The sequence below is a fragment of the Mesorhizobium sp. WSM4871 genome, from assembly GCF_055811295.1.
The window spans coordinates 390,243-500,809 of sequence record NZ_JBVVPU010000001.1; the positions used below are offsets into that span (position 1 = coordinate 390,243).

Below are 110,567 nucleotides of genomic sequence, written 5' to 3' on the forward strand. Positions count from 1 at the left end.
CCGCGTCCTCGATACGAGTAAGCGTCAGCAGCGAGAGCCGGCCGAAGAGATAACCGGCAGCAAGGCTGCCGATCGTCGACAGCAGGACCGTTGGTACGGCGCTGCTCAACAGAATCGGGCCGAGCGCTGCTGTCACCGCGATCCGGTAGATCAGCAGCGCGGTGGCGTCGTTGAGCAGGCTTTCGCCTTGCAGGATGGCGGTGATGCGGTGCGGCACCTTGAATTGCCCGAGTACGGCAGATGCCGCCACCGCATCCGGCGGCGCCACGATGGCGCCAAGGGCAATGGCGGCCGCGATCGGTAGACCGGCCATCTTCCAGCCAACAACCGCAACGACCGCAGTGGTGAAGACAACGGCGCCAAGCGCCAGCAGCGCCAGCGACAGCCGGTAGCGCTTCAGGTCGCGCAACGAGGTGTCATAGGCAGCATCCAGAAGCACCGGCGCGATGAACAGGGCAAGCGCCAGTTCCGGGTCGATCTCGATCGTCGGCGCACCAGGCACGAAGGCTATCCCGACCCCAGCCAAGGCCAGCAGGGAGGGATAGGGAATCTCCAGACGCCGCGACAGTCCCGTCAGCGCGACGGCGATGAGCAGGAGAACAAGGGTGAGCTCGAAAAGGACCATATCCAACTATAGCCGTGAAAAGCGACTGTCGGCAGGGGGCCTGGACGGTTAGATCATGACTGAGGGCAGTCAGCGATGTGCGGTGGCGCGCTGAAATGCGTGAAGAAGCGCATCCGCATAGATCTGGCGGCGCGCGGCATGATCGGCGCGAAGCTTTTCGGCCGTTTCGCGCACCAGCGCCGGCCCCTGAGAGACGGTGAGCATGGCGGACGCTAACGCCGTGGGATCGGCGGTCGGAAAGAACGTCGCGTCAGGCGCCTGTTCCCTATGAAGGCCGATATCCGACAGGAGCATCCTTGTGCCGAGCGCCTTGGCCTCCTCGACCGTGGTTGACCAGCCTTCGAACAACGAAGGATTGATGAGAGCATCGGAAGCCGCGTTGAGGCCGAACACATCCTCGTAAGGCACAAGACCCAGGTGACGGAAATGACTCGACACGCCGGCCTCCCTGGCGCTGGCCATCAGTTGTTCGAAATGTTGGGGATTGTACGGATTGTCGGTTCGTCCTGTCAGGATCACCGGCGCGACCTTCTCAAGGCCGCCATTCGCCGCGATGTGCGCCAATGCCTTGATCACGATCGCATGATTCTTATGCGACCAGAATTGGTTCGGCAGGTAGAAATAGCGTTCCGGAAGCTCGTAGCGCGCGATCACGTCGGCTTGCCGTGCGACGTGTGGGGCCGGATCGAGATCGATCGCAAACCGGACCACGGCCGTCTTGCCGCGTGCTGCAGGATAATACGTCTCGCAGTCTCGCCTGGCGTCATCGCTCGATAAAAGGATGATACGCCTGCCCGATGTCTGCAGACGGAATCCCAAGTCGCGGCGCCACCACATGGAGCGCGAGAATAGATGTGGCAGGCGTCGGTGCTGGAAATCGGGAATCCACGAGACAACAGGAATCGGAAACCGATTGCCATAAAACTGCGCCGGCTCGAACACCACGTCGACGCCTTCGGCTTGCATGATTGTCGCCGCCTCGGCGTCGCTGCCGGTCGCCAGCGCCCGCACGACGCTGCGTCCGCGCCCAAATCCGCCCACCCTTGCATCGACGATCGGCGGCGAGGCCAGAAAGGCATTCATGGAAGAGCCGATTTTTTCCGCCTGCGCCGGCGTCAGGAACAGCTTGGCCTTAACCTTGCCCGCCAGTTCATGCGAGATCACCCCCAGCATATTGCGCAGATAAGTTTCCCCACCCGACCAGTTGCCTCGGCCGATGAGCGTGAAGCCTGCGGTAATCATCTTCAAGCCCTCGATGCCTCAGCCTGCCTTTTTGAAAGGAAACCGCGCAACGATATCGGCCACGGCGGCAGACAGTCCGATCTTTGCGGACCAGCCAAGTCGATTTCCGATCTTGTCCACCTTGGCCAGTTGCGTTGCGCGGTCGACCCTGCGCACGCGCTCCTTGTCCTCGACGATCTCGATATCGACCTTCATCGCCGCTCCGATCAGGCGAACAAGCTCCTCCACCGATGCATCCTTGCCTGAACCGACATTCATGACATCGAAATTCGCCTCGCCAATGTCGCCGGCCAGTGCCGCCACCCCGGAAGCGGTATCTTCCGCGTGGATATAGTCGCGACGCGGCTTCAGATTGCCCAATGCGATCCTGGCCTGGCCCTTGGCGTTGTAGAGCTGGTTCAGGATATCCGGAATCAAATGCGCATTGGGGTCGTCATGGCCGATGGTGTTGAATATGCGGGCGACGCGCCCTCTCCCACCGGTCCTCTCCGCCCAGAAGCGAAGCTGGCTTTCATTGGTCAGCTTGGACAGCGCGTAGTTGTCGCAGGGCCAGGTCTTGGTTGCAGTCTCATCCAGCGGGGCATCGACCCAATCATACACCGCGCCGCTGGACGCCAGCACGACCGTTCCGACACCAGCTTTTTCCGCGGCATCCAGAATATTTTCTGTGCCGACGACGTTGACGTCCAGCGCATAGGCGCGCTGTCGCTCGCATGTCGGAATGTGATGAATAGCCGCCAGATGGACAATGGTGTCGGGCTTGAAATCACCGACCAGTTCCATCATCCCGTCCTTGTCGCGGACGTCGATCTCCCGTGTCTCGCATGCCTCGATATTTGGCATCGGCATGCCGACCGAAAGATTATCGGCGATCAACACCCGAGCGCCGGCGCTGGCGAGATTTCGCGAGCACCGCCAGCCTATGAATCCGGCTCCGCCCGTAACGAGGACGCGTTGAGGGTTCGTCATCAGTATCTCTCTCCGGCTGTCTGAGTTCAGGTGCGCCTGGCTGTCGCGGCGGGTGCATCGTCGCGCGGTCGACAAAGCACCATGAGGGAAAACCCGCCCAGCAAAAGCGCTCCGGCACCGGGGGCAACGCTGCCTATCAGTTTACGCACTGGGTTGAGCAATTTGGTGCGCAGCGCCCGCGTGGAGACATTGGCCTCGCCCGCCACATCCGTAAAATGCCAGTCGACCACCGTGTAGCCTGTGTCCTCAAGCGTCGCGAGCGCTGACTCACGCGTGAAATAGTGGAGGTGTCCGACCTTCTGACGTGCATGCATGTATGCTCGCCGAACCAGTCCCTGGACGTGAAGGTCCAAGGGGATATGAAAAATATGGTAGCGGCCATGCGGGCGCAGTGCCCGCAAAAAGCCCATATAGTCTTCGACATGCTCGAACACGTCGATCAGCATGACAAGGTCATGCACCGACTTGGTCGCCAGAAAATCCTCGTGGTGGAAGATCGCACCGGAAGCCTTTTGCATCGGCCAGAGTTTTGTGGCGTCGTCAGAAATATCGTATCCGTGAATAGGGCGCCCCGGATATCTCGCGGCCAATTTGCCGACTATGCCGCCACTGCCGCAGCCGACTTCGACCGCGTCGCGCCAGACAACTTTGTTGCGTTCCAGGATACTGGCGATCTCACGCGCCTTCCAGGCCGTATCGGCCAGATGCCAGTCGGGATTGTTGGCAAGATACTGGCTGTCCGAATAGACATCGGCGGCGGCATCAGTGACGGCTATCGGCCGCGCGTCCTCGACTCCTTTAGCCGGCATCACGAACTTCCTTTTCACAAATGAATGACACCAGGCGACCGGGGCGTTTGTCCAACAGGGTTGCAACAGCGCCGATCGCCTGCAAAGGCAGCAATGACAGGCCCGCGCGCAGCGGAGGCGCCAGGAAAGAGAGTTTGCTGCCAACGCGATCGGCGATTGCAGCCCGAACCTGATCCGGACGCATCGGATCGTAGTTGATGACGGACGCAAACGATCCGAGTTCTTTGCTTATCCGCAGGCCCGCGCCCGTCAGGGCATCCCTGTACTGTCCCGCTTCAAACGCATTCTCTCCGCCATAGAGATGATGCAGGGGATGCTTTGCGAGAAAGGCCGGCAATTGCTTCGGGCTGGAAATCACGTGGTCACGAAGTGTTATGACAAGTCCGCCTGGTCGCGCCAGACGCGCCATCTCGCGACAGAACTGCCCAAGATCGTTGGCATGGTGCAAGACCTGACGCGCGATCACCAAATCATAATTTGCGGCTTCAAGCGGAATGGCTTCGCCGAACGCCTCGACGACGTCGATGGCAGTGCCCGTGTCTTTGGCAAGCGCCCGAATCGCGCCAGCTCCGATCAAGGCGCTGGGATCCGGCTCAACCGCAGTGACCTGCCATCCATCGACTGCCAGCGCAAAAGACAGGATTCCATTACCCGCGCCGAGATCAAGGGCCCGCCCAGGCTGTTTCGGCAAGTAGCGGCGCAGTTCGGCAAACTCGGCGCTTCCATGGTATCGGCGGGCCGGCACGGAAGTCGGCTGATCGAAGTAAGCCGCGCGGGCGAGTTCCGCCTGGTCGGGCTGATCGAGCAACCAGTTTACGGCACCTTCCCAATCGAGCAATTTGTTACCGGCCATCAGCCAAAGTACCTCGCGCAACGAATAGCCGCGACCTCAACACTGGGCAAGTCGACGATGATATCTTGCTCCCACCGGTTGCGCCGGTTGATCTGCTTGCATCTTCTGCTCATGAACAACGATTGCCGACCGCAGCGGCGCTCTGTCCGTGACGACACATGCTATGCTTGGAATCCCATACCATCGAGCGCGCTCTATAACCGCCCGATCGACGATTGTCACGGTATCTGGTCAAGCCGACGCTCCTTGCCCCTTCTGCACCTCTCGCCCGGGTTCGCCTGTCCATGGCAGATCGTCGCCTCCAGTTTGATACCTGCCATAAACGCTCTTTGAACCGCCCTGATGCAAAGCCTCGACGGCCTCGATCTCGCTGTCCGGATCGGATGAACAAACTGTTGAAAACTCAGAGCTAGTGCAGCACCAGCATGTCGCCTGACGAGAACGAAATCTCGGCCTTTTCGCCGACGGCCGGCGGCGGGGTGGCCGGGCTGTTGAACGTGTCGAGCGATACCGTGCTGCCGCCGATGCCGACGCGCACCCTGATCACCGAGCCGAGGAAATGCACTTCGGAGATTTCGCCCGAAAGGCTGGAATCTCGGCCGGGCTGGCGGCCGAGCGAAATTGCTTCCGGCCGCAGCGCCAGCGAGAGCGTGTCGCCGGATTTCGAACCGTTGAGCTTGCCTTTGAGCGAGACTTCCTGCGTGTTGACTTGCACCCTGCCGGACGCGGCATCGGTGACGGTGCCTTCAAGAACGTTGAGCGTGCCGACGAAATTGGCGACGAATTTCGTCGCCGGCCGGTTGTAGATCTCGAACGGCGTGCCGACCTGCTCGGCCTTGCCGCCATACATGACGGCAATGCGATCCGAGATCGAGAGCGCCTCTTCCTGGTCGTGCGTCACGAAGATGGTGGTGATGCCGAGCTTCTTCTGGATCGAGCGGATTTCCTCGCGCAGCGACACACGCACCTTGGCGTCGAGCGCCGACAGAGGCTCGTCGAGCAAAAGCAATTTCGGCTTCGGCGCGATCGCCCGCGCCAGCGCGATGCGCTGCTGCTGGCCGCCGGAGAGCTGGTAGGGATAGCGGTCGCCCATCTGCGGCAGCTTGATGATGTCGAGCATCTCGGCGACACGCCTGTCGGCATCGGCCTTGGGCATGCCCGCCACCTTCAGCCCGAAGGCGATGTTCTGCGCCACGGTCAGGTTTGGAAACAGCGCATAGGCCTGGAACACCATGCCGACATTGCGCTGGTTGGGCTTCAACCGGGTGATGTCCTTGCCGGCCACGACGATCTTGCCGGCTGATGGCTCCTCGAAGCCGGCGACCATGCGCAGCACCGTCGTCTTGCCGCAGCCCGACGGTCCTAGAAAGGAGACGAATTCTCCGGGCTCCACATCGAGGTTGAAGTCCTGCACCACCGTGGTGGGGCCGAAGGATTTTCGCACATGCTGGATGGAAAGGAACGGTTCGGCCATGGCTTTGACTTTCAGTTCGGACGGTTCGACGATCGCGGCGCGAAGCGCGACAGGATCTGGATCAGCGACATGCAGCCCCAGGTGATGACGAAGGCGATGATGGCAAGCGCCGCCGGCTCATAGGCGCGGTTGGCGCCTATGTTCTGCAGGTACGGGCCAAAGGCCGGCCGGTTGAGCAGGCTTGCCATGGTGAACTCGCCGATGACGATGGCGAAGGTCAGGAAAGCGCCCGACAGCACCGCGATCAGCACATTGGGCAGGATGACCCGGGTGATGATCGTACCCCAGCCGGCACCCAGGATCTGCGCTGCTTCCGTCAGCGTGCGCACGTCGATGGTGCGAAGGCCGGTGTCGACGGCGCGGTACATATAGGGCAGCGCCAACGTCGCATAGCCGATCACCAACAGCGCATTGGTTCCCATATCGCTGGCCAGGAACGGCAGCGGCGAGTTCGAGCCATACATTCTGATGTATCCGAAGACGATGACGATGGCGGGAATGACCAGCGGCAACAGAGTGATGAATTCGACCACCGGCCTGAGCTGTGGCAGCCGCAGCCGGATCCAGTAGGCGGCGGGCACCACGATCAGCACGCCAAGGACGATGGTGAAGATGGCGGCGATCACCGAGTACAGGAACGTCGCCTGGAAGCGGGGGTCACCAAGCACGATCTGGTAGGCGTCGAAGGAATAGGCGCCGCGCCGCATGCGCAGCGAGAATTCCACGGTCGCGATCAGCGGAATGAAGAAATAGGCCGCGCCGAGGATGAAGACGACCCAGGCCCAGAATCTGCCACCCTTCATTTGAGCCACCTCTCGGAACGGGTCCGGAACCAGATGTAGAAGACGTTGGCAAGGCCAGTGATGACGATCATGCCGAAGGCGATCGCATAGCCGAGATGCGGGTTGTGCAGCACGTCGCCGCGGATCTGCGCATAGAGCAGGATCGGTACGATGTTGAGAGACGAGCCGGTCAGCGCATAAGCGGTGGCGATGGCGCCGAACGCATTGGCAAACAGCAGGATGACGGTGCCGAGAAAGCTCGGCCAGATCACCGGGATGACCACCATGCGCCAATATTGCGCGGTGGTGGCGCCGAGCGTGGCGGCAGCCTCGCCCCATTCCTTCTTCAACCCGTCGATCGCCGGCGTGATGATGACTACCATCAGCGGAATCTGGAAATAGACATAGGTGAGCGTCAGACCCCAGAAGGACAGGATGTTGAAGCCGTGCGCGTATATATTGAGGCCGAAGACAGTGTTCAGGATTACTGTGGCGAGGCCCAGCCTGCCGAGCGTGGCGAGAAAGGCGAAGGCCAGCGGCACGCCAGCGAAATTGGAAGCGACACCGGAAAATGTCAGCGTCGCCGAGCGTATCCAGTCGGGCAAGCCACCGCGCACGATGGCGATGGCAATCGCCAGACCCGCGAACGCGCCGATCAACGCCGAGGCAAGGCTGACCTTGATCGAGATCCAGTACGCGGCAACAATCGATGGCTGCGCCAAGGCGGCGATATTTTCCAGAGTGAACTCGCCATCATTGTTCTGGAATGCGCCTAGCATCAGATAAAGCGTGGGCAGGATCAGGAACATGATGGCGAAGATGAAGAACGGCGCAACGCCGAGCCACTGCGTCGGCAACCGCAAGGCGCGCGCCTCGCTGGGTGGCGCGGTCTTCCCGGCAATTGCCTGATCGGAAAGCGAGAGATCGGTCATGCGCCGGCTACCGTTTTATCGCATCGGGCCGAAAATCGAACTCGATTTTCGGAAAGCACGATGCGAAGATTTGAATTCTAGAGCGACGTGCGTCCAAGTCGACGCACGTCGCTCTAGTGGGAGTCCGGGCGGCCATGCAGCCGCCCGGATCGATTTCAAAACTTACTTGACGTTGGCGCCGACAACAGCGTCCCAGTTCTTGCTGATGGCTTCCTTGGCCTTGCCCTGCTCGTCGAGCGTCGGGAACACCGCAGCCGCGTAGGATTCAGCCGGCGGCAGCTTGGCCAGCACGTCCGCGGGGATCTTGCCGTTCTTGGCAAGATCGTTGAAGCGGATCGGGTGGCAATAGCCCTTCAGCCAACCGATCTGGCCTTCGTCGGAATAGAGATATTCCATCCACAGCTTGGCGGCATTCGGATGCGGCGCGTAGGCGCTGATCGCCTGCACGTAGACACCGGCGACAACGCCGGTCTTCGGCACGACGACGTCGACGGGCGGGTTGCCCTTCAGCGTGTCGCGGCCAGCGAGTGCATTGTAGTCCCAGTTGATCAGGATCGGCGTCTGGCCCTGGGCGAGCGTCGCGGGCTTGCCGACGACCGGAACGAAATTGCCGGCAGCGTTGAGCTTCTTGAAGAAGTCGAGGCCAGCGGTGCCGGCAGCTTCACCAGCGGCGGCACCCGACGACAGGCCGGCGGCATACACCGCCTGGATGGCCTGGTTCGAGGCGCGCGGATCGCCGGCAAGGGCTACCGAGTTGGCGAATTCCGGCTTCAGCAGATCGGCCCAGTCGGTCGGCGATTCCTTGACCAGATCCTTGTTCACCATCATCGACAGAACGCCGTAGTAGTCGCCGTACCAGGCGCCATCGGCATCCTTGGCGCTGTCGGGGATCGAGTCCCAGGTCGACACCTTGTAAGGCATCAACAGGCCATCGGCCTTGGCGGTCGGACCGAAGGACAAGCCAACGTCGATGACGTCGGGCGCCTGCGGGCCCTTGTTGTCCTTGTTGGCCTTGATCGCCTCGATCTCGTCGCCGGAGCCGGCGTCGGGATTGAGCTCGTTGATGGTGATTTCCGGATACTTCGCCTTGAAGCCGTCGATGACAGCGCCATAGCCGCACCAGTCATGCGGCAGCGCGATCGTGGTAAGCTGACCCTCTGCTTTCGCGGCCTTGACGAGATCGTCCATCGCATCGGCGGACGAAATCACCGTCGACGCAAGCAGCGCCGCGGCCGAAAGGGAAAGCAGTCTCCCCGTGAAATTGAACATTTGTTCTCTCCGTTGAACTGACGCCATTGGACGCCTGCGATGCGGTATCGTTTTCGTGTGACAGCCAGATGAAAGCTGTGTGAAAGCGATGCGCTGCAGACCAAAAAGTAAACTCTTTTTAACCTGATGTAGCAATCGCTTCGCGATTCTTTTTCCGGCTAACTAGTTTCTGCCCTGCCTTTAGCCCTTCCCCCTTTCCTTTCCCCTCGTTTTCCAGATCACGTCCGGCACGAAACCCGCCTTACACCGTGCCAGCGATGGCATTTTCCAGCAGCGTCAGCGCCGCCTTCCTGGTCAGCTTGACCGGGTTGCCGCCGGCGGTCGGATCGACCACCGCCATGTCGGCGATCAGCCCCTTGCGCTTCTTGTCCATGTCGAGCCCCTTGATCAGGCCCGGCAGCGCATGCGGCACCTTCAACTCCTTGCGCAATTTGATGATGGCCTTGGCGAAGCCGTCGAAGCCGCCCTTGATGCCGCAATAGGCGGCGAGCCTGGCGATACGCACCTCGATGGCGTCACGGTTGAAGGCCAGCACATAGGGCATGAACACGGCGTTGGTCATGCCGTGATGAGTGTCGTAAAGCGCGCCGATCGGATGCGACAGCGAATGGATGGCTCCAAGCCCCTTCTGGAAGGCGGCGGCACCCATGGCGGCCGCGCTCATCATGTGGGCGCGGGCGACGAGGTCCTTGCCGTTGGCATAGGCCTTCGGCAGGTTCTCGAAGACCAGCCGCACGCCTTCCACCGCGATGCCGTCGGCCATCGGATGATAGCCCGGCGCGCAATAGGCCTCGAGGCAATGCGCCAGCGCATCCATGCCGGTGCCGGCGGTGATGAAGCCCGGCATCCCGACCGACAGTTCCGGGTCGGCGATGACGATGGCCGGCAAGAGTTTCGGATGGAAGATGACCTTCTTGGTGTGGGTGGCCTCATTGGTGATGACGCCGGCGCGGCCGACTTCCGAACCGGTGCCGGCCGTGGTCGGCACCGCGATGATCGGCGCGATCGCGTCGGAATTGGCGCGCGTCCACCAGTCGCCGACATCCTCGAAATCCCAGACCGGACGCGTCTGCCCGGCCTGGAAGGCGGTCAGCTTGCCCAGATCGAGCGCCGAGCCGCCGCCGAAGGCGATGACGCCGTCATGCTTGCCCTTTTTGAACACGGCGATGCCGGCGGTCAGATTGGAATCCACCGGGTTCGGCTTGACCTCGGAAAACACGCCGTAGGGCACCTTGGCGTCGTCGAGGATCTTCAGCGTCGAGGCGACGACCGGCAGCTTCGCCAGCCCCGGATCGGTGACGAAGAGCGGACGCTTGATGCCGGCGGCATCAAGCACGTCGGGCAATTCCTTGATGCGCCCTGCGCCGAAGCGGACGGTGGTGGGGTAGTTCCATTTGGAGATGAGCTTGGACATTTTTATCTTTCGAGATCAGATGGCTTCACGCAGTCAGATGGCTTCACGCAGATGGTACGATTTCGGCCGGGTCAGATTATCGTAGCCGATCGCCGATAGCGCCGCGCCCTTGCCGGTGTCCTTGACGCCGGTCCAGACCAGCGCCGGATCGAGATAGTCGCAGCGGTTCATGAACACCGTGCCGGTCTCGACGCGGTCGCCGATCGCCACTGCATGCTCGATGTCGCCGGTCCAGATCGAGGCCGTCAGCCCGTAGGGGCTGTCGTTCATCAGCGCGATCGCCTCCTCGTCGTTGCGCACCTTCATGATGCCGACGATCGGTCCAAAGCTCTCCTCGCGCATGACGCTCATCTGGTGGTCGACCCCGGTCAGCACTTCCGGCGCCAGATAGGGCGAACCGGCCACGTCGTTGGCGACCTTCATGTTGACATGTGCCTTGGCGCCTTTGCGCAGCGCCTCGGCCTTCTGCTCGCGGATGAGGTCGGCGAAGCGCGCCTGCGCCATCGGCCCCATTGTCGTGGCCTGTTCCAGCGGATTGCCGACGACATAGTTCTTCGTCTCGGCGATGAAGCCCTCGACGAATTCGTCATAGACCTTCTCGTGCACATAGACGCGCTCGATGCCGCAGCAGCATTGGCCGGAATTATAGAAGGCGCCGTCGACCAGATTGGCGACCGCATGGTCCATCTTGGCGTCGGCCAGCACATAGGCAGGGTCCTTGCCGCCGAGCTCGAGCCCAAGCGTCATGAACGTGCCCGCCGCGGCCTTTTCGATGGCGCGGCCACCGCCGACCGAGCCGGTGAAATTGACATGGTCGATCTTGCCCGAACCGAGCAACTTCTCGGTCTGGGCGTGGTTCATGACCAGGTTCTGGAACAGGCCCTTGGGCAGGCCGGCCCTGTCGAAAGCTTGCTGGAACCGTTCGCCGACCAGCAGCGTCTGCGCCGCATGCTTGAGGATGACGGCGCTACCCGCCATCAGCGCCGGCACGATGGTGTTGACGGCGGTCAGATAGGGATAATTCCACGGCGCGATCACCATGACGACGCCGAGCGGCACCTTCTTCACATAGCGACGGAACCCGTCCTTCGGATTGGAGGCCGGAACCGGCTTCAACGCCGCTTCCGCGATCTCGACCATGTAACTGGTGCGTTCCCTGACGCCGCCGAATTCGCCGCCATAGCGCACCGGACGCCCCATCTGCCAGGCGATCTCCGGCACGATATCATCGGTCATCGCAACCAGCGCTTCGAGCATCGCCAGCATGTATTTGCCGCGCTCGACGACCGGCGTCTCGGCCCATTTCTCCTGCGCCGCCCGGGCGCGTTCGACCGCGGCATTGATCGCCTGGTCGGTGGCCAGAGGCCGCTCGGCGTAGATCGAACCATCGACAGGAGATTTTATTTTCACGGTTTCCAATTAAACGTCTCCAGTTGTCTCTACTCAGCAGGCGATGGCTCGAACGTGGCCTTGGGCGGCATAAGCCAGGATGGCTCGGTCTCGCGTTACGATCGTCAGATCGCGCTCTCTAGCAGTGGCAATGAGAATCCGATCGATGGGATCGTTGTGCGCCGCGCCCGGCAGATAGGACGCGGCAATAAGAATCCTTGGGGTAACCCCCTCCACTTCGACAGCGGCGGCGTGAACGAACTCATCGAACCAGCGCTCGGGAGTCTTTGTCGATGGCAACCTGCCCTTCGAGACCAGCATTCCCATTTCCCATGCCGTCATCACAGACACGTTCAGCGTGCCGGATTGAGGAACTTTGCTGATGGCCGTGATTGCCGTTTCGGCAATCGGCTGGTCCTGCGATATCCAGATGACCGCGCACGTATCCAGAAGAAGGTTTTCAGTCTTCATAGACTTTGCCCCAATCCGGATCGACCGGCTCTGTCAGATCGACATCGGCAGTGATCGTGAGCGTCCCCTTCATGCAGCCGAAGATCGGGTGACGCGACGGTGTTCCGCTAATTTCGGCCTGCACAGATTCACCAAAACCTTTCGACACGTCCGAACGGCCCTCGGCGCGCCGAAACACCAGATTCTCGCCAGCAATGTTGACCGACTCCGTTTGGAACCCCGCAGCCAGCCATTCCTTTGTCATGGGGTTGTTGCTGGGGTTGTTGCTCCACCAGGCCGGATACTGCTTGGACGCAGGCAACTTCTCGCCAAGTAGCGTCTCGATGTCGCTAAATGACATCGGAACCCGCTCACCGGCCTGGGACATAAGATACGAACGCAAAGGCGAATACTTTCCCATTTGTACGCTCCTTGAAACCTAACTCAGCCCCAATTTTACAGCTTTAATTAGGTGCAATCAAGGTAAAATACAGCTTTAATACCGCTCGAACCCCCTGTGCAGTTCCCAGTCCGTGATCCGGCGGTCGTATTCGAACTGCTCCCAGCGGGCCGTGTGGACATAATGTTCGAGTACGTCCTCGCCGAAGGCCTGCTTCAGCATCTTCGACTTCGCCAGCGTCTCTGTCGCGTCGCGCAAGGTCTTCGGGATCTCCGGCAGGCGCGAGGCCTGGTAGGCATCGCCGACGAAAGGTTTTTGCAGTTCCAGCTTCTCGTCGATACCGGCAAGGCCGGCTGCGATGAGTGCCGCGAACGCAAGATACGGGTTCAGGTCGGCGCCGCCGATGCGGCACTCCATGCGGATGCCCTTGGTGCCCTCGCCGCACAGGCGGAAGCCGGCGGTGCGGTTGTCCTCGCTCCACATGATCTTGGTCGGCGCGAAGGTGCCGGCCTGGAAGCGCTTGTAGGAGTTGATGTAGGGCGCCAGGAACCAGGTGAATTCCTTGGCGTATTTGAGCTGGCCTGCCGCCCATTGCTGGCCGAGCGTCGACAGCGTCCAGTCGGCCTTCTTGTCATAGAACAGCGGCGTCTTGCCGTCGGCGCTCCACAGCGAATTGTGGATATGGCTGGAATTGCCGGCCAGCGCGTAATTGTACTTGGCCATGAAGGAAATCGCCTTGCCTTCGGACTCGGAGATTTCCTTGGCGCCGTTCTTCAGGATGACGTGGCGGTCGGCCATGTCGAGCGCCTCGGCGTAGCGCACATTGATCTCTTCCTGGCCCGGACCCCACTCGCCCTTGGAGTTTTCGATCGGAATGCCGGCCGCTTCCATCTCGTTGCGCAGCCGGCGCATGACGCCTTCTTCCTTGGTGGTGATGCCGATCTGGTAGTCGCCGATATAGGGCGAAGCCGTATCGAGACCTTGCCAGTGCTTCTTGCGCGCCGAATCGTAGGTCTCGCTGAAAAGATAGAATTCGAGCTCGGAGGCGAAATAGCCGATATAGCCACGTTCGGCGAGCCGTTTGACCTGCTTCTTCAGCATGGCGCGCGGCGAATGCGGCAGGTCGTCATGGGTATGGTGGTCGAGCACGTCGCAGATCACCAGCGCCGTCTTTTCCAGCCACGGGATGCGCCGCAGCGTCGCAAGGTCCGGCTTCATGACGAAATCGCCATAGCCCTTCGACCAGCTCGCCGCCTTGTAGCCCGGCACCGGTTCCATATCGATGTCGGCGGCGAGCAGATAGTTGCAGCCATGCGTCTCGTCATGCGCGGAATCAACGAAATACTGCGCCAGGAACCGCTTTCCCGCGAGCCGCCCCTGCATGTCGACGATGCAGGCCAGCACCGTGTCGACCTCGCCGTTGGAGACCGCCTTCTTCAGCTGATCGAACGAGAAATTTCCGGCCATTCTTTCAAGCTCCACCGCCTTTACGGCGCTTCGAGAGTTCAAATCTGGACCCGGCCGCGGAAAGCGGCCGGGTGTTCTAGGGAATCCGAAACAGGTCAGGCTTTCTGCGCGTGCTCCAGCGCGAATTCTTCTTCAGGCGACAAGATCAGCTTATGGCGGCCGACCAGCCCGAAATAGACAATCGCGATGGCGAACCACAGTGCCACCCACACCACGCCCTTGGTGAAGTTCGCGTCCTGAACCTGATAGAGCAAAGTGACCACGCCGATGATGATTGTCAGCACGGCGCCCGGGACGCCGAGCGGGCTGCGATAGGGGCGCTCCATGTTCGGCTGATTACGGCGCAGCATGATGAAGGACACTGCCTGCAGGATGTAGGAGAACATGGCGCCGAACACTGCCATGTTCAGCAACACCGATCCGATGAGCGAACCGGCCGCATCGCCACCAAGTGCGAACCACATGATCAGCATGATGCCAAGGCCGACGATAGCGCCTGCAAACATCGCTACATGCGGCGTCTTGTGGGATTTGTGGGTCACCGACAGCGCGGACGGGAAATAGCCTGCTCGGCTCAGCGAATAGACCTGGCGGCCCATGGCGAAGATGATGGTGTGGAAGCTGGCAATCAACCCGACAAGCGCGATGAGGCCAAGCAGCACTGCGCCCGAGTCGCCATAGATCGCCCGGAACCCGTCAAGCAAAGGTTCGCCGGACGTGGCGAGCTTGAAGGAACCGACTCCGACGACCGACGGGTTGAGCAGCACGATCATGAAGGCCGAGACCATCAGCGTCAGCATGCCGGCGATAATGCCGCGCGGCATGTCGCGCTTGGGATCGACCGACTCTTCCGCCGCCAACGGAAGCTGCTCGATTGCCAGGAACAGCCATACCGCGAACGGCAATGTTGCCAACACGCCCGAGAAGCCGAAGGGAAACAGCGAGCCGTTGCCTTCCGGAAGCTCCATCGCCGCTCCGTCCGGGCCGACGCCGATGTTCAGCGCCCAACGCGAAAAGTCCATGCTCGGGATGGCGCTGATCCAGAATATGATCAGCACGGCGAGCGACAGCAGCGTGACGATCAGGGTGACGCGGAAGGACAGCGCGACGCCGAAGATATTCAACGCCAGGAACAGGACATAGGTCACCAGCCACCAGAGTGGCGGCCAGACGCTGGAGTCGGGAAAGGCGACCGACCAGATGCCTCCCATATAGGAGCCAATGAAGAAGGCGATGACGGCGGGCGTCACGACATACTCGACGTTTTCGCAAAGCCCGGTGATGAAGCCGCCCCACGGCCCCATGGCCGTCCGCGCAAAGGAGTATGCGGCGCCGGTGTGCGGCAAAGCCGGGCTCATCTCGGCGATCGAGAAGACAAGGCCAATATACATGATGGCGATAATGATGCCGGCCACCAGCATGCCGCCCCAGCCGCCTGTCCCGAAACCGAAATTCCAACCCGAGAAGTGGCCGGATATGACGGCACCGACGCCGAGGGCCCACAGATGCCAGACATTGGCGTGGCGCACGAGTTGCCGGTCTTCGAAATAGGATTTGTCGCGCTTCGCATATGCGACGCTGCCGACCTGCTTGGTATCACCGCTTGCCATTGGAAAGTCCCCTTCTTCTTGTCAGTTGACCGGTTCCACCGGATGGCCGAGCCCGCGCCCGCCCGATCCCTGGGATCCGGATGGCTCGAGATCGGAAAAAATGCCTGTAAGCAGATCCGCCCATTTCCGCTGCCCGGCTGCGCCGGAGATTTCGTCGTTGCGGATTTCGATCATCGCGCAGGGCAGTCCGCGCGAGCGCGCATGCCGCTCCAGCGTGAAGTAAACGCGGTCGGCCGGCGAATAGGGTTCATTGATGCCGACCGTGACGCCGGCGAGGCGCCTCAGGGCACCAATGAGCGGAGCCGCGAGCCGGCAATCCTCGTCATGAATGATGCCGATATGCCATGGCCGCCTCTTGCCCTTGTAGACCGGGGTGAAAGAGTGGACGGACACCAGCCGCGTTTCCTGCCCACGCGCCAGCCTTTTGTAGATGACGTGCCCGACCGCGTCATGGAAGGGCTGCCATGACAAGGCGACGCGCGCCGTGCGCTGTATGTCCGACAGGCCCGCATTGCCGGGAATGATCGTGGTCTCGCTGACCGGCGGCACCAGGTCCGGCGCGTCGAGCGGCCGGTTGCAGTCGACGACGAGGCGCGAAATGCAGGACTCGACCAGCGTTGCATCAAGCGCCTCCGCCATGCGGCGGGCGACAGGCAGCGCGCCGGGATCCCAGGCGATATGGCGGGACAGCTCTTCGGGGGCTAGGCCGAGCGTTCCGAATTCGGCCGGCAGGAAGTTGGAAGCGTGGTCGCAGGTGAGCACGAAAGGGCTCGATCCGCCGGGGTTGGTCACCCTTACGGACCCTGACGATGCAAGGCTGGCGGGTCGCACTGTCACCATTGTCTGCCGTCCCCGGGGAGCGCTGTATCGTATGTTACGTTTTTTGCCTCATTGCGTCCCTGTGGATGATTTCATACAGTTTGCCCGGCTTTGTCAAACGCGATTTCGGTTGGCCGGTCCAAGGGGCGGGGAAAACATGATTTCCAGCATTGCCGAACTGATCTCGGACCGCATCGGCGCGATGCCGGCCGGCGAACGGCGCGCCGCGCAGACGCTGATCGCCAACTATCCGCTGATCGGCTTGAAGACGGTCGCGGAATTCTCCGCGGCAGCCGGCGTGTCGTCGCCGACGATCCTGCGTTTCGTCGCCCGCCTCGGCTTCCAGAACTATCCGGAATTCCAGTCTTCGCTGCAGGACGAGCTGGCGGCGCAATTGCAGTCGCCTGCATCGCGCACGCTCAGTCCATCGTCGCCGGGTGGCGGCGCCGTGTCGCCGATGCTGGAGGCGACGCTCGACAATATGCGCGAAACCTTCAGACACCTGTCCGACAAGCAGCTCGCCGACATCGTCGCAAAACTCGCCGACCGGCGCGGCAAGACGTTCCTGATCGGCGGTCGCTTCACCGATCCGCTGGCGCGCTACATGGCCGCCCACCTCGCCATCATTCAGCCCAACGTCTTCCATCTGGCGGGGCAGGAGAGCATCTGGCGCGACCGGCTGATCGACATGGGCAAGCGAGACGTGCTGATCATTTTCGACATCAGACGCTACCAGGACAGCCTGGTCCGCTTTGCCGAGACCGCGCATCAGCGCGGCGTGCAGATCGTGCTTTTCACCGACCAGTGGCTGTCACCGATCGCCCGCTTCGCCCGTCACGTTATTGCAGGTCGCACCGCCGTGCCTTCGGCCTGGGATTCCTCGGCGGCGCTTTTCGTCGTCGCCGAAACGCTGATCGGCGCCGTCACGAGACAGCTCGAGGCCGACAGCGCCAAACGTATCCGCGAGTTGGAAAGCCTGCGCTGATGCTGTTGATTTGTAGTCACCGCTATATTTAGCCAATCCAAACGTTACGCAGATTTAATGTGTGGCAGCGGCAGAATTGCCATAAAGCCATGATATCAGCGCGACTTCGCACGTACCGGGTGCGTCGCTGCGTTTTTATGCTTGGGGAAACCGGTAGACGTTTTTTTGCCAACCGGAGTGCCGATGGCCGCCTGGAAACAGTTAATCTTCGCGCTTGTGATCCTCGTGGCGGCGGCTGCCGCCTGGGTTCGCTTCTTTCCCGGCGCGCCGGATGTGCTGGCGCGTTGGGGCATCGACTGGGCTTATGCCGCGACGCCCCCGGCCGAGACGGGCGCAATCGCCAATGGCAGGCAGGCAGGAGGCCGAGATGGCGCCCGTCAGTTGGCAACCATTGTCGCCTTGCCGGCGTCGAAGGCTGTCATCAACGACCGCCTGCAGGCGATCGGCACCGGCCGCGCCAACGCGTCGGTGACGGTCAATCCCTACAGTTCCGGCCGTCTCGTCGAATTCCTGGTCAAGTCCGGCGTCCATATCGAGAAGGGTGAGATCATCGCCACCCTCGATTCCGACACCGAAGTGATCGCCCAGAATCGCGCCAAGCTTGCCGTGCAGGACGCCCAGGCCAAGCTCGATCGGGTCAAGTCGCTCAGGGCTTCCAATGCCGCGACAGCGGTCGCCGTCACCGATGCCGAGGTGGTGCTGGCCAATGCCAGACTGGCGCTCAGCGATGCGGAACTGGCCTTGCAGCGCCGTTCGATCGTCGCGCCGATATCGGGCACCGTCGGCATCCTGCCGATATCGGCCGGCAATTACGTGACCAGCCAGTCGGCGATCGCCACCCTTGACGACCGCTCCAGCATACTCGTCGATTTCTGGGTGCCGGAGCGCTTCGCCGCCGCCATCAAGGTCGGCGCGCAATTGTCGGCGACGCCGATCGCCAATCCCAACAAGGCCTATACCGGCACGGTCTCTGCCATCGACAACCATATCGACGAGACCAGCCGCACCCTCCTGGTCAAGGCGACGATCGCCAATCCGGCCGATTCGCTGCGTGCTGGCATGTCCTTCCAGATCACCATGAAATTCCCCGGCGACAGCTACCCCGCGGTCAGTCCGCTGGCGATCCAGTGGGGCTCGGACGGCGCCTATGTCTGGGCGGTCGAGGACGGCAAGGCCAAGCGCGTTGCCGTGCGCGTCATCCAGCGCAACACCGAGACCGTGCTGATCGACGCCCCGATCGTCAGCGGCGACATGGTGGTGACCGAGGGTACCCAGAGCGTCAGCGAAGGCGGCGAAGTCCGCATCGCCGGCGAGCAACAGCGCGCCGCCGAGGCTGAAGGCCTATGACCGGAGCCGTCAATACCGGCGGCGAGACCGGCTTCACCGCCCTGTTCATCCGCAGGCCGGTGATGGCCTTCGTGTTGAACACATTGATCGCGGTTGCCGGCCTTGCCGCCTTCTATGGCGTCGAGATCCGCGAATTGCCCGATGTCGACCGCCCCGTCATCACCGTCAACACCGCCTTCGAAGGCGCCGCGTCCGAAACCGTCGACCGCGAACTGACCGACGTGATCGAGGGCGCGGTCGGCCGCGTCTCCGGCGTCAAATCGATCTCTTCCACCTCCTCCTTCGGCTCCAGCCGCGTCACGATAGAGTTCAACGACGGTGTCGACTTGAATGTCGCCGCTTCCGATGTGCGCGATGCCGTCGGCCGTGTCGCCAACCAGATGCCGGACACCGCTGATCCGCCGCGCATCGTCAAGGCCGACGCCAATTCGGATGCGGTGATGCGGCTGGCCGTCACCTCCGACACCATGTCGGTGCAGGACATGACGGTGGTGGTCCAGGACCAGATCGAGGACACGCTTGCCGCCGTGCCCGGCGTTGCCGACGTCCAGGTCTATGGCGACCGCGACAAGATCTTCCGCATCGACGTCGACCAGACCAAGCTGGCGAGCCTCGGCTTCACAGTCGCCGATCTGAGGGCCGCACTGGCCTCGGTTGCCTTCGATTCGCCGGCCGGTTCGATCACCACGACCAACCAGGATCTGATCGTCCGCACGACGGCGGACGTGACCACGCCCGAAGAGTTCGAGAACATCATCATCGGTGGCACCACGCGTATCCGCGACGTCGCTACCGTCACGCTCGGCCCCGATATCGGCCAGACCACATTGCGTTCCGACGGCAAGACCGGCATCGGCCTCGGCATCATCCGCCAGGCGGAATCCAACACGCTGGATATTTCGACCGGCGTGAAGGCTGCTATCGCCCAGATGCAGGAGAACTTGCCTCAGGGCATGTCGATCAAGGTCACCAGCGACGATGCCGTCTTCGTCAACGGCGCCGTGCACGAGGTCGAGATCGCGCTCGGTCTGTCCGTCTCCATCGTGCTGATCGTCATTTACGTCTTTCTACTCGACTGGCGCGCCACGCTCATTCCGGGCCTGTCGATGCCGGTCGCCATGATCGGGACGATCGCCGCGATCTACCTCGCCGGCTTCTCGATCAACATATTGACGCTGCTCGCGCTGGTGCTGGCCACCGGCCTTGTCGTCGACGACGCCATCGTCGTGCTCGAAAACATCGTACGACGACGCAACGAAGGCATGGGCCCGCGCGCCGCCGCCGTGCTCGGCGCCCAGGAAGTGTTCTTCGCCGTCATCGCCACGACGCTGACGCTGGTCGCCGTCTTCGTGCCGATCTCCTTCCTGCCCGGACAGACCGGCGGACTATTCCGCGAATTCGGCTTCGTGCTCGCCATCTCGGTGCTTTTGTCCTGCGTGGTGGCGCTGACGCTGTGCCCAATGCTCGCCTCGCGCATGCTGTCCAAGGCCTCGCTCCATCATGAGGGCGGCAGCGGCATCGGCGCCCGCATCGGCGGTGCGCTCAACACACTATACCGGCGCTGCCTGCACGCCTGCCTCGAGGCGCCGTGGATCGTGCTTCTGGTTGCGGTGCTTTTCGCCGCCACTGCCTTCACGCTGTTCGGCACCATCCGCCAGGAACTGACGCCGACAGAGGACCGCGCCGTCGTGCTGCTGCGCATCAATGCCCCGCAAGGCGTCAGCCTCGACTACACGACGCAGCAGATGCAGAAGATCGAGAAACTGATCCAGCCGCTGCGCGATTCCGGCGAGATCCGCAGCACCTTCGAGCGCGCCGGCTGGAGCGGCGAATACAATAGCGGCTTCATGGTGATGACGCTGGCGCCGTGGGAAGAGCGCACGCGCAGCCAGCAAGAGATCATGGCCGACATCAGCCGGCTCGCCAGACAGGTGCCGAGCGTGCGCGTCTTCCCGATGCAGCCCAACAGCCTCGGCATCCGTGGCGCCGGCAACGGCCTGCAATTCGCGCTGGTCGGCAACAATCGCCAGGCGCTTGGCGACGCCGCGGTCAAGATCATCGCCGAGATGCAGAAGGATCCGCGCTTCCAGTCGCCGCGTCTCTCCGTCGATCCGACGCAGCCGCAACTGGCCGTCGCCATCGACCGCGAACGCGCCTCCGATCTCGGCGTCGACATCACCGGGCTTGCCGACACCATGCAGGCCATGCTCGACGGCAATGACGTCGTCGACGTCTATATCGCCGATCGCAGCTACGGGGTGAAGCTGGTCTCGACCACCAACCCGATCAATGATCCGACCGATCTGGAAAACGTCTTCCTGAAGACGGGTGACGGCCGCTTCGTGCCGATGTCGACCATAGCCACGCTGACCGAGCGCGCCGTGCCGCCGTCGCTGACGCGCGAACAACAGCAGCCCTCGGTGGCGATCACCTCCAACCTCGGTGGCGATTTCGCGCTTGGCTCGGCGCTCTCCCGTGCCGAGGAGATCGCCACGCCGCTGCTGCCGCCGGGCAGCCGCATCCTGCCGCTGGCCGAGGCCGCGACGCTCGGCGAAACCAACAGTGCCATGATCACCATCTTCGGCTTCGCGCTGGTCATCATCCTTCTGGTGCTCGCCGCCCAGTTCGAGAGCTTCGTCAGCGCAATCATCATCATGGCGACGGTGCCGCTTGGCCTTGCCTGCGCGATCTTTGCGCTTCTGCTCAGCGGCACCAGCCTCAACGCCTACAGCCAGATCGGCCTGGTGCTGCTGGTCGGCGTCATGGCCAAGAACGGCATCCTGATCGTCGAGTTCGCCAACCAGTTGCGCGACCGCGGGCTCGGCGTGCGCGAGGCGATCGAGCAGGCCTCCATCATCCGGCTGCGCCCGGTGATGATGACGATGATCTGCACCGTGCTCGGCGGCGTGCCGCTGGTGCTGGCGAGCGGCGCCGGCGCCGAGGCGCGCATCGCGCTCGGCTGGGTGATCGTCGGCGGGCTGGGGCTCGCCACTGTCTCGACGCTGTTCCTGACACCGGTCGCCTACCTCCTGCTCGGCCGCTTCGTCACGCCAAAGGTGGAAGAAGAGGGCAGGCTGAAGCGCGAACTCGAGGAAGCTGCCTACGCCAACATCGAGCCGGCGGAATAGTCCCTCGCCCCCGTGGAAAGGAGGAGTGAATGCGCCAGCTACGGCCGCAGGAACACCTTGCCATTCGGCTTGGCCAGTTCGGCAGGCACGCGCCCTATCGCTTCATCCAGCGGCACGACCGCCGTCACGTCGGTCGACCAGCGCCCGTCGGAAAAGCGCTTCTGCGCCTCCATGATCGCCGGTCCGCGCTTGTCGCGGAACTGGCGCATCCATTCGGCGAGCCAGAAACCCTCGATACGCTTGTGCTGGAAGATCAGTTGGCCGGGCTCGCGGATCACCGTGGTGTCCGGGTCGAGCCGCCCATAGACGATCCAGCGTGAGCGCTTGGGCATGGCGTCGAAGATGGCCGAGGCCAGCGGCCCGGTCACCGCGTCGAGAAAGATGCGCGGTTGCTCGGCCTTGATCACCTCGCGCAGCGTCGCCTTGAAATCCGCCGCCTTCTCGTTGAGCACATGGGCCGCGCCAACCTCCTTCAGCAGCGGGATCTGCTCGTCGCGGCGCACAGTGACGATCGGCCTGTAATCCGCCTCCCTGGCCAGGCCTGCTATCAGCTTGCAGAGCTGGCTGGCTCCGGCGGTCATGATGAAGGCCCTCTCACCTTCCTGTTTGACAATGTCGAACATGGCAAGCGCGGTAAGCGGGTTGACGATCATCGCCGCGCCATCCTCGTCGCGGACCGTGTCGAGCAACGGGATGCAGGCGACCGCCTCGGCGACGCCGTATTCGGCCCACGAGCCCCAATTGCTGACGCCGGTGGCAAAGGCAACGCGCTTGCCGACCAGGCTTTTGGGATAAGGCTCGTCGCCACTGGCGACGACTGTGCCGACGCCCTCGAAACCGGCCGGCTGGCCCTTGACGCGCGGCTGGCCATACTGGCCCCTGATGAAGGCGATGTCGGACGGGTTGATCGAGGCGAGGCCGACCCTGATCAGGACTTGGCTTTGGCCGGGTGTGGGCACCGCGATCACGCCCGGCAGCACATAGGGCTCCATCGCCTCAAGCGCGCTGGAGGAAGGCGTCCTGGTGTAGCCGTCGCCAACGAGAAGGAGCGCTTTCATTTCGGATGGAACGTCCATCGCTCTTACCCTCCCACGACACTTGGGCCCTTTACCCGTGGCAAGGATGACCGTACTTCGGATAGCCTTGTCAACGCGAGTTCCTCGCCTCGATGGCAAGAAGGCGCGGAGGGGTTGCGATGAGCTATCTGGACGAACTGTTTTCGGTCGCCGGCAAGACCGCGCTGGTGACCGGCGCCGCGACCGGCATCGGCCGGATGGTGGCGACTGCCCTGGTCCAGGGCGGCGCCAGCGTGATGATCGCCTCGCGCAAGGGCGAGGACTGCGTCAGGGTCGCCGGCGAATTGAACGGCCTCGGCGCCACCGGCCGGGCGGAGGGCTTTGCCGGCGATGTTTCCAGCGAGGCCGGCATCGCCGCCCTCGTTGCCGAGGTGAAAGCGCGGACCGCTCGGCTGCACATACTGATCAACAATGCCGGCGTCTCCTGGGGCGCGCCGCTGGAGGACTTCCCGTACCACGCCTGGGCCAAGGTGTTCGGCGTCAACGTCACCGCCGTTTTCCATCTCACGCGCGAGCTTCTGCCGCTGCTCGATGCCGCCGCCAGCGATGCCGATCCGGCAAGGGTAATCAATCTGGGCTCGGTGATGGGCACCCAGCCGCTCGCCGACGACGCCTATTCCTACACGGCCTCGAAGGCCGCGGTTCACCATCTGACGCGCACGCTGGCGATCGAATTCGCCGCGCGCCGCATCACCGTCAACGCCTTTGCCCCCGGTCCCTTCCAGAGCCGGATGACCGCCTTCGCCACCGCGACCGAAGAACAGGCGAAGCATGTCGGCGACCATGTTCCGATCGGGCGCATCGGCACACCGGATGACATTGCCGGCGCAACGCTCTATTTGTGCAGCCGTGCTGGCAGTTATGTCACCGGGGCCATCCTGCCGATCGACGGCGGGCAGTCGGTGCAGCATGGGCTGACACTGTTCAAGGAATGAAGCCGCCCGGGCGGCTGAAATGGAGGACATCAGCGTGGAACCGATCAGTCTCGATGTGCTTCTGGCCAGCGTCGGCAAGGAAGTCGGCGTGTCGCCGTGGCGGGTGGTTTCGCAGCGCATGATCGACCAGTTCGCCGACGCCACCGACGATCACCAGTTCATCCATTGCGATCCGGAGCGCGCCAAGCGCGAAACGCCGTTCGGCGGCACCATCGCGCATGGCTTCCTGTCGCTGTCGCTGTTGTCGGCGATGACCTTCGAGACCATGCCGCCGCTCGAAAACAGCAAGATGGGCGTCAACCACGGCTTCGATTCATTGCGCTTCCTCGCCCCGGTGAAAACCGGCTCGCGCATCCGCACCCGTTTCGTGCTCGCCGACGTCAAGGTCAGGCCGTCGGGCTGGGTGCAGACGGCGCATGACGTGACCATCGAGATCGAAGGCTCGAAAAAGCCGGCGCTGACCGCCCGCTGGCTGACGTTGACGCTGATCGAACGCCAGCCGGAGGCGGCTTGAACGTCTCGACAGTGCAGCAATCGATGTCCGGGAAAAATGGCCTCCGAAGCGGCGTGGCCAATCGCTGTGCCGCAAAGCCGGTTTGATACCGGTTGTCCGATTCCGTACAGCGTATATAATTTAGCCAGCCACCAACAACCGAAGGCAGAAAAAATTGCCGCTGAGCGTCCAGACACGCCGCGAGAAACAAAAGGCCGAACTGCGCGCCGAACTTGTCGCGGCGGCGCACAAGCTTGTCCGGGAAGAAGGCTATGAGGGCCTCACCATCCGCAAGCTGGCCAAGCGCGTCGGCTATGCACCGATGTCGGTCTATTCCTATTTCGCCGACAAGCAGGACATTTTGTTCGCGCTGGCCGAGGACGCGTTCGAGACGCTTGCCCGGCGCATCGAGGAGCATCCGTCCGACGATCCGATCGAGGCATTGCAGGCGGTCATGACCGAATATGCCGCCTTCGGGCTTGGCAATCCCAACGAATACCGCACCGTGTTCATGACCGAAAAGACCAAGCCGCCGGAGGGCAGGAGCTACGCCGAGATGGAGGAAGGCAACCCGGCGATGAAGGTGTTGATCAAAAGGGTAGAGGCCTGCGTCGCCGCCGGCAAGCTCAGGGGCGATCCACGCGCCATCGCCACAACGCTGTGGGCGGTCGGCCATGGCACGATCTCGCTGCTGATCACCTTCCCCTTCTATCCGTTCGGCGACCCGCAGGCTTTCGTGAAGCGGATGTGCGATTTCGCGCTTGCCGGTCTGATGACGCAAGATATGCCGCCGCTGACCGAAACGCCGCCCAACTGCTGATCGGCCTGCGTTCCCGCAATTTGACCCGACCTGCACTTGGCCGTGCGACAATTTGGCTTTTTAAGAAAATTTGATTGTACGTGTACGATTTCTCACTTGCAGTTCCGCGTCCTTGAGCGTATTTGTACGTTGCATCGTACATGTACGGAACAGATTTGACCGGAGACAGATGATGAAAAAGACAATCCTCACCCTCACTGCCCTGCTTGTTTTCTCGGGCGCCGCCTTCGCCGGCAACCAGCCGGCCAAGCAGGCGCCGGCAGCGGCCTGCATCCACACCAACGCCAATGTGAAGCTCGATTGCGTCGCGACCGGCTCGGTCGAAAAGGCCGGTGCCGCGACCAAGACGGGCTCGGTCGACGGCAAGAGCCAGAAGCTCGGTATCGACGTCAATCCGTGGATCGTGCCCAGCACGTTCTGATGTTCGGTAACGCGGCCCGAACGGTTATGACGATCCCGATATGACGACAAGGGCGGTAGGAAATTCTGACCGCCCGTTTTCTTGACCACCAAATACAGCTTCGCCAAATGGATTATTTCTTGCGCTTCTTCATTCTCGCTACGGTCTTGGCTTTGCCCGGTCTTGCGGGAGCGCCCGAAATGGACGTCGAGGTGATCGACACCGGATCGCTCGCCGGAAACGTATCCTCGAGACCTTCCTCGAGTTCCTCTTCCGCACTCACGTCGTGACGTCTCTCATGTTCGAGCGAGCGCACGGCCGACGTCTTTTTAGCCTGTGATTTTGGCGCTGATTTCGACGGCATCGGCATTCTCCCTCGGCTTGCTCTGCAAACGATCCGGCGCGACGAATGTTCCTGGGTTACGCTGCCGCGTCGCGCGTCGCCTCGGACAGGAAAGTAAAGACATAATCGGAGAAGGAACGCCAGCATTCGACCCGGAACGCATCCTCGGCTGTGCGCAACAGCACGATCTCGACCTTGCCCAGGATGGTGCGCGAGGCCGCCCCGACCGGAAAGGCGTCGAGCGACAGGTCCTGCGGACAGCCTGAATTGACCGCCGCGGCAGCCGCCGGGCCGATGACTGAAATGGCGACGTTGCGATGCGAGATGCCGACCGCGGAATGCAACGCAGTTACCTCAGCGCAATCGGCCAGCGGATCCTTTCCGGCCTCGTCGATGATCAGCCATTCGTCCGGTCCAAGCCACAGCGCCGTGCGCCCGGCCTTGGACGCCGAGGTCTTCGGCTTGCGTGGCAAGGTCACGCCAAGCGCCTTCGAAAGCGCCGCCACGGAGGCCTCAGGCGCGCGCAGCGAGATGCGCTCCGCCGGCAGCAGCACGGCAAGCCTAACGCCGGTGGCGGAAAGTTCCTGACCAGCGAGCGCGGCGCGGCGTTCGGCTGACGGCGCCGCGGTGGCAGTCTTGCTGGTGGCGGCCTTAGCCATTGAGGCGCTCCCCCTTCTCGTCGAAGAACACCATGCCGGTGACCTCGACCTCGATCATCCCGTTCGGCATCGGCACGTATAATGTCTCGCCCATGCGGCCGCGACCGCCGGCGACCAGCGCCAGCGCGATCGAACGGCCGCAGTTTTCCGACCAATAGCTGGATGTGACATGGCCGATCATTGTCATCGGGACCGCCTGCTTCGGATCCGCGACGACCTGCGCGCCCTCTTCCAGCACCACTTTCGAATCCTTGGTCTTCAGGCCGACAAGCTGCTTGCGGCCCTTGGCGACGAGATCAGGCCGCGCCATGCCCCTGATGCCGACGAAGTCGGTCTTCTTCTTGCCCACCGCCCAGTCGAGACCGGCATCGTTCGGCGTCACCGTGCCGTCAGTGTCCTGGCCGACGATGATATAGCCCTTTTCGGCGCGCAGCACGTGCATCGCCTCGGTACCGTAGGCGGTCGCGCCACGCTTCTGGCCTTCGGCCCACAGCGACTCCCAGACCGCCTGGCCGTAGTCGGCCGGCACATTGACCTCGAAGCCGCGTTCGCCGCTGAACGACATGCGGAACAGCCTTGTCGGCACGCCGCAGATCCTGCCTTCGCGCACCGACATATGCGGCAGCGCCTCGTCCGACATGTCGATGCCTTCGACCAGCGGCGCGATGATGTCCCGCGACTTCGGCCCCTGCACCGCAATGACGGCCCATTGTTCGGTGGTCGAGGTCAGCCAGACTTTGAGATGCGGGAATTCGGTCTGGAGATAGTCCTCCATATGGTTCATGACGCGCGGCGCGCCGCCGGTCGTCGTCGTCACATGGAAGCGGTCCGGCGCCAGCCTGCCGACGACGCCGTCATCATAGATGAAACCGTCCTCGCGCAGCATGATGCCATAGCGGCAACGGCCAGGCTCGAGCTTCTCCCAGGGGTTGGTGTAAAGCAACTCCATGAACTTCGCCGCATCCGGGCCGACCACCTCGATCTTGCCCAGCGTCGAGGCGTCGAACAGGCCAGCCGTCTTGCGGACGGTAACGCATTCGCGGTCGACAGCGGCATGCATGTCCTCGCCCGCCTTCGGAAAATACCAGGCGCGCTTCCATTGGCCGACATCCTCGAATACAGCGCCTTGGGCCTCGGCCCACGGATGGATCGCCGTCTTGCGCGTCGGATCGAAGAGCGGACCGCGCGCATGCCCGACGATCGAACCGAAAGTGACCGGCGTATAGGGTGCGCGGAAAGTTGTCAGCCCGACTTGCGGGATCGGCTTGCCCAGCGTCTCGGCGGCAATGGCGAGCCCATGCATGTTCGAAGTCTTGCCCTGGTCGGTCGCCATGCCATTGGTGGTGAAGCGCTTGACATGCTCGATCGAGTGCATGCCCTCATGCACGGCCTGGCGGATATCCTTGGCGGTGACGTCGTTCTGGAAATCGACAAAGGCCTTGACCGTCGTGTCCGGCCCGGCGCCGGGTGCCGCACCCAGCATGCCGCGCGACCAGCTTTCGCTGGCGTCGACTTTCGGTTTCGTGCCCTTGGCGGCGTTGGCGACGGTATTTTTGGCGCCAGCATCCTTCGCCGCCTTGGCGCCCGCCGCATAGGCCTCGTCGATAGTCGCCGACAGCCCGTCGGTGCCGTTGCAGGCGCCGACCGAGACACAGTCCTGCGCATAAGTGCCAGGCACGAAGCGCTTGGCCTCGTCGTTGAAGGCGACCTTGCCGCGCGATTGCGAGAACAGGTGAACCGACGGCGTCCAGCCGGCCGACATCAGGATCGCGTCGACGGGGATGGAGCGCTCGCCGCCGCCGTTCTTCGGCTGCACGGTCATCGACGATACCCGCAATTTGCCGCCGGCGCGGATCACCGCACGGCCGAAATTGATCTCGATGCCGAGCGCCCTCGCCTCGTCGATCAGCGTTCCGGTCGGATTGTCGCGCAGGTCGACGATGGCCGCCACGCTGACGCCGGCTTTCTTCAGGTCGATCGCCGCCGCGTAGGCGGAATCATTGGCCGTATAGACGCCGACATTCCTGCCGACGGCGACGCCATAATGGTTGAGATAGGTGCGCGCGGCCGACGCCAGCATGATGCCCGGCCGGTCGTTGTCGGCAAACACCATGTGGCGCTCGATGGCGCCGGTCGCCAGCACCACGCGCCTGGCGCGGACCTGCCACAGCCGCTCACGTGGCAGGTCGCGGCCCGGGTTTTGCAGATGGTCGCTGACCCGCTCGACCAGCGCGACGAAATTCTGCGCGTAATAGCCGAAGGCCGTCGCGCGCGAGAGAACGCGGACATTGCCCATCGCCTTGAGCCTGGCGATTGCGCCTTGCGCCCAGGCAAAGCCGTCCTGGCCGTCGATCCCAGCGCCACTCTCGAAACGCAGGCTACCGCCGAATTCAGCCTGCTCGTCGGCAAGGATGACGCGCACGCCGGTCTCGGCCGCGGCAAGTGCGGCAGCAATGCCGGCGGCGCCGCCGCCCAGCACCAGCACGTCGCAATGCGCGAACCGCGCTGAATAGTGGTCGGGATCCGGCTGGTCGGGCGCGACGCCAAGGCCGGCCGCCGCCCGTATCTTCGGCTCGTATAGGTTCTTCCAGGCCGCCTTCGGCCACATGAAGGTCTTGTAGTAAAAGCCCGCCGAAAACAGCGGCGAGGCGATGTCGTTGACCGCGCCGACGTCGAAGGCGAGCGACGGCCAGCGGTTCTGCGACTGCGCGGTGAGCCCGTCATAGAGTTCCTGGACGGTCGCCCGCACATTCGGCGTCTTGCGCGCCGCGTCGCGCTTGATCTCGACCAGCGCGTTGGGCTCCTCGGCGCCAGCCGACAGGAAACCGCGCGGCCGGTGGTATTTGAACGAACGGCCGACCAGATGAACGCCGTTGGCGAGCAGTGCCGAGGCCAGCGTGTCGCCCTCGATGCCGGAATAGGACTGGCCGTCGAAGCTGAAGCGCGCCGTCTTTGCCTGGCTGAGGCGCCCGGCGCCCGGAATGCGCAACGCGCCGCTCATTTGGATGCTCCCGGCAGCTTCGCGGGCTTCGGCTCACCTGCCTTGTAGGTCATCAGGAACTTGTCGCTGACGGTGTCGCGCACGGCGTTGAAGAAGCGCGCGCAGCCATGCATGTGCCGCCAGCGCTCATAGATGATACCCTTGGGGTTGGAGCGGATGAAGAAGAATTTTTCGAAGTCGTCGTCGCTCTCGCCGGCAATATCAGCCGAACGCGCGATATGCGCTTCGCCGGCATTGCGGAATTCGAGTTCCGGACGCTCTTCCTCGCAATAGGGGCAGCGGATGAGAAGCATGGTGTTTCCTACAATTCGCCGTGGCCGACATGGGCGCCGGCCGGTTGGTCGCAAAGCCGCTGGCCGAGCATCGCGAAGGGCGCGATCAGCCGGATGCGTTCCTCGACACTCGCCGCCGGGCGGAAAAGGTCGCGATCAGCCATGTTGCCGATCGTGAGTTGCAACGGGTCGGTGGTCACGATGACGTGGCGCGGCTGGAACGTCTGGTCGTCCTCAAGGTCGGCCGGCCGGCTTTCCAGAAAGGTGACCACCTTCTGGCCACCGCTCCAGACGCAGGCGAGCACGCCTGCATCGACGGAAAACGGCCATCCGGTCTCGTTGTCAGTGCGGCTGATCGGCTGCAGGCGCACCTCTTCGACCGAGGGAAAATGAAACAGGCCCTGCTCGCCCGCGAGCAGCAACGGCATCGCCACAGCGACCTCGGCCATCATCAGTGCGCCACCGCCGCCGCCGCCGCTTCGTCGATCAGGCGGCCGGTGCGGAAGCGTTCGATGGTGAAGGGCGCGTTGATCGGGTGCGGATCGTCTTTTGCGATGGTGTGGGCAAAGACATGGCCGGAGCCCGGCGTCGCCTTGAAGCCGCCCGTGCCCCAGCCGCAATTGACATAGAGGCCGGGCACCGGCGTCTTCGCCAGGATCGGCGAGCGGTCGGGCGTCACGTCGACGATGCCGCCCCAGGAGCGCAGCATCTTCATGCGCGTGAAGATCGGAAACATCTCGCAGATGGCGTCGAGCGTATGCTGCAATATGTGCAGGCCGCCGGTCTGCGAATAGGAGACATACTGGTCGGTGCCGGCGCCGATCACCAGTTCGCCCTTGTCGGACTGTGAGATATAGGCATGCACCGTGTTCGACATCACCACGCACGGCACCACCGGCTTGACCGGCTCCGACACAAGCGCCTGCAGCGGATAGCTTTCCAGCGGCATGCGCACGCCGGCCATGTTCATGATGACGGAGGAATGACCGGCCGCCACGACGCCGACCTTCCTGGCGCCGATGAAGCCGCGCGTCGTCTCGACGCCGGTGACCGCGCCGTTGGCCGCCCGCTTGACGCCGGTGACCTCGCAATTCTGGATGATGTGGACACCGCGCGCCGAAGCGCCGCGCGCATAGCCCCAGGCGACGGCATCGTGGCGAGCGGTGCCGCCACGGCGCTGCAAGGCAGCCCCCACTACGGGATAACGCGCCTGCTTCGAGATGTTCAGCGGCGGGCAGAATTCCTTCGCCTGCTCCGGCGTCAGCCATTCATTGTCGATGCCGTTCAGCCGGTTGGCATGCACATGGCGTTTCAGAACCTGGATGTCGTGCACATTGTGGGCGAGCATCATCACGCCGCGCGCCGAATACATGACGTTGTAGTTGAGCTCCTGGCTCAGCCCATCCCACAGCTTCAGCGCATGGTCGTAGATGCCGGCGCTCTCGTCATAGAGATAGTTGGAACGGATGATCGTGGTGTTGCGGCCGGTGTTGCCGCCGCCGAGCCAGCCCTTTTCCAGCACCGCGACATTGGCGATGCCGTGCACCGTGGCGAGATAATAGGCGGTGGCCAGGCCATGCCCGCCGGCGCCGACGATGATGACGTCGTATTCCTTCTTCGGCTCCGGCGAGGACCACTGCTCCTCCCAGCCCTTATGGCCGCGCATGGCCTCGCGGGCGATGGCGAATACCGAATATTTTTTCAACGCTCAAGCCTCGCAGATACCGGCCGGGCATCCAATCGAGCCGCGGCGCGCGAGGTGTATCACTAGCGAAACAGCGCTGCCACCCTTGCGCTGTTTGCGACGGCGCTTGCCGTTTTGCGCCGCGACGGAGCAGCACATCCGGAACGATGGACCAACCAGACCAAATGCGGACGCTTCGCAGGTATCGGGTGGCTCGCACCGCCGTCATTTGCGACCAAGCATCCGATCGTCGGCAAGGCCGACATGAAAAAAGGATGGAAAGATGCTCGCTCTCACCAACAAGGTCGCCATCGTCACCGGCGCCAGTTCCGGCATCGGCCGCGCCACAGCAAAACTCTTCGCCGAGGAAGGCGCCAAGGTGGTCGTCGCTGCCCGTCGCCAGGCGGAGCTTGATGTGCTTGTCGCCGAGATCGCGGACGCCGACGGCGCCGCAATCGCCCTGGCCGGCGATGTCAGGGACGAAGCCTATGCCAAGGCGCTTGTCGATCTTGCGGTGGCCAGCTTCGGCGGGCTCGACATCGCCTTCAACAACGCCGGCTCCGTCGGCCAGATGGGGCCGGTTCCCGACATGTCGCTGGAGACGTGGCACGAGACCGTCGACACCAACCTGACCGGCGCCTTTATCGGCGCCAAATACCAGGTGCCGGCGCTGCTGGAGCGCGGTGGCGGCTCGCTGATCTTCACCTCCAGTTTCGTCGGCCGCACCGCCGGGATACCGGGCATGGCGGCCTATGCCGCGGCCAAGGCCGGCCTGATCGGTCTGACGCAGGTTCTGGCCGCCGAATACGGAGCACAAGGGTTGCGGGTCAACGCGTTGCTGCCGGGCGGCACCGACACGCCGGGCGCCACCACGACCACGCCGGAGGCCAGGGCCTTCGTCGAAGGCATTCATGCCCTGAAGCGCATGGCGCAGCCGCAAGAGATCGCCCGCTCGGCACTCTATCTTGCCTCCGACGCGTCGAGCTTCACCACCGGAACCGCGCTGTTTGCCGACGGCGGCGTCTCGATCAACCGCACGTGAACTGTTCCGCGGCGCGGCGCATATCAGCCGAAGTGTCGCAAGACCGCCCTTGATTTTCGGTGCGATTTGACGATTTCGTTTCTCGTCGAAAACGGTCCTGGAAAACATGCTGCTGATCAGAACCTATATAGCCCAGAGCGCAATCGAAGGCGTCGGTGTGTTCGCCGCCGAGCCGATCCGGAAGGGAGCGTCGATCTGGCGCCTCGATCCGGACTTCGACCGGCTGATCCCGATGGAAAAATACGAGGCGGCGCCGCCGCATCTCAAGGAATTGCTCGACAGATACGCCTATCCGAGCCCAGACAGGGCGGGCTTCATGGTCTATGAAGTCGACAATGGGCGCTTCATGAACCATGCCGAGCGGCCGAACACGGACTTTTCGCAGTATGGCGGCGCGACCGCCACCCGCGATATCGCGGCGGGCGAGGAGATAACCTGCGACTACGGCGAATTCTTCGAGGATTTCGCCCAGCTTCATTTGGCGACAGCATAGAGCTCAGCCGAGAAGTCGTCTAACTACGATCGATGGTGGTTTTGGCAGCCGGCCTTTATTGGCTGTGGACACAGCGCCCTGATTCTGCTATCAGCCGCCACAATTCGTGGTGTAATTCGCCGCGGAGGCTTTCGGCTATGGCCGCTTGCCTATTGATATCAAACCCGAAAGACAGGATTGCCCGTGCAGGTACTCGTTCGCGACAACAATGTTGATCAGGCGCTTCGCGCGCTCAAGAAAAAGATGCAGCGCGAAGGCATCTTCCGCGAAATGAAGATGCGCGGACATTACGAGAAGCCCTCCGAAAAGCGCGCTCGCGAAAAGGCGGAAGCCGTTCGCCGCGCCCGCAAGCTGGCCCGCAAGCGCGCCCAGCGCGAAGGCCTGCTGCCGATGACGCCGCGCCCGGTCGCAGCCGGTGCTGCCGGTGCAGCGCGTCCGCCGCGCTGATACTGCCAATTTTTCGTCCTTTTCGAAGGATACCCAAGGTGGCGCGATGCGGAATCGCCGCCACCTTTTTGTTTTGAATGCGACCCAGTTCGGAGAAGGCCGGTTCGGAGGGGGGAACGGACCTGACGGCGCGGCGGCAGTTAAGGACAGAGCAGACATGAACGCAATTACCGTGGAGCGCAGAACCGCACTGCGCGGCTTTGCACTGACGGCAGCCCTGCTTTCCGGCCTGGCGCTGGCCGGCTGCCAGACGGCCCCGACTGGCGAATTCAACAACATCGACAAGGCGCAAGGCTCGACCGAGAATATCTCCTCGCTCTCGGCCGTGATCCAACGCAATCCGCAGGATCCTGAAGGCTACAACGTGCGCGGCTCCGCCTATGGCCGCGGCGGCCAGTACCGGGCGGCGCTGAAGGATTTCGACACCGCCATCCAGCTCAATCCGAATTTTTACCAGGCCTATTCGAACCGCGCCCTCATCCAGCGCTTCCTCGGCAACCAGGAAGCCGCCCTTGCCGACTACAACCGCGCGATCCAGATCAACTCGAGCTACGACGCCGCCTATATCGGCCGCGGCAACCTCTATCGCAAGGCCGGCCGCACTCAGGAAGCCTTCAACGATTTCCAGAAGGCGATCCAGCTCGACACGACCGACGCCCGCGCCTACCACAATCGCGGCCTGATCTATCAGAGCCAGGGCCAGCACGCATTCGCCATCGAAGATTTCTCGACCGCCATCTCGCTGTCGCCGGACGCTGCCGAGCCCTACAACGGCCGCGGCCTCTCCTACCTCGCCATGAACGACGAGGACAACGCCTTCGCCGACTTCAACATGGCCATCAAGCTCGACGGCAAGAACGCCGAAGCCTGGTCCAATCAGGCGCTGATCTACGAGCGGCGCGGCGACAAGGCCAGGGCGGCGAAATCCTACCGCGAAGCGGTCCATCTCGACCCGACCTACCAGCCGGCCAAGGACGGCCTGGCGCGCACCAACGCCGGTTGATCGAAGGCATTCGGCTGGAGCCGGAGCTCGTCATGGGCGGCATGCCTATAACGCGGTATTAACTCTTGCCTTGATCGCGCCAAGTTTTCGGCGGAACGCTCGATGCACTCGACCGTTTAATCCAGGCAATTGCGAAAGGACCCTCCCATGATCAAGAAAATCGGCTGCGCCGCAGCGCTCGCCACGACCCTGCTTGCCGTTCCCGTCAACGCCGGAACGCTCCGGCTTGGCACGCTTGATTGCACAATCGACGGCGGCACCGGCTATGTCATCACGTCGAACAAGGGCGTGTCCTGCACCTTCCGCCCCTATGATCACGGACCGTCCGAGAAGTACACCGGGATGATCTCCAAGCTTGGCGTCGATATCGGCCAGACGCATCAGGGCCAACTGGCATGGGCGGTCTTGGCCGCCACCCGCAGCCGTGACGAGGGCGACCTTGCCGGCAGATATTATGGCGTCAACGCTGAGGCGAGCGTCCTAACCGGCGGCGGCGCCAATCTCCTGGTCGGTGGACTGGGCGGCGCCTTCATGCTGGAGCCGCTCAGCGTCCAGGCGCAGACTGGCGTGAACCTGGCGGTGACGGTCGCCTCGTTGGAGCTGATCCACTCCTTCAAGTAAGCGGGCACATTTGCTCCTCTACGCACGGCGCGGAACAGGATACTGTTTCGCGCCGTATGCTTTTTGGGAGACCGCCGTTCGGAAAACCATCATCGCTTCTGCCATCGTCGCCATCTCGCGCGCCACGCGTAAAAAACCGCTTGAGCTCAATCGCGGTTGAGGTTCTACAAGCCTTCCCGGCCAGAGCCGAGCGCGTCGTCCCGGACGCCGCCGCTCCGGCGCTTTTGTTGGCAAAGTCGGGAGGTCGGATTGGTCGCAGGCGGCAGCAACAAGGTGGACTGGCGGGCCCTGTGGGCGAGCGGCGATCTGGGGCGCTTCTGTTTCATCAATCTCGGCATTTTTCTCTACGCCACCAACGAGACGATGCTGGCGACAGTGACGCCGGCGATGGTCAGCGAGCTGGCCGGCGTGCAATTGGTCGGCTGGTCGCTGGCGGTCTACGAGCTCGGCGCCATCATTGCCGGAGCGGCTGCCGGCCGGCTGGTGAGCTACGTGCCGCTGCGCACCAACATGATAGTTGCCTCGCTGCTCTATGCCTCAGGCGCGCTGATCAGCGCGCTGGCGCCGTCAATGCTTGTCTTTCTCGGCGGCCGCGTCGTCGAGGGGCTTGGCGGCGGCGCATTGGTGTCTCTGGCCTTCATCTCGGTCGAGCGGCTGTTTCCGCGCGCCATCTGGCCGCAGCTCTTCGGCGGCATGTCGGCGATCTGGGGCGTCGCCGCGTTCAGTGGACCGATGCTTGGCGCGATCGTCACCGAAATCTCGTCCTGGCGCTGGGCCGTCGGTATCTTCGCGGCTGGCGGCGGCGCCATGGCATTGGCGAGTTTCATCGTGCTCGACACGCCCGGGGCGGCAAGCCCCGCAACGTCGGGCAAGGCGCCGCCTTTTCCCTACGCGGCACTCTTCTGTCTCGCCATCAGCGTGGTTCTGGTCGCCGCGGCCGGCGTCGATATTGCGGTGCTGCGTTCGTCGCTGCTGATGATCCTTGGCCTGGCCGGTCTTGCTGCCTTCTTTCGCATCGATGCCCTGAAGCCCGGCTCCCGGCTTTTCCCGTCATCGCTGTTTTCCTGGCGCTCGCCGGTCGGCGCCGGCATGACCATGGTCGCCGCCTTCTCGGTGGCGACCTGCTCCTTCGGCGTCTACGGGCCTTTGCTGCTGACCAGCCTGCACGACATCCCGCTACTGACCACAGGCTACATCATCGCCACCGAATCGATCGCCTGGTCGATCCTGTCGATCCTTGTCGCCAACGCGCCGCAGGAGCGCGAACGGCCGATCATCGTCTGCGGCGCACTGATGATCGCGGCGGGTGTCGCCGGTTTCGCCTACACCGTGCCGTTAGGCTCCATTCCTCTGATCCTGCTTTGCGCCCTGCTGCAAGGGGGCGGCTTCGGCATCGCCTGGCCGTTCATGACACGCGTTGTCGTTGCATCGGCATCTGCAGGTGAACAGACCATCGCCGCGGCTGCGGTGCCGACCATGCAGCGCATCGGCTATGCCGTGGGTGCGGCACTTGCCGGCATCATCGCCAATGCGAGCGGCTTTTCCGACGGCCTTAACCGCGAGGCCGCGGCGAACGTCGCAAGCTGGCTGTTCCTCGCCTTCGTACCGCTCGGCATCTTGGGATGCCTTGCCGCGCTCAAGCTGGCGACAGTGACAGGCAGGCCGCAGGAAGCGACGGGATAGCCTAATCAGACCACAATCGTCTTCAGCCGTTCCGCGATAAGAGCGGCGAGCCGCGCCGCCACTTCGCCCTTGCTCATCTCCGGCCATTCCTCGACGCCTGCCTTCGAGACGATCCGTACCTTGTTGCGGTCGCCGCCCATCACTCCCGAAGGTCCGACGCCGCTTTCATGTGAGACGTCGTTGGCGACGATAAAGTCCGCGCCCTTCTTCCTGAGCTTGGCCTCGGCGTTGCTGACCAGGTCCTGCGTTTCGGCGGCAAAGCCGACGACCAGCTCCGGCCGCAGCTTGTGATGGCCGACCCCGGCCAGGATGTCCGGGTTCTCGATCATCTGCAGCGCCGGCGGCCCCTCACCCGCCACCTTCTTGATCTTCTCACCGGCCGTACCGGCGGCGCGCCAGTCGGCGACCGCCGCGACGAAAACCGCCGCGTCCGCTGGCAACAAGCTTTCGACCGCGTCCTTCATCTCGGCCGCGGTTTCGACATGCAGCGTGGTGACGCCGGCTGGATCGGCAATCGACACCGGACCGGAGACGAGGCGGACATCGGCGCCCAGCCTGGCAAGTGCCGCCGCGATGGCATGGCCCTGCTTGCCGGACGAACGGTTGGCGATGTAGCGCACCGGATCGATCGGTTCATGTGTCGGCCCCGAGGTGACGATGATCCGTCGGCCCGAAAGCGGCTTCGGCCTGGTATCGAGCAACGCCTCGATGGCGGCGACGATCTCCAGCGGTTCGGCCATGCGGCCCTCGCCGGCCTCGCTGCTCTCGGCCATCTCGCCCCTTGCCGGGCCGATGAAGACGATGCCGTCCTTGGCGAGCGTCGCGCGATTGCGCCGGGTCGCCGGATGCGACCACATTTTCGGATTCATGGCCGGCGCCAGCAGCACCGGCTTGTCGGTGGCGAGCAGCACGGTCGAGGCCAGATCGTTGGCATGGCCATTGGCGAGCTTCGCCATCAGGTCGGCGGTGGTCGGCGCCACGACCAGCAGGTCCGCCTCGCGCGACAGGCGGATGTGGCCGACATCGTGCTCGTCTTGGCGATCGAACAATTCGGTGAAGACATGATCGGCCGACAGCGCGCCGACCGAGAGCGTGGTGACGAACTCTTGCGCGGCGGAAGTCATCACCACCCGCACGGCAGCGCCCCGCTCGCGCAGCCGGCGGATCAGATCGAGCGCCTTGTAGGCGGCAATGCCGCCGCCGATGATGAGCAGGATACGCTTGCCGGAGAGGGTCATGCCTATGACTTCTTGTCCAGTGTCATGCCAGCTTCAGCGCCGGTTCGATATCGGTATGGATGAAATCATTGCCCTTGAAAAGAAGCGGCAGGTTTCGCGTTTTGGCCAAGGCGTAGGCGAAGCAGTCGCCCATATTGAGTTTGGCCGGATGGCCGGTGCCGCGGCCATAGAGTGCATAGGCTTCAATTCCGGCCTGCGCATGTTCGGCAGAGAGGTCGACAATCGTGACCTTCAGCCTCGCCAAAAGACCTGTCAACTCTGCCGAGCCGGCCGCGCCATAACGTCCGACAATAACCGTGCCGCATTCCATAAGAGTCGCGGCGCTCATCAATATCCGTTGATTTCCGGCGAGGCGCTGAGCAATCGCCGGTGCATCGGATTCCTGCTTCAGGATAGCCACAACCGCTGAGGTGTCGACCACCACGGTTAGTCTTCCTCGATGAAGGACCAGAGTTCATCGGTGAGTTTCTTCTGATCGAAATCCACTTTTTGCAGTCGTCGGCCGAATTCAAGGATTTCCTCCGCCGTAACGACATCCTCATCACGTTCACTGGCCGGCGCCACCTCTCTGAGCAACAGGCTTCTCGCCTCCTGCTCCATCGACACGCCATGTCTGGCGGCCCGCTCGCGCAATCTTTGCTTCAGATCGTCGTCGAGATTGCGAATGGTCAGGGTGCCCATGATTACCTTCGCATCCCTGCCGTCGATTGAGCCCTAGTCTCGTCATTGAATGCCAGACCTCGGCGGTCAAAGCCTTTTGTGGTCGGAAGACCAACGGATGCTGCGAGTACGTCCCGGGCCTCCTGCTCCATGGAGACGCCGCGCGCAGCGCCACGCTCACGCAGCCGCTGCATGACATGGTCTTCCAGATTGCGGACAGTAATCCTGGCCATAGTCGCACTCCTGCGCGCAATATAGCGATCCTGTTCTCCGACTGCAATGACAGCAATGCTGTCATTGCAGTCATTCACATCAGTTTCCACGCAATGTAAACCAGCGTCAGCGCGATCACCCACAGCGCCAGCCGACCCGATCTGGTATAACGCGCCTCGGCCCTGCCGATGGCGCGTGCGGTCGTCTCATCGAAGCGCAGCCCGTGTTCGGCCATCAGATCGATCTCGCGCGACAGCCGCTCGGTGCGGGCGGCAAGGTCCGGCGCCTGGCGGGCCAGCGCCAGCATCGCCTTGGCGCCATCGCGGGCATCGATGAGCAGCCCGCGTGGGCCAAGATTGCCCGCTATCCAGTCGCCGACCACCGGTTCGGAGGTCTTCCACATGTTGAAAGCGGGATCGAGCGTGCGGGCGACGCCTTCGACCACCACCATGGTCTTCTGCAGCAGCACCAGCTCCGTGCGCGTCGCCATGTCGAAGAGATCGGTGACCTCGAACAGCAGCGTCAGCAGCTTGGCCATCGAGATGGTCTCGGCCGATTGCCCGTGGATCGGCTCGCCGATGGCGCGGATCGCCTGCGCGAAGGCGGCGACATTATGCTGGCGCGGCACGTAGCCCGCCTCGAAATGCACTTCGGCGACGCGCAGATAGTCGCGGGTGATGAATCCGTAGAGGATCTCGGCGAGGAACCGGCGCTCCTTCTTGCCGAGCCGCCCGGCAATGCCGAGATCGACAGCGACGATGGTTCCGTCGGCCTCGACGAACAGGTTTCCCGGATGCATGTCGGCATGGAAGAAGCCGTCGCGCAGCGTATGACGCAGAAACGACTGGATCAGATTGGCGGCGATCGCCTTGAGATCGTGGCCGGCATCGATGAGGCCGGCAATGTCGTTCATCTTGACGCCGTCGACCCACTCCATGGTCAAGACGTCGCGGCCGGTCCGCTCCCAGTCGACGGACGGCACGCGAAAACCGGGATCGTCCTTGGTGTTCTCGCCGAGTTCGGAAAGGGCGGCCGCCTCAAGCCTCAGATCCATCTCGATCTTGGTGGTCTGGGCGAGTGTCTCGGTCACCTCGACTGGCCGCAGCCGGCGTGACGACGGTATGTATTTCTCCTGCAGGCGGGCAGCCAGGAAATAGCTTTCGAGATCGTGGAAGAAGCGGCGGCGCACGCCCGGCCGGATGACCTTCACCGCCACCCTTGAAGCAACGCCGTCATGGACGGTTTCAGCGGAATGGACCTGGGCGATCGACGCGGCTGCGACGGCATCGCCGAAACTGGCGTAGAGATCGCCGATCTTGCGTCCGAGCGAGGCCTCTATCGCGAAGACGGCCTCGGCCCGCGGAAAAGTGTGCATCTTGTCCTGCAGCATGGCGAGGTCGAGCGCCATGTCGTTGCCGACGACGTCGGGCCGTGTCGCCAGGAACTGGCCGAGCTTGACATAGGAAGGGCCGAGCCGCACGACCGCCTTGGCCAGCCGGTCGCCGCGTTCATAGGCAAGCGCGCGGCGGCGCGTGAACAGCCGCGCCAGGCGCCAGCCGAACTTCGGTAGGCCGGAAAGCTCGTCACCCGGCAGCGCGGCGACGACGCCTTCGCGGACCAGCACCCAGCCGGCCCGTACGAGCCTGAAAGCAGCGGCGACGGAACTCATGATCGGGCCAGCCTCAAAGCTTCCAGCCCGAATGCAGCGCGGCAATGCCGCCGGAATAGTTGCGGAACGAGGCGCGGTCGAAGCCCGCGCGGGCGATCATGTCAGCAAAATTCTGCTGATTGGGAAATTTGCGGATCGATTCCACCAGATAGGAATAGGGTTCGCCATCGCCGGTGACCGCCTTGCCGATCCTGGGGATGGCATTGAACGACCAGGCTTCATACGCCTTGTCGAGCAGCGGCATCTCGACCTCGGAAAATTCCAGGCAGAGAAAGCGCCCGCCGGGCTTCAAGACTCGATAGGCTTCGGCAAGCGCGACGTCGATGCGCGGCACGTTGCGGATGCCGAAGGCGATCGTATAGGCATCGAATGTGGCGTCGGGGAAAGGCAATCCTTCGGCATTGGCCTCGACGAAATCGGTATTGTCGGACAGGCCCTTTTTCTCGGCCCTGTCGCGACCGACGGCAAGCATCGAGCCGTTGATGTCGAGAACCGTGGCATGGGCATGACCGTGGCTCGCCTCGACGATCCGGAAGGCGATGTCGCCAGTGCCGCCGGCAACGTCGAGAACCTTCCAGCCTGGGCGTTTCGGCGGATTGAGCCACGTCACCATGGCGTCCTTCCACAACCGGTGCAGCCCGGCCGACATCAGATCGTTCATCAGGTCGTAGCGGTTGGCGACCTTGTGGAAAACGTCGTTCACCAGCGACTGCTTGTCGCCAGCCCCTACGCGCTTGAAACCATAGGAGGTTTCCATGCCGTCCGCGGCCGTGGTTCTCTCAACTGACATTATTTTGATCCGTCACAAAATCGGCGGGACCATAGCCGATCGATGGTGCGGGCGCTATTGTTTAAGACGCGGTGTTCGGCCGCGCTTCTGGTGCGGCTTTATATCCACACCAGACGAATCTGACGGGATGACTGCATGCCATTGAAAGCGGAACTGCACTGCCACATCGAAGGGGCAGCGGCGCCCGAACTCGTCATCAGCCAGGCACGGAAATACGGCAAGGACACCTCGCCCTACATCCGGGACGGCGCATTCGTCTGGCACGATTTCAGCTCTTTCCTCGCCGCCTATGATTTCTCCTCCGACCTGTTCCGCACCGAGGAGGACTATGCGCGGCTGGCCGATCATTATCTGACCAGCCTCGCCCGCGACGGCGCCATCTATTCCGAGATCTTCACGTCGCCCGACCACGCGGCAAAGGCCGGACTGTCGCCCAAAGCCTATACGGACGCACTTGGCGAAGGCATGGACCGCGCCAAGGCCAAGACCGGGATAGAGGGCCGCATGATCGTCACCGGCGTGCGCCATATCGGCGTCGAGGCGATCGAGCAGGCGGCGCGTTTCGCCGCTCGCTGCGGCCATCCGCTGGTCACCGGCTTCGGCGTCGCCGGCGACGAGCGGATCGGCGACCTGGAGGACTATGTCAGGGCCTTCGAGATCGCCCGCGAGGCCGGCCTCGGCATCACCGTCCATGCCGGCGAACTGATGGGCTGGGAGAGTGTGGCGGCGGCACTCGACCATATCCGCCCCTCCCGCATCGGCCACGGCGTGCGCGCCATCGAAAACCCAGACCTTGTCCGGCGCATCGCCGACGAGGGCATCGTGCTCGAATGCTGCCCCGGTTCCAACATCGCGCTGAAGGTTTTCGGCAGCTTTGCCGACCACCCTTTTCCGGCACTCAAGGCAGCGGGCTGCAGGGTGACGCTCAACTCCGACGACCCGCCCTATTTCTGGACGTCGCTGAAGCGCGAATACGATCTTGCCGCCGAGCATTTCTCGATGAACGACAAGGCGCTCACCGCCGTCACCAGAACGGCAATAGAGGCCGCCTTCGTCGACAGGAAGACCAAGGCGGCCTTGCTCGCCCGTCTCGACGTCAAGGGCAGGTGAATGGTGAATGGTGAATGGTGAATGGTGAATTCGGCACTTCGGCCAGTCAATGGCGAGTTCACCACTGAACCAAGGACTCGCAAACCCATTCACTATTCATTATTCACTATTCACCGCGCAGTTCGGAGAACACCATGCAGGGCGTCACCGTCGTCGACCATCCGCTTGTCCAGCACAAGCTCACCATCATGCGCAAGAAGGAAACCTCGACGGCCGGCTTCCGGCGGCTGCTGCGCGAGATCTCGCTGCTTTTGGGCTACGAGGTCACCCGCAACCTCGAACTGACGACGACGACGATCGAAACCCCGATCGAGACGATGGAAGCGCCGACGCTCGAGGGCAAGAAGCTGGTCTTCGCCTCGGTGCTGCGCGCCGGCAACGGCCTGCTCGAAGGCCTGCTCGACCTGGTGCCAGCGGCGCGCGTCGCCCATATCGGCCTCTACCGCGACCACGAGACACTGGAGGCGATAGAATATTTCTTCAAGGCGCCTGGCGATCTCGCCGACCGGCTGGTGATCGTCGTCGATCCGATGCTGGCGACCGCCAACTCGGCGATCGCGGCCATCGACAAGCTGAAAGGACGCGGCGCCACCAACATCCGTTTCCTCTGCCTGCTGGCGGCGCCCGAGGGCATCGAGCGCTTCACCAAGGCGCATCCGGATGTTCCGGTTTTCACCGCCTCGATCGACCGCCAGCTCAACGAAAAGGGCTACATCATGCCCGGCCTCGGCGACGCCGGCGACCGCATGTACGGGACCAAATGATCGAATGGTTCTGGCGCCCGCTGTGGAGTTATCCGCCGGCCGTTTACCTCTCGTTTACGCAAAGGCGCGGTTTCAGTACCCATTAAAGCGGCAAACACCATACGGGATTAAGGTTCGGCGTTCACAAAGGCCGGTCCATGCTGCGCAAGCTTCTCATTCTTGGCGTGTTCGCCGGAACATCGGCGTCCATCCCGATGCTCTATCAGTCGAATCCGCACATGCTGGACGGCCTGCTGAAATCGGCGGTCGGACCCCGGCCGAATGTCGAAGCGCCAACGGATCTGAATCTGGCCACCGTTCCCAGCAAGCCGGCGACACCACAGCCGCTGGGCCGCAAGGTCGTCGTCGCGGCGGACGCGCGTGGGCATTTCACCTCGACATTCAGGCTCAATGGCCGCCAGGTCGATGGTATGATCGACACCGGCGCGACGCTCGTCGCCCTTAACATCTCCACCGCACGCCGGATCGGCATCTCGCTGAATGCCTCCGACTTCCGCCATCAGGTCAACACCGCCAATGGTGCGATCAAGGCTGCCCTGGTGACGATCGATCGCTTGCAGATCGGCAAGATCTCAGTCGAAAGCGTCCAGGCTGTCGTGCTCGACGACAGGGCGCTGCACGTCAACCTGATCGGCATGAATTTTCTCCAGCGGCTCGAAAAATACCAGGTCGAGAACGGCGCATTGCTGCTCGTTCAGTAGATGCGGCCGTCTAACAGAAGAACTATCCGCGCGGCAGAATCCGCCGGATGACGGTTTTTTCCGCCGCCGGCTTCGAAGGTCCGATTGCATAGGCCGAAAGCACGGTGACCGCTGCCGCCTCGGCATCCGCGGTAGTGCGGGCATGGACCAGCGCCAAAGCCTCACCGGCCCGCACCTCCGCGCCGACCGGCAGCAGCCTGGTGATACCGACCGCGTGGTCGATCCTGTCGTCCGGATGCTTGCGGCCGCCGCCGAGGCCCACCACCGCAAGCCCGATATCACGCGTCGCGATACCGGTGACAAAACCGTTTCCGCCCACCTTGACCGCAAGTTCCACCGCCGCCTTCGGCAGGTATTTTTCCGGCTTTTCGACGAAATCGGCCGGACCGCCGAGCGCCGCCACCATGCGCCCGAAGACAGAAGCCGCGCGGCCGCTGGCAAGCGTCTCGGTGGCGCGGCGCATGCCGTCCTGGTTGGACGGCACAAGGCCTGCCGACTGCAACATGTCCGCGGCCAGCGCCAGCGTTACGTCTTCCAGCCGGCGGTCGCGAAAGCGGCCGGTGAGGAAATCGACGGCATTGCGCACCTCGACCGCGTTGCCCGCCGCCGACGCCAGCGGCTCGTTCATGCCGGTGACCAGCGCCGAGGCCTTCAGCCCCGCGCCATTGGCGACTTCGACCAGGCTGTTGGCCAGTGCCGTTGCATCGCGCGACTTCTCCATGAAGGCGCCATTGCCGACCTTGACGTCGAGCACCAGCGATTGCAGGCCGGCGGCCAGCTTCTTCGACAGGATCGAAGCGGTGATCAGCGGCACGGATTCGACCGTTCCCGTCACGTCGCGGATCGCATAGAGCCTGCGGTCGGCGGGCGCCAGATGCGCGGTCTGGCCGATGATGGCGCAGCCGGTTTCGAGCACTGCCTTGTGCAATCGCGCCACATCCGGCTGGCTGATATAGCCGGGGATTGCATCCATCTTGTCGAGCGTGCCGCCGGTATGGCCGAGACCCCTGCCTGATATCATCGGCACATAGGCGCCGCAGGCGGCAACGATCGGCGCCAGCATTAGCGAGACATTGTCGCCGACACCGCCGGTCGAATGCTTGTCGGTGACCGGACCGGGCAGGTCCGACCAGTCGAGCACCTCGCCGGAATCGCGCATGGCAAGCGTCAGCGCGATAGCCTCGTCGCGGCTCATGCCGTTGAAGAACACCGCCATGGCGAAGGCCGCGGCCTGGCCGTCCGAAACGGTGCCCGATGTCAGGCCTTCGATGAAATCCGCGATCTCCTGCCCCGACAGCCTCTGGCCGTCGCGCTTGCGGCGGATGATTTCCTGAGGAAGCATCAGATCTCCGGCAACCCGTCCTGGAACACGCGCTGGAGAATGGTCGCCAGCCGCGCGCCGCCAACCGGCGCCATGTCCTTGGTTTCCTGGTGCGAAAGCTCCGCCCCCGTCATCCCCGCTGCGAGGTTGGTGATGACCGAACAGGCGGCTACTCGCAGGCCGAGAAAGCGGGCGAGAATGACCTCCGGCACCGTCGACATGCCGACGGCGTTGGCGCCCATGACGCGCGCCATGCGGATCTCGGCCGGCGTCTCGAAGCACGGCCCCGAGAACCACATGTAGACGCCCTGGTGCAGCGTGGTCGCCGTCACTGCTGCTGCCTTCTCGATCGCCTTGCGCATGCCGGCATCATAAGCCTCGGTCAGGCCGACGAAACGGCGGTCGCTAGGTTCGCCGATCAGCGGATTGGAGCCCGAGAAATTGATGTGGTCGGTGATCAGCATCACCGACCCCGGCCCCATCGCCGGATCGACCGAGCCGGCGGCATTGGTGAGGATCAGCTTCGTGATGCCGATGCCGGCGAGCACCTCCAGCGCCGGGCGCATCGCGGCCGCATTGCCATGCTCGTAATAATGTGCGCGGCCGGACAGCATCAGCACCGGCGTTCCGGCGAACAGCCCCGCCACGACCTCGCCGGCATGGCCGGTGACGCCGCTTCTCGGAAAACCCGGCAAGTCGGCATAGGAAATGCGCACGGCGTTCTCGACCTTGTCGACGAGCCCGCCGAGGCCCGAACCGAGCACCAGCGCGGTTGTCGGCGCCAGCCCGTCCAGCTTTTCGACGAGATGATCGAGTGCTTTTTCCGTCATTTCAGTCGGTTCTTCATTTCAAGATGTCGGCCCGAAAGCCGTAGGGCAGCATCTCGCCCATCGTCACGGTCTCGACCACACCGCTATTGTCGCAGAGATAAAGTTTGGTTTCGGGCTGGCAGAACTCGGCCAGCCGCTGGCGGCAACCGCCGCATGGCGAACATTTGGCCGTGCGCTCGGCAATCACTGCAATCTCCGTGATCTTGCCGCCGCCGCCCATGATGTAGTGGCCGAGCGCGGTGGTCTCGGCGCACCAGCCTTCCGGATAGGACGCGATCTCGACATTGGCGCCGGCAAAGACACGGCCGTCCTCGGTGCGCAGTGCCGCCCCTACCGGAAATTTCGAATAGGGAGCATAGGCCTTGGCCATGGCGGCCTTGGCCGCTTCGAACAGATCATGCGACATCAGGTTCTTTTCTCCGATGATCTTGTTCAAAACCCGGCGCTTCCTTCCCGCTATGCCGATCCGCATTTTCAGGACCAGTTCAGCGTTCCTTGACATAGGGCACGCCGCCGGCGCGCGGCGGGATCGCCTTGCCGATGAAGCCGGCGAGCAGGATCACGGTCAGCACATAGGGCAGCGCCTGCATGAACTGCACCGGCACCTTGCCGATGACCGGCAGTGGCGTGCCTTGCAGGCGGATCGACAGCGCGTCGAGGAACCCGAACAACAGGCAGGCGAACATGGCGTTGACCGGCTTCCACTTGGCGAAGATCAGCGCCGCAAGCGCGATATAGCCCTTGCCGGCGGTCATGTCCTTCACGAAGCCGCCATTCTGCACCATCGACAGATAGGCCCCGGCGATGCCGGTCAGCACGCCGGTGCAGATCAGCGCCCGGTAGCGCAGCCAGGCGACGGAAATGCCTGCGGTGTCGACGGCCGCCGGATTCTCGCCGACCGCGCGCAACCTGAGGCCGAAGCGGGTGCGAAACAGCACCCACCAGGTGAACGGCACCATCAGGAAGGCGAGATAGACCAGTATGGAGTGGCCGGAGATCAGTTCCGCATAGATCGGTCCGAGGATCGGTACAGCTCTCAGTGCCTCGGCGCCGGGCCAGTTGATCGCCTCGAAGCGCTCGCCTGGCGCCAGCGCCGGCGTGCGACCGCCTTGGCTGAACCAGGCCTGGCCGAGCATGATGGTGGAGCCGGCGGCGATAAAATTGATCGCCACGCCGGAGACGATCTGATTGCCGCGATGGGTGATCGAGGCAAAGCCGTGGATCATGGCGAAGGCGACCGAGATCAGGATGGCCATGCCGAGGCCGATTAAGGCCGAGTGGAAGACCGAGGCGGCCGCGGCGCCGGCGAAGGCGCCGACCAGCATCTTGCCCTCGAGCCCGATATCGAAGACGCCGGCGCGCTCCGAATAGAGGCCGGCGAGGCAGGCCAGCAGCAGCGGCACCGACAGGCGGATGGTCGAGTCCAGGACCTGGATGATGGCGTTGAACAGATCCACCTCAGGCACCCTTTCCCTTGGCTGCTTCGATGCCGACCGATCGCGGACTGAACGAGGCAAACAGCGCCTGGACATAAGGGCGGAACATGTGCTCGAGCGCGCCGGCGAACAGGATGACCAGACCCTGGATGATGACGATCATGTCGCGGGAAATCGCCGGCATCTCGAAGGCAAGCTCGGCGCCGCCCTGGTAGAGCATGCCGAACAGGATCGCGGCGAGCACGATGCCGACCGGATGCAGGCGTCCCATCAGCGCCACCGCGATGCCGACGAAACCGGCGCCCGAGACGAAATCGAGCGCGACATTATGCTGGTCGCCCATCGTCGGGTTGAGCGCCATCATGCCGGCCAGCGCGCCCGAGATCATCATGGCGATGATGATGATGCGGGTTTCCGAAATGCCGGCATAGCGCGCCGCCTTCGGGCTGTGGCCATAGGTGCGCATCTCATAGCCGAGCCTGGTGCGCCAGATCAGCAGCCAGACCAGGAACGCCATCACCAGCGCCAGCAGGAAGCAGATGTTGAGCGGCGCCGAGCGGATCTTGGCGCCGAACAGCTCGATCACCCAGTTGAGCTTCGGCAATTGTGCGCCGTCGAGAAAAGTTCGCGTCTGCGGCGCCATCGAACTTGGCGGTTTCAGGAACCCGACCAGCGCATAGACCATGACGCTGGCGGCGATGAAATTGAACATGATGGTGGTGATGACGATGTGGGAGCCGCGCTTGGCCTGCAGATAGGCCGGGATCAGCGCCCACAGCGCGCCCATCGCCGCCGAGGCGACGATGGCTATTGGAAAGGTGAGCCACCACGGCAGCACGCTGTCGAACGCCAGGCAAACGATGCCGATACCGAGGCCGGCAATATAGCCCTGACCCTCGCCACCGATGTTGAACAGGCCGCAATGCGCCGCAACCGCCACCGAAAGCCCGCTGAAGATGAAGGTGGTGGCGTAGAAAAGCGTGAACGCGATACCCGATCCCCTACCGAAGGCGCCCTCGACCAGGATGACGGCCGCACGGAACGGATTCTCGCCGACCAGCATGACGACGAAACCGGCGACAATGAAGGCGACCGCCAGATTGATCACCGGGATCAATCCGTAATCGGCCCAGGCCGGCAGCTTGGCGTAAGGCGTGCTCATTGCGCAGCCTCCCGCTGTTCGACACCAGCCATCAGCAGGCCGAGTTCGCCTTCTGTTGCCTCGGGGCCGCGCTCGCCGACGATGCGGCCGGCGAACATCACCAGGATGCGGTCGGACAGCGAACGGATCTCGTCGAGCTCGACCGAGACCACCAGCACCGCCTTGCCCTGGTCGCGCATGGCGATCAGGCGCTTGTGGATGAATTCGATGGCGCCGACATCGACGCCGCGCGTCGGCTGGCCGACGATCAGCACGCCGGGATCCTGTTCCATCTCCCGCGCCAGCACGATCTTCTGCTGGTTGCCGCCGGAGAAATTGGCGGTCTTGAGCCGGCAGTCCGCCGGACGGATATCGTATTTGGTGATCTTGTCCTTGGCATCGTTGCGGATGGCGTCGATATCGAGGAAAGGCCCCCGGAGATAGCGCTCGTCGTCGTGATAGCCGAGGATCGAATTCTCGTTCTCCTCGAAGGCCAGCACCAGGCCGACATGATGGCGGTCCTCCGGCACATGGGCGAGCCCCCGGTCGCGCAACTCGCCGGGATCGGCGGCCCCGGTGAGGTCGATCGGCTTGCCGTCGAGCATGACGGAACCGGAGACGGCGCGCCTGATGCCGGAGATCGCCTCGAGCAGTTCGGACTGGCCGTTGCCGGCCACACCCGCGATGCCGACGATCTCGCCGGCACGCAGGTCGAAGGAGATATCGTCGACCATGGTGACGCCGCGCTGGTCCTTCACCGTCAGGTTCTTGACCGCGAGCTTGACGGCGCCGGCTTCCGCCTCGCCCTTCTCGACCCTCAAGAGCACGCGCCGCCCGACCATCAGCTCGGCCAGTTCACCGACCGTGGTCTCCTTTGTCACTCTGGTCGCCACCATCGTGCCCTGGCGCATGACCGAGACCTTGTCCGTGATCGCCATGATCTCGCGCAGCTTGTGGGTGATCAGCACCACCGTCTTGCCCTGCTCCTTCAACTGCTTGAGGATGCGGAACAGATGGTCGGCCTCGGCTGGCGTCAGCACGCCCGTCGGCTCGTCGAGAATCAGGATCTCGGCGCCGCGATAGAGCGCCTTCAGGATCTCGACGCGCTGTTGCAGGCCGACCGGCAACTCCTCGATGATCGCGTCTGGATCGACCTCAAGCCCATATTCGCGCTCGAGCCGCTCCAGTTCGGAACGCGCCTTGGCAATGCTCTTCTTCAAGAGCGCATCGCTTTCGGCGCCTAGGATGACGTTTTCCAGCACCGAGAAATTGTCGACGAGCATGAAATGCTGATGCACCATGCCGATGCCGAGCGCGATGGCATCGTTGGGCGTCTTGATCGAGGCAGGCTTGCCACCGACGCGGATCTCGCCGCTGTCGGCCTGGTAAAAGCCATAGAGGATCGACATCAGCGTCGACTTGCCGGCGCCGTTCTCGCCGACAATGCCGTGGATGGTGCCGCGCGCGATCTCCAGGTTGATGTCGCGGTTGGCGCGAACGGCGCCAAAACTCTTGTTGATGCCGATCAGCTCGATTGCGGCTTGCGTCATGCAGCCAGTCCCACTCTTATTTTTTTATCGCTTGGTCAAAACGCCTAGCATGACGCCCCGCCCGTGCCAATTGGCCGGAACGGCACTCTCGACAAATCCCTGCGCGCTTGTCAATTTCGAACGTGGCCACGACCTTCACATTCGCTAATGCAGCACGGCTCAAGACCCCGAGGATTTTCGCATGATCATGCCCGCCGACCGGCTGACGACGTTGGAAATCCGCGCCGCCGAGCAAGAGAAGACCATCGAGGAACTGTCCGGCCAGATCGCCGAGCAGTGGAAGGTGATCGAGCGCATGCAGCGCAAGCTCGATGCGTTGACCGACCACTTCCTGGCACTGGAGGAACAGGCCGCCCCCGACGTGCCGGTGACGAAGCCGCCGCATTGGTAGAGGAGCAACAACGGCCATGGCCGACGAAAACGGCCGCATCGCCCACGACAAGGCAAAACCGCCGGTGATCGACAGCTTGCGGCAGCCGCCCCATGGCATCGGCCTGCATGCACTCGGCGGCCGACGTGGATTTGTCATCGCCATGGGAATGATTGCAGCGTTGGCGCTGGGCTATGTGGCGGGGGTATGGTCGGGGGCACTGCCCTGAGACGAAATCAGGCAGCAGCGTTCGAAGGCTGCCACAAACAAAACCGCCGGGTTTTCACCCGGCGGCTTCGATTGGATCCACGTGCCGCCATCAATAAGGGCAGGCGTTGTCCGACATGTAGTCGTGCACTTTGACGGTGCCGGCGATGATGTCGGCCTTGGCCTTTTCGACCGCCGCCTTCATCGCGTCATCGACAAGCGCCTTGTTGTTGTCGTCCATGGCGTAGTCGACGCCGCCTTCCTTGAGGCCGAGATCGTTGATGCCGGCGGTGAACTTGTCGTTCTTGGCGTCCATGAAGGTGTTGTAGACGGCAACGTCGACGCGCTTGACCATCGAGGTCAGCACCTTGCCCGGCTGCAGGCCGTTCTGGTTGGAATCGACGCCGATGCCGAGCTTGCCGGCGTCAGCCGCTGCCTGCAGCACGCCGACACCGGTGCCGCCCGCTGCGGCGTAGACCACGTCAGCGCCCTGGTCGATCTGCGTCTTGGCGATTTCGCCGCCCTTGGCCGGATCGTTCCAGGCCGCCGGCGTATCGCCCGTCATGTTCTGGAGGACTTCGGTAGCACCGGCCGCCTTGGCGCCGCCGACAAAGCCGCAGCCGAACCTGCGGATCAGCGGAATGTCCATGCCGCCGATGAAGCCAACCTTCTTCGACTTGGAGGCCATCGCCGCCATCACGCCGACGAGGTAGGACCCTTCCTGCTCCTTGTAGACGAGGGAGCGGACATTGGGCTTGTCGACGACCATGTCGATGATGGCGAATTTGGTGTCGGGAAACTCGGTGGCGATCTTGTCCAGCGCGTCCGACCAGGAAAAGCCCGCCATGACGATCGGATTGCGGCCATCTTCGGCGAAACGGCGCAGCGCCTGCTCGCGCTGGGTGGCGTTGGAGACCTCGAATTCCACATAGGGGATGCCGGTCTCGGTCTTGAACTTTTCGGCGCCATTGTAGGACGCTTCGTTGAACGATTTGTCGAACTTGCCGCCCAGATCATAGAGAATCGCGGGCTGGATGTCCGCGGCGAAGGCCGGAAGAACCATTGCAGCTGCGGCCAGGAGGCCGAGAACGATACGTTTCATGTGATCCACACCCTGTCGGTTATTTTTTCCGTTACGCACCGTCTGCCTGCCCGGTTCTCCGGCAGGCATGCGGCATCAGGCAGGAGTGTCTTCCTCCCGCTTGGGGCCAATCTGGCACGGCCCGAAACAAAATTCACGTGGAATTTTGACCCTTTGGAAAAGCGTGGCGCCGCGCATCGGCGCCACCGCTTGTTCGCTTCACCAAATGCATGTCGCCCAAAAATGGGCAGCGGTTTTGGGGTACGACACGCGTCCAAGCAAAAGCCTGCTCGTCAACTCAGGCGGAGACGGAAGCCGGAATGGCGCAGGCGACGCCGGTGCCCTGCAGGTTGCAATAGCCATAGGGGTTCTTCGCCAGATATTGCTGGTGATCCTCTTCGGCGAAGTAGAACTCAGGCGCCGGCGCGATCTCGGTGGTGATCTTGCCGTGATTTGCGCCACGCAGCGAAGCCTCGTAGGCGTCGCGCGAGGCGATCGCCGCCTGGTATTGCGCGTCGCCAAAAGTGTAGATCGCCGAACGGTAGGTGGTGCCGACATCATTGCCCTGGCGCATGCCTTGCGTCGGGTCATGGCTCTCCCAGAACAGCTTCAGCAGCTCCGCATAGGACACGATCTTCGGGTCGTAGACGACCAGCACGACTTCGGCATGGCCGGTGAGGCCGGTGCAGGTTTCCTGGTAGGTCGGGTTGGGGGTGACGCCGCCGGCATAGCCGACCGCCGTGACCCATACGCCCTCGACCTGCCAGAACATGCGCTCGGCGCCCCAGAAGCAGCCCAGCCCGAACAGCGCCGTCTCCAGCCCCTCGGGATAAGGCCCCTTGAGCGGCCTTTTCGAGACAAAATGGCTGGATGCCGTCGGGATCGCCTTGGCGCGACCCGGCAGTGCCTCGGTGGCCTTCGGCAGATTGAGCTTCTTGTTCAGCACGTCGCTGAGAAAAAACATTAAGCAGTCTCCCTTCTCTTTATTTGGGTTATTTGGGATTTCTCTTCGTTTGGGGACGCCAGAAGGTCACCAGATTACGTTGGAGCAAACCGCCCGGTTGGCCGCTCCCGCCTGTAGCCGATCGTATAGAAAACAAGCGCAAGCACCGCGAACACCGCGAAGCCGGGCTGGTTGAGCACAAAGGCGATGACGCCGTCCCACAGCAGCGACCCGGCCTTGTCGCGGACGAAGCTTTCGAAGGCGCTTCGCGTAGCGGGCGAGACGGCGAGCCAGCTGCTATTGAGCGGGGTTAGCACCAGCGCTGAGGCCGCCACCGACCGTGTGGTGTCGAGCACTGCCATGATGACGGAAACCGAAAGCGCCACCATCGCCGCGAGACGGAAAAGAAAGCGCAGCATCTAGACCTTCCCTCCCCAGGGACTTTGCCAGACATGTCTGTTTCGGCCAGAATTGTCTGTTTCGGGCTAAGAGATAGTGCGCGCGTCCCTTGTTCGCAATCGCGACACGCGAAATTGAAGCTTCCGGTTAATCAGCGTTCATCGAGCCCCTGTGGCAGATCGCGGGCGCGACCTTGGCGCCATGGCAAAATCACCTTTGTCCGGCAAAGCGAATAGAGCGCCGTTATGGCTTGGCATTCGACGCCGGATCGACTAGATGAGCCCCGCGCCTGTTGCTTTGACGGCTTGGGCGCCAGGGGCATGCCGCTGGTTGACGGCGCCCACGGTGCGGATGTTCCGGACCGGATTTCCAGGGGAGTTGCATGTCCCCCAACCCGCGCGGCGAAACCGGCCGATGCGACATGCCAAGACGGAGAGGTGGCCGAGTGGTTGAAGGCGCACGCCTGGAAAGTGTGTTTACGGGAGACCGTAACGCGGGTTCGAATCCCGCTCTCTCCGCCAGAAATTTTCGTAATAAGATAATTTTTTCAAATACTTATAAGAATATGAGAACACCTCAAAGGTGAAGGCCCCTGATCTGTGTAGCAAGCCGCTTCGAATCCACTTTGTCCGCCAGGCCGTCGTCGGCCAAAACCGCAGACCCTGAAGCCTGCCATCACCTTGAAGCCAACAACCCCTATATCCTCTGGCATGCCAGAATTCTCTCTTAAGAACCAGCAACCGTCGGGTTCCCTTGGCTGTTTCAGTCGCTCTCGAAATACGTCGCTGCAACAGCGATTGAGATCAGGCTCAACATCGCAAAGCTTGCCCTGGCGACATGCGATATCTCCCAGATAGCCCGGAAATCTCTCCAGTCGCCATTTTGCTTTCGAGAGAACATAGAGAAAAACGCCGAGCCCGATTTCGACACGGTGACGTCCTCCAGCCAGAAATTATTGACGGGATGCGTAACCAACCAGTAGGTCGCGTGTTGCGCCGCCAGGAAGAGCAATGAAGCCAGAATCCACCAGAATCGGGTGCTCGCATAAGGCGTTAGATAAAGCAGGGTCGAGAGCGCGGGGATGCCTCCAATTTCGGCAAATCCACCGATCGTGAAACCGGGATAGTAGATCGTCTGCACCGCCTTGTAGGTTGCCTCCTTCAGGCGCAGTTTGCCCGGTAACTCCAGAGCATGTGCAAGTGAGAGCGCCGCGGCGATTGCGACCAGCAGAAGTGTGAAAACCACCAACGCACGCATCCTCTTGCTCCTTTGGCAGAGCGCGGCTCTTCTTCAAAGTAATGCAGATGCACTGCGAAGCAACCCCGTTGCCTTGAGTTGACCCGCCGCAAGGATCTATCGGATTTGCCCTGAACCCAAGACTCTTCACCCACATCGGGCCTCTGGTCGGACCACCATTTCGCTGGCGAAAACCCACATTCGGCGTATCATTCTCGTGGGAGAGGGTTCATGGCGGGAGAAGCCAATGAACGCAGCGCTGAGTGTGCCTGTCATCGACCTGACGGCCCAGGAACTTGTTTCGTCTACGCTTTCAAGATTTCGCGCCGGCGACACAATATCGACCAGGGCAGCGCTGGACGCCATCCGTCGGATGAGCCCGGCTTGCCAGGACAGTGACGACGATCTGGTCGAGCTTGTCGTGATGACGGCAATTGGTAAGACCATGGGTGTCGTGTTCGACCATCGGGCACGCTAATGCATGTCGCGCGCAAAAGCATGCCCTCGGCGTAACCCGAGGGTCCACGGCGGTTTGCAATAACGACAAGCATCGCCGTTGCGCCTTCCGTCGGCAGCGCGCGATCAACAGCGGCAAGATTCCAGGTGACCTGGCGGCCTAATTCGGCCTGCCCCGAACCCTGGGTTCGGACCGGGGGTTAAATCAAACAACGATCCATTCCATACCACCGGGATGGCTTCGTTCCAGGGGAACTCGACGAAATCTTTGCCGTTATTCCCTCGGTCGGAACGAGGAGAGCCGCCATGGCAGAGGACAAGACCAGGACCGAGATAAGCGACCGCCCAGAGATAGCCGACGAGGACGTGCGGCGTTTCGCCGAGGAAGCCGGCATTACACGCGATCAGGCCCGGACCCTGATCAAGCGCCACGGCAACGACCGCAAGGCGCTGGAAGAAATAGCCGAAAGCATAAAAGGATCGTAATGGCCCGATAGCCGTGAATCCTGCGACGCTTTTATCGGTTTTCTAACAAATTCGGCCTATTCCCCATCCTGACATGGGGAGTTGGGCTTTGGTGCACACAGACAAGATCGCCGCGCGACATGCTATTGCGCTGTCCGTCGTCGTGCCGTGCTACAATGAAATCGGCGGCGTCGCCGAGCTCTATCGGCGCGTAACAGACGTTTGCCAGACGCAGGCCGGGCATTCCTACGAGATCGTCCTGGTCATCGACGGCGCGACAGACGGCACCCGCGAGGCCATTTTCGAGCTCGCCAGGCAGGACAGCCACGTCGTCGGCATCGACCTTGCCCGCAATTACGGCCACCAGATCGCGCTCAGCGCCGGGCTGGAGTTTTGCCGCGGCCAGCGCATTCTCATCCTCGATGCCGATCTCCAGGACCCGCCGGAACTGCTCGAAGCCATGATGGCGAAGATGGATGAGGGCTTCGACGTCGTCTACGGCCAGCGGCTGAAGCGCCAGGGCGAAAGCTGGTTCAAGCGCGGCACCGCCACATTGTTCTACCGCTTGCTGCGCAAGATGGTCGACGTAGACATGGCGCTCGATTCCGGAGACTTCCGCCTGATGAGCCGGCGAGCGCTCGATCATCTTAATGCCATGCCGGAGCGCTATCGCTTCATTCGCGGCATGGTGAGTTGGATCGGCCTGAAACAGGTGGCCTTTCCCTATGATAGGCATCAGCGTTTCGCCGGCACCACGCATTATCCATTGAAGAAGATGGTGCTTCTGGCAATGGATGCGATGACCAGCTTCTCCATCGTGCCACTGCGGTTTGCCTCGCATCTCGGCATGATCTTCGGTTTGCTCGGGCTTGCCGCGCTCGGCTACACGCTTTTCTCATGGTTTTCTGGCAGCGTCCTGCCCGGCTGGACCAGCCTGGCCGCGATCGTCCTGATCCTCGGCAGCGTCCAGCTCCTGGTCCTCGGAATTTTCGGGGAGTATCTCGGGCGCATGTACATGGAGACCAAGCGTCGGCCTCTCTATCTCGTCAACGAGATCGCAGCCCACGATCCCGCCGCCGCGGAGCTGCCCGTCCATCGTCTTCAAGAGCTGGCACGGGAAATGACGAAAGGAGCCGCGCGTGCTTCAGGCCGAGTTTGACCAGTTCGCGCAGGAATATCAGCAGCAGCATGCCGCAAGCATAAGGCTGAGCGGCGAAACGCCGGATTTCTTTGCGCAGTACAAGATCGACGACGTCGCGGCCCGGCTCGCTCGCTCCGGTGTGAAACCACGGCGGATACTCGATTTCGGCGCCGGTGTCGGCAATTCGCTGGGACCGATGCGTGCCGCATTTCCCGACAGCAAGATCACCTTGCTCGACCCATCCTCCCAGTCGCTCGACATCGCCAGCAAGCGCTTTCCCGGCCAGGCCGATTTCAGGCCCTTCGATGGCGAAACCATCCCTTATGAAGACGGCAGTTTCGATCTCGCCTTCGCCGCTTGCGTGTTTCATCACATTCCCCAAGTTCTCCATGTCGGCCTGTTCAAGGAGATTCGGCGGGTGCTGGCCGGCGGCGGCAGCTTCTTTCTGTTCGAGCACAACCCCTGGAATCCGCTGACGACGCACGCGGTGCGAAACTGTGCTTTCGACGAGAACGCGGTGCTGATCAATGGCCGCGACATGCGCCGGCGAATGAAGGCGGCGGGCTTCTCCAGTCCCGACATCGTCTACCGGATTTTCTTCCCGCGCCTGCTCGCAAGATTGCGGCCCCTGGAACGTTATCTGACCGGGATACCTGTGGGGGCGCAATATTTCGTGCATGCGGTCAAGACTGCCGCCTGACCTGCCCCTCGGATGAGCGACGCGCCGAAACCTCTGATCAATCTGCCGCAAAGCGGCCTGGAGACATGATATGAACGCGGTTCAGGCGACCATGGCGACCATGGCGACCGTGTCGCCGGTCAACGACGCGCAGCGGGCCAGGCTGATTTTCTGCCTGCTGGTCGCGCCTCTCGTGGCGTTCGCGCTTTCCGCCCACGCTGTCGAAATCCTGCAGGACCCCGACTGTTGGTGGCAGGTCAAGGTCGGGCTCGACCTGCTGGCAAACCGTACGTTCCCGCTTGTCGACAGCTATTCTCATACCTTCGCCGGCCAGCCATGGATCGCCAAGGAATGGCTTGGGCAGGTTCTCCTCGCGCTCGCCTACACGGCAGGCGGCTGGAACGGCGTGGCGATGCTGATCATCGCCACCATTGCGCTTACGATCTCGCTGCTGTCATGGCATCTCAGCGCCTGGCTGAGACCGATCGCGGCAGTCGGGCTGGCCCTGCTCGCGGCGGCCATGATCTCGCCAATCTACACCGCGCGCCCCCACATCTTCACCTTTCCCATTATCGTGATCTGGACGGCAACGCTTTTCCGCGCGGCGCGCGACGAGCAGGCACCGCCTCTGTGGCTGCTTGCCCTGCTCGTGCTATGGGCCAATCTCCACGCGACCTTTACCGTGGGCTTCGTTATAGCGGCTTTCGCCGGTCTCGATCTTCTTGCGCGAACCCGTCTGTCCAACCCGATGCTGCTTGCCAAATGGGTGGCTTTCGGTCTGCTTTGCCCGCTGGTCAGTCTGATCAATCCCTATGGCGTCAAGGCCATCCTCGCCACTTTCACGGTAGCCTACGGCAATGAAGCGGTTCCCCTCATCGTCGAGTGGCGGCCGTTCGACGCCTCGGATCAGCCGCTCCAGGAAGTTGGCATCCTGCTGTTCGTCTTCGCGCTGCTTGTGTCGAGACTGCGCATCGGCTGGGCCAAGGCGCTGTTCATAATCTTTGCCCTGCATGTCTATCTCACCCATTTGCGCTTCATGTATCTGTTCTTCCTGCTGGTGCCGATCGTGATTGCGGTCGAGGCGGCTGAACAATATCCCGCACTTTCCCTGGCGAAATGGATGGCGGACAAGCGCGACGGGCTGGAACGGTTTCTCGCCAGATGGTTTTACCAGATCTGCGGCGTCGCCGGGGTTTTGGTGGTGGGCGCGGTCGCCGTGCTCACCAGCGCCTATCGGATCGAGCCAAGCCAGAAGACGTCCGCCAGGGACGCGCTTGCATTCGTCGAAAGCCATCATCTGTCGGGCAATGTCCTGAATTCATACAATTTCGGTGGCACCTTGATTTTCCATGGCATCAAGACATTCATCGACGGCCGGACGGATCAGCTCTTTCTCAACGGCTTCATGAAGACAGATGCCGAAATGGGCCGCAGCGGCGGAAAGCCGATCCTTCAGGCACAGCTCAAGAAATATGCGATCGACTGGGCGCTGCTGACGGCGGACGACAGCCGCATTCCCTACTTCGACGAGCTGGGCTGGAAGCGGGCATATTCAGACAAATACGCCGTTATCTACGTGCCTGGCGCTTGATTTTCTGCAGCTTTATTTGCCGGCACATGACGGGAAACGCCATGCCGGCGTTGAGATCGCGACAGTAAAATCCTTATAGGAATTTTATTTCTTTCCTGTCCGCGACGTCTCGAACCTTTATGGCATTTTGATCCATATTTCGTCGGGAAACACGTATCTCGGTCACCGCTTGTTGCAGTGTCCGCGTGTTTCCACGTGATTTTCGTCCTGCCGGCCGCAGACGATGCGAAAATAAAAACCGAAATAAGGAACATCCACGATGGATATCATCGTTATCGGGATAGGTGTTTTGTTTTTCGCCCTGTCCTTTGCCTACATCAAAGCTTGCGACAGTCTTTAACGGAAGGATCGCAACATGCTTGTCGACTATATCCTCGGTGGCGGTGTGACCTTGTTCCTTCTCGCCTACCTGACTTACGCCCTCGTTCGCCCAGAACGCTTCTGACAGCAACTGGCGCCAGGCACGGAAAGCTGCATCAATGACTCTCAACGGATGGCTACAGATCCTCGTCTACTGCGGGATCGTCGTTTTGCTCGTGAAGCCGCTCGGCTTCTATATGTATCGCGTTTTCAACGGCGATCGCACATTTCTCTCGCCTGTTCTTGGTCCGATCGAGCGCGGTCTTTATCGTATCTCGGGAACCAGCGAGCGCGAGGAGCAGCACTGGACCAGCTACGCGGCAGGCATCATGTTTTTCAGCCTGGCCAGTTTCCTGGTGCTCTATCTCCTGCAGCGGCTGCAGGGGATTTTGCCCCTGAACCCGGCCGGCATGACCGCGGTTGAGCCGAACCTCGCCTTCAACACAGCCGTCAGTTTCCCGACCAACACCAACTGGCAGAATTACGGCGGCGAAAGCACGATGTCCTATCTCGTGCAAATGGCCGGCCTCACCGTGCAGAACTTCATGTCGGCGGCGGTCGGCATCGCGATCGCGGTCGCGCTGATCCGCGGCTTCGCCCGCGCCTCGGTGAAATCGATCGGCAATTTCTGGGTCGATATGACCCGCTGCACCCTCTACATCCTGTTGCCGCTCTGCATCGTGCTGACGCTCGCCTATGTTGCTCTTGGCGTGCCACAGACCCTCGGGCCCTATGTCAACGCGACGACGCTCGAAGGCGCGCAACAGACCATCGCTGTCGGTCCTGTCGCGTCGCAACTTGCAATCAAGATGCTCGGCACCAATGGCGGCGGTTTCTTCAATGCCAATTCCTCGCATCCTTTCGAAAACCCCGATGCGATCTCCAACCTGATCCAGATGGTGACGATCTTCGCGCTCGGCGCCGCGCTCACCAACGTCTTCGGCCGCATGGTCGGCAACCAGCGCCAGGGCTGGGCGATCCTGGCCGCCATGGGCGTGCTGTTCATCGCCGGCGTCGCGGTCTGCTACTGGGCGGAAGCGTCGGGCAACCCGCTCGTTCATGCGCTGGGCGTCGACGGCGGCAACATGGAAGGCAAGGAGACCCGCTTCGGCATCGCCCTGTCGGCACTGTTCGCGGTCATCACCACGGCCGCCTCCTGCGGCGCCGTCAACGCCATGCATGACAGTTTCACCGCAATCGGCGGCCTGGTCCCGATCCTCAACATGCAGCTCGGCGAGGTCATCGTCGGCGGCGTCGGCGCCGGCTTCTACGGCATCCTGATGTTCATCATCGTCGCCGTCTTCGTCGCCGGGCTGATGGTCGGCCGCACGCCGGAATATCTCGGCAAGAAGATCGAGGCCAAGGAGGTCAAGATGGCGATGCTGGCCATTCTCTGCCTGCCGCTGGCCATGCTGATCTTCACGGCCATCGCCGTGGTGCTGCCGACCGGCGTCGCCTCCATGGCCAATGCCGGCCCGCACGGCTTCTCCGAGGTACTCTATGCCTACACTTCCGCGGCTGCGAACAATGGCTCGGCCTTTGGCGGCCTGACCGGCAACACGCCCTGGTACAACATCACGCTCGGCATCGGCATGCTGATGGGCCGCTTCCTGGTCATCATCCCGGCCTTGGCGATCGCCGGCTCGCTGGTGGCGAAGAAGACGGTTCCGGTCTCCGCCGGCACTTTCCCGACAGACGGTCCGCTGTTCGTCGGTCTGCTGGTCGGCGTCATCCTGATCGTCGCCGGCCTGACCTTCTTCCCGGCGCTGGCGATCGGACCGATCGTCGAGCACCTGGCGATGATCAATGGACAGACCTTCTGAGCCCCCACCTCGGATAAACATCATGTCCTGGCTCAACATCATGCGTCGCAAGGCCCGGCCCCGGGCCGACAATGAGGGGGAGGCAACTCCCCCTCCCTTCCCGACCATCTCCACCTTCCTCGGCCTTGCGGCAGTCATGATCGTGATCTGGCTGCTGGCCTACGGGCCGCCGCATCTTTTTTCGGCATCCGATCGATCGGCGCCGTCCAACAACATTGATACTGGAGCCACCAAATGAGCCAGTCCAAATCCGCCAGCATCATGGATGCCCGCATATTGTGGCCCGCCATCGGCGGGGCCTTCAGGAAACTGAATCCGCGCACCCTGATCAAGAACCCGGTGATGTTCGTCGTCGCCATCGTATCGCTGCTCACATCGGTCCTGTTCGTCCGGGATCTTCTGACCGGCGGCGGCGATTTCGGCTTCACGCTGCAGATCATCATCTGGCTGTGGTTCACCGTGCTGTTCGCCAACTTCGCCGAAGCGGTGGCCGAGGGCCGCGGCAAGGCGCAGGCCGACTCGCTGCGCAAGGCGCGCACCGAGACCCAGGCCAAGCTTCTGACCGGCGACGACCGCACCAGGTTCAAGCTGGTGCCCGGCACCGGCCTGAGGGTCGGTGACGCGGTGCTCGTCGAGGCCGGCGACATCATCCCGTCGGATGGCGAGGTCATCGAAGGCGTCGCTTCCGTCAACGAGGCGGCGATCACCGGCGAATCGGCGCCGGTCATCCGCGAATCCGGCGGCGACCGTTCGGCGGTGACCGGCGGCACCCAGGTCCTGTCCGACTGGATCCGCGTGCGCATCACCGCGGCCTCCGGCCATACTTTCCTCGACCGCATGATCTCGCTCGTCGAGGGTGCTGCGCGCCAGAAGACGCCCAACGAGATCGCGCTCAACATCCTGCTTGTCGGCATGACGCTGATCTTCGTGCTGGCCACCGCGACGATCCCGAGTTTTGCCGCCTATTCCGGCGGCTACATCTCGGTCACCATGCTGGTCGCGCTGTTCGTCACCCTGATCCCGACCACGATCGGCGCCCTGCTTTCGGCCATCGGCATCGCCGGCATGGACCGCCTGGTGCGTTTCAACGTGCTGGCCATGTCGGGCCGCGCCGTGGAAGCCGCGGGCGACGTCGACACGCTGCTGCTCGACAAGACCGGAACGATCACGCTCGGCAACCGCCAGGCCACGGAGTTCCGCCCGGTCAAAGGCGTCACCGAGCAGGAACTGGCCGATGCCGCGCAACTCGCCTCGCTCGCCGACGAAACGCCCGAGGGCCGCTCGATCGTTGTGCTGGCCAAGGAAAAATACGGCATCCGCGCCCGCGACATGGCAACGCTGCATGCCACTTTCGTGCCCTTCACCGCGCAGACCCGCATGAGCGGCGTCGATATCGACGGCTCGTCGATCCGCAAGGGCGCCGTCGATTCGGTTCTTGCCCATGTCAACCAGTCGATATCGGCCGGCAGCGGCGCCCGCCCGGCCAGTGACGCCATCCGTGACCTGCAGGCGATCGCCGACGAGATCGCCAAGTCCGGCGGCACGCCGCTGGCGGTCGAGCGCGACGGGCACCTGCTTGGCGTCGTCCACCTCAAGGACATCGTCAAGGGCGGCATCCGGGAACGCTTCGCCGAACTGCGCAAGATGGGCATCCGCACGGTGATGATCACCGGCGACAATCCGATGACGGCGGCGGCGATCGCCGCTGAAGCCGGCGTCGATGACTTCCTCGCCCAGGCGACGCCCGAGGACAAGCTGAAGCTGATCCGCGACGAACAGGCCAAGGGCAAGCTGGTCGCCATGTGCGGCGACGGCACCAACGATGCACCCGCCCTTGCCCAGGCCGATGTCGGCGTCGCCATGAACACCGGTACGGTAGCCGCGCGCGAAGCCGGCAACATGGTCGACCTCGACTCTGACCCGACCAAGCTGATCGAGATCGTCGAGATCGGCAAGGCGCTGCTGATGACGCGCGGCTCGCTGACGACCTTTTCCATAGCCAACGACGTGGCCAAGTACTTCGCCATCATCCCGGCCATTTTCGCCGTCTTCTACGTCGCGCCGGGGCAGACATCGGGCCCGCTGCAGGCGCTCAACATCATGCATCTGGCGACGCCGCAGAGCGCCATCCTGTCGGCGATCATCTTCAACGCTCTGATCATCATCGCGCTGATCCCGCTGTCGCTCAGGGGCGTCAAATACCGCGCCATCGGCGCCGGTGCGCTGCTCAGCCGCAACCTTCTCGTCTACGGCCTCGGCGGCATCATCGTGCCCTTCGTCGGCATCAAGCTGATCGACATGATCATCACCGCCGTCGGCCTCGCATAAGGAACCATGTCCATGCTCAATCAAATCAGACCCGCGATCGTCATGATCGTCTTTTTCACGGTGCTGACCGGCCTCATCTATCCCCTGGGCATGACCGGCATCGCCCAGGCGCTGTTTCCCAGCCAGGCCAATGGCAGCCTGATCGAGAAAGACGGCAAGGTTGTCGGTTCCGAACTGATCGGCCAGGCTTTCGCCAGCGACCGCTATTTCCACGGCCGCCCGTCGGCTGCCGGTGACGGCTACAACGCCGCCTCCTCGAGCGGCTCGAACCTCGGGCCGACCAACGCCAAGCTGATCGACCGCATCAAGGGCGACGCCGAGAAGCTGAAGGCTGAAAACCCGGGCGCGCCGGTGCCGATGGACCTCGTCACCACATCCGGCAGCGGCCTCGATCCGCATATCAGTCCCGAAGCCGCCTACTTCCAGGTCGCCAGGGTGGCCAAGGCCAGGGGCGTCGATGAAGCAAGGATCAAGTCGCTCGTCGACAGCCACGTCGAGAGCCGCGAACTCGGCTTCATGGGCGAGCAGGTCGTCAACGTGCTGGCGCTCAACCTCGCGCTGGACGAGGCCACGAAGCAGTGAATGGTGGCGGTCGGGGTCGACACCCTCCCCGGCGCCGTCCATATCTAGGATCAAATGCCAGAGGACAGCCGCACCGATAGCAGACCCTCTCCCGACGCGCTGCTCGATCACGCGGAGCGCGAGGAGCGCGGTCGTCTGAGGATATTCCTGGGCGCGGCGCCCGGCGTCGGCAAGACCTATGAAATGCTAATGGCGGGCCGCGCCAGACGGGCCGACGGGATCGACGTGGTGATCGGCATTGTCGAGACGCACGGCCGCAAGGAAACCCAGGCGCTGGTCGAAGGCTTTGAGGTCATCCCGCGCCATCAGGTCGACCACAGGGGCCGCATGCTGGACGAGATGGATATCGACGCCATCCTCGCCCGGCGCCCGGCGCTGGTCCTCGTCGACGAGCTCGCCCACACCAACGCCCCCGGCAGCCGTCATCCCAAGCGCTATCTCGACGTCCAGGAGATCCTGACGCATGGCATCGACGTCTACACGACGCTCAACGTCCAGCATGTCGAAAGCCTGAACGATGTCGTGGCCCAGATCACGCGCGTGCGGGTGCGCGAAACGGTTCCCGATTCCATTATCGACCAAGCCGATGACATCGAGATCATCGACCTCACCCCCGACGACCTGATCAAGCGGCTGAGGGAAGGCAAGGTCTACTTTCCCAACACCGCCCAGCGTGCGATCGAGAACTATTTCTCGCCAGGCAATCTGACCGCGCTCAGGGAACTGGCGCTGCGCCGCACCGCCCAGCGTGTCGACGAGCAGTTGCTGAACCACATGCAGACACACGCCATCCCCGGACCCTGGGCGGCGGGGGAAAGGGTTCTCGTCTGCGTCGACGCGCGTCCGGGCGGGGCGGCTCGCGTCCGCTATGCGCGCCGGCTGGCCGACCGGCTCCGCGCCCCCTGGACGGCGCTTCATGTCGATACCCCTCGTTCGGCCGGCATGTCCGAGGAGGACAAGGATCGGCTGGCGACGCTGCTGCGCCTTGCCGAGCAGCTCGGCGCCGAGGTGACGACCATTCCGGGTCAGAACGTCGCGCAGGACATCGTTCGCCATGCGACCGCGAACAACTTCACCCATATCGTGATCGGCAGGCCAACCCGGTCGCGCTGGCGCGAACTGATCGAAGGCTCGCTCACCTACGATCTCATCCGCAATGCCGGCGACATCAGCGTCCATGTCATTTCGGGGACCGATCGGGGCACCGACGCTGCGTCGAGGAGCGTCAAGGCGGCAACCGAGCAGACGCAGTTCGAGGTATGGCCCTATCTCAAGGCCACGGCCTATGTCGCCGGCTCGCTCGGCGTCAGCGCGGTTCTCGATCAGTTTCTCGACGTCCGCAATCTGGCGATCATCTTTCTCATCGGGGTCCTGGCGTCAGCGGTGACCGGCGGTCTCTGGCCGGCTCTGTATGCCTGCCTCGCCAGCGCCCTGGCCTTCAACTATTTCTTCCTGGAACCACGCTACACGCTGACGATCCAGGATCCGGAGAGCATCGTTGCGCTGGCTGTCTTCCTGGTTGTTGCCGTCATTGCCAGCAATCTGACGGCGAGCGTGCAGCGTCAGGCGGTCGCCGCCCGCTCGCGGGCACGGGCCACGGAAGACATCTATCTCTTCTCCAGGAAGCTCGCCGGCGCCGGCACGCTTGACGATGTGCTCTGGGCCACGGCCTTCCAGATCGCCTCGATGCTGAAGCTGCGCGTGGTGCTGCTTTTGCCCGAGGACGGTTCGATCACCGTCAAGGCCGGCTATCCGCCCGACGACACGCTGGCCGAGGCCGACATCGCAGCCGCCCGCTGGGCCTGGGAGCACGATCGCCCCGCGGGCCGTGGCGCCGACACACTACCCGGTGCAAAGCGCCTCTATCTTCCCTTGCGCACCGGCCGCACGGCGGTCGGCGTCATCGGCCTCGACAATGACAAGCAGGGGCCGCTGCTGACGCCCGAGCAGCAGCGTCTCCTCGACGCTCTCGCCGACCAGGCGGCGGTTGCCATCGAACGCATCCAGCTTGTCGCCGATGTCGACCGGGCCAAGCTCGCCGCCGAGGCGGACCGCCTGCGCTCGGCATTGCTGACCTCGATTTCCCATGACCTGAAAACGCCGCTCGCCGCCATCATGGGGGCTGCCGGAACGCTGAGGGAGTTCGCGCCCGCACTTCCCGAGCAGGACCGGACGGAGCTTTTGTCGACGGTGCTCGACGAATCCGAACGGCTGAACCGGTTCATCGCCAATCTGCTCGACATGACCAAGATCGAATCCGGCGCGATGGAACCGAACCACGCCTTCCACTATGTCGGCGACATTGTCGGCTCCGCCCTGCAAAGGGCGAAGAAGATCATCGGCGAGCACAAGACCGAAATCGACATCCCGCAGAACCTGCCGATGCTGAAGCTCGATCCGGTGCTGTTCGAGCAGGTGCTTTTCAACCTCCTCGACAATGCCGCGAAATACGCGCCGCCAGGGTCGACGATCCGCATGCGGGGCTGGGCCGACAACGGCTCCGTCGTCCTGCAGGTCATGGATGAGGGGCCGGGTATCCCTCCGGCGGATCTGGAGCGAATTTTCGACACATTCTACCGGGTGCGCAAGCGCGATCAGGTCCAGGCCGGCACCGGGCTCGGCCTGTCGATCTGCCGCGGCTTCATCGAGGCGATGGGCGGGACTATAGCGGCGGCAAACAGGACCGACCGCGCTGGCGCGGTGTTCACCATCCGGATGCCGGTGCCGACGGAACTGCCCCTCATAGGCGATCAAAATGGGGGCGATCCCAGCGTGGACGACTTGGCATGACACATTCGAACGTCAACATATTGGTCGTCGATGACGAGCCACCGATCCGAAAACTGCTCCGGGTCGGCCTCGGCAGCCAGGGCTATGCGGTCAGCGAGGCGCCGAACGCCAAGGCGGCGGTCGAACTGGTCGAAACGGAAAAGCCCGACCTGATCCTGCTCGATCTCGGCCTGCCCGGCATGGGCGGCCATGATTTGCTGCGCAAATGGCGCGACGATGGCCTCGACATTCCGGTGGTCATCCTGTCCAGCCGCACCGATGAGTCCGGCATCGTCTCGGCACTGGAACTGGGCGCCGACGACTACATCACCAAGCCATTCGGCATGAATGAACTTGTCGCGCGCATCCGCGTGGCGCTCCGTCACAAGTTCCAGCAGCAGGGCGAGAAGCCGGTGTTCCATACCGGCGATCTCACGGTCGATCTGGTGAAACGCATCGTCAAAGTCGAGAACAGGGAGATAAAACTCTCGCCGAAGGAATACGACATATTGCGCCTCCTCGTGCAGCATGCGGGCAAGGTGCTCACCCACCAGTTCCTGTTGAAACAGGTCTGGGGCGAGTCGACCGACGTGCAGTATCTCAGGGTCTATGTCCGCCAGCTCAGGCAGAAGATCGAGAAAACGCCCGACCAGCCGCGCTATATCACCACCGAAACCGGCGTCGGATACCGCCTGCGCGAAGTCGAGTGAGCGGGCGTCAAAGTGCTCCCAATCCTGTTCTGCATCGCCAATCAGATGAGAACGAGATGAGAGTCGCCGAATTCCTCCGGCCAGAAAGCGTGGTCATTGACCTCGCGGCCAAGTCGAAATCGCGTGTTCTTCAGACTATGTCCGCCAAAGCCAGCGAGGCGCTCGGGATTGAAGAAAGGCCGATACTGCAAGCGCTTGTTGACAGGGAAAAACTCGGTTCCACGGGCATTGGCGAGGGCATCGCCATTCCACATACGCGTGTGGCGGGCGTGGTCCATCCATTCGGTATGCTTGCCCGGCTGGGCAAGGCGATCGATTTTGAGGCCGTCGACGACATTCCGGTGGACATCGTCTTTCTGTTGCTGATGCCGAGCGAAAGCAGGAAGGATCATCTGAACGCCCTTGCCTGCGTGGCTCGCCAGCTGCGGTCGCACGAGGTTTTGAAAAAAATCCGCAGTGCTACAAGCGCGGACGAATTGTACGCAGCCGTAATTCTCCAGGCGGATTCGCCCGAATGAAAGAATGAATGCCTAGTCGCGCAACACCGAGACGCTGGCTCGCCGCTGAAGCCGGTCAACGAGATGGAAAGCCGATCGGACAGCCGGCACATTAGAATTGACGAATGTTAAGTCCTCGCGGCAGGCGCGCATCGATCCCGCTGCGACCGGACCTTAACCATGGCATCGGCGGACAGACGCCCTATATTAAGGGCTGTCTCTCCATGGCGCGGGAATGAACGCAATGTCGCAGCCTCGTATTTCAACGATTTTCATGTCGGCACTGCTGGCAATGGGCGTGTTGTCGGGCGCAGCTTCGTCCGTCGCGGCACAGACCGTCAACTCCGCCAATCGCAACACGCTGATCCAGCAAAACGACTTGCAGATATTGCAAAACAGGCTGCAGCGGCAGCAGTATCAGCAGCAGCAGCAGCAGTTCCGTGCCCAGGATCGCCAGATCGTGCCACAACAGCGGCCGGTGGTGCCGCAGGTGAAGCCGAGTTGCCAGTTGCAGCCGTCGGGCAGCAGTTTTGTCAGAACGTGCCGCTGACAGGCTGGCGTTTTTCATTTATTTAGCCGACTTATTGATTTGAGGCGCCGCCCAGCTTAGCGAACCGCATCGGTTTCACTGGGGAACCGCCTTCATCGGATCGTGGGGAATGGCAATCGCCAAAAAGAAGGCCGTACGCAAGGCAAGGAGGGGCGAGAGGATCCGCCAGGTCGCGGCTATTCCCTTTCGGCTGAACGGACACGGCAATGTCGAGGTAATGCTGGTCACTTCGCGCGCGACCAGGCGCTTCATCGTGCCCAAGGGTTGGCCGATGAAGGGCAAGAGCGGGCGCAAGGCAGCCGCCATCGAGGCGCAGCAAGAAGCCGGGGTGACCGGCAAGATGCTCAGGCAACCGGCCGGCACCTATTCCTATTGGAAGCGGCTTGAAAACCGCTTCGTGCGCGTCGACGTCATCGTCTATTTGCTGGCGGTGACGGAGGAACTCGCCAACTGGCAGGAAGCGGAAAGCCGGCAACGCGCCTGGCTGGCAGCGGAAGACGCGGCGATGCTCATCGACGAACCCGAGCTGTCGACGCTGTTGAGAGACCTGGAGATTCCGGAACCACCCTCAGAGCCGGCCCTCTGACTGAAGCAACGACACATAAGGCCGCGCCTCACCGACCCTCTTCATCCACTCCGGGAAAAGCCCGTACCGGCGCCCCGGTGTAAGCCCACAGCCACTCGCGCGGCAACGGGCCCTTGTTACGGTCGCTCTGCTGCGACTGCTCCCACGCATGCGCCAGGATGCCGACCGAGCGCGACAGCACGAAAAGCCCGCGTGTCAGCGGCGGCGGAAAACCGAGTTCGCCATAGATAACGGCAGTGGCGCCGTCGATGTTGAGCGGGATCTTCTTGCCCTTGCGCCGCGCAACCTCGGCCTCGACAGCCTCGGCGATGTCGGCAAAGCGCCCGCCGACGACGCCGCGCGCAGCAAAATCGCGGGTCACTTCAAGCAAGCGCGGCGCACGCGGGTCGACCGGATGGAAGCGGTGGCCAAAGCCCGGCACATAGCCCTTGTCCTCGGCGAAGAAACGATCGAGCCGCACCGAGACGGCATCGGCAAGCGTCGATCCTGCATCCTGCGCCGCGGCAATATCGCCGTAGAAGGCAAGCGCCTGCTCGCCGGCGCCGCCATGCACATCGCCAAGCACATTGATCGCCGAGGCCATGGCGCTGTTGATGCCGACGCCACAGGTGGCCGCCATGCGGGCAATGGCGATCGACGGCGCCTGCGGCCCATGGTCGACCGCCGCCCCGAGTGCGATGCCAAGCAAGGCAGCCTGCTCCTCGCTGGGCAATTCGCCGCGCAGCATCAGCCAGATCATCGCCGGGAAGCTGACGCGGCCGATCAGATCCTGGATCTCATAGCCGCGCAGCCGGATCACGCCGGGCCGCATTTCGATGATGTCGGTCTGCCACCATTCCTCGCCACGCTCGCGCCCGGTCTTTTTTTCCTCGCCGCTCATGCGCGCGCCCCATCCTTGGCCCGCGACCCATTCTTGGCCCGCGACCTTGTCTGAGCACGTGGCGGCAGGTCCGAAAAGACCTCGTCCATATGTTCGCCGAGCGCCGGCGGCGGCCTGACCGGTAACGGCGCCACCCCGTCGACCATGAAGCCGCCGCGCACGACGGTCAGCGGCCGGTCCATGCCAGGCATACCATCGAAACGAGTGGTCATGTCGCGCAAGGTCACTTGCTGCTCCTCGAGCACCTGCGGGATCGTCAGCACCCGGCCCGCCGGCACGCCCGCGCGATTGAGCTTCTCCTCCCAGACGGCAGCCGAGGCGCTGGCCAGCGCGTCCTCGATCAGCACCTTCAATACAGCGCGATTGCGCTTGCGTGTCTCGCGCTCGGCAAAGCGCGGGTCCAACGCCAGCTCGGGCAGCCCGATCAGCCGGCAGAGCGAGATGAACTGCTCCTGCTTGTTGGCGGCGATGTTGAGCAGGCCGTCGCCGGTGCGAAACGCGCCGGAAGGTGCCGCCGTCATGTTCTCATTGCCCATCGGCTGCGGCTCGACATCGGCCGTGAGATAGTTGGAGACCGGCCAGCCGAGCGCCGAAAGCGTGCATTCGAGCATCGACACGTCGAGGAAGGCGCCCTCACCGCTTGTCTTCTGCTTCACCAGTGCCGCGGCGATGGCGAAGGCCCCGACCAGCCCGCCCAGCGTGTCGGCGACGGGATAGCCGACACGCAGCGGCGCCGTCTCCGGCGTGCCGGTGATGCTCATAATGCCGGAAAGCCCCTGGATGATCTGGTCATAGGCCGGATTGTCGCGCATCGGTCCGGTCTGGCCGAAGCCCGATATCGCGCAATAGACGAGACTGGGCCGCACCTCTTTCAGACTGGCATAGCCGAGGCCCAGCCGCTCCATCACCCCCGGCCGGAAGTTCTCGACCAGCGCGTCCGCCGTGGCGACCAGATCGAGGAAGCGCTCGCGATCGGCTTCCTGCTTGAGATCGAGCATCACCGATCGCTTGCCGGCGTTCTGCGCCAGGAACGAAGCGCCCATCCCGGCCTCGTTGAGTTCGGGCGAAGCGCCGAGCTGACGCGCCAGATCGCCGCCTTGCGGCGCTTCGACCTTGATCACGTCGGCCCCGAGCAGCGCCAGCTGATAGGCGCAGTAAGGGCCGGCCAGGACATTGGTCAGGTCAAGGACGCGGATGCCGGACAAAAGCTCGGTCATGATCTCCCAAACAACTCAGGCATCGCCCGGCACATGCTCCGGCCCGCGCCGGCGCCGGTGCTCGATGTAAGCCCAGATATGCGGGCCGGCCAGGCCGATGAAGGCCAGTGTCAAGAGCGTCAGCGACAGCTTGTGCGTGTAGAACACCGACCAGTCGCCATTCGAGATCGTCATCGCCCGGCGGAACTGCGTCTCGGCGAGTGGCCCCAGGATCATTCCGATAATCACCGGCGCCGTCGGAAAATCGAAGCGTCGCATCAGGAAGCCGGCAGCACCCAGGAGATAGAGGATGACGAGATCGATCGGCGATTGCGAAATGCCGTAGGTGCCGACCGTGGCGAACACCAGGATGCCGGCATAAAGCTGCGGCGCCGGGATCTTCAAAAGCCGCACCCACAGCCCGATCAGCGGCAGATTGAGGACGACGAGGATGACGTTGGCGATGAACAGGCTGGCGATCAGGCCCCAGACGAGATTGGCCTGCGTCGTGAGCAGCAGCGGCCCGGGATTGATGCCGTAGCTCTGGAAGGCCGACAGCATGATAGCCGCCGTCGCCGAGGTCGGCAGGCCGAGCGTCAGCATCGGCACCAGGACGCCGGCGGCCGAGGCATTGTTGGCGGCTTCAGGGCCGGCGACGCCTTCGATGGCGCCGACCGTGCCAAACTCGTCCTTGTGCTTCGACAGCTTCTTCTCGATCGCATAGGACAGGAAGGTTGGGATTTCGGCGCCGCCGGCCGGCATCGCGCCGATAGGGAAACCGATGGCGGCACCGCGCAGCCATGCCTTCCACGAGCGTCCCCATTCGGCCGCGGTCATGTAGAGCGAACCTTTCAGCGGCACGATCTCGTCCTTGCCGGCATAGCGGCGCGAGGCCATGTAGAGCGTCTCGCCGACAGCGAACAGGCCGACCGCGACGATGATGACATCGACGCCGTCGAGCAGTTCGCCGATGCCGAAGGTAAAGCGCGGCTGCCCGGTCTGCAGGTCGACGCCGATCATGCCGATGACGAAGCCAGCGAACAGGCTGGTGAGCCCGCGCACCGAGGACGAGCCGAGCACCGCCGAGACGGTGATGAAGGCCAGCACCATCAGCGAGAAATATTCGGCCGGACCGAAGGACAGTGCGAACTTGACCACGACCGGCGCCAGAAAGGCGACGCCCAGCGTGCCAAGCGTGCCGGCAACGAAGGAGCCGATCGCCGAGGTGGCCAGCGCCGCGCCGCCACGGCCGGAGCGGGCCATCCTGTTGCCCTCGAGTGCTGTAACGATGGTGGCGCTTTCCCCCGGCGTGTTGAGCAGGATCGAGGTGGTCGAGCCGCCATACATGGCGCCGTAATAGATGCCGGCAAACAGGATGAAGGACGCTTCCGGCGCCACCTGGTAGGTGATCGGCAAAAGCAGCGCGATGGTCAGCGCCGGCCCGAGGCCGGGCAGCACGCCGATCGCGGTTCCGAGCGTCGTGCCGACCAGGCACCACATGAGGTTGACCGGTGTGAAAGCGATCGAAAATCCGTGCGCGAGTTGATTGAGGGTTTCCATCGCCTCACCCCCTGACCATCGCGATGATGGCGTTGATGGCGGCATTCAGCTGGTTCTCGATGAAGCCGGCGCCGATGTTGACGCCGAGCGCCCTGGCGAAGCCGAAATAGGCCGCCAGCGCCAGGATCAGCCCGAGCAGCGCGTCGCGCAGCGGACGCCTGCTGCCGAAGCCGTGGCAGATGAGAACGAACATGATTACCGAGGCGGCTGTGAAGCCGAGCGGGCGTATCAGCACCAGGTTGGCGACGAGCCCGGCGGCAACAATGCCCATCGCCTTCCAATCGGTCGGCGTCTCTTTCTCCTCCTCGGGCTGCCAGCCACCACGCAGGGCGGCCAGGATGAGGAGCAGGGAAAGGATCACCATGCCTGTCATGGTGATGTAGGGAAACACCGTCGGACCGACCTTGGAATAGAGCGGCGACACCGGGATCGCCAAGGTCTGCCAGGCAACGGCCGCGGCACAGGCCAGAAGCCCGATGCCGATCAGCAATTCGGGCACGGCAAGGCGTGGCGGGTGCGCCTGCTGGTCGCTGGTGCTCATGAATGTCCTCCCAGGATGGCCGGCATGCTCCAGCCGGCTTTCACCGCAGTCTCGCTTGCGATGGGACCACATGTCCATGCGGTTGGCGAAATGTCGAAGGGGCGGCGCAAGCCGCCCCTTCCGGGAAGATCAGGCGAGGCCGAGATCCTTGAGAATGGTCCCGATGCGGGCCGTATCCTCGGTGAGGAATTTGGCATAGTCGTCACCGGTGAGCAGGATTTGCGTCCAGTTGCGGTTCTTGCATTCGGTGGCCCAGGCCTCGCTCTTGGCCATGGTCTCGACAAGCGTGATCAGCGCCGCCTTGTCGGCGTCCGAGACGCCGGGCGGTGCGAAGACACCGCGCCAGTTGAACAGTTCGACATCGATGCCGGCCTCCTTCAGCGTCGGGGCGTCGATGCCGTCCTGGCGCTTGTCGGCCGAGATGGCGAGCAGCCTGAGCGCTCCCGCCTTGACCTGTTCGGAGAACTCGCCAAAGCCCGAGATGCCGGCCGCCACCTGGTTGCCGAGCAGCGCCGACAGCGCCTCGCCGCCACCGGCGAACGGCACGTAGGACAGGCTGGTTGCCGGAACACCGGCCGTCTTGGCGATGAGGCCGAACAGGATGTGGTCCGAGCCGCCGGCCGAACCGCCGGCCACCGGCACCTTGGTCGGATCGGCCTTGAGGGCGGCGACGAAATCGGCTGCGGTCTGGAATGGCGAGGCCGCCGGCACCACCAGCGCCTCGAACTCGCCCGTCAGCCGGGCGATTGGCGTGACCTCGGTGAGATTGTTGGCCGACTTGTTGGCGATGATGGCGCCAACCATGACCATCCCGGCAACCATCATCGAATTGCCCTTGCCGTTCCACTGGTTGATGAACTGCGGCAGGCCGACCGTGCCGCCGGCGCCACCGACATTGGTGATTTGCGAGCCGGAGATCAGCTTCTCACTGCGCAGCACCTGGTCCATCGTGCGTGCCGTCTGGTCCCAGCCGCCACCGGGCGCCGCCGGCACGAAGATCTGGACCTGCGGCGCATCCTGCGCAAAGGCGGGCGAGAGATGCAACGCTGCGAAACCGGCAGCACCCGCCGCGGCGGTGCTCGTCAAAAATCTGCGTCTGTTCAGCATGGGATTCCTCCAAATCACGACACCTCCTCCGGTGCCTGCCAGAAACGTAGCCTGAATTCAGACCCGCTCGGCAAAATTCTTGCTGATTTTATTGCGTTCTGTCAACAGGAACGCCATTCTTCTGGACAGAACGTTCTACGTAAGGCATGATCGTTCCGGTCCACCTGGCCGGAAATGAAATGAGAAACGTCGGACAGATGACGCAAGCACGATCCAGACCGGCGTCGACCGATGGCGTTGCCGCGCTCGATCGGGCGATCGCCATTCTCGACGCTTTCGCCGCGGCCGACCGGTCGCTCAGCCTGGCTGAAATCGCGGCGCGCACCGGCCTCTACAAGAGTACCATTTTGCGGCTGGCGAGCTCGCTATTGCGCGGACAGTTGCTGGAACGCCTCGACGATGGCCGCTACCGCGTCGGTCCGGCTACCTTCCGGCTCGGCACCCTCTACCAGCGTTCGGTGGTGGCGAGTGACGTCCTGCTGCCGATCATGCGCGACCTCGCCGACCGCAGCTGGGAAAGCGTTGCCTTCTATGTCCGCTCGGGCGATGTCCGCACCTGTCTCTATCGTGTCGAGTCCAAGCACCCCATTCGCTACACCATACGGGAGGGCGACGTACTGCCTTTGCTGGCCGGTTCGGGCGGACGTGTGCTGGCGGCATTTTCCGGTGAGCCGGGCGAGCCTTACGAAACGATCCGCGAAACCTATCACTTTCTGACGGTGGGCGACCGCGACCCTGAGACGGCGGGCGTGTCGGCGCCCGTGTTCGGACCGGGCCGCGTCCTGCTCGGCGCCCTGACGCTGGCCGGGCCCAGCACGCGCGTCGACACAGCCTTTCTCCAGCGCATGAAACGGCCGCTCATCGAAGCAGCCGCCCACGCCACCCGCGCGTTCGGCGAAGACGCTTCAGTGCTTGAACTTGCGGCCCGCGAGGCCGGCACGGAACGCGTGGAAAGCCTCAACTCCGCTTGACCAGCCTCACATGATGGCCCGGCCTCAGGGCCGCCGTTCCAGCAGGATCGTGGCGGCGTCGTGATAGGTGGTTCGCAGGACTTCCCGGTAGCCGCTTTTGGCCGCGACGTTGAGCGAAGCGGTATTTTCCGGATCGATGATGCATACGGTTCTGGCGCGCCCGAATGTCTCGTCACCCCAGGCAAGCATCCGCCCGACGACCTCGCTGGCCAAGCCCTGGCCATGCGCGTCGGGAGCCAGCGCCCAGCCCGCTTCCGGCACGCCCTCGATCGACGGCTCGATATCGCGCTTCAGATCATGAAAGCCGGCCTCGCCGATGAAGCGGCCGGTCGCCTTGTTCTCGATCGCCCAGAAGCCGTAGCCGAGCAGCGACCACAGGCCGGCATGGCGCAGGAAACGCATCCAGCTTTCCTCCCGCGTGCGCGGCTTACCGCCGACGAAACGGGTGACGGCCGGATCGGCCCACATGGCGACATAGCTGTCGAAATCATCCAGCCGATGCGCCCGCAGAAAAGTGCGCTCCGTCTCGATGACTGGCACGCCGGCTGCTTTCGAACTGCCCATAGGTCCCTCGCTGCGCCTGACCCGGAAAACCACTCCCGATCCTGGAAAGGATCATGCGTAAATTGAAAGTGGGCAGTGTTAGCAACTTGCTTGCGCCGAACAAGGGCCAAGACTCTGCAGATCGCCTTCCAGCGCGAAACCGACCGCAGGCAATGCCAATGCAAACGCCGACAGCCGACGCAAGCCCCGCTGGGAATTTTGCCGAACGATGCTACCTTTCGCAGGGGCTGATTCAGCGCATCGGCGCATACCGTCCGAGGGAGGAGAAAGCGCATGGACACCACCGATCTTGTGCTGGCCATCATCCATCATCTGCTGGTGTTTTCGCTGGCCGGCATCATCGGCGCCGAATTTGTCCTGATCCGCGGCGACTTGCCGGCAGCGACGCTCCGGCGCTTGGTCGGCATCGACCGCCACTATGGCATCATCGCCATGCTGATCATCATTGTCGGCGTCAGCCGCGTCCTTTACGGCCTCAAGGGCTGGGAATTCTACGTCTACAACTGGGTGTTCTGGGCAAAGATGGCGGCCTTCGCCATCGTCGGCCTCTTGTCGATCATCCCGACCGTCCGCTTCGTCTCCTGGAACAGGCAGGCAGTCGCAAATTCCGCCTTCGCCGTGCCGGCCGCTGAACTGGCCTCGGTGAAAACCTATGTTCGCGCCGAAGCCTTCGTTTTCCTGACGATCCCGGTCTTCGCCGCCGCGATGGCGCGCGGCTATGGCTACTAGATCCATGATCCCGAACCGACAATCCGCGCCCGCACGGTTGCGGATATCGGCAGTTTGCGGTTTGAGTCCGATTGCAATGTGCTAGCCTGCGCTAGTTGTTGTTTTATCCGCGGCAGGTGTCGAGAGGAACGCCGCGCAGCGGCTGGAAATTCATATCTTGGGAGGAAATCACGATGAGAAGATTTATCGCCGCTCTGGCTGCCGCCGCGGCCGTTACGCTTTATCCCCTGGCGGCGGGCGCGCAAACCTATCCCGAACGCAGCATTACCGTCGTGGTGCCGTTTTCGGCCGGCGGCCCGACCGACACGGTCACGCGCCTCGTCGCGGAAGCCATGTCGAAGGATCTCGGCCAGCAGGTCATCGTCGAGAATGTCGGCGGCGCCGGCGGCACGCTGGGCGCGGGCCGCGTCGCCAACGCCGAGCCGGACGGCTACACGCTGCTCCTTCATCACATCGGCATGGCGACAAGCGCCACGCTCTACAGAAAGCTCGCCTACGACACGCTGAATGCCTTCGAATATGTCGGCCTCGTCACCGAGGTGCCGATGACCATCGTCGGCCGCAAGGATCTCGAGCCGGCCGATCTGAAGGGGCTGGTCGACTACGCCAAGGCCAACAAGGACACCATCACCGTCGCCAATGCCGGGATCGGAGCGGCCTCGCATCTGTGCGGCATGCTGTTCATGAGCGCCATCGGCACGCCGCTGGTCACCGTGCCCTACAAGGGCACCGGCCCGGCCATGACCGATCTTCTCGGCGGCCAGGTCGACATCATGTGCGACCAGACCACCAACACCACCAAGCAGATCCAGGGTGGCACGATCAAGGCCTATGCCGTCACCTCGCCGCAACGCCTCGATGTGCTGCCGGACGTGCCGACGACGACGGAAGGCGGCCTTCCCGATGTGCAGGTCGGCATCTGGCACGGCCTCTATGCACCGAAGGGCACGCCGGCCGAGATCACCGAGCGCCTGTCGAAATCGCTTCAGGTCGCGTTGAAGGACCAGAATGTCGTCGCCCGCTTTGCCGAACTCGGCACCAAGCCGTCATCAGAGGCCGACGCCACGCCGGCCGCGCTGAAGGCCAAGCTGGAAGGCGAGATCACGCGCTGGAAGCCGATCATCGAAGCCGCCGGCCAGTACGCCGACTGAGGTCTTGAGACGGGGCGCCACCAGCGCCCCGTTTTCGCTTCGGTCACGCGCTCTGGGAGGAACGCCATGAAACCTTTTGCAATAGACAGGACCAACGGCCTGTGCGCCGTGCTGTTCATCCTGTTCGGCGCATTTTTCGCAGTTCAGTCGCTCGGCCTCGAAATCGGCACCGCCTTCCGCATGGGGCCGGGCTATTTCCCGCTGGTCCTGGCGATCGTGCTGATCCTGCTTGGCGCCATCATCCTTATCCAGGCAGTGCGCTTCGAGAGCGAGCCGATCGGCCATATTGCCTGGCGCGGCATGCTATTCATCCTGCCGGCCCCGATCTTCTTCGGCCTGACTGTGCGCGGCCTCGGCTTCATCCCGTCGATCTTCCTGACGGCGCTGATCGCATCCTTTGCCAGCGGCCGCATGAAGCCGCTGACCGCGCTCGTGCTGTCGATGGGCCTGACGCTGTTCGCGTTCCTCGTCTTCAGCTATGCGCTCGGGCTGCCGTTCCGGCGCTTCGGTCCATGGCTGGCATTTTGAGGCGCTGAGATGGAACTCCTCGATAATCTGGCGCTCGGTTTCTCCACGGCTACATCGCTGGCAAATCTCGGCTTTTGCCTGATCGGGGTGCTTCTCGGCACGCTGATCGGCGTTCTGCCCGGCATCGGCGCCACCGCCACCATCGCCATGCTCCTGCCGATCACCTTCCAGATCGGTGACCCGGTCTCCTCCCTCATCATGCTCGCCGGCATCTATTACGGCGCGCAGTATGGTGGTTCGACCACCGCCATTCTTATCAACATGCCCGGCGAATCCTCATCAGCCGTCACCGCCATCGACGGCTATCAGATGGCCAGGAACGGCCGCGCCGGCGCGGCGCTGGCGATCGCGGCGATAGGCTCGTTCTTTGCCGGCACCGTGTCGACCTTCCTCGTCGCCATTTTTGCCCCGCCGCTGACGGCGATCGCGTTGCAGTTCGGCGCGGCCGAGTATTTCTCGCTGATGATCGTCGGCCTCGTCTCGTCCGTGGCGCTCGCCCACGGCTCGATCGTCAAGGCACTGGCGATGGTCGTGCTCGGTCTGCTGCTCGGCATTGTCGGCACCGATATTTACACCGGCACGCCGCGCTTCACGCTCGGCATCCGCGAATATGCCGACGGGCTGAGTTTCGTCGCGGTGGCGGTCGGCGTCTTCGGCGTCGCCGAGATATTGCGCAATCTCGAAAACGAGCATGAACGCTCGGTGCTGATCCGCAAGGTCTCCGGCCTCATGCCGACCCGCGATGACTTTCGCCAAATGGCAGCGCCGATAGTGCGCGGGACGATCATCGGTTCGGCGCTCGGCATCCTGCCGGGAGGCGGCGCCATCCTGGCGGCCTTCGCCTCCTACACGGTCGAAAAGCGCGTATCGAAAAACCCGGCGGAATTCGGCAAGGGCGCCATCGCCGGTGTCGCCGGACCGGAATCGGCCAACAACGCAGGCGCCCAGACCTCCTTTATCCCGATGCTGACGCTCGGCATTCCGGCCAACCCGGTCATGGCGCTGATGATCGGCGCGATGATCATCCAGGGCATCGTTCCCGGCCCCAATGTCGCGACCGAACAGCCGGCGCTGTTCTGGGGCATTATCGCCTCGATGTGGATCGGCAACCTGATGCTGATCATCTTGAACCTGCCGCTGATCGGGCTCTGGGTAAAACTGCTCACCATCCCCTATTACGTGCTCTTCCCGATCATCATGGCGTTCTGCTCGATCGGCGTTTACAGCGTCAACACCAATGTCTACGACCTCTACGCCGTCGCCTTTTTCGGCTTCCTAGGCTATCTCTTGACCAAGCTGCGCTGCGAACCCGCGCCGCTGCTGCTCGGATTCGTGCTCGGCCCGCTGCTCGAGGAAAACCTGCGCCGCGCCATGATCCTCGCGCGCGGCGACCCAAGCACCTTCGTGACGAGGCCGATCAGCGCCGGCCTGCTCCTTGTCGCGCTCGCCGTGCTCGTCATCGTCTTCCTGCCCGCGGTCAAGAAGAAGCGTGAGGAGGTATTTGTCGAGGAGACTTAAGCTATATCGGGGCTTCGTCCGCCGGCCCGAGCGGCGCGATCTCGACCAGCGGCGCCGGGATGCTTGTCGTCTTCTCTTCGGCCTTGCAGATGTCGGCGATGACGCAGGCCGGACAGTCCGGCTTGCGCGCCTTGCAGACATAGCGCCCGTGCAAGATCAGCCAGTGATGCGCGTGGCGCATATATTCGTCCGGAATGATCCGCAACAATCCTTGCTCGACCTGTTCCGGCGTCTTGCCGGGCGCCAGACCAAGCCGGTTGCCGATGCGGAAGATGTGCGTGTCGACCGCCATCGTGTGCTGGCCGAAGGCCATGTTGAGCACGACATTGGCGGTTTTGCGCCCGACGCCAGGCAGCTTGACCAGTTGGTCGCGATCGTCCGGCACCTCACCGCTATGGTCGGCGATCAGCGCCTGCGACAAGGCAATGACGTTCCTGGCCTTGTTGCGCCAGAGCCCGATCGTTCTGATGTAATCGCCGACCTTGGCCTCGCCCAGCGCCAGCATCTTCTGCGGCGTATCGGCGACCTTGAACAGCGCCCGCGTCGCCTTGTTGACGCCGGCATCGGTGGCTTGTGCCGAAAGCACCACCGCCACCAGGAGCGTGAAGGCGTTGACATGTTCGAGTTCGCCTTTCGGCTCGGGTCGCTGCACGGAAAACCGCCGGAAAATCTCATGCACTTCAGCCGGGCTGTAGCTGGACCGCACCGGCCGGGGCCGCGGCTTGGCGTTCGAGCCGTCGCGCCGGCCGGGCGGCAGGTCATTTTTGGCTGTCGGGGAATTTTTGGGCATCGAAGATTTTTTGGACTTGGGGCTCGCCATTCCCTTCCTATAATATCCCGGCATGAGCGACACAAACGCCTCTTTCCAGGCCGACGAGCCATTCTTCCACGCCTTGCTGACGCCGCACCGCTCTCTCGGCCGCACCGGCTTTGCCGTGCTGATGGGCGCGCTGCTGTTCGGCTGGCTGGTCACCGGCGCGTTTTTCCTGTCGCGCGGCGCCTGGCCGGTGTTCGGCTTCTTCGGACTGGATGTGATTGCCATCTACATCGCCTTCCGCGCCAATTACCGCGCCGCCCGCGCCCGCGAGGAGGTATCGGTCTCGCGCACCAGCCTCGACATCCGCAAGACCGCGCCCTCTGGCAAATCGGAAGCGCACCGCTTCAATCCGTTCTGGGCGCGTTTTTCGATCGCCCGCCATGCCGAGATCGGCATCACCAGGATGACAGTGGAAGCACAAGGGCAAAACGTTCCGATCGGCGGCTTCCTCAACCCCGACGATCGCGAGAGCTTTGCCACTGCCTTTTCAAGGGCGCTGGCGACTGCCAAGGCGCGCTAGATTAGGTAACTGGCCGCTTCCAGCCATCGGCGTAGATAAGCCAAAAAATCAGACCAGCCACAGCGCCCAAGGTCGCGGTAAACAGCACGTCCGATGTTAGCTCCCAATACCCGCACAGCGTGCGCACACCATTTTCAATCACTTGACAGTTGGCAGTAGCGAAATTGGTGGTTGCATTCTTTGGCAAGAATTCTGGCGCTATATTAAACAGCGCACCGATTGCGGCCGCAAACCCTATCGTAACCCAAGGGGAAACGATTTTAAGCCAGTTCAGAACGATATAAAGCGGCAGACCAAAGAACAGTGCAAGAAGCCACGCCAGTAGGATTCCAAACTTCAGCCCTGTCCAGAGTTGATCAAGGTAGGAAAGCGCTTCATTTAGCCCGTTGTAAAAAACGAGCACGCAAAACTCCCGGAAAACCTCAATTGCTGCCGCGACAGGCGGTGCGAGCAGGAACGCAGCGGCGGCGCGTATATGCTGTTTCATTTCCGGTTGCCAAATCTGTCTGTTCCAGAAATGGATTTATTGCAGGGCAGAAGCCTGGTCGCAACCGGTGTCTTGAGGTTACCTCAGAACCGAAACCGCAACAGCCTGCCGACCCTGCGAAGAGCCGGAATGTGGCTCCAGAGGCGAAAGATCAGCCCTGCCAACCAGCTCACGCGCGCGGCGTGTTCGGGCTTGTAGGCCGTGGTTTCCTCCACCAGCCGCAGGCCGGGCACCGCCTGTTCCAATTCGCGCGAATCGTTGATGGCCCAGTGGAGTTCGGCTCCGGTGGCACGGAACGACGGGCTGAGACGCACGAACTTCAGACCCAGATCGCTGTAGGCGTCGCAGACAAGTTCGCCGCTGGCCAGATGCGACACAAGCCGCGAAAACAGTCTTGGACCCTCGTCGGCGGCGAGGTAGGGGGTCAGGCCCTCCGCCACGACCATGGCCGGACGGTCGCCAGGCACTTCGTCCAGCCAGCCCGGCTCGGTGACTGACGAAGCGATCAGGCGGTAATGGTGGCGCGCCGGATAGAGTTTGCGCCTGAGCTCGATCACTTCGGGATAGTCGACGTCGAACCAGTCTACGCCGGGTGGCGGATTGATGCGGAATATCCGCGTGTCGAGCCCGCAACCGAGATGCAGCACGACGGCGTTCGGGTTCTTCGCCAGAAAGACTGATGTCCAGTCGTCCAGCGTCTTCGCCCTGATCGCCAGACTGACGCCGAGATTGTCGTCGACCTTGAGTCTGGAGAAATCATAATCGATCTGGCGCACCGCCGCGTCAGCGAAATGATCCCTGAGCAGCGAGTTGGGCCGCCGGCTTTCCAGCGCCTTGCCATAGACGGTGATCAGCAGCGTCTCCTGCTCCTTGGTGAGATGCACCCTTTCGCCGGCCATGATGTGCCTCCTCAGCTCAAAGCCGACTCTATCTGGGTGTGGGCGGCGGGAAGGCAAGTTTCGGGTGGTGGCCAAGGACGGTAAGAACGATATTCCCGGTCAAGGAGATATTGCCATGAACGCCCAGATGACCATGAATACCCAGATGAAACCGTCAGCGATCTTGCAGAACGACATCACACCCGAAGGCGGCGACTATGAAGTCGTCCGGCGCGCCATCGAGAAGATCAGCCTCGATTACCGCGACCAGCCTTCGCTCGAAATATTGGCGGAGGAAGTCGGCGAGACGCCGACCGGCCTGCAAAAACTCTTCACCCGCTGGGCCGGCCTGTCGCCCAAGGCCTTTCTGCAAGCGGTCACGCTCGACCATGCGCGCAGGCTGCTCGATTCCGGCTTGCCGCTGCTCGAGACATCGTTTGAAGTCGGCATGTCCGGCCCCGGCCGGTTGCACGATCTCTTCGTCACCCATGAAGCGATGTCGCCGGGCGATTACAAGACGCGTGGCGCCGGCCTCACCATCCGCTACGGCTACCACATCTCGCCCTTTGGCGTCGCCCTGATCATGGTCACCGACCGCGGCCTTGCCGGCCTCGCCTTCAACGATGCCGGCGGCGAGCGCGCCGCCTTCGCCGACATGTCCAGCCGCTGGCCGAACGCGACCTATGTCGAGGACATGGCCGCCACCGCGCCCTATGCCGCGCGCATCTTCGATCCGGCGCTGTGGCGCGCCGACCAGCCGCTGCGCGTCGTCATGATCGGCACCGATTTCCAGGTCCGCGTCTGGGAAGCTCTGCTGCGCATTCCGATGGGCAAGGCCTGCACCTATTCCTCGATCGCCGCCCGCATCGGCGCACCGAGCGCAAGCCGGGCGGTGGGTGCCGCTGTCGGCGCCAACCCGATGTCCTTCGTGGTGCCGTGCCACCGGGCTCTCGGCAAGTCCGGGGCGCTCACCGGCTACCATTGGGGCCTGACCCGCAAACGCGCCATCCTCGGCTGGGAAGCGGGGCAGGTCGGATCTTGACGCCCTCGGACCAGACCGGGGCCTGATATTAGACCGCGTGGGATCATCACGCGCGGTCTGGCAAGCAGCGATCTTACAAGATAGCTTCCGGCGTATTCAGCAGGAGGCTTTTCTTGATCATCGTTGTCGGCTCGATCAATCTCGACCTTATCGCCAATGTCGACCGCTTGCCCGCACCCGGCGAGACGGTGCGCGGCTCCGGTTTCGCCACCGCACCCGGCGGCAAGGGCGCCAACCAGGCGCTGGCCGCCGCGCGCGCCGGCGCCAAAGTGCGCATGGTCGGCGCCGTCGGCAAGGATAATTTCGCCACTGAAGCGCTGGCGCTGCTCAGGGACGGCAAGATCGACCTGTCCGGCGTCGGCGAAACCTTTGCCTCGACCGGCATAGCCGTGATCATGGTCGGCGACGACGGCGAGAACGTCATCGCCGTCGTGCCGGGCGCCAATGATTCCGTTCTGCCAGGTGACCTGTCCAAGGCCTTCGTCAAAAAGGGCGATGTTATGCTCCTCCAGCAGGAAATCCCGCTCCAGACTGTCGATGCGGCGCTTGAGGCAGCGCGGGCAGCCGGCGCCATCACCGTGCTCAACACGGCGCCGTTCCGCGGCGAGGCCGCCCCTTTCCTCGGCAAGGCCGACTACCTCGTCGCCAACGAAACCGAATTCGACCTTTACGGCGAGGCCCTGTCGTTGAAAGGCCGCGACCGTCCGGCGCGGATGCGCGACTATGCCAAGAAAACCGGCCGCGCCATTGTCGTCACGCTCGGCGGCGACGGCGTGCTGGCCGCGACACCAGAGGATTTCCTGACCGTACCGGCGCTGAAGATCACCCCTGTCGACACGGTCGGCGCCGGCGATACGTTCTGCGGCTATTTCGCCGCCGGCCTGTCGTCGGGCGTGCCGCTCGAACAGGCGCTCGCCCGTGCCGCCATTGCCGGCTCGCTCGCCTGCCTGAAACCCGGCGCCCAGCCGGCGATCCCGCTGGTCAGGGATGTCGATGCCGCCTCGCGGAAATCGGCCAGCTAGACGAGATGACAGCCATGCGCCCTGCCACGAAACACGCCGTGCCGGCTGCCGGCGATATCTGCCGCCAGTCTGCGACAGAGCTTGCCGAAGCGATCAGGCGGCGCCGCCTTTCGGTGCGCGAGGTGGTGACGGCATTCCTCGACCGCATCGAGGCGGTCAACCCGCTGGTCAACGCCATCGTGTCGCTGCGCGATCATGCCGATATTTTGCGCGAGACCGACAGCGCCGACGCCCATCTGGCACGAGGCGGAAATACCGGATCGCTGTTCGGCCTGCCGATCGCCATCAAGGACCTTGCACTGACAAAAGGCCTCAGGACCACCTTCGGCTCGCCGATCTTCGCCGATTTTGTACCTGAGGAGGACGACTTCTTCGTCGAGCGCGTCCGCAAGGCCGGCGCCATCATCATCGGCAAGACCAACGTTCCAGAATTCGGGCTTGGCTCCAACACCTACAACAGCGTGTTCGGGCCGACGCTCAACGCCTTCGATCCGGCTCTGACCGCCGGCGGATCGAGCGGCGGCGCGGCTGTCGCGCTGGCGCTCGACATGCTTCCCGTCGCCGATGGCAGCGACTTTGGCGGCTCGCTGCGCAACCCGGCCGCCTACAACAACATCTACGGCTTCCGCCCGTCGCAGGGACTCGTCCCGGCCGGGCCTGACCTCGATGTCTTCCATGCGCAGATGGGCGTCGAAGGACCGATGGGCCGCAACGTGCGCGACATGGCGCTGCTGCTCGACGAACAGGCGGGCTACCATCCACGTGCGCCGCTCTCGCATCACAAACAGGGCTCTTTCCTGCAGGGGCTGCAAACCCCGGCGGCTGGCGGCCGCATCGCCTGGCTCGGCGATCTCGGCGGCCATCTGCCGGTTGAGGCAGGCATTCTGCCGCTTTGCGAGGCCGCTCTCGGCCGCTTCGCGGACGTGTCCTTCCAGACCGAGGCGCTAATGCCGGATGTCGACTTCGAGGCCCTTTGGCAGGCCTTCGTGACGCTGCGCCAGGCAAGCAGCGGCTGCGCGCTCAAGGCGCATTACGACGATCCCCTCAAACGCCGGCTTTTGAAGCCGGAAGTCGTGTGGGAAGTGGAACAGGCGCAACGCCTCACGGCGCCGCAGGTCCACGCCGCCACTGTAAGGCGGTCATCCTGGCATAAAACGCTGCTGTCGCTGTTCGAGCGTTTCGATCTTATTGCCCTGCCTACCGCGCAGGTTTTTCCGTTCGCGGTTTCCACCCACTGGCCAAGCCAGGTGGCCGGGCGCGAAATGGACAGCTACCATCGCTGGATGCAGGTTTCCGCCTTCGCCACGCTTGGCGGTTGCCCGGCGGTCAACGTGCCCGCTGGCTTCGACGGCTCGGGCAGGCCGATGGGCATGCAATTGATCGGCCGGCCGCGCGGCGACATGACCGTGCTGAAAGCGGCAGCGGCCTATGAGACCACGCTGCCCTGGGCGGCCGGAGCCTCCTGAGGTCAATTCCGCTTCGTCGGCGATCTGTCGCGCCGGCTTGCACCGGCTTCGCCGCCATGCATTGATTGTGTTCAGCCGCCTCGCATAGCGGCATTCTGTCGAGGAATTGCCATGTCGCTGGAACTCTACGCCGCCTATCTCGTCGCTTGCATTGTCATCATCCTGGTGCCGGGACCGACGGTGACGCTGATCATCGCCAACAGCATCCGCCATGGCTCGCGCGCCGGTCTTGCCAATGTCGCCGGCACGCAGGCCGGCCTTGCGATCATGATCGCCATTGTCGGCATCGGCCTGACGTCGCTGATCGCGGGCATGGGCCATTGGTTCGAATGGGTGCGGCTGATCGGCGCCGCCTACCTGATCTGGATGGGCGTGCAGATGTTCCGTTCCAAAGGCACGCTGAATGCCGACGGATCGGCGAAAAAACCGCGTGGCGGCTTCTTCCTGCAGGGTCTGCTGGTGGCGCTCAGCAATCCCAAGACGCTGGTGTTCTTCGGCGCCTTCTTTCCGCAGTTCATTTCTCCGCAAGGCAATTACGCGCTGCAGATTGGCGTCATGGGTCTCACCGCCATGATCTTCGCCGCCGTGTCTGATTCGACCTATGCACTCGCCGCCGGCCGCGCCGGGCGTCTGCTGTCGGCCAGCCGCATCAAGCTGATGTCCAGGATCAGCGGCAGCTTCCTGGTCGGCGGCGGCCTGTGGCTGGCGTTTTCGAAAGCGAAGTAAGGCACCTTCCCTTCTCCCTGTGGGAGAAGGGAAGACGGCCCTAAAGCCGCCCCAGCCTTTCCACCAGCATTGCAAAGAACGCATCATGGTCGATGTCGCGCATCACCATGGCGTTCTTCGTCCGCTTGGTCACGCCCCACCAGTCGATCACGGTCATGCCCATGGTGAGCTCCGAGGCCGTTTCCACGGTGACGCTGCAGTTGCGGCCCTTGAACAATTCCGGCGTCAACAGATAGGCGATGACGCACGGGTCGTGCAGCGGGCCGCCGTCGGTGCCGTATTTCTCCTCGTCGAAACGCTCGAAGAATTCCAGCATCTCGGCCGTGGCCGTGCCGACCCTGGTGCCGAGCTTGCGGAAGGCCTGGGTGCGTGTGGCGGTGGTCAGCGCCTTGTGGGTGACGTCGAGCGGCATCATGACGATCGGAATACCGGATTTGAACACGACATCGGCGGCCTGCGGGTCGACATAGATGTTGAACTCGGCGGTCGGCGTCACATTGCCGCCCTCGAAGAAACCGCCGCCCATCAGCACGATCTCCCTGATGCGCGGCGCGATCCTCGGCTCGCGGATCAGCGCCAGCGCGACGTTGGTTAGCGGCCCGAGCGCGCAAAGCGTGATGGTGCCGCTTTGTTCCTTCATCAGCGTCTCTACGATGAAATCGACAGCATACTGGTCCTGCAGCTTCATCTTTGGCTCGGGCAAATCAGGGCCGTTGAGGCCGGTCTTGCCATGCACTTCCTCGGCGGTGACCAGTTCGCGCACCAGCGGCCGGATGGCGCCGGAATAGACCTTGATGTCGGGCCTGCCGGCCAGTTCGCAGATCTTGCGGGCATTCTTTTCGGTGAGCTTCAGCGGCACGTTACCGGCGACGGCGGTGATGCCGACGATCTCAAGCTCGGCGCTGCCGAGCGCCAGCAATATGGCGACGGCATCGTCCTGGCCGGGATCCGTGTCGATGATGATCTTGCGGGGCTGGGGCATTTCAATTCCTTGTCTGGGGAGTCTTTTTGGGCGGGGTTTTTGATGGCTTGAACTTGATGGCGGGGCGGACCATATCAAGACCATCGGGAAAAATGCCATCCGGGTTTTTCCGCTTTATGTCGCTCTCAAGAGGACACTGTAACATGAGCCGAATGACGCCCTTCTCAAGCCCGCTTCTCCTGGGGTTCGACGCTATGGAAAAGACCCTGGAGCGTCTGGCGAAGTCGGGCGATAGCTACCCTCCCTACAACATCGAGCGCCTCAGCGGCGCCGACGGCAAGACTGAAAGGTTGCGCATCACGCTCGCCGTCGCCGGTTTCGCCGAAAGCGATCTCGATGTCACCACGGAGGAAAACCAGTTGGTCGTGCGCGGCCGTCAGAACGACGACACCGAGCGCGAATTCCTTCATCGCGGCATCGCCGCGCGCCAGTTCCAGCGCTGTTTCGTGCTGGCCGACGGCATGCGGGTGATCGCGGCGGAGCTGAAGAACGGGCTTTTGTCGATTGATCTCGATCGGCCGGAGTCCGAACGGCTGGTACGGAAAATAAACATTTCGGTGAAAGACTGACCCTTACCACTGCATCGGCCGAAAGCACGATGCAACAAATTGAATGGCTCTCATGCGAGGCGGCCTTGAGCGGCGTCCTCGCGCCAAGGAGGCTTGAAATGACCAGAACTGACGAAAATCTCACCATGACCAGCGGCGAGTTCGCCCATCTCGGCGAAGGCTCGGTCGCCTATCTCAGGAAAGTGTCGAGCGATGATTTGCGCGGCCGCTTCCCGGGCCTTGGCGAAATCGCGCCCGGCCTGGAATTGTGGGCGCTGTTTGCCGCCAACGGCCAGCCGATCCTGCTTTCCGACGCCCGCGACCGGGCGCTGGCGGGCGCCATGGAAAACGACCTGACCACCGTCGCCATTCACTGATAAACAAGGCGATCGGGTTGGAAGCGGACAGGGCCGCCCGCGGCGCCCCTCAACAGGTTTTTAACCAAACAACCAGCTATCAGGCAGAACATCAGGCTGCGTGCGAGGCTTGCGTGTCCGACAAGAGCGCATGGATTGCGACGGCGTCGCGCGTACCCCTGATCTTGGCCACCGTGTCGGCATCGCGCAGCACCCGCGCAATGCGCGACAGCGCCTTGAGGTGATCGGCGCCGGCGCCCTCGGGCGCGAGCAGCAGAAACACCAGATCGACCGGTTGGTCGTCCAGCGCCTCGAAATCGACCGGCGTCTCCAGCCGCGCGAATACCCCGGCGATCCGCTTTACCCCGGCCAGCTTGCCGTGCGGAATGGCGATGCCATTGCCGACGCCGGTCGAGCCCAGCCGCTCGCGCTGCAGGATGGTATCGAACACCTCCCGCTCCGCAATACCGGAAATCGCCGCCGCTCTTTCGGACAAAAGCTGCAGAAGCTGCTTCTTGGAGTTCGCCTTCAACGCCGGCATGATCGCCGGAACGTCGATAAGATCGCTCAGATCCATGCTTGAAAATCCCTTGTTCGCCTGCCGTCGCCAGTCCTCGCCCCCTCGCGCGGCCGGCTCCTTGTCCCTGTGCGGCCTAGGCCGTCATCCCGATGCGACCTTGGTCGTCATCCCTGTGCGACCTTGGTCGTCATCCCTGTGCGACCTTAGTCGTCACCTGTGCGACCCTGCTCGTCACCTGTGCGGCCTTGGTCGTCACCGATGCGACCCTGGCCGTCATCCCTGTGCGACTTTGGTCGTGGATGGGTCGATCCAGCCGATATTCCCATCCGGCCGGCGATAGACGATGTTGAGATGCTCGTTTCCGGCATTGCGGAAGACGAAGACCGGGGTATCCTTGGTGTCGAGCTCGATGACGGCAGACGCCACCGACATCGTCTGCAGCGTCATGGTCGATTCGGCGACGATGGCCGGGGCAAAATTCTCCGGAATGTCCTCATCATCGTCGGCAAGCGGCGCCATCACCATATAGGCGATATCGGTGGGTGCGCCGTTGGAACTGCCTGAATTGTGCGATTTCAGGCGTCGCTTGTAGCGCCTGAGGCGGGTTTCGAGCCGGTCCGCCGCCGCCTCGAAAGCCAGCGTCGGATCCTGCGCATCGCCGGTCGCTTGCAGCGAGGCGCCGGAATCCAGCCGAATCATGCAGTCGGCCGAATAGCGCGATCCCGATTTGATGACGGTGACATGTCCTGAAAAGCCGCGGTCGAAATATTTTCCGATCGCCTCGCCGACACGGTCGTTGATGCGCGTACGGAACGCATCGCCGATATCCATGTGTTTTCCCGATACGCGCAATTTCATCTGAAAACTGACCTTCCTTGCTCAGGCTTCAAACTGTCCCGAGTTTATACTCGTGGTCTGTGCGCACAAGCTTTGCGGCGTCACTTGCGCCGATTTTAAATCCGAACTTTCCGGTTGATCACAAGCCGCCTTCTTGGCCGTCCCGTGGCCTACGTCGTGACGGACCATTCGCTTGCGGGCATCAAGCCCGCCTCATGCGGGCGGGCTTCTAGCCACTTCATTGCAGCTTGTCAATGAAGCACGAAAACTGTGGAAATCTGGCGCCTGTACGGGTGGGGCTAACGCCCGGCGCTGGCCAGCGCGCGTTTTTCGCGCCGCCGTTGCACCGATGAGGGAATGTTCATGCCTTCCCGATACTTGGCGACCGTGCGCCTAGCGATATCGACGCCGCTTTCCCGCAACATGTCCACGATCGCATCGTCGGAAAGCACGTCGGTGGGCTTTTCCTCGTCGATCAGCTGTTTGATGCGATCGCGCACCGCTTCCGACGAATGGGCATCGCCGCCGCCCGACGACGCAATCGAAGCGGTGAAGAAATAGCGCAATTCGAACACGCCGCGCGGCGTCAGCATGTATTTGTTCGCCGTGACCCGGCTGACGGTCGATTCGTGCATGCCGATGGCGTCGGCCACCGTGCGCAGGTTGAGTGGCTTCAGGTGACGCACGCCGTGCACGAGGAAAGCGTCCTGCTGTCGCACGATCTCGGAAGCGACCTTGAGGATGGTTTTGGCCCGCTGGTCGAGGCTGCGCGTCAGCCAATTGGCGTTCTGCAGGCACTCCGCCAGGAAATCCCTTTCCGTCTGGTTCTTGGCATGCGGCGAAACCTGCGCGAAATAGATATGGTCGACCAGCACGCGTGGCAGTGTCTCGGCATTGAGCTCGACCGTCCAGCTCCCGTCATTGGCCGCCCGCACCTCGACATCTGCGACGATCGCATCGCTGGCGCCGCCCGAAAACGCCATCCCGGGACGCGGATCGAGCGCCCGGATCTCGGCCAGCATGTCGAGCAGATCCTCCTCGTCGACCCCGCAGATCCGCTTCAGCGTCTGGAAATCGCGTCGCGCCAGAAGTTCGAGATTGGCGATCAAGGCCTTCATCGCGGGATCGAGCCGATCGCGAACGGCAAGCTGCAGCGCCAGGCACTCGGCAAGATCGCGCGCAAAGATGCCGGCCGGTTCAAAGCCCTGGCAGACCGCCAGCACCTTCGCCACCGCTGCTTCGTTCGTGCCGAGGCGGGCGGCGATCTCGGCCATGTCGGCGCGCATGTAGCCAGCCTCGTCGAGGCCATCGGCAAGCTCACCAGCGATCAGGCGTGCCGCCGGGTCGGCGAAAGCCAGCGCGACCTGTTCGCCGACGTGATCGCGCAACGTGATCGCGGCGGCAGCCATGTCCGCCGCATCGAAGCCTTCGGACGACGACGAGCCGGACCCGTTGCCGGACGCCGATTTCCATTGCGCTGTCAGGTCGGGGCCGAGCCGTTCGCTCGTGCCGGGATCGTCGGGGAACAGATTTTCCAGGGAGGTATCCAGCTTTTCCGAGATCGCCTCGGCGCTCCACGCCGTCTCTGCCTCGAACCAGTCGCCGGCCACTTCCGGCGCGGCGTCGGCCTTCTGCGCCTGGTCGCTGGCGGCATCGTCCTGCGGCTCGGCGCGCTCAAGCAGCGGGTTGCGCTCGATCTCGTCGTCGATGAAGCGCTCGAGCTCGACATGGGTGAACTGCAGCAGCCGGATCGACTGCATGAGTTGCGGCGTCATCACCAGCGACTGGGACTGTCGTAGCTGTAATTTTGCCGCCAACGCCATGGTCTGGTTCAAACGCCCCTTCTACGCATCAGGACTTTACGCGCGCGAACTGCCGGAAAAATAATTTTCGCCGACATGCATGAAACTGGCCCGGCTTTTGCTTGTCAAGGCGACGGCGAGCAAAACCGGCTCAGACGAGCGTTATCTCCGAGAAAACTGAACAAACTGGCCGAAGATTCCCGAAAAATCATGCCGAGACATGATTTCACGCTCAGAGCGTAAATCCCTCGCCGAGATAAAGCCTGCGCACGTCCGGATTGGCGACCACTTCGTCGGCCCGGCCATGGGTCAGCACCTGGCCGGCATGGATGATGTAGGCGCGGTCGATCAGGCCGAGCGTTTCGCGGACATTGTGATCGGTGATGAGCACGCCGATGCCGCGTGCCGTCAGATGGCGCACAAGCTGCTGGATATCGGCCACGGCGATCGGATCGATGCCGGCGAAAGGTTCGTCGAGCAGCATATAGGCAGGACGCGTCGCCAGCGCGCGCGCGATCTCGAGGCGTCGCCGCTCGCCGCCCGACAGCGACAGCGACGGGGCCTTGCGCAGATGGCTGATATGAAACTCCTCGAGCAGTTCGTCGAGGCTGCGCTCGCGCTCCTTGCGGCTCTTTTCGACCACTTCGAGCACGGCGCGGATGTTTTGCTCCACGCTCAGGCCGCGAAAGATCGACGCTTCCTGCGGCAGATAGCCGATGCCGAGGCGGGCACGCCGGTACATCGGCATCGAGGTGACGTCGAAGCCGTCGATCTCGATCGTGCCTTCGTCGACCGGCACCAGGCCGGTAACCATGTAGAAGCAGGTCGTCTTGCCGGCGCCGTTGGGGCCAAGCAGCCCCACCGCCTCGCCGGCGCGCACGCCTATCGTCACGCCGCTGACGACCTTGCGGCCCTTGTAGCTCTTGGTCAGGCCCTTGGCGATCAAGGTGCCCTTGAACTTTGCCGCATCGACAGTGACCGTGGCCGGCGCCGCGAGTTTGCTGGCGGCGCGTCCTGGAAGACGCGCCAGCAGCGATGACAGGCCGGCCATCAGTTCTTCGCTGCTCCCGACTTCGCCGGCGGCGTGATCGACATCATGACGCGCCCGCCGCAGCCGTCGACCTGGGCCAGGCCGCTCTTCATCTGCACGGTGAGCTTGCAGCCGACCAGCACATTGTCGCCTTGCGAAAGCACGACCTTGCTGCCTGAAAGCACCAGCACTTCGCTCTTCATGTCGAAGGTGCCGCGGTCGCCGGTGGCGACCTGATCGTCCGATTTGATGTAGACCTTGTTGTCGACTTCCAGATGGTCGATGTTGGCCGAGCCGGTCATCGCGGCCCCGGCAGCCGCCGCGCCGTTGGCGGCGGCATCCTTCGCGGCGCCGGCGTCCTTGACGTAGTAAACCGTCATCTTGCCGGCCTTGAGCACGGTCGGCCCCTGGACGACGCTGACATTGCCCGTGAACACCGCGACGCTGTCCGCCTGGCGGACCTCGAGCTTGTCGCTTTCGATCTGGATAGGCTTGTCTCCGGACAATTTAAGGCCCGACAATTGGCTGGTGGCCTTGGACTGCGCCAGTGACGGCGCCGTTCCCAAGACGAGCGCCAGGATCGGCAAAGCCGAAGCCGCGGCCACGAACCGTGCCGAACTAGTGAGCCGCATTGGTTTCTCCGCTCTCTGCCTCTGCCGCCTTCAAGCTGGCGGGATCGATGTTGACCTGCACCTTGTTCTCGAAAACCACGATCTTGCCATTGTCCTGGATCGACATCGAATCCGCGGTGATCCGCGACCCGCCACGGCTGACATCGACGGGGTCGCTCGTCTTCATAGTGCCTTTGCCCATGTCGAGAAAGATCGATTTGAACTTTGCCTCCAAGCCATCGGTGGTGGTTATGGTGACATCGCTGGTCAGGTTCATCGTGTTGCCGTCGCGATTGTAGATGCCGTGCGAGGCATTGATGGCCGCCACATTGTCGGTCGAGATCGGCAATTTGGCGTTGATACCCTCCAGATCGATGATGCCTTGCTTGCCGACGTCCTGTATGGCGCGCAAGGCCGTCATCGAATAGGGCAGCTTCTCCTTGGTGAACCCGTTGAGCTTGGGATTGGCCATCACCAGCTTGCCATTGGCAAAGGCGCTGCCGTCGGCCTGAACTTTAAACGACACAGGTGCCGCAAGATATGAATAGACCGGGAAAGCGACCGCGATCACCGTCGCGATCAGCGGCACCGCCAGCTTCAAGACACGCACGCGGCGCGAATGGCGCTGGGCGACGTCGAAGGCGTCGCCTCGCGTCGGGCCTGCGGCGGTGGGTGCCAACTCCGTCTCGGTGTTGGTTGGTTCGATCGGTCTGGCTAACATGACTGTTTCTTCTAAACCCCTGCCCGCAAGCCCCCTATAGGTGGTATGCTGACGTCCCCACGCAAGCACAAGCCGGCAAAAACCGCAAAAATGTGACGGTTTTGCCATGCGAATGAAAATGCACCCGGCACAATCTGCACGTCATACCAGATACGGACGCAATGCGTTAGAGCCTGTGGACAGGCCTGACATCTCATGACATTCCGGCTTGCGAATGTCGAAGGGCTCTATGTTTGACGCAAACGCGTCAGGAAGGCGCGTCAGGAAACGGTAGCCGGGCGCGGATGGTTGCTTTAAAAGCATGTCTTCCCACCGACGACGAGGCTGACCATGGCACTGAGAGCCGACGACCTGATCGACCGCCGCCGCTTGCGCCGCAAGCTGACATTCTGGCGCGTTGCCGCGCTTGTTGTCGCGGCAGCCGGGCTGATTGCCCTTTCGACCTGGATCTACGGCGACGATTTCACCGGCACGGCGGTCGACCATATCGCCAAGGTCAAGATCGAGGGCACCATCACAGAGGACGAGGAGCTGATCAAACGGCTGGAGACCATCCGCCAGTCCTCGAAGGTGAAAGCTGTCATCCTGTCGATCGATTCGCCGGGCGGCACCACCGTCGGCGGCGAATCGATCTACGAGGAAGTGCGCAAGCTGGCCGCCGACAAGCCTGTCGTGGCGCAGGTCGGCACGCTCGCCGCGTCGGCGGGCTACATGATCGCAACCGCGACCGACCATATCGTCGCGCGCCAATCCTCGATCGTCGGCTCGATCGGCGTGCTGATCCAGTATCCTGATGTCAGCGGTCTCATGGACAAGCTTGGCATCAAGCTGGAGGAGGTGAAATCCTCGCCCCTGAAGGCCTCGCCCTCGCCCTTCAAGCCGACCAACGACGACGAGCGCGCCATGGTCCGCAAGCTCATCCTCGACAGCTACGACTGGTTCGTCGGCATCGTCGCCGAACGCCGCAAGATGACCCGCGAGCAGGCTCTGACACTCGCCGACGGGTCGATTTTCACCGGCCGGCAGGCTGTGACAAACAAATTGATCGACGCGGTCGGTGGTGAAACCGAGGCGATCGACTGGCTCGCAACCAAGGGTGTCGATGCCAAGCTCAAGGTGGTCGAGTGGAAGAACACCGAAGGGCGCGGCGGCTTCCTGTTTTCCAAGGCGATGGCGAAAACCATCGGCAGCGCACTCGGCCTGCCGGACTATGGCGGCGACGTCATTCATGAACTCGGCGCCGACCGCTTGTTTCTTGACGGTCTCGTTTCCGTCTGGCACCCTTGAGGGATCGCTTGGGACAGGTGAAAAAGCAAATAAAATCATCCTCATAATTTTGACGGCAGTGTTTTCACGGGGAGCCTTCTGATGATCAAATCCGAACTTGTGCAGATTATCGCCACGCGCAATCCGCACCTTTTCCTGCGCGACGTCGAAAACATTGTCGGCGCGATTTTCGACGAGATCACCGACGCGCTTGCCGAAGGCAACCGGGTCGAGCTGCGCGGTTTCGGCGCTTTCTCGGTGAAAAACCGCCCTGCCCGCACCGGCCGCAACCCGCGCACCGGCGAATCCGTCGAGGTCGAGGAGAAATGGGTGCCGTTCTTCAAGACCGGCAAGGAATTGCGTGAGCGGCTGAACGGCGGCAAATAGGCGCCGCGTCCGTGGCATCCACCTGTCGACAAGTTCCTCCGACGGAAAAAACATGTTCAATCGCTTCATCCTCATCGTGGTCTTCGTGCCGCTGGCCGTCATCCTGATTGCGCTGGCCGTCGCCAACCGCGAGCTGGTGGCCTTCACGCTCGACCCTTTCAACCCTGGCAATCCGGCGCTGACGCTGACGCTGCCGCTGTTCATCTTCCTGTTCGTGGCTCTTGCCGTCGGCATGATCGTCGGCAGCCTGGCGACATGGGCCAAGCAGGGCCGCTACCGCAAGCTGGCCCGTCAGCGCGGCGTCGAGGCCGAGAACCTGCGCCAGGCGGTCAGCCGTGCACCCTCGATGCCGCAAGGCGCGGCCCAAGGGTCGGCCCACGGGTCAGCCTTGCCGAAGCCAACGAATTGAAAATCGGTTTGGCATTTCTTCCTCGACGGAGCTTTTGATGCTGACCATTTCGGCCGCCGAGGTCGATCATGCGCTCACCTTTCCCGGGCTGGTCGAGACGCTGCGCACCGCCTTTCGCGATGGAGCGGTGCAACCGGTCAGGCATCACCATACGGTCGAACGCCCCGACGGTGCGGCCTCGACGCTGTTGCTGATGCCGGCCTGGACCGACTTCAACGCCGCCGGCACCTCGGCGGGCGGCCATATCGGCGTCAAGATCGTCACCGTGTCGCCCGACAACAATGCCCTCGGCAAGCCCGCCGTGATGGGGCTTTACCTCCTGCTCGACGGCGCCACCGGAGAGCCCGAAGCCATGATCGACGGCCAGCGGCTGACGCAGTGGCGCACGGCTTGTGCCTCGGCGCTGGCGGCCTCCTATCTCGCCCGCGAGGACGCTTCGCGGCTGCTGGTGGTCGGCGCCGGCGCGCTGTCGCCCTTTCTTGCCAAGGCGCATTCGGCGGTGCGGCCGATCAAGACCATCCGCATCTGGAACCGCACCCCCGCAAATGCCGAAAAAGTTGCGGCAAATTTGCGCGCCGAAGGTTTTGCGGCTGAAGCCGCCAGCGATCTCGACGCCGAACTCGGCCAAGCCGATATCGTCTCGTCGGCGACCATCTCGACCAGGCCGCTGATCAAAGGCGCGCTCCTGCGACCGGGGACCCATGTCGACCTGGTCGGCGGCTTCACGCCCGATATGCGCGAAAGCGACGACGACGCGATTGCGCGCTCCCGCGTCTATGTCGACACCCGCGCCGGCGCCACCAAGGAAGCCGGCGACATCGTCCAGCCGCTGGCCTCCGGCGTGCTGAAGCCGGAAGCGATCATTGCCGACTTGCATGAACTAACGCGCGACGAGACGAAGGGCCGCCGAAGCAACGACGAGATCACTTTGTTCAAGTCGGTGGGCGCCGCCCTCGAGGACCTCGCCGCCGGCATTGCCGTTTACAAGGCGCTCAAGTCGTAACGTCAGCCTGCGCCTGCGAACGGGCCACTGCCAAGGCACCGGTTTTTCGGTCGACCTTCTTGATCGCCTCCGCGCTGACCGGGGTGAAGAAGTTCACCAGATTGCCATCCGGATCGCGCAGCAGCAGGGATCGGTTTCCCCATGGCATTGTCGTCGGCGGCTGTGCGAAGTCGCCGATGATCCCTGCCAGCCTGCGGTATTCCGCGTCGACATCTGCGACGCGGAACTCGATGATGACAGACCGATTGGCCGCAGGCTGTGCCACATCCGCCCCGAACAAAGCCAGGGTGCGCGTGCTGCCGATCGCCAGCGTGCAGGAGACCGTCGCCAGTTCCGCGAAATCCTCGGTGAACCAGGTTGCGGCAAGGCCGGTGATAGCCTCGTAGAATTCGACCAGAGGCTTGATCTGGGCGGTGATGATGCGGATTGAGACGAAGTCCATAATATTCTCCTGGGTTGGTATGGGTCGCGGGCTGAAGATTGTGTGCGCTTGTCGTGCTGCCGACATCCTGGCGTCGGCAGCCTTGTCGCCATTTGGCCGAGCCGATCCGGCGCGGCCAAAGCGAAGATCAGGCTGCCTTCGCCGCCTCGTCGCGCCCATCGCCTCGGCGATCAGGGAAAAGTCATGGGCGCTGATCGGCAACAGGCCGAAGCGCAACTGGTAACCCCAGTTCGACCTGCCGGCGGTGAGTTCGAGCCTGTCCAGTAGCGGCTTGATCGGCGCTTCATCTGCCCTCGCCCAGTCGACGTCGCGCCGGAACGGCACGAAACCACCGCCCATGTCGCCCCGATAGGGTTCGCCCTCGCGCACGGTGCCGATTGCCGTGAATGACTGCAGGCCGTCCTTCTCGCCCAGAACAGTAGTCGGCGAGTAATAGACGATGCCGTCGCCGGGCTTGATGCGGCGCAGGGGTGCTGATTTGCCGTGGTTGACTTGCATGAAGCCGCCTTCGCGGCCGCGCCGGACATGCTGCGCCCACGCCACCACGATCCAGTGTGCGCTCATCATTGCGCCCCATCGTTCAGCCAGTAGACGCGCAGCCGGTGATTGTCGGGGTCGAGCGCGACGAAGGTCCGGCCGAAATCCATGTCGGTCGGGCTCTGCAGTATTTTCACGCCGCGCCCGCTCCAGTCGGCATGGGTGACATCGACCGCGTCCGGCGTTTCCAGTGCAAAGACCAGTTCGGCGCCGCCGCCTGCCGCCTCGGCGGCCGGCTCTACCGTATGGCGCGACCAGAGGCCGAGCTTGAAGCCGTTGTCGAGCACGAACAGCACGAAGGTCGCAGACGCTTCGACCGGCTCGCGGCCGAGCAGTGCTCCGTAAAAGACGCCGCTGCGTTGCGGGCTGTCGACATAGAGGATGACGAAATTGGGGACGTTCATGACTGTTCTCCACGGTTCCGATTGGAGGACCATAGACGGCCATGCTGTCAGATTCTGGCAGCAATCGTCACAGCCGCGCAGAAAAGCGTCAGGCGTCAGGCCGGCGCGCATCAGGCGTCGCCCGGCGCGCATCAGGCGTCGCCCGGCGCGCATCGAGTGTTGCCCGCCATTCCCTGAGCATGGCCTGGCGGCGGCGCGGATAGCGAATGTCGGTGGCATCGAGATCGGACATGCGATCCGCGCGAAAGTGGCGAAAATCCCGCCGCGTCTCGCACCAGGCCGCCACCACGCGGACCTTGTCGAAGAAACCGAGCGCGAACGGCCAGACCATGCGTCTGGAGACGGTGCCGCCGGCATCGCGGTAGGAAAACTCCAGTTTGCGCTCGTTGCGGATGGCCTGACGAACCACGCCAAGATCGACGGCCTCGGCGGCCTCGACGCGTGGTCCGACCATAAGTGTGGTGGCTTCAAGCTCCTCGCGCAGATCATCCGGCAGCACGGCCGCGATCTTGGCCAGGGCATCGGTGGCAGCGGCCGAGAGTCGCTGATCCGGTTGCTTGGCGACCCAGCGCGAACCGAGCACGATGGCCTCGATCTCCTCGTCGGTGAACATCAGCGGCGGCAGCATAAAGCCGGGTTTTAGCACATAACCCAGCCCCGCCTCGCCCTCGATCGGCGCCCCCTGGCCCTGCAGCGTGGCGATATCGCGGTAGAGCGTGCGGATCGAAACGCCCATTTCGCCGGCAAGCGTGCGGCCGCTGACCGGCCGGCGATGCCGGCGCAGGATCTGGATCAGGTCGAGCAGGCGTTCGGAGCGGGACATGAATTTGCAATCCGGTATGGTTGGACGATAAGGCCCACAATTTCGACGGCAAGCGATTTGCACCGAACCGGAACCCCTTTGCCGCCGCCTCGTTATCCGCAGATGACGGACATACGCGGGTTTCTGTTGTTCTGGTCGATCCTCACCGCCACGGTCGCAGCGCTCAGCCTAGGACCATCTTTCGCTCATGTCTTGGAATCGCTCCCTCGACTGACGACGTGGTCACCTTCTCTGTGGCGCGAAACCACCGTCTTCAACGGCCAGTTCCTGCTGTTCCTGATCATTGGCGCACCCCTGGACCTGGCAGCGATCGGTTGTCCGGGGACTCTCGCATGGATGCTGCGTGACGATCGCCCAGCGTTTTGGTTCGTCTTGGCCGCAACCTTGCTTTATGCAGTGTCGCTCGCTGCGTGGTCCGTTCTCGTCAAACCGGCCAATGATGTTCTGGCCACCTGGGTTCCCGGACCGATCCCGGAAAATTTCGAAGCGATCCGGCTGCGCTGGGAAACCGGCCATATGGTCGTGGCCGGCATCAAGGCCGCGGGTTTCATATCGCTGATTGTCGGCTTGCTTTCCATCAGGCATGGCTGATCTACCACATGTAATCCGGCAACCGCGTTTGTTGCGCCGCTGGATGGGCTGTGGCAGAAGCGGGCCAAGCCGCCGTCCGGAGATGCTCCGTCTTGAAACCTTTTCGCGACAAACGCCGCGATAGCCGCTCGCAGTTCGCCAGAAGCGGAGCGGAACAGCCGCGCCCGCGGGAGGCTCACGCAACGGCCAGGCCGGATGCAAAACCGGGCGACCGCCATGAGACGAGAGACCGGTCCGAACCAAAGGCAGCGCCGCGTGTCCTTTCCCGCCGCCACGGCGCGCTGCCCGCCGAACGTCTTCCGGTAATCCTCGAAGTGGCGCCCAACGCCGACTACGCGTTGCTCGACAGCGGCGCCGGGCAAAAGCTTGAACAATACGGCCCCTACCGCATTGTGCGGCCCGAGGGCCAGGCGATCTGGCAAAAGGCGCTGCCGGCAAGGGACTGGGACCGTGCCGACGCCGTTTTCACCGGTGATACCGACGAGGAAGGCATCGGCCGCTGGCGCTTCCCCAGGACGCCGCTCGGCGAGACCTGGCCGATGAAGCATGACGGCATTGACTATCTCGGCCGTTTCACCTCGTTTCGCCATGTCGGCGTCTTCCCCGAACAGGCCTCGCATTGGGACCACATGGCCGGACTGATCGCGGCGGCGAAGCGACCGGTAAAGGTGCTCAACCTGTTCGGCTATACCGGACTTGCCTCGCTGGTGGCGGCCCGCGCCGGCGCCGAGGTCACCCATGTCGACGCGTCCAAGAAGGCGATCGGCTGGGCCCGCGAAAACCAGGAGATGGCCGGCCTGTCGCAAAAGCCGATCCGCTGGATCGTCGATGACGCGGTGAAATTCGCCGAACGTGAGGAACGCCGCGGCAGCCGCTACGACATCGTCCTGTTCGACCCGCCGGCCTATGGCCGCGGCCCCAAGGGCGAGGTCTGGCAGCTGTTCGAGGACCTCCCTGCCCTGACCGACCTTTGCCGCTCGATCCTGACGCCAAGACCACTAGCCGTGGTGCTGACCGCCTATTCGATCCGCGCCTCCTTCTTCGCCATCCATGCCCTGATGCGTGACACCTTTGCCGGCATGGGCGGCACGGTCGAATCCGGCGAACTGATCATCCGCGAACAATCCGCCGGGCGGGCGCTGTCGACCTCGCTGTTCTCGCGCTGGCTGGCTTGAATGCCCGGGGGTTCCGAATGAACGAGCGGCACATAGGCGCGCCAGGCCAGGTGAAAGAGGTCACCAGCCTCGCCAACCCGCTGATCAAGGACATCAAGGCGCTGGCGCTCAAGAAATTCCGCGACCAGCAGAATGCCTTCATGGCCGAGGGACTGAAGCTGGTGATCGATGCGCTCGATCTCGGCTGGCAGATCAAGACGCTGGTTTTCGCCAAGGCCGGACGTGGCAATGCGGCGGTGGAAAGGGCCGCGGCGCGCACGGTGGCCGCCGGCGGCACCGTTCTCGAAGTTTCGGAAAAGGTGCTTGTCGCCATCACCCGCCGCGACAACCCGCAGATGGTGGTCGGCGTCTTTTCACAGAAGATCCTGCCGTTGAAAGACATCCGCGCCCGGGATGGCGATGTCTGGGTGGCGCTTGACCGGGTGCGCGACCCCGGCAATCTTGGCACCGTCATCCGCACAGTCGATGCCGTCGGCGCCAGGGGCGTCATCCTGGTCGGCGAGACCACCGATCCTTTTTCCGTCGAGACCGTGCGCGCCACCATGGGCTCGATCTTCGCCGTGCCGGTCGCCAAGGCGACGCCGGAGGCCTTCCTTGCCTGGCGAAAAGGCTTCCCGGGCCTCGTCGCCGGCACGCATCTGAAGGGCGCGGTGGACTACCGCTCCGTCGATTTTTCCAAAGGTCCGGTGCTGCTGGTGATGGGCAACGAGCAGCAGGGCCTGCCCGACAGCCTAGCCGAAAGCTGCGACAGACTGCTCAGGATTCCGCAAGCCGGCCGCGCCGATTCGCTCAATCTCGCGGTGGCGACCGGCGTAATGCTGTTCGAGATCCGGCGCGGCGCGCTGAAGCTGGAGCCGGAGGACGACAAATCGTGAAATCATGGTCCCCCTACGCACTGCTGGTCGTTGCGGCAGTGGCACTTGACCAATGGGTGAAACACCTGGTCGAGACTGGCCTGCCCTTTCAGGAAAAGCTCGATCTTGTTCCGTTCCTGGCGCTTTACCGCACTTACAACACCGGCATTGCCTTCTCGATGTTTTCGTCCTTCGGCGACACGGGCCTGGTGATCATCGCAACCCTGGTTGTCGCTTTCGTGCTCTATCTCGCGGCGCGCACCCCGGCCGGCCACCTGCTTGCCCGCATCGGCTTTGCGCTGATCATCGGCGGCGCGCTCGGCAACCTGCTCGACCGCGCCGTCTATGGTCATGTCATCGACTACATTTTGTTCCACACGCCGGTCTGGTCCTTCGCTGTCTTCAACCTTGCCGATGCCTTTATCTCGGTGGGAGCGGTTTTGGTCGTCTTCGACGAACTCGTCGGCTGGCGACGCGAAGCCCGGCCTCAAGATCCGAACGCCCAAGGTCCTGACGCCTAACGATTGACCTCAGCCACCTGCCGCCGCACATTCGAAAGCCCGAGGAGAAAAAATGTCCGAAACCTTCAAAGCCATTCTCGTCTCGCGCGATGCCGAAAAGAAGCAATCGGTCGCCGTAACCGACCTGACCGAAGCCGACCTGATGGAAGGCGATGTCACCGTCGCCGTCGAGGCAACGACGGTGAACTACAAGGATGGGCTTGCCATAACAGGAAAGGCGCCGGTGATCCGCCGCTGGCCGCTGGTGCCGGGCGTCGACTTTGCCGGCACCGTCACCTCGTCTTCCCATGCCGACTGGCGCAAGGGTGACAAGGTCATTTTGAACGGCTGGGGCGTCGGCGAAACACATTTTGGCGCCTATGCCGGGCGTGCCCGCGTCAAGGGCGACTGGCTGGTGCCGTTGCCGGCCGACATGAGCCCGCATGATGCCATGGCGGTCGGTACGGCCGGCTACACGGCCATGCTTTGCGTCATCGCGCTTGAGCGCCACGGCATCGTGCCCGATCGCGGCCCGGTGGTGGTGACGGGCGCTGCCGGCGGTGTCGGTTCGGTCGCCGTCTCGATCCTGTCCAGCCTCGGCTATCATGTCATCGCCTCGACCGGCCGCAACGCCGAAAGCCCCTATCTGATCGAGCTCGGCGCCGCGGAGGTGATTTCGCGCGACGAGCTTGCCCAGCCGGCCAAACCGCTCGCCAAGGAACGCTGGGCCGGCGGCGTCGACGCGGTCGGCAGCCACACCCTGGCCAATGTGCTGTCGATGACCTCCTACGGCGGCGCGGTCGCCGCCTGCGGCCTGGCCGGCGGCATGGACCTGCCGGCAAGCGTCGCCCCCTTCATCCTGCGCGGTGTCAGCCTGCTCGGCATCGATTCGGTGATGGCGCCGAGGGCGGTCCGGATGGAGGCGTGGCGCCGCATCGGTACGGACCTCGACCACAAGAAGCTTGCCAGCCTGTCCACAACCATCGGTTTCGACGACATCGTCGGCGCCGCGCATGACATCGTCGAGGGCAAGATCCGTGGCCGCGTGGTGGTCGATATGTGAGCTTCATCTTTAGCCGGGGAGCGGCAAAAATCGCGCGACCGCTAAAATTCGAACGATCCGCCACAATTTTCCATAATCTCTATCTGGCAAACGTTCCGCATGATCGCGGAACCCGGCATCAAAGAGACGCAGAGTGCCGAGAGCGTCGATGGGACCGGCCCTGAGGCGCCAAGGCGGCAGATCGTCGCCGCGCCGCCGCTGGCGCCGGAATTGCCCAGGACCAAACGGGAAGGTCTGCCGTTCCTGACGCTCGTCGCCATCGTCGTGATGGCGGGGCTTGCCCATCTGACAGGGGCGCCGATCTTTATCACGATCGGCCTTTTGGCGACCGGCATTGCCGGTATTGCCATGCATCTGCGCGCCAAACGCACCGAGCGCCGCACGGTCGCCCTGCTCGACGAGACGACCGCGCGCAGCCGCGCCGAGATCGAAACGCTGGCCGACCGCATGTGGGAGATGCAGGAGAGCGAGGAACGCTTTCGCGGGCTGATCGACGCGCTCGGCGATCTCGTCGTCCACCGCGACCGCGACGGCCACATCGTCTATGCCAACAAGGTCTTCGCCGATCTTGTCGAAACCGACCAGCGCGACCTCGCCGGCAAGACGCTGGCCGAACTCGGCATCGATGTCGGCATCGTTCCCGATGCCGCCTTTTCCGATCACGAATGCCTGAGTTCCACCGACGTCGCCATCCGCACGCCGGGCGGTCCGCGCTGGTTCTCGTGGATCGAACTGTCGGTGCGCGACAAGGACAGCGGTGCGGTGTCGCATCGCGCCATCGCCCGCGACATCACCGCCCGCAAGCGCGCTGAATCGTCGCTCATTACCGCCCGCGAGCGGGCGGAATATGCAAGCCAGGCCAAATCGCGCTTCCTCGCCACCGTCAGTCACGAGATCCGCACGCCGATGAACGGCATCATGGGCATGGCCAGGCTCTTGGCGGACACCAACCTTTCGCCCGAACAGCGGACCTATGTTGGTGCCGTCTCCACCTCGGCCAGCGCCCTGCTGGCGCTGATCGAGGATCTGCTCGACTATTCGAAGATCGAGGCCGGCCGCTTCGACCCCGAACCGCAGCCAATGTCCGTGCGCGAGACTGCCGACAACATCATCGAGCTCCTGGCGGCACGCGCCTTCGTCAAGAATATCGGCCTTGGCTGCCATGTCGAACCCGACGTGCCGCAGATGATATCAGCCGATCCGGGAAGGGTCAGGCAGGTGCTGCTCAACCTCATCGGCAACGCCATCAAATTCACCGACGGCGGCGGCGTGCTGGTGACCGTCTCCCGCACCCGCACCGAAGCCACGGATCGCATACGCTTCACCATCACCGACACCGGTCCCGGCCTGCATGAGGACGACCTGGAGCGCATCTTCGAGGAATTCGAACAGGCTGATGGCACCTCGACCCGCACGCATGGCGGCGCGGGTCTCGGTCTTGCCATTTCAAAGCGCCTGGTGATCGCCATGGGCGGCACAATTTCCGTGTCGAGCCAGCTCGGCCAGGGTTCGGAATTCATCTTCGAAATCCCCGCGGCATCGGCCACCGAGGCGCCGCAGAACCGCCAGAATGCGCTCTCGGGCCGGCGCGCGGTAATCCTGTCAAAGAATGCCATCGAGGCCGACGCCATTGCCCGCACCATCCGCGCCAATGGCGGCAAGGTCGATCTTGCGGCGACCGCTGCCCAGGCCGCGCCCTTCGCTGGAAACTGCGACGTACTCCTGATCGACGCGACCATGGAAGAAAGTGACGGCAGGATGCTCAAGCGTCTTCGCCAGAGCGGATTTGTCGAATGTGAGGCAATCACGCTGATCGCGCCTACGGACCGCGGCATGCTCGGCGAGTTCCGCGCCAACGGCTACGCCACCTTCCTGGCAAGACCGGTACGCGGTGAGACATTGCTGCGCGTGCTTTTGACCAGCCACGCGTCGGCGCACGCCCTGCCAGAGGCGGAAAAGCTGGGCGCGCCATCCGTGCGCGCCATCGGCAGCCGCCAGCATGGCCTGTCCGTGCTGATCGCGGAAGACAACGACATCAATGCCATGCTTGCCCGCGCCACGCTTTTGAAGGCCGGCCATCGGGTGAAAGTGGTCGGCAACGGCAAGGCTGCCGTCGAGGCCGTCATCGGCACCGGCCACAAGCATCGCTTCGACGTGGTGCTGATGGATCTGCACATGCCCGTCATGGATGGGCTGGACGCCATCGCCGCCATCCGCCGCCACGAGGAGGAAACCGCCGCACCGCCGGTTCCGATCATGGTGCTGTCGGCGGACAGCCAGGAAAAGACCCGCCACGCGGTACTTGCCCACGGCGCCAGCGGCTTCGTTACCAAGCCGCTCGATCCCGATGCGCTTGTCCACGCCGTCGAGGGCCAGGTAGCGGCCTGACCTCGCCTCTCAGAACGCCTCAAAACAGCGACTTTTTCGCACGATCCTTTCCCCGGAAACCGATTCTGGTTCCCCAGGTCACGCGATAGCCAGCCGACGAAGTATTGCCCGCGAACCCGTATCACGGTACTGTCACAATCCTGTTGCACCTACACCGTATCCCCGTGCCAAGAGGGATGGCTCGAAGGAGAATCACTCGTGCATACAGTTATGCCGGAATGTGACACTCGGCCGAACGCCGGCAGCGCCTTGCTCGTCGGGCGGAATGTCGATGCCGTCAAAGGCGCATCTCTCGGCCGTATCGGCAACCTCGAAGTGCGGCTTGCTCGCAACGAGGCTGAGATCGCCGCCGCCCAGGAGGTGCGTTACCGGGTATTCTATGACGAGCTCGGCGCCAGGAAAGATCTGTTCCAGGTGCAGGACCGGCGCGATGCTGACCGCTTCGATCCATTGTGTGATCATCTGCTCGTCTTCGACACCTCGCTCTCCGGTCCCGAGCACCGCCGCATTGTCGGCACCTACCGCTTGCTGCGCCAGGAGATTGCGGCCGCCGCCGGCGGCTTCTATTCCGAGGGTGAATTCGAGCTGACCAAGCTCATCGCCCGCCATCCTGGACAGCGTTTCCTCGAACTCGGCCGCTCCTGCGTTTTGCCGGAATACCGCTCGAAGCGCACCATCGAGGCGCTGTGGCAAGGCATCTGGGCCTATATCAATCACTACGGGATCGGCGTGATGACCGGTTGCGCCTCGTTCCACGGCACCGTGCCGGCGGCGCATGCCGAAGCGCTGACCTATCTCGCTCATCACTGCCGCACGAACTCCGCCTGGGACGTGCGCGCGGTCGCCGGGCGCTATTGCTCCATGGATCTGATGCCGATCGAGGCGGTCAATGCCAAGGCCGCGATCGCGGCGATGCCGCCGCTGGTCAAGGGCTATCTGCGCGTCGGCGCGCGCATTGGCGACGGCTGCGTCATCGACCGTGAATTCTCGACGGTCGACATCTTCGTGGTGATGCCGGTCAAGGAGATCGGCGCCCGCTACGTCAATTACTATGGCGGGGAAGCACAGCGTTTCGCCGCTTGATCCAGTCATTAGTGAGTAGTAGTGCAGCCTGTCACTACTGACTACTCACCACTCACTCCCTTTTCACGGAATGTCTTCCGGCCGCCGGCCAGGGCGGCTCTTGTAGGATGGAAAGGCCCAGCCGAACTTGAGCGCGCCGCCGCGCACCAGGAATGCCGCGGCGAAGCCCGCCAGGCCCGATGCGAGCGGCGGCAGGCCGGCGAGATCGCCTAACGTAAACAGGGTGGCGCCGGCAAGGGCGGCAGTGACATAGATTTCAGGTCTCAGAAGCACTGACGGCTCACCGGCCAGCAGGTCGCGCAAGATGCCGCCGAACGTGGCGGTGAGCACGCCGGTGACGACGGACACGACCGGCGAGCCGGTGATGGCCAGGCCTTTGGCGGCACCCATCACCGAAAACGCGGCGAGGCCGACGGCATCGAGCCAGAGCAGTAATTTCCAGCGGGATTCGACACGGTGCGCCGCGAAGAAGACAAGCATCGCCACCACCGCGCAGATCAACACATAACCGGAGTTGGCGATCCAGAAGACCGGCAGATTGAGGATGACGTCACGAAACGTGCCGCCGCCGATACCGGTTACGCTGGCCAGGAACAGAAAGCCGATGATGTCGAGCTGCTTGCGCGAAGCGGCAAGCGCACCGGTCGCCGCGAAGACGGCGACGCCGGCATAGTCGAGGAGGTCGATTGGATTCAAGGGCATGAGGCAGTGGGAACTAGGGACTAGGAGTTGGGGAGTATAAATAACACGAAGCCGCGCAATAGATACGACCGCCCTAATTTCCCTACTGCCTGCTGCCTATTTCCTACTCCCCTACCTTACGCATCTTTCTCAGCCTGCTCATTGACCGGGCCGGGCTCGACCGGGGCTTCAGCGGCCACATGCTTGGGACCGCCCTTGGCGACGCCGACCATGGCCGGCCGCAGCACCCGCTCGCCGATCGAATAGCCGGGCTGCACGACCTGGACCACCGTGTTGGCCGGCACCGCCGGATTGGGCACCTCGAACATCGCCTGGTGGAAATTCGGGTCGAACTTCTCGCCTTCCGGCTCGAGCTTCTTCACCCCATGTCGCTCCAGCGCCGACAGCATGGCGCGCTCGGTGATCTCGACGCCCTCGATCAGCGCCTTGAAGCCGGCATCGCCCGACGCCGCCGCCTCGGCCGGAATGGCGTCCAGCGCCCGGCGCAGATTGTCCGACACCGACAGCATGTCGCGGGCGAAATTGGCAACCGCGTAAGCACGCGCGTCGTGAACGTCGCGCGCGGTGCGACGGCGCAGATTCTCCATCTCTGCCGCGGCGCGGAGCGCCCGGTCCTTCAGATCCTCGTTTTCCTTCATCAGCCGCAGAAGCGCTTCATAGTCGCCGTCGGCGCTGCCTTCCGCGCGCTCGGCGGCGGCCTCGGCCGCCTCGATATCCTCGGGCGCGCGTTCGTCTTTTGCCTGGTCGCTCATCGCCGTTTCCCGTTATCTCGAATGGTATGGATTTTGTGCCCGATATCGAGGTTTGGCGGCCAAAAATCAAGGGGCAAGCGATACTGTGTGCCGCCGGCGGCACTTTGCGCGCAGCCGGCACGGACTTTCGATTTTAATTCAAATTTTACTCTAACCGGCGGATTTGCTTGCGGCGATGCTGCGATAGGGGGAACCTTTCTTGTGCTGGGGGAGTTTCGAAGCCGACACAGGATTTTGAGATGACGACCCGCAACAACGCCGCCCGCGACAGGGGCGCCCGCAACAGTAGCGAAAGACGCGAAGGGCTCGACGCCGATATCAGGCGCCAGTTCGGCACGGAGGCCACGACGCGCTTTCTGCGAACGCTACCTGCTTTTCGCACGGAGTTCGACATTCCCGATCGTTTCAAGGAACTGCTCGACCGCCTGGACGGCATCGAGGGTAACTTGGCCACCGGCCAACGCGGCAACCGATAGCAGGCGACTTGGGCTCGTTCGACTGAACCCGAGATGCCCTCATAGTTGACAGTCGCGCGACATTTACGCACAGTAATTTTGCGTGATCTTTGTCTTGCGGCAGCGTCACGCGCCGCCTATGCTTCCTGATGAACATGATTTCCCCCGAAGCTGTGGCTAACAGCAAGCGTGCCTGGTTGAAGATTCTGGCGCGCTACAAGAAGCCCGACAGGCGTCGCAGCGCTGTCGAACTTGCCATCACCCTGATCCCTTTCGCCACGCTGTGGGCGCTGTCCTCGGCTGCCTATTCCTATGGCCATTGGTGGGGTCTTATCCTCATCCTTCCGGCGGCCGGCTTTCTGGTGCGGATCTTCATGATCCAGCACGATTGCGGCCATGGCTCCTTCTTTGCCAACCGCTATGCCGACGACTGGATCGGTCGCGTGCTCGGCGTCTTGACGCTAACCCCCTATGACTGCTGGCGGCGGGCGCATGCCACCCATCACGCCAGCGCCGGCAATCTCGACGAGCGCGGCATCGGTGACATCAAGACGCTGACCGTCGCCGAATACCGGCAGATGTCCTGGCGGGGCCGGCTTTCCTACCGTCTCTATCGTCATCCTCTGGTCATGTTCGGCCTTGGCCCCATATGGCTTTTCATCTTCGAACAGAGGCTGCCGGTCGGCATGATGCGAAGCGGCCTGACGCCATGGGTATCGTCCATGGCCACCAACGCCGCTATCGCGTCCATCGCAGCCGCCCTCATCTGGTTCGTCGGCCTCGGCGCCTTCCTTGTCGTCCACTTGCCGATCGTCGTCCTCGCCGGCTCGGCCGGCATCTGGCTATTCTACGTCCAGCACCAGTTCGAAGAGACGGAGTGGGCAAAGGATTCCGAATGGGAATTCCAGCATGCGGCCCTGCACGGCTCGTCCTATTATGACCTGCCGCGGGTGTTGAACTGGTTCACCGGAAATATCGGCGTCCATCACGTCCATCACCTCTCCGCCAAAGTGCCGTGCTACCGTCTTCAGGAGGTTCTCAGGGACTATCCGGAACTGCGCAAAATCGGCCGCGTCACGCTTCTCGACAGCCTGCGATGCGTGAAGCTCGCGCTGTGGGACGAGAGCCGCAGCAAGCTGGTGTCCTTCCGCGAAGCGCGCATGGCTGTCTAGAACAGCAATAGCCGCCGCACCAAAGGTGCGGCGGCCGTCCCCTGCCTAAGGTGTTGAGATTCAGGTCAGGCTGAGTCGAAAATGACGGTTTCCGAGAACCGGAGCGGAGCGTACTCAAAGTACGTGAGCACCGGAAGCGCAGGAAATCGCCATTTGCAGGCCAGCCTCACCTGAATATCAACCCGCCTTAGGCCGCCTTGCGCTCGTCGCGCATGAGCGCCTTGCCGTCGCGGATCTCGGTGCCGAGAACCTTCAGGCATTCGCGCATGAAAGCGGCAAGGCCTGGCCAGCCCTTGGCCGACACCAGATTGCCATCGAC

Annotated in this window: 119 protein-coding genes and 1 tRNA gene (2 of these 120 cut by a window edge); 58 read left to right on the top strand and 62 right to left on the bottom strand. The window is 63.1% G+C overall.

Annotated elements, in window-relative coordinates; all coding sequences use genetic code 11:
- The 16 genes from AC0L2H_RS01930 to AC0L2H_RS02005 form a co-directional block, all read right to left on the bottom strand.
- Positions 1–625 carry the start of a cation:proton antiporter gene (locus tag AC0L2H_RS01930; RefSeq protein ID WP_473588609.1) on the bottom strand. It extends 926 nt beyond the left edge of the window, so only the first 625 of its 1,551 coding nucleotides appear in the window; the start codon lies at positions 623–625; its stop codon lies beyond the left edge, outside the window.
- A gap of 69 nt (positions 626–694) precedes the next feature.
- On the bottom strand, positions 695–1,867 hold the full coding sequence (locus tag AC0L2H_RS01935; RefSeq protein WP_473588610.1) for a glycosyltransferase family 4 protein: 1,173 nt from the start codon (positions 1,865–1,867) through the stop codon (positions 695–697).
- Between the two features lie 18 nt (positions 1,868–1,885).
- A complete protein-coding gene (locus AC0L2H_RS01940) occupies positions 1,886–2,836 on the bottom strand; it encodes an NAD-dependent epimerase/dehydratase family protein (RefSeq protein ID WP_473588611.1) in 951 nt (316 codons plus the stop codon).
- 26 nt (positions 2,837–2,862) lie between these two features.
- Positions 2,863–3,645 carry a methyltransferase domain-containing protein gene (locus AC0L2H_RS01945; protein ID WP_473588612.1) on the bottom strand — a complete coding sequence of 261 codons (783 nt, stop codon included), beginning with the start codon at positions 3,643–3,645 and terminating at the stop codon, positions 2,863–2,865.
- On the bottom strand, positions 3,635–4,498 hold the full coding sequence (locus AC0L2H_RS01950) for a class I SAM-dependent methyltransferase (RefSeq protein WP_473588613.1): 864 nt from the start codon (positions 4,496–4,498) through the stop codon (positions 3,635–3,637). The genes AC0L2H_RS01945 and AC0L2H_RS01950 overlap by 11 nt, the downstream gene beginning before the upstream one ends.
- Before the next feature lie 409 nt (positions 4,499–4,907).
- Positions 4,908–5,972: an ABC transporter ATP-binding protein gene (locus AC0L2H_RS01955; protein WP_473588614.1), complete on the bottom strand. Its 1,065-nt coding sequence runs from the start codon at positions 5,970–5,972 to the stop codon at positions 4,908–4,910.
- A gap of 11 nt (positions 5,973–5,983) precedes the next feature.
- The gene (locus AC0L2H_RS01960) at positions 5,984–6,775 is read right to left on the bottom strand and encodes an ABC transporter permease (protein ID WP_473588615.1); all 792 of its coding nucleotides are present in this window, start codon (positions 6,773–6,775) and stop codon (positions 5,984–5,986) included.
- On the bottom strand, positions 6,772–7,686 hold the full coding sequence (locus AC0L2H_RS01965) for an ABC transporter permease (RefSeq protein WP_473588616.1): 915 nt from the start codon (positions 7,684–7,686) through the stop codon (positions 6,772–6,774). The genes AC0L2H_RS01960 and AC0L2H_RS01965 overlap by 4 nt, the downstream gene beginning before the upstream one ends.
- 162 nt (positions 7,687–7,848) lie before the next feature.
- The gene (locus AC0L2H_RS01970) at positions 7,849–8,955 is read right to left on the bottom strand and encodes an ABC transporter substrate-binding protein (RefSeq protein WP_473588617.1); all 1,107 of its coding nucleotides are present in this window, start codon (positions 8,953–8,955) and stop codon (positions 7,849–7,851) included.
- Positions 8,956–9,196: 241 nt separating this feature from the next.
- The gene (locus tag AC0L2H_RS01975; RefSeq protein WP_473588618.1) at positions 9,197–10,369 is read right to left on the bottom strand and encodes an iron-containing alcohol dehydrogenase; all 1,173 of its coding nucleotides are present in this window, start codon (positions 10,367–10,369) and stop codon (positions 9,197–9,199) included.
- Positions 10,370–10,402: 33 nt separating this feature from the next.
- Complete coding sequence (locus tag AC0L2H_RS01980; RefSeq protein WP_473588619.1) at positions 10,403–11,788, bottom strand: aldehyde dehydrogenase family protein; 1,386 nt, start codon at positions 11,786–11,788, stop codon at positions 10,403–10,405.
- 24 nt (positions 11,789–11,812) lie between these two features.
- Positions 11,813–12,229 carry a type II toxin-antitoxin system VapC family toxin gene (locus AC0L2H_RS01985; protein WP_473588620.1) on the bottom strand — a complete coding sequence of 139 codons (417 nt, stop codon included), beginning with the start codon at positions 12,227–12,229 and terminating at the stop codon, positions 11,813–11,815.
- Positions 12,219–12,629, bottom strand: coding sequence for a DUF7662 domain-containing protein (locus AC0L2H_RS01990; protein ID WP_473588621.1), 411 nt, complete (start codon positions 12,627–12,629; stop codon positions 12,219–12,221). Before AC0L2H_RS01990 ends, AC0L2H_RS01985 begins: the two co-directional genes overlap by 11 nt.
- 75 nt (positions 12,630–12,704) lie before the next feature.
- Positions 12,705–14,075 (bottom strand): glutamine synthetase family protein, encoded by a 1,371-nt coding sequence (locus AC0L2H_RS01995; protein ID WP_473588622.1) that lies wholly within the window; start codon positions 14,073–14,075, stop codon positions 12,705–12,707.
- Positions 14,076–14,170: 95 nt separating this feature from the next.
- Positions 14,171–15,685 (bottom strand): amino acid permease, encoded by a 1,515-nt coding sequence (locus AC0L2H_RS02000; protein WP_473588623.1) that lies wholly within the window; start codon positions 15,683–15,685, stop codon positions 14,171–14,173.
- 21 nt (positions 15,686–15,706) lie between these two features.
- Positions 15,707–16,525, bottom strand: a complete 819-nt coding sequence (locus AC0L2H_RS02005; protein ID WP_473588624.1) for an N-formylglutamate amidohydrolase — start codon at positions 16,523–16,525, stop codon at positions 15,707–15,709.
- A gap of 136 nt (positions 16,526–16,661) precedes the next feature.
- On the opposite strand from AC0L2H_RS02005, the gene AC0L2H_RS02010 reads away from it, so the two are divergent.
- The 3 genes from AC0L2H_RS02010 to AC0L2H_RS02020 all read left to right on the top strand — a co-directional run bounded on the left by AC0L2H_RS02010 (position 16,662) and on the right by AC0L2H_RS02020 (position 21,964).
- Positions 16,662–17,489, top strand: coding sequence for a MurR/RpiR family transcriptional regulator (locus AC0L2H_RS02010; protein ID WP_473588625.1), 828 nt, complete (start codon positions 16,662–16,664; stop codon positions 17,487–17,489).
- 183 nt (positions 17,490–17,672) lie between these two features.
- The gene (locus tag AC0L2H_RS02015; RefSeq protein WP_473588626.1) at positions 17,673–18,836 is read left to right on the top strand and encodes an efflux RND transporter periplasmic adaptor subunit; all 1,164 of its coding nucleotides are present in this window, start codon (positions 17,673–17,675) and stop codon (positions 18,834–18,836) included.
- Positions 18,833–21,964 (top strand): efflux RND transporter permease subunit, encoded by a 3,132-nt coding sequence (locus tag AC0L2H_RS02020; protein ID WP_473588627.1) that lies wholly within the window; start codon positions 18,833–18,835, stop codon positions 21,962–21,964. The genes AC0L2H_RS02015 and AC0L2H_RS02020 overlap by 4 nt, the downstream gene beginning before the upstream one ends.
- 38 nt (positions 21,965–22,002) lie before the next feature.
- On the opposite strand, the gene AC0L2H_RS02025 is transcribed toward AC0L2H_RS02020, so the two are convergent.
- Complete coding sequence (locus AC0L2H_RS02025; protein WP_473588628.1) at positions 22,003–23,040, bottom strand: zinc-binding dehydrogenase; 1,038 nt, start codon at positions 23,038–23,040, stop codon at positions 22,003–22,005.
- A 119-nt stretch (positions 23,041–23,159) separates the two neighbouring features.
- Between AC0L2H_RS02025 and AC0L2H_RS02030 the strand changes: the two genes are divergently transcribed.
- The 4 genes from AC0L2H_RS02030 (at position 23,160) to AC0L2H_RS02045 (ending at position 25,709) form a co-directional block, all read left to right on the top strand.
- Entirely contained in the window at positions 23,160–23,975 is an 816-nt protein-coding gene (locus tag AC0L2H_RS02030) for an SDR family oxidoreductase (RefSeq protein ID WP_473588629.1), read from the top strand.
- 19 nt (positions 23,976–23,994) lie between these two features.
- Complete coding sequence (locus tag AC0L2H_RS02035; protein ID WP_280954153.1) at positions 23,995–24,489, top strand: MaoC family dehydratase; 495 nt, start codon at positions 23,995–23,997, stop codon at positions 24,487–24,489.
- Between the two features lie 154 nt (positions 24,490–24,643).
- The gene (locus tag AC0L2H_RS02040; RefSeq protein ID WP_473588630.1) at positions 24,644–25,288 is read left to right on the top strand and encodes a TetR/AcrR family transcriptional regulator; all 645 of its coding nucleotides are present in this window, start codon (positions 24,644–24,646) and stop codon (positions 25,286–25,288) included.
- 172 nt (positions 25,289–25,460) lie between these two features.
- Positions 25,461–25,709 carry a DUF680 domain-containing protein gene (locus tag AC0L2H_RS02045; protein WP_473588631.1) on the top strand — a complete coding sequence of 83 codons (249 nt, stop codon included), beginning with the start codon at positions 25,461–25,463 and terminating at the stop codon, positions 25,707–25,709.
- A gap of 112 nt (positions 25,710–25,821) precedes the next feature.
- Here the strand turns inward: AC0L2H_RS02045 and AC0L2H_RS02050 are convergent, their stop codons facing one another.
- From AC0L2H_RS02050 to AC0L2H_RS02075, 6 genes are read right to left on the bottom strand one after another with little or no spacing between them, the layout of a single operon-like run.
- Positions 25,822–26,052, bottom strand: coding sequence for a hypothetical protein (locus AC0L2H_RS02050; RefSeq protein ID WP_473588632.1), 231 nt, complete (start codon positions 26,050–26,052; stop codon positions 25,822–25,824).
- 56 nt (positions 26,053–26,108) lie between these two features.
- Positions 26,109–26,690, bottom strand: coding sequence for a sarcosine oxidase subunit gamma (locus tag AC0L2H_RS02055; protein ID WP_473588633.1), 582 nt, complete (start codon positions 26,688–26,690; stop codon positions 26,109–26,111).
- Complete coding sequence (locus AC0L2H_RS02060) at positions 26,683–29,691, bottom strand: sarcosine oxidase subunit alpha (RefSeq protein ID WP_473588634.1); 3,009 nt, start codon at positions 29,689–29,691, stop codon at positions 26,683–26,685. The genes AC0L2H_RS02055 and AC0L2H_RS02060 overlap by 8 nt, the downstream gene beginning before the upstream one ends.
- Positions 29,688–29,984 carry a sarcosine oxidase subunit delta gene (locus tag AC0L2H_RS02065; RefSeq protein WP_107649508.1) on the bottom strand — a complete coding sequence of 99 codons (297 nt, stop codon included), beginning with the start codon at positions 29,982–29,984 and terminating at the stop codon, positions 29,688–29,690. Before AC0L2H_RS02065 ends, AC0L2H_RS02060 begins: the two co-directional genes overlap by 4 nt.
- Positions 29,985–29,992: 8 nt before the next feature.
- Positions 29,993–30,415, bottom strand: a complete 423-nt coding sequence (locus tag AC0L2H_RS02070; RefSeq protein WP_473588635.1) for a hypothetical protein — start codon at positions 30,413–30,415, stop codon at positions 29,993–29,995.
- Entirely contained in the window at positions 30,415–31,668 is a 1,254-nt protein-coding gene (locus AC0L2H_RS02075; RefSeq protein WP_473588636.1) for a sarcosine oxidase subunit beta, read from the bottom strand. Before AC0L2H_RS02075 ends, AC0L2H_RS02070 begins: the two co-directional genes overlap by 1 nt.
- A 262-nt stretch (positions 31,669–31,930) precedes the next feature.
- Between AC0L2H_RS02075 and AC0L2H_RS02080 the strand changes: the two genes are divergently transcribed.
- From AC0L2H_RS02080 to AC0L2H_RS02105, 6 genes are all read left to right on the top strand, one after another.
- Positions 31,931–32,689, top strand: coding sequence for an SDR family oxidoreductase (locus tag AC0L2H_RS02080; protein ID WP_473588637.1), 759 nt, complete (start codon positions 31,931–31,933; stop codon positions 32,687–32,689).
- Between the two features lie 106 nt (positions 32,690–32,795).
- Positions 32,796–33,182, top strand: a complete 387-nt coding sequence (locus tag AC0L2H_RS02085) for an SET domain-containing protein (RefSeq protein ID WP_473588638.1) — start codon at positions 32,796–32,798, stop codon at positions 33,180–33,182.
- A gap of 183 nt (positions 33,183–33,365) precedes the next feature.
- Positions 33,366–33,629, top strand: a complete 264-nt coding sequence (rpsU, locus tag AC0L2H_RS02090) for a 30S ribosomal protein S21 (protein ID WP_008874389.1) — start codon at positions 33,366–33,368, stop codon at positions 33,627–33,629.
- A 157-nt stretch (positions 33,630–33,786) separates the two neighbouring features.
- Positions 33,787–34,632: a tetratricopeptide repeat protein gene (locus AC0L2H_RS02095; RefSeq protein ID WP_473588639.1), complete on the top strand. Its 846-nt coding sequence runs from the start codon at positions 33,787–33,789 to the stop codon at positions 34,630–34,632.
- Positions 34,633–34,779: 147 nt separating this feature from the next.
- Positions 34,780–35,253 carry a DUF992 domain-containing protein gene (locus tag AC0L2H_RS02100; protein WP_473588640.1) on the top strand — a complete coding sequence of 158 codons (474 nt, stop codon included), beginning with the start codon at positions 34,780–34,782 and terminating at the stop codon, positions 35,251–35,253.
- Positions 35,254–35,502: 249 nt separating this feature from the next.
- Entirely contained in the window at positions 35,503–36,936 is a 1,434-nt protein-coding gene (locus tag AC0L2H_RS02105) for an MFS transporter (RefSeq protein WP_473588641.1), read from the top strand.
- Positions 36,937–36,941: 5 nt separating this feature from the next.
- Here AC0L2H_RS02105 and coaBC read toward each other — a convergent pair whose 3' ends face one another.
- The 6 genes from coaBC to ubiE form a co-directional block, all read right to left on the bottom strand.
- Positions 36,942–38,174, bottom strand: a complete 1,233-nt coding sequence (coaBC, locus tag AC0L2H_RS02110; protein ID WP_473588642.1) for a bifunctional phosphopantothenoylcysteine decarboxylase/phosphopantothenate--cysteine ligase CoaBC — start codon at positions 38,172–38,174, stop codon at positions 36,942–36,944.
- A gap of 22 nt (positions 38,175–38,196) precedes the next feature.
- Positions 38,197–38,598, bottom strand: a complete 402-nt coding sequence (locus AC0L2H_RS02115) for a type II toxin-antitoxin system VapC family toxin (RefSeq protein ID WP_473588643.1) — start codon at positions 38,596–38,598, stop codon at positions 38,197–38,199.
- A 2-nt stretch (positions 38,599–38,600) separates the two neighbouring features.
- Positions 38,601–38,855: a FitA-like ribbon-helix-helix domain-containing protein gene (locus tag AC0L2H_RS02120; RefSeq protein WP_473588644.1), complete on the bottom strand. Its 255-nt coding sequence runs from the start codon at positions 38,853–38,855 to the stop codon at positions 38,601–38,603.
- Positions 38,856–38,857: 2 nt separating this feature from the next.
- A complete protein-coding gene (locus AC0L2H_RS02125) occupies positions 38,858–39,067 on the bottom strand; it encodes a FitA-like ribbon-helix-helix domain-containing protein (RefSeq protein WP_473588645.1) in 210 nt (69 codons plus the stop codon).
- Positions 39,068–39,141: 74 nt separating this feature from the next.
- Positions 39,142–40,716 (bottom strand): 2-polyprenylphenol 6-hydroxylase, encoded by a 1,575-nt coding sequence (ubiB, locus tag AC0L2H_RS02130; RefSeq protein WP_473588646.1) that lies wholly within the window; start codon positions 40,714–40,716, stop codon positions 39,142–39,144.
- A gap of 13 nt (positions 40,717–40,729) precedes the next feature.
- Positions 40,730–41,506 carry a bifunctional demethylmenaquinone methyltransferase/2-methoxy-6-polyprenyl-1,4-benzoquinol methylase UbiE gene (gene ubiE / locus AC0L2H_RS02135; protein ID WP_473588647.1) on the bottom strand — a complete coding sequence of 259 codons (777 nt, stop codon included), beginning with the start codon at positions 41,504–41,506 and terminating at the stop codon, positions 40,730–40,732.
- A gap of 135 nt (positions 41,507–41,641) precedes the next feature.
- Here ubiE and AC0L2H_RS02140 point away from each other — a divergent pair, with 135 nt between their 5' ends.
- The 3 genes from AC0L2H_RS02140 (at position 41,642) to AC0L2H_RS02150 (ending at position 44,081) form a co-directional block, all read left to right on the top strand.
- Complete coding sequence (locus tag AC0L2H_RS02140; protein ID WP_473588648.1) at positions 41,642–42,616, top strand: adenosine deaminase; 975 nt, start codon at positions 41,642–41,644, stop codon at positions 42,614–42,616.
- Positions 42,617–42,750: 134 nt separating this feature from the next.
- Entirely contained in the window at positions 42,751–43,380 is a 630-nt protein-coding gene (gene upp, locus AC0L2H_RS02145) for a uracil phosphoribosyltransferase (RefSeq protein ID WP_097573010.1), read from the top strand.
- 137 nt (positions 43,381–43,517) lie between these two features.
- Complete coding sequence (locus tag AC0L2H_RS02150) at positions 43,518–44,081, top strand: TIGR02281 family clan AA aspartic protease (RefSeq protein WP_473588649.1); 564 nt, start codon at positions 43,518–43,520, stop codon at positions 44,079–44,081.
- A gap of 22 nt (positions 44,082–44,103) precedes the next feature.
- Here the strand turns inward: AC0L2H_RS02150 and deoA are convergent, their stop codons facing one another.
- From deoA to AC0L2H_RS02180, 6 genes are all read right to left on the bottom strand, one after another.
- Positions 44,104–45,423 (bottom strand): thymidine phosphorylase, encoded by a 1,320-nt coding sequence (gene deoA / locus AC0L2H_RS02155; protein ID WP_473588650.1) that lies wholly within the window; start codon positions 45,421–45,423, stop codon positions 44,104–44,106.
- Entirely contained in the window at positions 45,423–46,232 is an 810-nt protein-coding gene (locus AC0L2H_RS02160) for a purine-nucleoside phosphorylase (protein ID WP_473588651.1), read from the bottom strand. Before AC0L2H_RS02160 ends, deoA begins: the two co-directional genes overlap by 1 nt.
- 13 nt (positions 46,233–46,245) lie before the next feature.
- Positions 46,246–46,638, bottom strand: a complete 393-nt coding sequence (gene cdd / locus AC0L2H_RS02165) for a cytidine deaminase (protein ID WP_473588873.1) — start codon at positions 46,636–46,638, stop codon at positions 46,246–46,248.
- Between the two features lie 79 nt (positions 46,639–46,717).
- Positions 46,718–47,689, bottom strand: coding sequence for an ABC transporter permease (locus AC0L2H_RS02170; protein WP_473588652.1), 972 nt, complete (start codon positions 47,687–47,689; stop codon positions 46,718–46,720).
- A gap of 1 nt (position 47,690) precedes the next feature.
- Entirely contained in the window at positions 47,691–48,830 is a 1,140-nt protein-coding gene (locus tag AC0L2H_RS02175) for an ABC transporter permease (RefSeq protein ID WP_107649490.1), read from the bottom strand.
- Positions 48,827–50,359, bottom strand: coding sequence for an ABC transporter ATP-binding protein (locus AC0L2H_RS02180; RefSeq protein WP_473588653.1), 1,533 nt, complete (start codon positions 50,357–50,359; stop codon positions 48,827–48,829). Before AC0L2H_RS02180 ends, AC0L2H_RS02175 begins: the two co-directional genes overlap by 4 nt.
- Positions 50,360–50,543: 184 nt before the next feature.
- On the opposite strand from AC0L2H_RS02180, the gene AC0L2H_RS02185 reads away from it, so the two are divergent.
- Together AC0L2H_RS02185 and AC0L2H_RS02190 are read left to right on the top strand one after the other, a co-directional pair.
- On the top strand, positions 50,544–50,750 hold the full coding sequence (locus AC0L2H_RS02185) for a SlyX family protein (RefSeq protein WP_473588874.1): 207 nt from the start codon (positions 50,544–50,546) through the stop codon (positions 50,748–50,750).
- Between the two features lie 16 nt (positions 50,751–50,766).
- Positions 50,767–50,958 carry a hypothetical protein gene (locus AC0L2H_RS02190; RefSeq protein ID WP_473588654.1) on the top strand — a complete coding sequence of 64 codons (192 nt, stop codon included), beginning with the start codon at positions 50,767–50,769 and terminating at the stop codon, positions 50,956–50,958.
- Between the two features lie 90 nt (positions 50,959–51,048).
- Here AC0L2H_RS02190 and AC0L2H_RS02195 read toward each other — a convergent pair whose 3' ends face one another.
- From AC0L2H_RS02195 to AC0L2H_RS02205, 3 genes are all read right to left on the bottom strand, one after another.
- Positions 51,049–52,038: a BMP family lipoprotein gene (locus AC0L2H_RS02195; protein ID WP_107649486.1), complete on the bottom strand. Its 990-nt coding sequence runs from the start codon at positions 52,036–52,038 to the stop codon at positions 51,049–51,051.
- 277 nt (positions 52,039–52,315) lie between these two features.
- Positions 52,316–52,981 (bottom strand): peptide-methionine (S)-S-oxide reductase MsrA, encoded by a 666-nt coding sequence (gene msrA, locus AC0L2H_RS02200; protein ID WP_473588655.1) that lies wholly within the window; start codon positions 52,979–52,981, stop codon positions 52,316–52,318.
- 74 nt (positions 52,982–53,055) lie between these two features.
- Positions 53,056–53,379: a hypothetical protein gene (locus AC0L2H_RS02205; RefSeq protein ID WP_473588656.1), complete on the bottom strand. Its 324-nt coding sequence runs from the start codon at positions 53,377–53,379 to the stop codon at positions 53,056–53,058.
- Between the two features lie 411 nt (positions 53,380–53,790).
- Between AC0L2H_RS02205 and AC0L2H_RS02210 the strand changes: the two genes are divergently transcribed.
- Positions 53,791–53,880: transfer RNA gene (locus tag AC0L2H_RS02210), tRNA-Ser, on the top strand.
- Positions 53,881–54,121: 241 nt separating this feature from the next.
- Here the strand turns inward: AC0L2H_RS02210 and AC0L2H_RS02215 are convergent.
- Complete coding sequence (locus AC0L2H_RS02215; protein WP_473588657.1) at positions 54,122–54,616, bottom strand: DUF1772 domain-containing protein; 495 nt, start codon at positions 54,614–54,616, stop codon at positions 54,122–54,124.
- Positions 54,617–54,842: 226 nt separating this feature from the next.
- Between AC0L2H_RS02215 and AC0L2H_RS02220 the strand changes: the two genes are divergently transcribed.
- From AC0L2H_RS02220 to AC0L2H_RS02240, 5 genes are all read left to right on the top strand, one after another.
- Entirely contained in the window at positions 54,843–55,073 is a 231-nt protein-coding gene (locus AC0L2H_RS02220; RefSeq protein WP_097575182.1) for a hypothetical protein, read from the top strand.
- Positions 55,074–55,357: 284 nt separating this feature from the next.
- Complete coding sequence (locus AC0L2H_RS02225; protein WP_473588658.1) at positions 55,358–55,537, top strand: DUF3606 domain-containing protein; 180 nt, start codon at positions 55,358–55,360, stop codon at positions 55,535–55,537.
- An 88-nt stretch (positions 55,538–55,625) separates the two neighbouring features.
- Positions 55,626–56,675 carry a glycosyltransferase family 2 protein gene (locus AC0L2H_RS02230; RefSeq protein WP_473588659.1) on the top strand — a complete coding sequence of 350 codons (1,050 nt, stop codon included), beginning with the start codon at positions 55,626–55,628 and terminating at the stop codon, positions 56,673–56,675.
- Positions 56,656–57,357, top strand: a complete 702-nt coding sequence (locus AC0L2H_RS02235) for a class I SAM-dependent methyltransferase (protein WP_473588660.1) — start codon at positions 56,656–56,658, stop codon at positions 57,355–57,357. The genes AC0L2H_RS02230 and AC0L2H_RS02235 overlap by 20 nt, the downstream gene beginning before the upstream one ends.
- 70 nt (positions 57,358–57,427) lie before the next feature.
- On the top strand, positions 57,428–58,927 hold the full coding sequence (locus AC0L2H_RS02240) for a hypothetical protein (protein ID WP_473588661.1): 1,500 nt from the start codon (positions 57,428–57,430) through the stop codon (positions 58,925–58,927).
- 73 nt (positions 58,928–59,000) lie between these two features.
- Here AC0L2H_RS02240 and AC0L2H_RS02245 read toward each other — a convergent pair whose 3' ends face one another.
- Positions 59,001–59,417: a hypothetical protein gene (locus AC0L2H_RS02245; RefSeq protein ID WP_473588662.1), complete on the bottom strand. Its 417-nt coding sequence runs from the start codon at positions 59,415–59,417 to the stop codon at positions 59,001–59,003.
- On the opposite strand from AC0L2H_RS02245, the gene kdpA reads away from it, so the two are divergent.
- The 9 genes from kdpA to AC0L2H_RS02290 all read left to right on the top strand — a co-directional run bounded on the left by kdpA (position 59,407) and on the right by AC0L2H_RS02290 (position 69,132).
- Positions 59,407–61,110: a potassium-transporting ATPase subunit KdpA gene (gene kdpA / locus AC0L2H_RS02250; protein WP_473588663.1), complete on the top strand. Its 1,704-nt coding sequence runs from the start codon at positions 59,407–59,409 to the stop codon at positions 61,108–61,110. The genes AC0L2H_RS02245 and kdpA overlap by 11 nt on opposite strands.
- 22 nt (positions 61,111–61,132) lie before the next feature.
- Positions 61,133–61,348, top strand: coding sequence for a hypothetical protein (locus AC0L2H_RS02255; RefSeq protein ID WP_473588664.1), 216 nt, complete (start codon positions 61,133–61,135; stop codon positions 61,346–61,348).
- Positions 61,345–63,438: a potassium-transporting ATPase subunit KdpB gene (kdpB, locus tag AC0L2H_RS02260; RefSeq protein WP_473588665.1), complete on the top strand. Its 2,094-nt coding sequence runs from the start codon at positions 61,345–61,347 to the stop codon at positions 63,436–63,438. Before AC0L2H_RS02255 ends, kdpB begins: the two co-directional genes overlap by 4 nt.
- A 12-nt stretch (positions 63,439–63,450) precedes the next feature.
- Entirely contained in the window at positions 63,451–64,020 is a 570-nt protein-coding gene (gene kdpC / locus AC0L2H_RS02265; RefSeq protein ID WP_473588666.1) for a potassium-transporting ATPase subunit KdpC, read from the top strand.
- A 54-nt stretch (positions 64,021–64,074) separates the two neighbouring features.
- Positions 64,075–66,810, top strand: a complete 2,736-nt coding sequence (locus AC0L2H_RS02270) for a DUF4118 domain-containing protein (protein WP_473588667.1) — start codon at positions 64,075–64,077, stop codon at positions 66,808–66,810.
- Entirely contained in the window at positions 66,807–67,499 is a 693-nt protein-coding gene (locus AC0L2H_RS02275; protein WP_473588668.1) for a response regulator transcription factor, read from the top strand. The genes AC0L2H_RS02270 and AC0L2H_RS02275 overlap by 4 nt, the downstream gene beginning before the upstream one ends.
- A 56-nt stretch (positions 67,500–67,555) precedes the next feature.
- Positions 67,556–68,017 carry a PTS sugar transporter subunit IIA gene (locus AC0L2H_RS02280; RefSeq protein WP_473588669.1) on the top strand — a complete coding sequence of 154 codons (462 nt, stop codon included), beginning with the start codon at positions 67,556–67,558 and terminating at the stop codon, positions 68,015–68,017.
- A 223-nt stretch (positions 68,018–68,240) separates the two neighbouring features.
- Positions 68,241–68,546 (top strand): hypothetical protein, encoded by a 306-nt coding sequence (locus AC0L2H_RS02285; RefSeq protein WP_473588875.1) that lies wholly within the window; start codon positions 68,241–68,243, stop codon positions 68,544–68,546.
- Between the two features lie 109 nt (positions 68,547–68,655).
- Positions 68,656–69,132 carry an NUDIX hydrolase gene (locus tag AC0L2H_RS02290; RefSeq protein ID WP_473588670.1) on the top strand — a complete coding sequence of 159 codons (477 nt, stop codon included), beginning with the start codon at positions 68,656–68,658 and terminating at the stop codon, positions 69,130–69,132.
- Positions 69,133–69,160: 28 nt separating this feature from the next.
- On the opposite strand, the gene AC0L2H_RS02295 is transcribed toward AC0L2H_RS02290, so the two are convergent.
- The 5 genes from AC0L2H_RS02295 to AC0L2H_RS02315 all read right to left on the bottom strand — a co-directional run bounded on the left by AC0L2H_RS02295 (position 69,161) and on the right by AC0L2H_RS02315 (position 74,416).
- Complete coding sequence (locus AC0L2H_RS02295; RefSeq protein ID WP_473588671.1) at positions 69,161–70,012, bottom strand: citryl-CoA lyase; 852 nt, start codon at positions 70,010–70,012, stop codon at positions 69,161–69,163.
- Positions 70,009–71,229 carry a CaiB/BaiF CoA transferase family protein gene (locus AC0L2H_RS02300; protein WP_473588672.1) on the bottom strand — a complete coding sequence of 407 codons (1,221 nt, stop codon included), beginning with the start codon at positions 71,227–71,229 and terminating at the stop codon, positions 70,009–70,011. The genes AC0L2H_RS02295 and AC0L2H_RS02300 overlap by 4 nt, the downstream gene beginning before the upstream one ends.
- Positions 71,230–71,244: 15 nt before the next feature.
- Entirely contained in the window at positions 71,245–72,768 is a 1,524-nt protein-coding gene (locus tag AC0L2H_RS02305) for a tripartite tricarboxylate transporter permease (RefSeq protein ID WP_107651145.1), read from the bottom strand.
- Between the two features lie 4 nt (positions 72,769–72,772).
- On the bottom strand, positions 72,773–73,309 hold the full coding sequence (locus AC0L2H_RS02310) for a tripartite tricarboxylate transporter TctB family protein (protein WP_473588673.1): 537 nt from the start codon (positions 73,307–73,309) through the stop codon (positions 72,773–72,775).
- Between the two features lie 129 nt (positions 73,310–73,438).
- Positions 73,439–74,416, bottom strand: coding sequence for a Bug family tripartite tricarboxylate transporter substrate binding protein (locus AC0L2H_RS02315; RefSeq protein WP_473588674.1), 978 nt, complete (start codon positions 74,414–74,416; stop codon positions 73,439–73,441).
- A gap of 197 nt (positions 74,417–74,613) precedes the next feature.
- On the opposite strand from AC0L2H_RS02315, the gene AC0L2H_RS02320 reads away from it, so the two are divergent.
- On the top strand, positions 74,614–75,387 hold the full coding sequence (locus AC0L2H_RS02320) for an IclR family transcriptional regulator (protein ID WP_473588876.1): 774 nt from the start codon (positions 74,614–74,616) through the stop codon (positions 75,385–75,387).
- Positions 75,388–75,411: 24 nt separating this feature from the next.
- Here the strand turns inward: AC0L2H_RS02320 and AC0L2H_RS02325 are convergent, their stop codons facing one another.
- The gene (locus AC0L2H_RS02325) at positions 75,412–75,951 is read right to left on the bottom strand and encodes a GNAT family N-acetyltransferase (protein ID WP_473588675.1); all 540 of its coding nucleotides are present in this window, start codon (positions 75,949–75,951) and stop codon (positions 75,412–75,414) included.
- 273 nt (positions 75,952–76,224) lie between these two features.
- Here AC0L2H_RS02325 and AC0L2H_RS02330 point away from each other — a divergent pair, with 273 nt between their 5' ends.
- From AC0L2H_RS02330 to AC0L2H_RS02345, 4 genes are all read left to right on the top strand, one after another.
- Complete coding sequence (locus tag AC0L2H_RS02330) at positions 76,225–76,680, top strand: DUF2214 family protein (protein ID WP_473588676.1); 456 nt, start codon at positions 76,225–76,227, stop codon at positions 76,678–76,680.
- A 173-nt stretch (positions 76,681–76,853) separates the two neighbouring features.
- Complete coding sequence (locus tag AC0L2H_RS02335) at positions 76,854–77,831, top strand: tripartite tricarboxylate transporter substrate-binding protein (RefSeq protein WP_473588677.1); 978 nt, start codon at positions 76,854–76,856, stop codon at positions 77,829–77,831.
- Between the two features lie 66 nt (positions 77,832–77,897).
- Positions 77,898–78,359, top strand: a complete 462-nt coding sequence (locus tag AC0L2H_RS02340) for a tripartite tricarboxylate transporter TctB family protein (RefSeq protein ID WP_473588678.1) — start codon at positions 77,898–77,900, stop codon at positions 78,357–78,359.
- Between the two features lie 9 nt (positions 78,360–78,368).
- Positions 78,369–79,877 (top strand): tripartite tricarboxylate transporter permease, encoded by a 1,509-nt coding sequence (locus tag AC0L2H_RS02345; RefSeq protein WP_473588679.1) that lies wholly within the window; start codon positions 78,369–78,371, stop codon positions 79,875–79,877.
- Between the two features lies 1 nt (position 79,878).
- On the opposite strand, the gene nth is transcribed toward AC0L2H_RS02345, so the two are convergent.
- Positions 79,879–80,697, bottom strand: a complete 819-nt coding sequence (nth, locus tag AC0L2H_RS02350) for an endonuclease III (protein WP_473588680.1) — start codon at positions 80,695–80,697, stop codon at positions 79,879–79,881.
- Positions 80,698–80,719: 22 nt separating this feature from the next.
- Here nth and AC0L2H_RS02355 point away from each other — a divergent pair, with 22 nt between their 5' ends.
- Positions 80,720–81,214, top strand: a complete 495-nt coding sequence (locus tag AC0L2H_RS02355) for a DUF2244 domain-containing protein (protein ID WP_473588681.1) — start codon at positions 80,720–80,722, stop codon at positions 81,212–81,214.
- Between the two features lies 1 nt (position 81,215).
- On the opposite strand, the gene AC0L2H_RS02360 is transcribed toward AC0L2H_RS02355, so the two are convergent.
- Positions 81,216–81,701, bottom strand: coding sequence for a hypothetical protein (locus AC0L2H_RS02360; protein WP_473588682.1), 486 nt, complete (start codon positions 81,699–81,701; stop codon positions 81,216–81,218).
- Between the two features lie 83 nt (positions 81,702–81,784).
- A complete protein-coding gene (locus AC0L2H_RS02365; protein ID WP_473588683.1) occupies positions 81,785–82,600 on the bottom strand; it encodes a class I SAM-dependent methyltransferase in 816 nt (271 codons plus the stop codon).
- A 115-nt stretch (positions 82,601–82,715) separates the two neighbouring features.
- Here AC0L2H_RS02365 and AC0L2H_RS02370 point away from each other — a divergent pair, with 115 nt between their 5' ends.
- From AC0L2H_RS02370 to AC0L2H_RS02385, 4 genes are all read left to right on the top strand, one after another.
- Entirely contained in the window at positions 82,716–83,621 is a 906-nt protein-coding gene (locus tag AC0L2H_RS02370) for a methylated-DNA--[protein]-cysteine S-methyltransferase (RefSeq protein ID WP_473588684.1), read from the top strand.
- Between the two features lie 113 nt (positions 83,622–83,734).
- Complete coding sequence (locus tag AC0L2H_RS02375) at positions 83,735–84,643, top strand: ribokinase (protein ID WP_473588685.1); 909 nt, start codon at positions 83,735–83,737, stop codon at positions 84,641–84,643.
- A gap of 5 nt (positions 84,644–84,648) precedes the next feature.
- Positions 84,649–86,109 carry an amidase gene (locus tag AC0L2H_RS02380; protein ID WP_473588686.1) on the top strand — a complete coding sequence of 487 codons (1,461 nt, stop codon included), beginning with the start codon at positions 84,649–84,651 and terminating at the stop codon, positions 86,107–86,109.
- A gap of 111 nt (positions 86,110–86,220) precedes the next feature.
- On the top strand, positions 86,221–86,835 hold the full coding sequence (locus AC0L2H_RS02385; RefSeq protein WP_473588687.1) for a LysE family translocator: 615 nt from the start codon (positions 86,221–86,223) through the stop codon (positions 86,833–86,835).
- Between the two features lie 40 nt (positions 86,836–86,875).
- Here AC0L2H_RS02385 and AC0L2H_RS02390 read toward each other — a convergent pair whose 3' ends face one another.
- Positions 86,876–87,817: a nucleoside hydrolase gene (locus AC0L2H_RS02390; RefSeq protein WP_473588688.1), complete on the bottom strand. Its 942-nt coding sequence runs from the start codon at positions 87,815–87,817 to the stop codon at positions 86,876–86,878.
- Positions 87,818–87,960: 143 nt separating this feature from the next.
- On the opposite strand from AC0L2H_RS02390, the gene AC0L2H_RS02395 reads away from it, so the two are divergent.
- On the top strand, positions 87,961–88,386 hold the full coding sequence (locus tag AC0L2H_RS02395; RefSeq protein WP_006339191.1) for an Hsp20 family protein: 426 nt from the start codon (positions 87,961–87,963) through the stop codon (positions 88,384–88,386).
- 98 nt (positions 88,387–88,484) lie between these two features.
- Complete coding sequence (locus tag AC0L2H_RS02400; RefSeq protein WP_097576888.1) at positions 88,485–88,742, top strand: BQ00720 family protein; 258 nt, start codon at positions 88,485–88,487, stop codon at positions 88,740–88,742.
- Between the two features lie 91 nt (positions 88,743–88,833).
- Here AC0L2H_RS02400 and ptsN read toward each other — a convergent pair whose 3' ends face one another.
- The 6 genes from ptsN to lptC form a co-directional block, all read right to left on the bottom strand.
- Positions 88,834–89,298, bottom strand: coding sequence for a PTS IIA-like nitrogen regulatory protein PtsN (gene ptsN, locus AC0L2H_RS02405; RefSeq protein ID WP_107651160.1), 465 nt, complete (start codon positions 89,296–89,298; stop codon positions 88,834–88,836).
- A 216-nt stretch (positions 89,299–89,514) separates the two neighbouring features.
- Positions 89,515–90,099, bottom strand: coding sequence for a ribosome hibernation-promoting factor, HPF/YfiA family (gene hpf / locus AC0L2H_RS02410; RefSeq protein WP_473588689.1), 585 nt, complete (start codon positions 90,097–90,099; stop codon positions 89,515–89,517).
- A 278-nt stretch (positions 90,100–90,377) separates the two neighbouring features.
- Positions 90,378–91,901, bottom strand: a complete 1,524-nt coding sequence (gene rpoN, locus AC0L2H_RS02415) for an RNA polymerase factor sigma-54 (RefSeq protein WP_473588877.1) — start codon at positions 91,899–91,901, stop codon at positions 90,378–90,380.
- Between the two features lie 211 nt (positions 91,902–92,112).
- Positions 92,113–92,931 carry an LPS export ABC transporter ATP-binding protein gene (lptB, locus tag AC0L2H_RS02420; RefSeq protein WP_107651163.1) on the bottom strand — a complete coding sequence of 273 codons (819 nt, stop codon included), beginning with the start codon at positions 92,929–92,931 and terminating at the stop codon, positions 92,113–92,115.
- Positions 92,931–93,542: an LptA/OstA family protein gene (locus tag AC0L2H_RS02425; RefSeq protein ID WP_473588690.1), complete on the bottom strand. Its 612-nt coding sequence runs from the start codon at positions 93,540–93,542 to the stop codon at positions 92,931–92,933. The genes lptB and AC0L2H_RS02425 overlap by 1 nt, the downstream gene beginning before the upstream one ends.
- Entirely contained in the window at positions 93,529–94,242 is a 714-nt protein-coding gene (gene lptC, locus AC0L2H_RS02430; protein ID WP_473588691.1) for an LPS export ABC transporter periplasmic protein LptC, read from the bottom strand. Before lptC ends, AC0L2H_RS02425 begins: the two co-directional genes overlap by 14 nt.
- 330 nt (positions 94,243–94,572) lie before the next feature.
- On the opposite strand from lptC, the gene sppA reads away from it, so the two are divergent.
- From sppA to lhpI, 4 genes are all read left to right on the top strand, one after another.
- Positions 94,573–95,529 (top strand): signal peptide peptidase SppA, encoded by a 957-nt coding sequence (sppA, locus tag AC0L2H_RS02435; protein WP_473588692.1) that lies wholly within the window; start codon positions 94,573–94,575, stop codon positions 95,527–95,529.
- An 81-nt stretch (positions 95,530–95,610) separates the two neighbouring features.
- Positions 95,611–95,895, top strand: a complete 285-nt coding sequence (locus AC0L2H_RS02440; protein WP_006200394.1) for an integration host factor subunit beta — start codon at positions 95,611–95,613, stop codon at positions 95,893–95,895.
- 52 nt (positions 95,896–95,947) lie between these two features.
- The gene (locus AC0L2H_RS02445) at positions 95,948–96,304 is read left to right on the top strand and encodes a DUF1049 domain-containing protein (protein WP_473588693.1); all 357 of its coding nucleotides are present in this window, start codon (positions 95,948–95,950) and stop codon (positions 96,302–96,304) included.
- Between the two features lie 37 nt (positions 96,305–96,341).
- On the top strand, positions 96,342–97,307 hold the full coding sequence (gene lhpI / locus AC0L2H_RS02450) for a bifunctional Delta(1)-pyrroline-2-carboxylate/Delta(1)-piperideine-2-carboxylate reductase (protein ID WP_473588694.1): 966 nt from the start codon (positions 96,342–96,344) through the stop codon (positions 97,305–97,307).
- Here the strand turns inward: lhpI and AC0L2H_RS02455 are convergent.
- The 3 genes from AC0L2H_RS02455 to AC0L2H_RS02465 all read right to left on the bottom strand — a co-directional run bounded on the left by AC0L2H_RS02455 (position 97,297) and on the right by AC0L2H_RS02465 (position 99,513).
- Entirely contained in the window at positions 97,297–98,313 is a 1,017-nt protein-coding gene (locus AC0L2H_RS02455; RefSeq protein ID WP_473588695.1) for an EVE domain-containing protein, read from the bottom strand. The genes lhpI and AC0L2H_RS02455 overlap by 11 nt on opposite strands.
- Positions 98,313–98,690, bottom strand: coding sequence for a VOC family protein (locus AC0L2H_RS02460; RefSeq protein ID WP_473588696.1), 378 nt, complete (start codon positions 98,688–98,690; stop codon positions 98,313–98,315). The genes AC0L2H_RS02455 and AC0L2H_RS02460 overlap by 1 nt, the downstream gene beginning before the upstream one ends.
- An 88-nt stretch (positions 98,691–98,778) precedes the next feature.
- Positions 98,779–99,513 (bottom strand): helix-turn-helix transcriptional regulator, encoded by a 735-nt coding sequence (locus AC0L2H_RS02465; protein ID WP_473588697.1) that lies wholly within the window; start codon positions 99,511–99,513, stop codon positions 98,779–98,781.
- 102 nt (positions 99,514–99,615) lie between these two features.
- On the opposite strand from AC0L2H_RS02465, the gene AC0L2H_RS02470 reads away from it, so the two are divergent.
- The 7 genes from AC0L2H_RS02470 (at position 99,616) to olsB (ending at position 107,167) form a co-directional block, all read left to right on the top strand.
- Positions 99,616–100,104, top strand: a complete 489-nt coding sequence (locus tag AC0L2H_RS02470; protein ID WP_473588878.1) for a DUF1772 domain-containing protein — start codon at positions 99,616–99,618, stop codon at positions 100,102–100,104.
- 92 nt (positions 100,105–100,196) lie between these two features.
- Positions 100,197–101,279, top strand: a complete 1,083-nt coding sequence (locus AC0L2H_RS02475) for an RsmD family RNA methyltransferase (RefSeq protein ID WP_473588698.1) — start codon at positions 100,197–100,199, stop codon at positions 101,277–101,279.
- A 17-nt stretch (positions 101,280–101,296) separates the two neighbouring features.
- A complete protein-coding gene (locus AC0L2H_RS02480; protein ID WP_473588699.1) occupies positions 101,297–102,154 on the top strand; it encodes a TrmH family RNA methyltransferase in 858 nt (285 codons plus the stop codon).
- On the top strand, positions 102,151–102,654 hold the full coding sequence (gene lspA / locus AC0L2H_RS02485; RefSeq protein WP_473588700.1) for a signal peptidase II: 504 nt from the start codon (positions 102,151–102,153) through the stop codon (positions 102,652–102,654). Before AC0L2H_RS02480 ends, lspA begins: the two co-directional genes overlap by 4 nt.
- A 52-nt stretch (positions 102,655–102,706) precedes the next feature.
- Entirely contained in the window at positions 102,707–103,696 is a 990-nt protein-coding gene (gene acuI, locus AC0L2H_RS02490) for an acrylyl-CoA reductase (NADPH) (protein WP_473588701.1), read from the top strand.
- Between the two features lie 99 nt (positions 103,697–103,795).
- Positions 103,796–106,084 (top strand): ATP-binding protein, encoded by a 2,289-nt coding sequence (locus AC0L2H_RS02495; RefSeq protein ID WP_473588702.1) that lies wholly within the window; start codon positions 103,796–103,798, stop codon positions 106,082–106,084.
- Between the two features lie 210 nt (positions 106,085–106,294).
- Positions 106,295–107,167 (top strand): l-ornithine N(alpha)-acyltransferase, encoded by an 873-nt coding sequence (gene olsB / locus AC0L2H_RS02500; protein ID WP_473588879.1) that lies wholly within the window; start codon positions 106,295–106,297, stop codon positions 107,165–107,167.
- Positions 107,168–107,230: 63 nt separating this feature from the next.
- Here olsB and AC0L2H_RS02505 read toward each other — a convergent pair whose 3' ends face one another.
- Both AC0L2H_RS02505 and grpE read right to left on the bottom strand, forming a co-directional pair.
- The gene (locus tag AC0L2H_RS02505; RefSeq protein WP_473588880.1) at positions 107,231–107,863 is read right to left on the bottom strand and encodes a trimeric intracellular cation channel family protein; all 633 of its coding nucleotides are present in this window, start codon (positions 107,861–107,863) and stop codon (positions 107,231–107,233) included.
- 122 nt (positions 107,864–107,985) lie between these two features.
- Entirely contained in the window at positions 107,986–108,621 is a 636-nt protein-coding gene (gene grpE / locus AC0L2H_RS02510) for a nucleotide exchange factor GrpE (RefSeq protein WP_473588703.1), read from the bottom strand.
- Between the two features lie 239 nt (positions 108,622–108,860).
- Between grpE and AC0L2H_RS02515 the strand changes: the two genes are divergently transcribed.
- Positions 108,861–109,097 carry a hypothetical protein gene (locus tag AC0L2H_RS02515; RefSeq protein ID WP_473588704.1) on the top strand — a complete coding sequence of 79 codons (237 nt, stop codon included), beginning with the start codon at positions 108,861–108,863 and terminating at the stop codon, positions 109,095–109,097.
- Between the two features lie 128 nt (positions 109,098–109,225).
- Entirely contained in the window at positions 109,226–110,248 is a 1,023-nt protein-coding gene (locus AC0L2H_RS02520; RefSeq protein ID WP_473588705.1) for a fatty acid desaturase, read from the top strand.
- A gap of 187 nt (positions 110,249–110,435) precedes the next feature.
- Here the strand turns inward: AC0L2H_RS02520 and AC0L2H_RS02525 are convergent, their stop codons facing one another.
- Positions 110,436–110,567: the end of a DJ-1/PfpI family protein gene (locus AC0L2H_RS02525; RefSeq protein ID WP_473588706.1), read on the bottom strand. Its footprint extends 489 nt past the window's final position; 132 of the gene's 621 nt are visible here — the last part of the coding sequence; its start codon lies beyond the right edge, outside the window; the stop codon is at positions 110,436–110,438.

Excerpts from the sequence above, each read along its gene's own strand:
- grpE (WP_473588703.1), bottom strand. The coding sequence starts at position 108,621 with ATGAGCGACCAGGCAAAAGACGAACGCGCGCCCGAGGATATCGAGGCG.
- AC0L2H_RS02220 (WP_097575182.1), top strand. The coding sequence starts at position 54,843 with ATGAACGCAGCGCTGAGTGTGCCTGTCATCGACCTGACGGCCCAGGAA.
- AC0L2H_RS02340 (WP_473588678.1), top strand. The coding sequence starts at position 77,898 with ATGAAACCTTTTGCAATAGACAGGACCAACGGCCTGTGCGCCGTGCTG.
- AC0L2H_RS02175 (WP_107649490.1), bottom strand. The coding sequence starts at position 48,830 with ATGAGCACGCCTTACGCCAAGCTGCCGGCCTGGGCCGATTACGGATTG.
- AC0L2H_RS02125 (WP_473588645.1), bottom strand. The coding sequence starts at position 39,067 with ATGGCCAGGATTACTGTCCGCAATCTGGAAGACCATGTCATGCAGCGG.
- AC0L2H_RS02495 (WP_473588702.1), top strand. The coding sequence starts at position 103,796 with ATGATCGCGGAACCCGGCATCAAAGAGACGCAGAGTGCCGAGAGCGTC.
- AC0L2H_RS02330 (WP_473588676.1), top strand. The coding sequence starts at position 76,225 with ATGGACACCACCGATCTTGTGCTGGCCATCATCCATCATCTGCTGGTG.
- AC0L2H_RS02000 (WP_473588623.1), bottom strand. The coding sequence starts at position 15,685 with ATGGCAAGCGGTGATACCAAGCAGGTCGGCAGCGTCGCATATGCGAAG.
- ptsN (WP_107651160.1), bottom strand. The coding sequence starts at position 89,298 with ATGGATCTGAGCGATCTTATCGACGTTCCGGCGATCATGCCGGCGTTG.
- nth (WP_473588680.1), bottom strand. The coding sequence starts at position 80,697 with ATGGCGAGCCCCAAGTCCAAAAAATCTTCGATGCCCAAAAATTCCCCG.
- AC0L2H_RS01950 (WP_473588613.1), bottom strand. The coding sequence starts at position 4,498 with ATGGCCGGTAACAAATTGCTCGATTGGGAAGGTGCCGTAAACTGGTTG.
- AC0L2H_RS01970 (WP_473588617.1), bottom strand. The coding sequence starts at position 8,955 with ATGTTCAATTTCACGGGGAGACTGCTTTCCCTTTCGGCCGCGGCGCTG.
- lhpI (WP_473588694.1), top strand. The coding sequence starts at position 96,342 with ATGCTGACCATTTCGGCCGCCGAGGTCGATCATGCGCTCACCTTTCCC.
- AC0L2H_RS02025 (WP_473588628.1), bottom strand. The coding sequence starts at position 23,040 with ATGGACGTTCCATCCGAAATGAAAGCGCTCCTTCTCGTTGGCGACGGC.
- deoA (WP_473588650.1), bottom strand. The coding sequence starts at position 45,423 with ATGCTTCCTCAGGAAATCATCCGCCGCAAGCGCGACGGCCAGAGGCTG.
- AC0L2H_RS02050 (WP_473588632.1), bottom strand. The coding sequence starts at position 26,052 with ATGCCGTCGAAATCAGCGCCAAAATCACAGGCTAAAAAGACGTCGGCC.
- AC0L2H_RS02310 (WP_473588673.1), bottom strand. The coding sequence starts at position 73,309 with ATGAGCACCAGCGACCAGCAGGCGCACCCGCCACGCCTTGCCGTGCCC.
- AC0L2H_RS02140 (WP_473588648.1), top strand. The coding sequence starts at position 41,642 with ATGCCATTGAAAGCGGAACTGCACTGCCACATCGAAGGGGCAGCGGCG.
- AC0L2H_RS01990 (WP_473588621.1), bottom strand. The coding sequence starts at position 12,629 with ATGGGAAAGTATTCGCCTTTGCGTTCGTATCTTATGTCCCAGGCCGGT.
- AC0L2H_RS02460 (WP_473588696.1), bottom strand. The coding sequence starts at position 98,690 with ATGAACGTCCCCAATTTCGTCATCCTCTATGTCGACAGCCCGCAACGC.
- ubiE (WP_473588647.1), bottom strand. The coding sequence starts at position 41,506 with ATGTCAGTTGAGAGAACCACGGCCGCGGACGGCATGGAAACCTCCTAT.
- AC0L2H_RS02205 (WP_473588656.1), bottom strand. The coding sequence starts at position 53,379 with ATGCTGCGCTTTCTTTTCCGTCTCGCGGCGATGGTGGCGCTTTCGGTT.
- AC0L2H_RS02225 (WP_473588658.1), top strand. The coding sequence starts at position 55,358 with ATGGCAGAGGACAAGACCAGGACCGAGATAAGCGACCGCCCAGAGATA.
- AC0L2H_RS02285 (WP_473588875.1), top strand. The coding sequence starts at position 68,241 with ATGTCGCAGCCTCGTATTTCAACGATTTTCATGTCGGCACTGCTGGCA.
- AC0L2H_RS02465 (WP_473588697.1), bottom strand. The coding sequence starts at position 99,513 with ATGTCCCGCTCCGAACGCCTGCTCGACCTGATCCAGATCCTGCGCCGG.
- AC0L2H_RS01935 (WP_473588610.1), bottom strand. The coding sequence starts at position 1,867 with ATGATTACCGCAGGCTTCACGCTCATCGGCCGAGGCAACTGGTCGGGT.
- AC0L2H_RS02030 (WP_473588629.1), top strand. The coding sequence starts at position 23,160 with ATGAGCTATCTGGACGAACTGTTTTCGGTCGCCGGCAAGACCGCGCTG.
- AC0L2H_RS02455 (WP_473588695.1), bottom strand. The coding sequence starts at position 98,313 with ATGAGCGCACACTGGATCGTGGTGGCGTGGGCGCAGCATGTCCGGCGC.
- olsB (WP_473588879.1), top strand. The coding sequence starts at position 106,295 with ATGCCGGAATGTGACACTCGGCCGAACGCCGGCAGCGCCTTGCTCGTC.
- AC0L2H_RS01965 (WP_473588616.1), bottom strand. The coding sequence starts at position 7,686 with ATGACCGATCTCTCGCTTTCCGATCAGGCAATTGCCGGGAAGACCGCG.
- AC0L2H_RS01940 (WP_473588611.1), bottom strand. The coding sequence starts at position 2,836 with ATGACGAACCCTCAACGCGTCCTCGTTACGGGCGGAGCCGGATTCATA.
- AC0L2H_RS02280 (WP_473588669.1), top strand. The coding sequence starts at position 67,556 with ATGAGAGTCGCCGAATTCCTCCGGCCAGAAAGCGTGGTCATTGACCTC.
- AC0L2H_RS02065 (WP_107649508.1), bottom strand. The coding sequence starts at position 29,984 with ATGCTTCTCATCCGCTGCCCCTATTGCGAGGAAGAGCGTCCGGAACTC.
- AC0L2H_RS02290 (WP_473588670.1), top strand. The coding sequence starts at position 68,656 with ATGGCAATCGCCAAAAAGAAGGCCGTACGCAAGGCAAGGAGGGGCGAG.
- AC0L2H_RS02060 (WP_473588634.1), bottom strand. The coding sequence starts at position 29,691 with ATGAGCGGCGCGTTGCGCATTCCGGGCGCCGGGCGCCTCAGCCAGGCA.
- AC0L2H_RS02100 (WP_473588640.1), top strand. The coding sequence starts at position 34,780 with ATGATCAAGAAAATCGGCTGCGCCGCAGCGCTCGCCACGACCCTGCTT.
- AC0L2H_RS01960 (WP_473588615.1), bottom strand. The coding sequence starts at position 6,775 with ATGAAGGGTGGCAGATTCTGGGCCTGGGTCGTCTTCATCCTCGGCGCG.
- lptC (WP_473588691.1), bottom strand. The coding sequence starts at position 94,242 with ATGTTAGCCAGACCGATCGAACCAACCAACACCGAGACGGAGTTGGCA.
- kdpB (WP_473588665.1), top strand. The coding sequence starts at position 61,345 with ATGAGCCAGTCCAAATCCGCCAGCATCATGGATGCCCGCATATTGTGG.
- AC0L2H_RS02120 (WP_473588644.1), bottom strand. The coding sequence starts at position 38,855 with ATGGGCACCCTGACCATTCGCAATCTCGACGACGATCTGAAGCAAAGA.
- AC0L2H_RS02360 (WP_473588682.1), bottom strand. The coding sequence starts at position 81,701 with ATGAAACAGCATATACGCGCCGCCGCTGCGTTCCTGCTCGCACCGCCT.
- AC0L2H_RS01955 (WP_473588614.1), bottom strand. The coding sequence starts at position 5,972 with ATGGCCGAACCGTTCCTTTCCATCCAGCATGTGCGAAAATCCTTCGGC.
- AC0L2H_RS02085 (WP_473588638.1), top strand. The coding sequence starts at position 32,796 with ATGCTGCTGATCAGAACCTATATAGCCCAGAGCGCAATCGAAGGCGTC.
- AC0L2H_RS02070 (WP_473588635.1), bottom strand. The coding sequence starts at position 30,415 with ATGATGGCCGAGGTCGCTGTGGCGATGCCGTTGCTGCTCGCGGGCGAG.
- AC0L2H_RS02470 (WP_473588878.1), top strand. The coding sequence starts at position 99,616 with ATGACGGACATACGCGGGTTTCTGTTGTTCTGGTCGATCCTCACCGCC.
- AC0L2H_RS01945 (WP_473588612.1), bottom strand. The coding sequence starts at position 3,645 with ATGCCGGCTAAAGGAGTCGAGGACGCGCGGCCGATAGCCGTCACTGAT.
- AC0L2H_RS02215 (WP_473588657.1), bottom strand. The coding sequence starts at position 54,616 with ATGCGTGCGTTGGTGGTTTTCACACTTCTGCTGGTCGCAATCGCCGCG.
- AC0L2H_RS02300 (WP_473588672.1), bottom strand. The coding sequence starts at position 71,229 with ATGACCGAGCTTTTGTCCGGCATCCGCGTCCTTGACCTGACCAATGTC.
- AC0L2H_RS02180 (WP_473588653.1), bottom strand. The coding sequence starts at position 50,359 with ATGACGCAAGCCGCAATCGAGCTGATCGGCATCAACAAGAGTTTTGGC.
- AC0L2H_RS02190 (WP_473588654.1), top strand. The coding sequence starts at position 50,767 with ATGGCCGACGAAAACGGCCGCATCGCCCACGACAAGGCAAAACCGCCG.
- AC0L2H_RS02270 (WP_473588667.1), top strand. The coding sequence starts at position 64,075 with ATGCCAGAGGACAGCCGCACCGATAGCAGACCCTCTCCCGACGCGCTG.
- AC0L2H_RS01975 (WP_473588618.1), bottom strand. The coding sequence starts at position 10,369 with ATGTCCAAGCTCATCTCCAAATGGAACTACCCCACCACCGTCCGCTTC.
- AC0L2H_RS02305 (WP_107651145.1), bottom strand. The coding sequence starts at position 72,768 with ATGGAAACCCTCAATCAACTCGCGCACGGATTTTCGATCGCTTTCACA.
- AC0L2H_RS02160 (WP_473588651.1), bottom strand. The coding sequence starts at position 46,232 with ATGACGGAAAAAGCACTCGATCATCTCGTCGAAAAGCTGGACGGGCTG.
- coaBC (WP_473588642.1), bottom strand. The coding sequence starts at position 38,174 with ATGACCCTCTCCGGCAAGCGTATCCTGCTCATCATCGGCGGCGGCATT.
- AC0L2H_RS02035 (WP_280954153.1), top strand. The coding sequence starts at position 23,995 with ATGGAGGACATCAGCGTGGAACCGATCAGTCTCGATGTGCTTCTGGCC.
- AC0L2H_RS02325 (WP_473588675.1), bottom strand. The coding sequence starts at position 75,951 with ATGGGCAGTTCGAAAGCAGCCGGCGTGCCAGTCATCGAGACGGAGCGC.
- AC0L2H_RS02055 (WP_473588633.1), bottom strand. The coding sequence starts at position 26,690 with ATGGCTAAGGCCGCCACCAGCAAGACTGCCACCGCGGCGCCGTCAGCC.
- acuI (WP_473588701.1), top strand. The coding sequence starts at position 102,707 with ATGTCCGAAACCTTCAAAGCCATTCTCGTCTCGCGCGATGCCGAAAAG.
- AC0L2H_RS02015 (WP_473588626.1), top strand. The coding sequence starts at position 17,673 with ATGGCCGCCTGGAAACAGTTAATCTTCGCGCTTGTGATCCTCGTGGCG.
- AC0L2H_RS02365 (WP_473588683.1), bottom strand. The coding sequence starts at position 82,600 with ATGGCCGGCGAAAGGGTGCATCTCACCAAGGAGCAGGAGACGCTGCTG.
- cdd (WP_473588873.1), bottom strand. The coding sequence starts at position 46,638 with ATGTCGCATGATCTGTTCGAAGCGGCCAAGGCCGCCATGGCCAAGGCC.
- AC0L2H_RS02425 (WP_473588690.1), bottom strand. The coding sequence starts at position 93,542 with ATGCGGCTCACTAGTTCGGCACGGTTCGTGGCCGCGGCTTCGGCTTTG.
- AC0L2H_RS02520 (WP_473588705.1), top strand. The coding sequence starts at position 109,226 with ATGAACATGATTTCCCCCGAAGCTGTGGCTAACAGCAAGCGTGCCTGG.
- AC0L2H_RS02195 (WP_107649486.1), bottom strand. The coding sequence starts at position 52,038 with ATGAAACGTATCGTTCTCGGCCTCCTGGCCGCAGCTGCAATGGTTCTT.
- AC0L2H_RS02395 (WP_006339191.1), top strand. The coding sequence starts at position 87,961 with ATGAGCCGAATGACGCCCTTCTCAAGCCCGCTTCTCCTGGGGTTCGAC.
- AC0L2H_RS02515 (WP_473588704.1), top strand. The coding sequence starts at position 108,861 with ATGACGACCCGCAACAACGCCGCCCGCGACAGGGGCGCCCGCAACAGT.
- AC0L2H_RS02380 (WP_473588686.1), top strand. The coding sequence starts at position 84,649 with ATGACAGCCATGCGCCCTGCCACGAAACACGCCGTGCCGGCTGCCGGC.
- hpf (WP_473588689.1), bottom strand. The coding sequence starts at position 90,099 with ATGAAATTGCGCGTATCGGGAAAACACATGGATATCGGCGATGCGTTC.
- AC0L2H_RS02440 (WP_006200394.1), top strand. The coding sequence starts at position 95,611 with ATGATCAAATCCGAACTTGTGCAGATTATCGCCACGCGCAATCCGCAC.
- AC0L2H_RS02095 (WP_473588639.1), top strand. The coding sequence starts at position 33,787 with ATGAACGCAATTACCGTGGAGCGCAGAACCGCACTGCGCGGCTTTGCA.
- AC0L2H_RS02390 (WP_473588688.1), bottom strand. The coding sequence starts at position 87,817 with ATGCCCCAGCCCCGCAAGATCATCATCGACACGGATCCCGGCCAGGAC.
- AC0L2H_RS02150 (WP_473588649.1), top strand. The coding sequence starts at position 43,518 with ATGCTGCGCAAGCTTCTCATTCTTGGCGTGTTCGCCGGAACATCGGCG.
- sppA (WP_473588692.1), top strand. The coding sequence starts at position 94,573 with ATGGCACTGAGAGCCGACGACCTGATCGACCGCCGCCGCTTGCGCCGC.
- kdpA (WP_473588663.1), top strand. The coding sequence starts at position 59,407 with ATGACTCTCAACGGATGGCTACAGATCCTCGTCTACTGCGGGATCGTC.
- AC0L2H_RS02010 (WP_473588625.1), top strand. The coding sequence starts at position 16,662 with ATGATTTCCAGCATTGCCGAACTGATCTCGGACCGCATCGGCGCGATG.
- AC0L2H_RS02370 (WP_473588684.1), top strand. The coding sequence starts at position 82,716 with ATGAACGCCCAGATGACCATGAATACCCAGATGAAACCGTCAGCGATC.
- rpoN (WP_473588877.1), bottom strand. The coding sequence starts at position 91,901 with ATGGCGTTGGCGGCAAAATTACAGCTACGACAGTCCCAGTCGCTGGTG.
- AC0L2H_RS02335 (WP_473588677.1), top strand. The coding sequence starts at position 76,854 with ATGAGAAGATTTATCGCCGCTCTGGCTGCCGCCGCGGCCGTTACGCTT.
- AC0L2H_RS02355 (WP_473588681.1), top strand. The coding sequence starts at position 80,720 with ATGAGCGACACAAACGCCTCTTTCCAGGCCGACGAGCCATTCTTCCAC.
- AC0L2H_RS02480 (WP_473588699.1), top strand. The coding sequence starts at position 101,297 with ATGAACGAGCGGCACATAGGCGCGCCAGGCCAGGTGAAAGAGGTCACC.
- AC0L2H_RS02295 (WP_473588671.1), bottom strand. The coding sequence starts at position 70,012 with ATGAGCGGCGAGGAAAAAAAGACCGGGCGCGAGCGTGGCGAGGAATGG.
- AC0L2H_RS02320 (WP_473588876.1), top strand. The coding sequence starts at position 74,614 with ATGACGCAAGCACGATCCAGACCGGCGTCGACCGATGGCGTTGCCGCG.
- AC0L2H_RS02255 (WP_473588664.1), top strand. The coding sequence starts at position 61,133 with ATGTCCTGGCTCAACATCATGCGTCGCAAGGCCCGGCCCCGGGCCGAC.
- ubiB (WP_473588646.1), bottom strand. The coding sequence starts at position 40,716 with ATGAGTTCCGTCGCCGCTGCTTTCAGGCTCGTACGGGCCGGCTGGGTG.
- AC0L2H_RS02240 (WP_473588661.1), top strand. The coding sequence starts at position 57,428 with ATGAACGCGGTTCAGGCGACCATGGCGACCATGGCGACCGTGTCGCCG.
- AC0L2H_RS02080 (WP_473588637.1), top strand. The coding sequence starts at position 31,931 with ATGCTCGCTCTCACCAACAAGGTCGCCATCGTCACCGGCGCCAGTTCC.
- AC0L2H_RS01985 (WP_473588620.1), bottom strand. The coding sequence starts at position 12,229 with ATGAAGACTGAAAACCTTCTTCTGGATACGTGCGCGGTCATCTGGATA.
- lptB (WP_107651163.1), bottom strand. The coding sequence starts at position 92,931 with ATGGCCGGCCTGTCATCGCTGCTGGCGCGTCTTCCAGGACGCGCCGCC.
- kdpC (WP_473588666.1), top strand. The coding sequence starts at position 63,451 with ATGCTCAATCAAATCAGACCCGCGATCGTCATGATCGTCTTTTTCACG.
- AC0L2H_RS02315 (WP_473588674.1), bottom strand. The coding sequence starts at position 74,416 with ATGCTGAACAGACGCAGATTTTTGACGAGCACCGCCGCGGCGGGTGCT.
- AC0L2H_RS02445 (WP_473588693.1), top strand. The coding sequence starts at position 95,948 with ATGTTCAATCGCTTCATCCTCATCGTGGTCTTCGTGCCGCTGGCCGTC.
- AC0L2H_RS02275 (WP_473588668.1), top strand. The coding sequence starts at position 66,807 with ATGACACATTCGAACGTCAACATATTGGTCGTCGATGACGAGCCACCG.
- upp (WP_097573010.1), top strand. The coding sequence starts at position 42,751 with ATGCAGGGCGTCACCGTCGTCGACCATCCGCTTGTCCAGCACAAGCTC.
- AC0L2H_RS02045 (WP_473588631.1), top strand. The coding sequence starts at position 25,461 with ATGAAAAAGACAATCCTCACCCTCACTGCCCTGCTTGTTTTCTCGGGC.
- msrA (WP_473588655.1), bottom strand. The coding sequence starts at position 52,981 with ATGTTTTTTCTCAGCGACGTGCTGAACAAGAAGCTCAATCTGCCGAAG.
- AC0L2H_RS02020 (WP_473588627.1), top strand. The coding sequence starts at position 18,833 with ATGACCGGAGCCGTCAATACCGGCGGCGAGACCGGCTTCACCGCCCTG.
- AC0L2H_RS01995 (WP_473588622.1), bottom strand. The coding sequence starts at position 14,075 with ATGGCCGGAAATTTCTCGTTCGATCAGCTGAAGAAGGCGGTCTCCAAC.
- AC0L2H_RS02005 (WP_473588624.1), bottom strand. The coding sequence starts at position 16,525 with ATGGTGACAGTGCGACCCGCCAGCCTTGCATCGTCAGGGTCCGTAAGG.
- AC0L2H_RS02345 (WP_473588679.1), top strand. The coding sequence starts at position 78,369 with ATGGAACTCCTCGATAATCTGGCGCTCGGTTTCTCCACGGCTACATCG.
- AC0L2H_RS02400 (WP_097576888.1), top strand. The coding sequence starts at position 88,485 with ATGACCAGAACTGACGAAAATCTCACCATGACCAGCGGCGAGTTCGCC.
- AC0L2H_RS02385 (WP_473588687.1), top strand. The coding sequence starts at position 86,221 with ATGTCGCTGGAACTCTACGCCGCCTATCTCGTCGCTTGCATTGTCATC.